The sequence below is a fragment of the Roseateles sp. AC306 genome (assembly GCF_979253795.1).
The window spans coordinates 398,236-507,381 of record NZ_CEEDEB010000003.1 but is presented as its reverse complement, the minus strand read 5'-3'; the positions used below and the strand labels follow the sequence as shown (position 1 = coordinate 507,381).

At 68.1% G+C, this 109,146-nt stretch carries 107 protein-coding genes and 3 pseudogenes (2 of these 110 cut by a window edge); 48 read left to right on the top strand and 62 right to left on the bottom strand.

What is annotated here, in order from left to right:
• Positions 1-748: the 3' portion of an anhydro-N-acetylmuramic acid kinase gene (locus AC0IZJ_RS10410; protein WP_471849282.1), read on the top strand. It extends 368 nt beyond the left edge of the window; only the last 748 of its 1,116 coding nucleotides appear in the window; its start codon lies beyond the left edge, outside the window; it ends in the stop codon at positions 746-748.
• Positions 749-807: 59 nt separating this feature from the next.
• Here AC0IZJ_RS10410 and erpA read toward each other — a convergent pair whose 3' ends face one another.
• The 3 genes from erpA to rplM form a co-directional block, all read right to left on the bottom strand.
• Positions 808-1,173: an iron-sulfur cluster insertion protein ErpA gene (gene erpA, locus AC0IZJ_RS10405; RefSeq protein WP_457426846.1), complete on the bottom strand. Its 366-nt coding sequence runs from the start codon at positions 1,171-1,173 to the stop codon at positions 808-810.
• 100 nt (positions 1,174-1,273) lie between these two features.
• Complete coding sequence (gene rpsI / locus AC0IZJ_RS10400; RefSeq protein ID WP_056262649.1) at positions 1,274-1,666, bottom strand: 30S ribosomal protein S9; 393 nt, start codon at positions 1,664-1,666, stop codon at positions 1,274-1,276.
• 9 nt (positions 1,667-1,675) lie between these two features.
• Positions 1,676-2,104: a 50S ribosomal protein L13 gene (rplM, locus tag AC0IZJ_RS10395; protein WP_471849279.1), complete on the bottom strand. Its 429-nt coding sequence runs from the start codon at positions 2,102-2,104 to the stop codon at positions 1,676-1,678.
• 228 nt (positions 2,105-2,332) lie between these two features.
• Here rplM and AC0IZJ_RS10390 point away from each other — a divergent pair, with 228 nt between their 5' ends.
• The 15 genes and pseudogenes from AC0IZJ_RS10390 (at position 2,333) to AC0IZJ_RS10320 (ending at position 18,696) form a co-directional block, all read left to right on the top strand.
• Positions 2,333-3,130, top strand: coding sequence for a GNAT family N-acetyltransferase (locus AC0IZJ_RS10390; RefSeq protein ID WP_471849278.1), 798 nt, complete (start codon positions 2,333-2,335; stop codon positions 3,128-3,130).
• A 135-nt stretch (positions 3,131-3,265) separates the two neighbouring features.
• Entirely contained in the window at positions 3,266-4,165 is a 900-nt protein-coding gene (locus tag AC0IZJ_RS10385; protein ID WP_471849276.1) for a DUF2726 domain-containing protein, read from the top strand.
• A 37-nt stretch (positions 4,166-4,202) separates the two neighbouring features.
• The gene (locus AC0IZJ_RS10380) at positions 4,203-5,258 is read left to right on the top strand and encodes a serine/threonine protein kinase (protein ID WP_471849274.1); all 1,056 of its coding nucleotides are present in this window, start codon (positions 4,203-4,205) and stop codon (positions 5,256-5,258) included.
• A gap of 263 nt (positions 5,259-5,521) precedes the next feature.
• Positions 5,522-6,394 carry a translesion DNA synthesis-associated protein ImuA gene (locus AC0IZJ_RS10375; protein WP_471849272.1) on the top strand — a complete coding sequence of 291 codons (873 nt, stop codon included), beginning with the start codon at positions 5,522-5,524 and terminating at the stop codon, positions 6,392-6,394.
• A complete protein-coding gene (locus AC0IZJ_RS10370) occupies positions 6,363-7,670 on the top strand; it encodes a DNA polymerase Y subunit UmuC family protein (protein ID WP_471849270.1) in 1,308 nt (435 codons plus the stop codon). The genes AC0IZJ_RS10375 and AC0IZJ_RS10370 overlap by 32 nt, the downstream gene beginning before the upstream one ends.
• Positions 7,667-11,005, top strand: coding sequence for an error-prone DNA polymerase (locus AC0IZJ_RS10365; protein ID WP_471849268.1), 3,339 nt, complete (start codon positions 7,667-7,669; stop codon positions 11,003-11,005). Before AC0IZJ_RS10370 ends, AC0IZJ_RS10365 begins: the two co-directional genes overlap by 4 nt.
• A gap of 86 nt (positions 11,006-11,091) precedes the next feature.
• Positions 11,092-12,060 carry a protein-methionine-sulfoxide reductase catalytic subunit MsrP gene (msrP, locus tag AC0IZJ_RS10360; RefSeq protein ID WP_471849266.1) on the top strand — a complete coding sequence of 323 codons (969 nt, stop codon included), beginning with the start codon at positions 11,092-11,094 and terminating at the stop codon, positions 12,058-12,060.
• Between the two features lie 4 nt (positions 12,061-12,064).
• Positions 12,065-12,676 (top strand): protein-methionine-sulfoxide reductase heme-binding subunit MsrQ, encoded by a 612-nt coding sequence (locus AC0IZJ_RS10355; RefSeq protein ID WP_471849264.1) that lies wholly within the window; start codon positions 12,065-12,067, stop codon positions 12,674-12,676.
• 42 nt (positions 12,677-12,718) lie between these two features.
• A pseudogene (locus AC0IZJ_RS10350) lies at positions 12,719-13,261 on the top strand (FAD-dependent oxidoreductase); the annotation flags it as partial.
• 321 nt (positions 13,262-13,582) lie between these two features.
• Positions 13,583-13,966 (top strand): dihydroneopterin aldolase, encoded by a 384-nt coding sequence (locus AC0IZJ_RS10345; RefSeq protein ID WP_471849325.1) that lies wholly within the window; start codon positions 13,583-13,585, stop codon positions 13,964-13,966.
• A gap of 6 nt (positions 13,967-13,972) precedes the next feature.
• Positions 13,973-14,887: a tRNA 2-thiocytidine(32) synthetase TtcA gene (gene ttcA / locus AC0IZJ_RS10340; RefSeq protein WP_471849262.1), complete on the top strand. Its 915-nt coding sequence runs from the start codon at positions 13,973-13,975 to the stop codon at positions 14,885-14,887.
• Between the two features lie 116 nt (positions 14,888-15,003).
• Positions 15,004-16,008 (top strand): glycosyl hydrolase family 18 protein, encoded by a 1,005-nt coding sequence (locus AC0IZJ_RS10335; protein ID WP_471849260.1) that lies wholly within the window; start codon positions 15,004-15,006, stop codon positions 16,006-16,008.
• An 82-nt stretch (positions 16,009-16,090) separates the two neighbouring features.
• A complete protein-coding gene (locus AC0IZJ_RS10330) occupies positions 16,091-16,717 on the top strand; it encodes a DUF4136 domain-containing protein (protein ID WP_471849258.1) in 627 nt (208 codons plus the stop codon).
• 62 nt (positions 16,718-16,779) lie between these two features.
• Positions 16,780-18,159 carry a bifunctional UDP-N-acetylglucosamine diphosphorylase/glucosamine-1-phosphate N-acetyltransferase GlmU gene (gene glmU / locus AC0IZJ_RS10325; RefSeq protein WP_471849256.1) on the top strand — a complete coding sequence of 460 codons (1,380 nt, stop codon included), beginning with the start codon at positions 16,780-16,782 and terminating at the stop codon, positions 18,157-18,159.
• Between the two features lie 117 nt (positions 18,160-18,276).
• Positions 18,277-18,696 (top strand): hypothetical protein, encoded by a 420-nt coding sequence (locus tag AC0IZJ_RS10320; RefSeq protein ID WP_471849254.1) that lies wholly within the window; start codon positions 18,277-18,279, stop codon positions 18,694-18,696.
• Positions 18,697-18,760: 64 nt separating this feature from the next.
• Here AC0IZJ_RS10320 and AC0IZJ_RS10315 read toward each other — a convergent pair whose 3' ends face one another.
• Entirely contained in the window at positions 18,761-19,900 is a 1,140-nt protein-coding gene (locus AC0IZJ_RS10315) for a BON domain-containing protein (RefSeq protein ID WP_471849252.1), read from the bottom strand.
• Between the two features lie 148 nt (positions 19,901-20,048).
• A complete protein-coding gene (locus tag AC0IZJ_RS10310; RefSeq protein WP_471849251.1) occupies positions 20,049-20,894 on the bottom strand; it encodes a phytanoyl-CoA dioxygenase family protein in 846 nt (281 codons plus the stop codon).
• Between the two features lie 83 nt (positions 20,895-20,977).
• On the opposite strand from AC0IZJ_RS10310, the gene AC0IZJ_RS10305 reads away from it, so the two are divergent.
• Together AC0IZJ_RS10305 and AC0IZJ_RS10300 are read left to right on the top strand one after the other, a co-directional pair.
• A complete protein-coding gene (locus AC0IZJ_RS10305) occupies positions 20,978-21,508 on the top strand; it encodes an SRPBCC family protein (protein ID WP_471849249.1) in 531 nt (176 codons plus the stop codon).
• A gap of 124 nt (positions 21,509-21,632) precedes the next feature.
• Positions 21,633-22,241: a hypothetical protein gene (locus AC0IZJ_RS10300; protein ID WP_471849247.1), complete on the top strand. Its 609-nt coding sequence runs from the start codon at positions 21,633-21,635 to the stop codon at positions 22,239-22,241.
• Here AC0IZJ_RS10300 and AC0IZJ_RS10295 read toward each other — a convergent pair.
• On the bottom strand, positions 22,238-22,951 hold the full coding sequence (locus tag AC0IZJ_RS10295; protein ID WP_471849245.1) for a hypothetical protein: 714 nt from the start codon (positions 22,949-22,951) through the stop codon (positions 22,238-22,240). The genes AC0IZJ_RS10300 and AC0IZJ_RS10295 overlap by 4 nt on opposite strands.
• Before the next feature lie 93 nt (positions 22,952-23,044).
• On the opposite strand from AC0IZJ_RS10295, the gene AC0IZJ_RS10290 reads away from it, so the two are divergent.
• Positions 23,045-23,689: a hypothetical protein gene (locus tag AC0IZJ_RS10290; protein WP_471849244.1), complete on the top strand. Its 645-nt coding sequence runs from the start codon at positions 23,045-23,047 to the stop codon at positions 23,687-23,689.
• A 97-nt stretch (positions 23,690-23,786) separates the two neighbouring features.
• Positions 23,787-24,257 carry a group II truncated hemoglobin gene (locus AC0IZJ_RS10285; protein WP_471849242.1) on the top strand — a complete coding sequence of 157 codons (471 nt, stop codon included), beginning with the start codon at positions 23,787-23,789 and terminating at the stop codon, positions 24,255-24,257.
• A gap of 7 nt (positions 24,258-24,264) precedes the next feature.
• Here the strand turns inward: AC0IZJ_RS10285 and AC0IZJ_RS10280 are convergent, their stop codons facing one another.
• Both AC0IZJ_RS10280 and AC0IZJ_RS10275 read right to left on the bottom strand, forming a co-directional pair.
• Positions 24,265-26,481: a penicillin-binding protein 1A gene (locus AC0IZJ_RS10280; RefSeq protein WP_471849240.1), complete on the bottom strand. Its 2,217-nt coding sequence runs from the start codon at positions 26,479-26,481 to the stop codon at positions 24,265-24,267.
• Positions 26,482-26,550: 69 nt separating this feature from the next.
• Positions 26,551-27,003 carry a tetratricopeptide repeat protein gene (locus tag AC0IZJ_RS10275; protein ID WP_471849238.1) on the bottom strand — a complete coding sequence of 151 codons (453 nt, stop codon included), beginning with the start codon at positions 27,001-27,003 and terminating at the stop codon, positions 26,551-26,553.
• 178 nt (positions 27,004-27,181) lie between these two features.
• Between AC0IZJ_RS10275 and AC0IZJ_RS10270 the strand changes: the two genes are divergently transcribed.
• From AC0IZJ_RS10270 to AC0IZJ_RS10255, 4 genes are read left to right on the top strand one after another with little or no spacing between them, the layout of a single operon-like run.
• Complete coding sequence (locus tag AC0IZJ_RS10270; protein ID WP_471849236.1) at positions 27,182-27,580, top strand: energy transducer TonB; 399 nt, start codon at positions 27,182-27,184, stop codon at positions 27,578-27,580.
• An 8-nt stretch (positions 27,581-27,588) separates the two neighbouring features.
• Positions 27,589-28,677, top strand: coding sequence for a sensor histidine kinase (locus tag AC0IZJ_RS10265; protein WP_471849234.1), 1,089 nt, complete (start codon positions 27,589-27,591; stop codon positions 28,675-28,677).
• Positions 28,668-29,684 (top strand): LytS family sensor histidine kinase, encoded by a 1,017-nt coding sequence (locus AC0IZJ_RS10260; RefSeq protein WP_471849232.1) that lies wholly within the window; start codon positions 28,668-28,670, stop codon positions 29,682-29,684. The genes AC0IZJ_RS10265 and AC0IZJ_RS10260 overlap by 10 nt, the downstream gene beginning before the upstream one ends.
• The gene (locus tag AC0IZJ_RS10255) at positions 29,681-30,418 is read left to right on the top strand and encodes a LytR/AlgR family response regulator transcription factor (protein ID WP_471849230.1); all 738 of its coding nucleotides are present in this window, start codon (positions 29,681-29,683) and stop codon (positions 30,416-30,418) included. The genes AC0IZJ_RS10260 and AC0IZJ_RS10255 overlap by 4 nt, the downstream gene beginning before the upstream one ends.
• Here AC0IZJ_RS10255 and AC0IZJ_RS10250 read toward each other — a convergent pair.
• Entirely contained in the window at positions 30,405-31,238 is an 834-nt protein-coding gene (locus tag AC0IZJ_RS10250) for an amidohydrolase (RefSeq protein ID WP_471849228.1), read from the bottom strand. The two genes, AC0IZJ_RS10255 and AC0IZJ_RS10250, sit on opposite strands and share 14 nt — an antisense overlap.
• Positions 31,235-32,080: a transposase gene (locus tag AC0IZJ_RS10245; protein ID WP_471849226.1), complete on the bottom strand. Its 846-nt coding sequence runs from the start codon at positions 32,078-32,080 to the stop codon at positions 31,235-31,237. Before AC0IZJ_RS10245 ends, AC0IZJ_RS10250 begins: the two co-directional genes overlap by 4 nt.
• Positions 32,081-32,146: 66 nt before the next feature.
• Between AC0IZJ_RS10245 and AC0IZJ_RS10240 the strand changes: the two genes are divergently transcribed.
• The 3 genes from AC0IZJ_RS10240 (at position 32,147) to AC0IZJ_RS10230 (ending at position 33,407) form a co-directional block, all read left to right on the top strand.
• Complete coding sequence (locus AC0IZJ_RS10240; protein ID WP_471849224.1) at positions 32,147-32,386, top strand: hypothetical protein; 240 nt, start codon at positions 32,147-32,149, stop codon at positions 32,384-32,386.
• Positions 32,387-32,402: 16 nt separating this feature from the next.
• Entirely contained in the window at positions 32,403-33,032 is a 630-nt protein-coding gene (locus AC0IZJ_RS10235) for a UPF0149 family protein (RefSeq protein WP_471849222.1), read from the top strand.
• Positions 33,033-33,095: 63 nt separating this feature from the next.
• Positions 33,096-33,407 (top strand): hypothetical protein, encoded by a 312-nt coding sequence (locus AC0IZJ_RS10230; RefSeq protein ID WP_471849220.1) that lies wholly within the window; start codon positions 33,096-33,098, stop codon positions 33,405-33,407.
• 9 nt (positions 33,408-33,416) lie between these two features.
• Here AC0IZJ_RS10230 and AC0IZJ_RS10225 read toward each other — a convergent pair whose 3' ends face one another.
• Positions 33,417-35,225 (bottom strand): ABCB family ABC transporter ATP-binding protein/permease, encoded by a 1,809-nt coding sequence (locus AC0IZJ_RS10225; RefSeq protein ID WP_471849218.1) that lies wholly within the window; start codon positions 35,223-35,225, stop codon positions 33,417-33,419.
• A gap of 50 nt (positions 35,226-35,275) precedes the next feature.
• Here AC0IZJ_RS10225 and AC0IZJ_RS10220 point away from each other — a divergent pair, with 50 nt between their 5' ends.
• Both AC0IZJ_RS10220 and AC0IZJ_RS10215 read left to right on the top strand, forming a co-directional pair.
• Positions 35,276-35,689 carry an acyl-CoA thioesterase gene (locus AC0IZJ_RS10220; protein ID WP_471849216.1) on the top strand — a complete coding sequence of 138 codons (414 nt, stop codon included), beginning with the start codon at positions 35,276-35,278 and terminating at the stop codon, positions 35,687-35,689.
• Between the two features lie 115 nt (positions 35,690-35,804).
• Complete coding sequence (locus tag AC0IZJ_RS10215) at positions 35,805-35,966, top strand: DUF1328 domain-containing protein (RefSeq protein WP_293800107.1); 162 nt, start codon at positions 35,805-35,807, stop codon at positions 35,964-35,966.
• A 22-nt stretch (positions 35,967-35,988) separates the two neighbouring features.
• On the opposite strand, the gene AC0IZJ_RS10210 is transcribed toward AC0IZJ_RS10215, so the two are convergent.
• The 10 genes from AC0IZJ_RS10210 to AC0IZJ_RS10165 all read right to left on the bottom strand — a co-directional run bounded on the left by AC0IZJ_RS10210 (position 35,989) and on the right by AC0IZJ_RS10165 (position 46,633).
• Positions 35,989-36,753, bottom strand: coding sequence for an enoyl-CoA hydratase (locus tag AC0IZJ_RS10210; RefSeq protein WP_471849214.1), 765 nt, complete (start codon positions 36,751-36,753; stop codon positions 35,989-35,991).
• A gap of 10 nt (positions 36,754-36,763) precedes the next feature.
• Positions 36,764-37,876: a glycoside hydrolase family 5 protein gene (locus AC0IZJ_RS10205; protein WP_471849212.1), complete on the bottom strand. Its 1,113-nt coding sequence runs from the start codon at positions 37,874-37,876 to the stop codon at positions 36,764-36,766.
• A gap of 73 nt (positions 37,877-37,949) precedes the next feature.
• On the bottom strand, positions 37,950-38,483 hold the full coding sequence (locus AC0IZJ_RS10200) for a DUF1569 domain-containing protein (protein WP_471849210.1): 534 nt from the start codon (positions 38,481-38,483) through the stop codon (positions 37,950-37,952).
• Positions 38,484-38,486: 3 nt separating this feature from the next.
• Positions 38,487-39,701, bottom strand: a complete 1,215-nt coding sequence (locus AC0IZJ_RS10195; protein WP_471849208.1) for an acetyl-CoA C-acyltransferase — start codon at positions 39,699-39,701, stop codon at positions 38,487-38,489.
• A gap of 29 nt (positions 39,702-39,730) precedes the next feature.
• On the bottom strand, positions 39,731-40,261 hold the full coding sequence (locus AC0IZJ_RS10190) for a DUF4442 domain-containing protein (protein WP_471849206.1): 531 nt from the start codon (positions 40,259-40,261) through the stop codon (positions 39,731-39,733).
• Between the two features lie 68 nt (positions 40,262-40,329).
• Entirely contained in the window at positions 40,330-42,732 is a 2,403-nt protein-coding gene (locus AC0IZJ_RS10185; protein ID WP_471849204.1) for a 3-hydroxyacyl-CoA dehydrogenase/enoyl-CoA hydratase family protein, read from the bottom strand.
• Between the two features lie 33 nt (positions 42,733-42,765).
• Complete coding sequence (locus AC0IZJ_RS10180) at positions 42,766-43,626, bottom strand: alpha/beta hydrolase (protein WP_471849202.1); 861 nt, start codon at positions 43,624-43,626, stop codon at positions 42,766-42,768.
• Positions 43,627-43,629: 3 nt separating this feature from the next.
• Positions 43,630-44,061, bottom strand: coding sequence for a DUF2147 domain-containing protein (locus tag AC0IZJ_RS10175; RefSeq protein ID WP_471849200.1), 432 nt, complete (start codon positions 44,059-44,061; stop codon positions 43,630-43,632).
• Between the two features lie 13 nt (positions 44,062-44,074).
• Entirely contained in the window at positions 44,075-45,865 is a 1,791-nt protein-coding gene (locus AC0IZJ_RS10170; protein ID WP_471849198.1) for an acyl-CoA dehydrogenase C-terminal domain-containing protein, read from the bottom strand.
• A gap of 39 nt (positions 45,866-45,904) precedes the next feature.
• On the bottom strand, positions 45,905-46,633 hold the full coding sequence (locus AC0IZJ_RS10165; RefSeq protein ID WP_471849323.1) for a TetR/AcrR family transcriptional regulator: 729 nt from the start codon (positions 46,631-46,633) through the stop codon (positions 45,905-45,907).
• Between the two features lie 268 nt (positions 46,634-46,901).
• Between AC0IZJ_RS10165 and AC0IZJ_RS10160 the strand changes: the two genes are divergently transcribed.
• From AC0IZJ_RS10160 to AC0IZJ_RS10140, 5 genes are all read left to right on the top strand, one after another.
• Entirely contained in the window at positions 46,902-47,459 is a 558-nt protein-coding gene (locus AC0IZJ_RS10160) for an HNH endonuclease (RefSeq protein WP_471849197.1), read from the top strand.
• 85 nt (positions 47,460-47,544) lie between these two features.
• Positions 47,545-48,027 (top strand): outer membrane lipoprotein, encoded by a 483-nt coding sequence (locus AC0IZJ_RS10155; RefSeq protein ID WP_471849195.1) that lies wholly within the window; start codon positions 47,545-47,547, stop codon positions 48,025-48,027.
• 48 nt (positions 48,028-48,075) lie between these two features.
• Positions 48,076-48,351 carry a hypothetical protein gene (locus AC0IZJ_RS10150; protein ID WP_471849193.1) on the top strand — a complete coding sequence of 92 codons (276 nt, stop codon included), beginning with the start codon at positions 48,076-48,078 and terminating at the stop codon, positions 48,349-48,351.
• Positions 48,348-48,830 carry a hypothetical protein gene (locus AC0IZJ_RS10145; protein ID WP_471849191.1) on the top strand — a complete coding sequence of 161 codons (483 nt, stop codon included), beginning with the start codon at positions 48,348-48,350 and terminating at the stop codon, positions 48,828-48,830. Before AC0IZJ_RS10150 ends, AC0IZJ_RS10145 begins: the two co-directional genes overlap by 4 nt.
• 73 nt (positions 48,831-48,903) lie before the next feature.
• Positions 48,904-49,362, top strand: a complete 459-nt coding sequence (locus AC0IZJ_RS10140) for a DUF1203 domain-containing protein (RefSeq protein ID WP_471849189.1) — start codon at positions 48,904-48,906, stop codon at positions 49,360-49,362.
• Between the two features lie 286 nt (positions 49,363-49,648).
• On the opposite strand, the gene AC0IZJ_RS10135 is transcribed toward AC0IZJ_RS10140, so the two are convergent.
• Genes AC0IZJ_RS10135 through AC0IZJ_RS10125 form a run of 3 tightly spaced genes read right to left on the bottom strand, consistent with a single transcriptional unit; the run spans position 49,649 to position 53,474 of the window.
• Complete coding sequence (locus AC0IZJ_RS10135; protein ID WP_471849187.1) at positions 49,649-50,878, bottom strand: saccharopine dehydrogenase family protein; 1,230 nt, start codon at positions 50,876-50,878, stop codon at positions 49,649-49,651.
• On the bottom strand, positions 50,871-51,419 hold the full coding sequence (locus AC0IZJ_RS10130) for a GNAT family N-acetyltransferase (RefSeq protein ID WP_471849185.1): 549 nt from the start codon (positions 51,417-51,419) through the stop codon (positions 50,871-50,873). Before AC0IZJ_RS10130 ends, AC0IZJ_RS10135 begins: the two co-directional genes overlap by 8 nt.
• A 60-nt stretch (positions 51,420-51,479) precedes the next feature.
• A complete protein-coding gene (locus AC0IZJ_RS10125) occupies positions 51,480-53,474 on the bottom strand; it encodes an SDR family oxidoreductase (protein WP_471849183.1) in 1,995 nt (664 codons plus the stop codon).
• 171 nt (positions 53,475-53,645) lie between these two features.
• Between AC0IZJ_RS10125 and AC0IZJ_RS10120 the strand changes: the two genes are divergently transcribed.
• Both AC0IZJ_RS10120 and AC0IZJ_RS10115 read left to right on the top strand, forming a co-directional pair.
• Positions 53,646-54,284: a phasin family protein gene (locus AC0IZJ_RS10120; RefSeq protein ID WP_471849181.1), complete on the top strand. Its 639-nt coding sequence runs from the start codon at positions 53,646-53,648 to the stop codon at positions 54,282-54,284.
• A gap of 18 nt (positions 54,285-54,302) precedes the next feature.
• Positions 54,303-55,544 (top strand): patatin-like phospholipase family protein, encoded by a 1,242-nt coding sequence (locus AC0IZJ_RS10115; protein WP_471849179.1) that lies wholly within the window; start codon positions 54,303-54,305, stop codon positions 55,542-55,544.
• A gap of 23 nt (positions 55,545-55,567) precedes the next feature.
• On the opposite strand, the gene AC0IZJ_RS10110 is transcribed toward AC0IZJ_RS10115, so the two are convergent.
• The 5 genes from AC0IZJ_RS10110 to AC0IZJ_RS10090 form a co-directional block, all read right to left on the bottom strand.
• Positions 55,568-57,112, bottom strand: coding sequence for an Eco57I restriction-modification methylase domain-containing protein (locus tag AC0IZJ_RS10110; protein WP_471849177.1), 1,545 nt, complete (start codon positions 57,110-57,112; stop codon positions 55,568-55,570).
• Between the two features lie 28 nt (positions 57,113-57,140).
• Positions 57,141-58,910, bottom strand: a complete 1,770-nt coding sequence (locus tag AC0IZJ_RS10105) for an ABC transporter ATP-binding protein (protein ID WP_471849175.1) — start codon at positions 58,908-58,910, stop codon at positions 57,141-57,143.
• 123 nt (positions 58,911-59,033) lie between these two features.
• On the bottom strand, positions 59,034-60,761 hold the full coding sequence (locus tag AC0IZJ_RS10100; protein WP_471849173.1) for an ABC transporter ATP-binding protein: 1,728 nt from the start codon (positions 60,759-60,761) through the stop codon (positions 59,034-59,036).
• Between the two features lie 221 nt (positions 60,762-60,982).
• Positions 60,983-61,786 carry a hypothetical protein gene (locus tag AC0IZJ_RS10095; RefSeq protein ID WP_471849171.1) on the bottom strand — a complete coding sequence of 268 codons (804 nt, stop codon included), beginning with the start codon at positions 61,784-61,786 and terminating at the stop codon, positions 60,983-60,985.
• Between the two features lies 1 nt (position 61,787).
• Entirely contained in the window at positions 61,788-63,209 is a 1,422-nt protein-coding gene (locus AC0IZJ_RS10090; protein ID WP_471849169.1) for a sodium:solute symporter, read from the bottom strand.
• A gap of 106 nt (positions 63,210-63,315) precedes the next feature.
• Here AC0IZJ_RS10090 and AC0IZJ_RS10085 point away from each other — a divergent pair, with 106 nt between their 5' ends.
• Complete coding sequence (locus AC0IZJ_RS10085) at positions 63,316-66,354, top strand: ExeM/NucH family extracellular endonuclease (protein ID WP_471849167.1); 3,039 nt, start codon at positions 63,316-63,318, stop codon at positions 66,352-66,354.
• A gap of 29 nt (positions 66,355-66,383) precedes the next feature.
• Positions 66,384-66,890 carry a PEP-CTERM sorting domain-containing protein gene (locus tag AC0IZJ_RS10080; RefSeq protein ID WP_471849165.1) on the top strand — a complete coding sequence of 169 codons (507 nt, stop codon included), beginning with the start codon at positions 66,384-66,386 and terminating at the stop codon, positions 66,888-66,890.
• 47 nt (positions 66,891-66,937) lie between these two features.
• Here the strand turns inward: AC0IZJ_RS10080 and ruvC are convergent, their stop codons facing one another.
• From ruvC to dusB, 13 genes are all read right to left on the bottom strand, one after another.
• Entirely contained in the window at positions 66,938-67,486 is a 549-nt protein-coding gene (gene ruvC / locus AC0IZJ_RS10075; protein WP_471849163.1) for a crossover junction endodeoxyribonuclease RuvC, read from the bottom strand.
• 1 nt (position 67,487) lies between these two features.
• Positions 67,488-68,471 carry a phosphatidate cytidylyltransferase gene (locus tag AC0IZJ_RS10070; RefSeq protein ID WP_471849161.1) on the bottom strand — a complete coding sequence of 328 codons (984 nt, stop codon included), beginning with the start codon at positions 68,469-68,471 and terminating at the stop codon, positions 67,488-67,490.
• On the bottom strand, positions 68,458-69,114 hold the full coding sequence (locus tag AC0IZJ_RS10065) for a lysophospholipid acyltransferase family protein (protein WP_471849159.1): 657 nt from the start codon (positions 69,112-69,114) through the stop codon (positions 68,458-68,460). The genes AC0IZJ_RS10070 and AC0IZJ_RS10065 overlap by 14 nt, the downstream gene beginning before the upstream one ends.
• Before the next feature lie 291 nt (positions 69,115-69,405).
• Complete coding sequence (locus AC0IZJ_RS10060) at positions 69,406-70,314, bottom strand: tetratricopeptide repeat protein (RefSeq protein ID WP_471849157.1); 909 nt, start codon at positions 70,312-70,314, stop codon at positions 69,406-69,408.
• Between the two features lie 108 nt (positions 70,315-70,422).
• Positions 70,423-70,812 (bottom strand): GFA family protein, encoded by a 390-nt coding sequence (locus tag AC0IZJ_RS10055; RefSeq protein ID WP_471849155.1) that lies wholly within the window; start codon positions 70,810-70,812, stop codon positions 70,423-70,425.
• The gene (locus AC0IZJ_RS10050; RefSeq protein ID WP_471849153.1) at positions 70,809-71,342 is read right to left on the bottom strand and encodes a GNAT family N-acetyltransferase; all 534 of its coding nucleotides are present in this window, start codon (positions 71,340-71,342) and stop codon (positions 70,809-70,811) included. Before AC0IZJ_RS10050 ends, AC0IZJ_RS10055 begins: the two co-directional genes overlap by 4 nt.
• Positions 71,343-71,364: 22 nt before the next feature.
• Positions 71,365-71,661, bottom strand: coding sequence for an antibiotic biosynthesis monooxygenase family protein (locus AC0IZJ_RS10045; RefSeq protein ID WP_471849151.1), 297 nt, complete (start codon positions 71,659-71,661; stop codon positions 71,365-71,367).
• A 2-nt stretch (positions 71,662-71,663) separates the two neighbouring features.
• On the bottom strand, positions 71,664-73,274 hold the full coding sequence (locus tag AC0IZJ_RS10040; protein WP_471849149.1) for a GMC family oxidoreductase N-terminal domain-containing protein: 1,611 nt from the start codon (positions 73,272-73,274) through the stop codon (positions 71,664-71,666).
• Complete coding sequence (locus AC0IZJ_RS10035; RefSeq protein WP_471849147.1) at positions 73,271-73,780, bottom strand: hypothetical protein; 510 nt, start codon at positions 73,778-73,780, stop codon at positions 73,271-73,273. Before AC0IZJ_RS10035 ends, AC0IZJ_RS10040 begins: the two co-directional genes overlap by 4 nt.
• On the bottom strand, positions 73,780-75,189 hold the full coding sequence (locus AC0IZJ_RS10030; protein ID WP_471849145.1) for a coniferyl aldehyde dehydrogenase: 1,410 nt from the start codon (positions 75,187-75,189) through the stop codon (positions 73,780-73,782). The genes AC0IZJ_RS10035 and AC0IZJ_RS10030 overlap by 1 nt, the downstream gene beginning before the upstream one ends.
• 115 nt (positions 75,190-75,304) lie before the next feature.
• Positions 75,305-76,882 (bottom strand): bifunctional phosphoribosylaminoimidazolecarboxamide formyltransferase/IMP cyclohydrolase, encoded by a 1,578-nt coding sequence (gene purH, locus AC0IZJ_RS10025; RefSeq protein ID WP_471849143.1) that lies wholly within the window; start codon positions 76,880-76,882, stop codon positions 75,305-75,307.
• A 7-nt stretch (positions 76,883-76,889) separates the two neighbouring features.
• Positions 76,890-77,141: a helix-turn-helix domain-containing protein gene (locus AC0IZJ_RS10020; protein ID WP_471849141.1), complete on the bottom strand. Its 252-nt coding sequence runs from the start codon at positions 77,139-77,141 to the stop codon at positions 76,890-76,892.
• Between the two features lie 2 nt (positions 77,142-77,143).
• Positions 77,144-78,193 carry a tRNA dihydrouridine synthase DusB gene (gene dusB / locus AC0IZJ_RS10015; RefSeq protein ID WP_471849139.1) on the bottom strand — a complete coding sequence of 350 codons (1,050 nt, stop codon included), beginning with the start codon at positions 78,191-78,193 and terminating at the stop codon, positions 77,144-77,146.
• Between the two features lie 61 nt (positions 78,194-78,254).
• Between dusB and AC0IZJ_RS10010 the strand changes: the two genes are divergently transcribed.
• A complete protein-coding gene (locus AC0IZJ_RS10010) occupies positions 78,255-78,752 on the top strand; it encodes a YqaA family protein (RefSeq protein WP_471849137.1) in 498 nt (165 codons plus the stop codon).
• Entirely contained in the window at positions 78,749-80,233 is a 1,485-nt protein-coding gene (locus AC0IZJ_RS10005) for a carboxypeptidase M32 (RefSeq protein ID WP_471849135.1), read from the top strand. Before AC0IZJ_RS10010 ends, AC0IZJ_RS10005 begins: the two co-directional genes overlap by 4 nt.
• 279 nt (positions 80,234-80,512) lie before the next feature.
• Here the strand turns inward: AC0IZJ_RS10005 and AC0IZJ_RS10000 are convergent, their stop codons facing one another.
• From AC0IZJ_RS10000 to AC0IZJ_RS09985, 4 genes are all read right to left on the bottom strand, one after another.
• Positions 80,513-80,698 (bottom strand): hypothetical protein, encoded by a 186-nt coding sequence (locus AC0IZJ_RS10000; RefSeq protein ID WP_471849133.1) that lies wholly within the window; start codon positions 80,696-80,698, stop codon positions 80,513-80,515.
• Positions 80,699-80,708: 10 nt separating this feature from the next.
• Positions 80,709-81,644 (bottom strand): UDP-3-O-acyl-N-acetylglucosamine deacetylase, encoded by a 936-nt coding sequence (gene lpxC, locus AC0IZJ_RS09995; protein ID WP_471849131.1) that lies wholly within the window; start codon positions 81,642-81,644, stop codon positions 80,709-80,711.
• Between the two features lie 18 nt (positions 81,645-81,662).
• Positions 81,663-83,636, bottom strand: a complete 1,974-nt coding sequence (locus AC0IZJ_RS09990; protein ID WP_471849129.1) for a sensor histidine kinase — start codon at positions 83,634-83,636, stop codon at positions 81,663-81,665.
• Positions 83,637-83,711: 75 nt separating this feature from the next.
• Positions 83,712-84,275, bottom strand: coding sequence for a TetR/AcrR family transcriptional regulator (locus AC0IZJ_RS09985; RefSeq protein WP_471849127.1), 564 nt, complete (start codon positions 84,273-84,275; stop codon positions 83,712-83,714).
• Positions 84,276-84,387: 112 nt separating this feature from the next.
• On the opposite strand from AC0IZJ_RS09985, the gene AC0IZJ_RS09980 reads away from it, so the two are divergent.
• From AC0IZJ_RS09980 to AC0IZJ_RS09970, 3 genes are read left to right on the top strand one after another with little or no spacing between them, the layout of a single operon-like run.
• Positions 84,388-85,083, top strand: coding sequence for an SDR family oxidoreductase (locus AC0IZJ_RS09980; protein WP_471849125.1), 696 nt, complete (start codon positions 84,388-84,390; stop codon positions 85,081-85,083).
• 17 nt (positions 85,084-85,100) lie between these two features.
• Positions 85,101-85,928, top strand: coding sequence for an alpha/beta fold hydrolase (locus AC0IZJ_RS09975; RefSeq protein ID WP_471849123.1), 828 nt, complete (start codon positions 85,101-85,103; stop codon positions 85,926-85,928).
• On the top strand, positions 85,925-87,112 hold the full coding sequence (locus AC0IZJ_RS09970) for a Bcr/CflA family efflux MFS transporter (RefSeq protein WP_471849121.1): 1,188 nt from the start codon (positions 85,925-85,927) through the stop codon (positions 87,110-87,112). Before AC0IZJ_RS09975 ends, AC0IZJ_RS09970 begins: the two co-directional genes overlap by 4 nt.
• Positions 87,113-87,557: 445 nt before the next feature.
• On the opposite strand, the gene ftsZ is transcribed toward AC0IZJ_RS09970, so the two are convergent.
• The 16 genes and pseudogenes from ftsZ to AC0IZJ_RS09890 all read right to left on the bottom strand — a co-directional run.
• A complete protein-coding gene (gene ftsZ / locus AC0IZJ_RS09965; protein ID WP_471849119.1) occupies positions 87,558-88,799 on the bottom strand; it encodes a cell division protein FtsZ in 1,242 nt (413 codons plus the stop codon).
• A gap of 94 nt (positions 88,800-88,893) precedes the next feature.
• Positions 88,894-90,123, bottom strand: a complete 1,230-nt coding sequence (gene ftsA, locus AC0IZJ_RS09960; RefSeq protein WP_457422753.1) for a cell division protein FtsA — start codon at positions 90,121-90,123, stop codon at positions 88,894-88,896.
• An 8-nt stretch (positions 90,124-90,131) separates the two neighbouring features.
• A complete protein-coding gene (locus tag AC0IZJ_RS09955; RefSeq protein WP_471849117.1) occupies positions 90,132-90,959 on the bottom strand; it encodes a cell division protein FtsQ/DivIB in 828 nt (275 codons plus the stop codon).
• 4 nt (positions 90,960-90,963) lie between these two features.
• Positions 90,964-91,935: a D-alanine--D-alanine ligase gene (locus tag AC0IZJ_RS09950; RefSeq protein ID WP_471849115.1), complete on the bottom strand. Its 972-nt coding sequence runs from the start codon at positions 91,933-91,935 to the stop codon at positions 90,964-90,966.
• A complete protein-coding gene (gene murC / locus AC0IZJ_RS09945) occupies positions 91,932-93,320 on the bottom strand; it encodes a UDP-N-acetylmuramate--L-alanine ligase (RefSeq protein ID WP_471849113.1) in 1,389 nt (462 codons plus the stop codon). Before murC ends, AC0IZJ_RS09950 begins: the two co-directional genes overlap by 4 nt.
• Positions 93,317-94,393: an undecaprenyldiphospho-muramoylpentapeptide beta-N-acetylglucosaminyltransferase gene (murG, locus tag AC0IZJ_RS09940; protein WP_471849111.1), complete on the bottom strand. Its 1,077-nt coding sequence runs from the start codon at positions 94,391-94,393 to the stop codon at positions 93,317-93,319. The genes murC and murG overlap by 4 nt, the downstream gene beginning before the upstream one ends.
• Entirely contained in the window at positions 94,390-95,637 is a 1,248-nt protein-coding gene (gene ftsW, locus AC0IZJ_RS09935) for a putative lipid II flippase FtsW (protein ID WP_471849321.1), read from the bottom strand. Before ftsW ends, murG begins: the two co-directional genes overlap by 4 nt.
• Positions 95,637-97,316, bottom strand: coding sequence for a UDP-N-acetylmuramoyl-L-alanine--D-glutamate ligase (murD, locus tag AC0IZJ_RS09930; RefSeq protein ID WP_471849109.1), 1,680 nt, complete (start codon positions 97,314-97,316; stop codon positions 95,637-95,639). Before murD ends, ftsW begins: the two co-directional genes overlap by 1 nt.
• Positions 97,317-97,320: 4 nt before the next feature.
• Positions 97,321-98,499 carry a phospho-N-acetylmuramoyl-pentapeptide-transferase gene (mraY, locus tag AC0IZJ_RS09925; RefSeq protein WP_471849107.1) on the bottom strand — a complete coding sequence of 393 codons (1,179 nt, stop codon included), beginning with the start codon at positions 98,497-98,499 and terminating at the stop codon, positions 97,321-97,323.
• On the bottom strand, positions 98,489-99,880 hold the full coding sequence (locus tag AC0IZJ_RS09920) for a UDP-N-acetylmuramoyl-tripeptide--D-alanyl-D-alanine ligase (RefSeq protein WP_471849105.1): 1,392 nt from the start codon (positions 99,878-99,880) through the stop codon (positions 98,489-98,491). The genes mraY and AC0IZJ_RS09920 overlap by 11 nt, the downstream gene beginning before the upstream one ends.
• Positions 99,877-101,343, bottom strand: coding sequence for a UDP-N-acetylmuramoyl-L-alanyl-D-glutamate--2,6-diaminopimelate ligase (locus tag AC0IZJ_RS09915; RefSeq protein WP_471849103.1), 1,467 nt, complete (start codon positions 101,341-101,343; stop codon positions 99,877-99,879). The genes AC0IZJ_RS09920 and AC0IZJ_RS09915 overlap by 4 nt, the downstream gene beginning before the upstream one ends.
• On the bottom strand, positions 101,343-103,139 hold the full coding sequence (locus AC0IZJ_RS09910) for a peptidoglycan D,D-transpeptidase FtsI family protein (protein ID WP_471849101.1): 1,797 nt from the start codon (positions 103,137-103,139) through the stop codon (positions 101,343-101,345). Before AC0IZJ_RS09910 ends, AC0IZJ_RS09915 begins: the two co-directional genes overlap by 1 nt.
• Positions 103,136-103,399 (bottom strand): cell division protein FtsL, encoded by a 264-nt coding sequence (gene ftsL, locus AC0IZJ_RS09905; protein ID WP_471849099.1) that lies wholly within the window; start codon positions 103,397-103,399, stop codon positions 103,136-103,138. The genes AC0IZJ_RS09910 and ftsL overlap by 4 nt, the downstream gene beginning before the upstream one ends.
• Positions 103,400-103,403: 4 nt before the next feature.
• Positions 103,404-104,348 (bottom strand): 16S rRNA (cytosine(1402)-N(4))-methyltransferase RsmH, encoded by a 945-nt coding sequence (gene rsmH, locus AC0IZJ_RS09900; protein WP_471849097.1) that lies wholly within the window; start codon positions 104,346-104,348, stop codon positions 103,404-103,406.
• 11 nt (positions 104,349-104,359) lie between these two features.
• On the bottom strand, positions 104,360-104,791 hold the full coding sequence (mraZ, locus tag AC0IZJ_RS09895) for a division/cell wall cluster transcriptional repressor MraZ (protein WP_471849319.1): 432 nt from the start codon (positions 104,789-104,791) through the stop codon (positions 104,360-104,362).
• A 358-nt stretch (positions 104,792-105,149) separates the two neighbouring features.
• Positions 105,150-105,516, bottom strand: a pseudogene (locus AC0IZJ_RS09890) (transposase); the annotation flags it as partial.
• Here AC0IZJ_RS09890 and AC0IZJ_RS09885 point away from each other — a divergent pair.
• The 5 genes and pseudogenes from AC0IZJ_RS09885 to AC0IZJ_RS09865 all read left to right on the top strand — a co-directional run.
• The gene (locus tag AC0IZJ_RS09885; protein ID WP_471849329.1) at positions 105,500-105,703 is read left to right on the top strand and encodes a hypothetical protein; all 204 of its coding nucleotides are present in this window, start codon (positions 105,500-105,502) and stop codon (positions 105,701-105,703) included. The pseudogene AC0IZJ_RS09890 and the gene AC0IZJ_RS09885 overlap by 17 nt on opposite strands.
• A 429-nt stretch (positions 105,704-106,132) precedes the next feature.
• Complete coding sequence (locus AC0IZJ_RS09880; RefSeq protein WP_471849095.1) at positions 106,133-107,107, top strand: hypothetical protein; 975 nt, start codon at positions 106,133-106,135, stop codon at positions 107,105-107,107.
• Positions 107,108-107,121: 14 nt separating this feature from the next.
• Complete coding sequence (locus AC0IZJ_RS09875; protein ID WP_471849093.1) at positions 107,122-108,471, top strand: phosphoribosyltransferase-like protein; 1,350 nt, start codon at positions 107,122-107,124, stop codon at positions 108,469-108,471.
• Positions 108,472-108,769: 298 nt separating this feature from the next.
• Positions 108,770-108,943: pseudogene (locus tag AC0IZJ_RS09870) on the top strand (competence protein CoiA family protein); the annotation flags it as partial.
• A 27-nt stretch (positions 108,944-108,970) separates the two neighbouring features.
• A protein-coding gene (locus tag AC0IZJ_RS09865) for a hypothetical protein (RefSeq protein ID WP_471849327.1) crosses the window boundary here: on the top strand, positions 108,971-109,146 show its 5' end (the start). It continues 1,090 nt past the right edge of the window; only the first 176 of its 1,266 coding nucleotides appear in the window; its start codon is at positions 108,971-108,973; the stop codon falls past the right edge of the window.

The following is a 109,146-nucleotide window of genomic DNA, read 5'->3' as shown; positions in this document are numbered from 1 at the left end:
CGCCCTGCTGGCCGAACAGTCAGGCATTGACGTCGTCTGCGACCTGCGCAGCCGCGACGTCGCCGCCGGCGGTCAGGGCGCGCCGCTGGTGCCGGCCTTTCACCGTGCCGTCTTCGGTGCCGAAGGCCGGGACACCGCCGTGCTGAACCTGGGTGGCATCAGCAACCTCAGCCTGCTGTTCGCCGACGGTCGCACTGGCGGCTTCGACTGCGGCCCCGCCAACTGCCTGATGGACGGCTGGATCGCCCGCCATCTGGGCAAGGCCTACGACGCCGACGGCGCCTGGGCCGCCACGGGCCGCGTGTCCCTGGCGCTGCTGTCCACGTTGCTGGCCGAGCCCTTCTTCGCGCAGCCACCGCCCAAGAGCACCGGCCGCGACCTCTTCCAACTCGGCTGGCTTCAGGCCCGGCTCATTCCCGGCCTGGCGCCGAAAGACGTGCAAGCCACGCTGCTGGAACTGGCCGCGCGCTGCGTGGCCGATGCGCTTGTCGCCCAGGCGGCTGAGGCGAAATCGCTGATCGTCTGCGGCGGCGGCGCGTTGAATGGGCGGCTGATGCAGCGCCTCTCCGACCTGCTGCCCGGCGTCACGGTCGAGTCCAGCACTGCACGCGGCCTGCCGGTCGATCAGGTCGAAGCGGCTGCGTTTGCGTGGCTCGCCATGCGCTTCAAAACAAAACGGCCGGGCAATTTGCCGGCCGTCACGGGAGCCGCTGGGCTCCGGGTGCTCGGGGCGTTGTACCCGAGCTGAAGACTTTCCGGGACAGACCGCCGCAGCGAAGCGGCTAGCTCTGCCCCGACTGATCAGAGTCAGGCCGAGAAGCTCGACCCACAACCGCAGGTCGACGTGGCATTCGGGTTCTTGATGACGAACTGGGCGCCCTGCAGATCTTCCTTGTAGTCGATCTCGGCGCCCATCAGGTACTGCAGGCTCATCGCGTCGATCAGCAGCGTCACGCCGTTCTTGCTCATCTGCGTGTCGTCGTCGTTCACCGCCTCGTCGAAGGTGAAGCCGTATTGGAAGCCCGAGCAGCCGCCGCCTTGCACGAACACGCGCAGCTTCAGCTCCGGGTTGCCTTCTTCGGCCACCAGGTCGCGCACCTTGTCGGCGGCGCTGTCGGTGAAGACGAGTGGCACGGGAATGTCGGTGACGGGGGTATCAAGCACGGCGCTCATGGCGAGGCTCCTGTGAATCTGTCCAGAGACGAATATGGGGATTGTCCGCGCAAATACAAAAGGCCGCTTTGAGCGGCCTTTTGATGCAGCAGCGCAGAAATTAACGCTTGCTGAACTGCTTCCTGCGACGAGCGCCGTGCAGACCGACCTTCTTACGCTCGACTTCACGCGCGTCACGCGTGACGAAGCCGGCGCGGCTCAGTTCGGGCTTCAGGGTTGCGTCGTAGTCGATCAGCGCGCGGGTGATGCCCAGGCGCAGCGCGCCGGCTTGGCCGGACTCGCCACCGCCATGCACGTTCACCTTGATGTCGAAGGCTTCGCCATTGTTCGTCAGCAGCAGGGGCTGCTTGGCGATCATGATCGAGGTCTGACGACCAAAGTAGGTGTCAATGGCTTTGCCGTTGACGATGATCTGGCCCGTGCCCTTCTTCATGAAGACGCGAGCGACCGACGACTTGCGACGGCCCGTACCGTAATTCCAGTTTCCGATCATGGCCGTTCCTTAGATCTCGAGAGCCTTGGGCTGCTGGGCGGTATGCGGGTGCGTCGGGCCTGCGTAGACCTTCAGCTTCTTGACCATGGCGTAACCAAGCGGGCCCTTGGGCAGCATGCCCTTGACGGCCTTTTCCAGCGCGCGGCCGGGGTGCTTGGCTTGCATGTCCTTGAACTTCGTGGCGTAGATGCCACCGGGGTAGCCGCTGTGACGGTAGTACACCTTGTCGGTGGCCTTGTTGCCGGTCACACGGAGCTTTTCCGCATTGACGATGACGATGAAATCACCGGTATCCACGTGAGGCGTGTAAATGGCCTTGTGCTTGCCGCGCAAACGGAGTGCCACTTCGCTGGCAACACGTCCGAGCACCTTGTCGGTGGCGTCAATCACAAACCACTCGTGCGTCACATCAGCCGGCTTGGCGCTGAAGGTCTTCATGAGTTGCTTTCGCTGTGCCGGCTCTTCAAAAGAGCCAGCAGTATTGGCTGAATTCGACTGCCCTCGGTGCTGTGTCATGAATGCACAACCTCTCGGACAGCTCAGCGCACATGCGTGCGCCGCGTCTTTCCCGCAGCCTGTTGACGGAAAAGCCCACGAGTGTAGCAGCGTCAGCCATGGTTTGAAAGTGCGAGGCACGTTAACCTAGCCAAGCCGACCGGCAACGCCATGCCACGCAAACCACCCACCACCCCCGCCGACCCGTCCGCCGAACCCGCGACAGACTGGGATCGGGCGCTGTCGGTCTTCGGCCCGGCGCCGCCACCGGCCTCGCCCCCAGCCGCGCCCGCGGGCCCGCTGGTCAGCGCCCGGGCGGCGCTGGAGCGGCTGTCGACCTGGGTGCCCATCCGGTCGCTCGCGCGCCGCCACCGCCGCCGCATCATCGACCACCTGCTGGCCATGGAGCCGCGCGACCGCTACCTGCGCTTCGGCTACGCGGCGTCGGACGAGCAGATTCAGAAATATGCGCTCGGCATCGACTTCAACCGCGACGAGGTGCTGGGCATCTTCAACCGGCGACTGCAGCTCGTGGCCCTGGCCCACCTGGCCTATGGCGAGCCCCCGCCGGGTGACCCGACCCGCACGATGGCGGAGTTCGGCGTTTCCGTGCTGCCCGAGTCGCGCGGCCGGGGCCTGGGGCGGCGGCTGTTCGCGACCGCCGCGCTGCACGCCCGCAACCGCGGCATCGACACCCTCTTCATCCACGCGCTGAGCGAGAACCGCCCCATGCTGCGCATCGCGACCGCTGCCGGCGCCATAGTCGAGCGGGATGGCGGCGAGTCGGCGGCCTATCTGCGGCTGCCGCCGGACTCCTTCGGTTCCCAGGTCGAACAGGCCCTGGAACGGCATCTCGGCGAACTTGATTTCCAGTTCAAGCGCCAGGCCCAGGTGCTGAACGACTTCGTCGACAGCGTGGCCGAAGTCAAGGCGCATTTCGATGGGTCGGGGCGTGCCGCCAAGGAGTAAAGCCCCCCTGTTCGAAGCCCCCTCAGACTGGGGGCGTGGGGAATACCGAGTAATTGCCTGTCGCTTGATTGCGCTACATTGAACTCCTAATGCGCCGCAAATCCGTCGGCGACGACGCCCCAACTCCCAAGGGACATGCCGTACGCCATCTATTGGATCGCCGCGCTGGCTGTTTGCGTGCTGGGCCTGGCCATCAGCCTGGTCTGGGCGCTGCGCCGGCCTGCGTACGCCAATAGAGGCTTGCCTGCGGAGTGGTCACTCACAGCACGACCGGTGTTCACGAGCGATGAGCGCCGCGTCTTCCGCCTGCTGCGCGAGGCCCTGCCCCACCACGTCGTCCTGTCCAAGCTGCCGTTGGTGCGCTTTTGCCAGCCGACGGAGGCCAAGGAAGTGCGCTATTGGTTCGACCTGCTCGGTGCCTCCCATGTGACCTTTGCAGTCTGCAGCCCCAATGGGCGCGTGCTGGCCGCCATCGACCTGGAAGGTGAGCGCGGTGTCACGCCGCGCAGCTTGCAGATCAAGCATGCCGTGCTGTCCGCCTGCCGCGTGCGCTATCTGCGCTGCGCAATGGACCAGTTGCCCAGCATCGCCGAGCTGCAGCTGCTCGTGCCTCAGGGCAGCAACCCGCGCGGCCCGCTGCCGGCGCCGGCGGCCGCCGCCAGCCTGCCCCGGCGCCGCAGCAGCCTGGGCATGGGCGGTGGCGGTGGCGAGGACGAATTCGGCAGCGACTGGGGCCAGTTCTCGCAGCCCCTGCCGCTATGGCAGGACGCCGGTGTTTTTAGCGGCGGCAACGGCAATGGCAATGGCGAGCGCGAACCACACTACGGCGAACGCCAGCCGCGCATGCCGGCCCAGCATCACGGCCACCACGTCGAACGCCGCGCAACACCCCAACGCAGCCTCGACACCGCGCGCTACAACCCGCGCAGCCTGCCCGTGCTGGACGATGCCGATGACGAGGCCATGATGGACGACATCGTCGGCGTCGTCGTCGACGCGCCGCGCTACGCGACCCAGCGGCCCCGTCGGAGCTAGGGTCTGGGTTCACCTTTCGACCGGCGACACTCGCCGGATGCATCAAGCAAGCCCTGATCTCAGCTTCGGCGACCTGACGCCGGAGTTCATGCTCGACGCCCTCGAAGCCGCCGGCCTGCGCGCGGACGGCCGCATGCTGCAGCTCAATTCCTTCGAGAACCGCGTGCTGATGCTGCACCTGGAGGACGGCGGCGCTGCTGTCGCCAAGTTCTACCGACCAGGACGCTGGAGCGATGCGCAGATCCTGGAGGAACACGCCTTCGCCACCGAACTGGCCGCCGCCGAGGTGCCCGTGGCCGCGCCCTGGACACTGGGCAACGGTGCAACGCTTTTTCACTACCAGGGCCAGCGCCTGGCCGTGACGCCGCGCCAGGGCGGGCGCGGGCCGGAGCTGGAAGATCCCGAGGTGCTGCGCTGGATAGGCCGACTGCTGGCCCGGCTGCATGGTGTCGGTCGCGCCCAGCCTTTTGCCGAGCGCCTGACCTGGGCCAGCGCCGCGCCGGCCCAGGCTGCGCGCGACTGGCTGATCGGCCATGAAGCCATCCCGCCCGAAACCGCCGGCAGCTGGGACGACGCCGCGCGCCGCTGCATAGACAGCATCCAGGCCGCCTTCGACAGCCTGCCCGGATTGAAGCTGACGCGTCTGCATGGCGACTGCCACCCCGGCAACATTCTCTGGATGCCCGACCGCGGGCCGCACTTCGTCGACCTGGACGACGCCGTCATGGGTCCGGCCGTGCAGGACCTGTGGATGCTGCTGCCAGGTGCCAGCGAGACGCCTGATGCCGCCCGCCGCCAGCTCAACGCCGTGCTCGACGGCTATGAGCAGATCGCCGAGTTCGACGACCGTGAACTGCGCCTCATCGAGCCGCTGCGCACCATGCGCATGATCCACCACAGCGCCTGGCTGGCCCGCCGCTGGGGCGACCCGGCCTTTCCGGCCGCCTTCCCGTGGTTCGGCACGCCCAACTACTGGATGGACCAGGCCGCCCTGCTGCGCGAGCAAGTAGAGGCGATGCGGCCCAAGGACGCGCCGCCGGTGGTGGTGCGCAACGAGGACGTTGTGGACTTCGACGGCGACGGCTTCGCCTAGCCCTTGCGGCGGCGCACCGCGCCCGGCGTCACGATGCTCAGCGTCACCGGCTGGTCGTTCCGCAATACCTGGCTGTAGGTCGTAGGCACGGCCTGCCATCCCGATGGGACCAGATGTGGGGCGAGAGTTGCATGGCGGCTCTCGGGGAAGGGCGTGAAATGCTAGCGGCGAGCGGGGGTCGATAGCCAAAAATACTGGATATACATACAGTATTGTGGTCTGATTCAAGCTCCAGTTTCTTCCCCGCTCCACTTGCTTCGGTCATGTTGTTCCCCGCTGCCAACACCCCTGCCAACCCGCCGCCCTTGGGGCCGCTGCCACCCGCCAGCGCGCGCGGTCGGTTGGCGCTAGAGGCACACCTGGAAGGCCGTCTGTGGCGCGGCAGCAGCCTGAGCACCTCGGCTGACCCGATGCTGCCCAGCGGCTTCGCGGCGCTGGACGCCGAGCTGCCCGGTGGCGGCTGGCCGCTGCGGGCCGTCACCGAGCTGCTGACGCCGCAAGCCGGCGTGCTGGAGTGGCGGCTGCTGGCGCCGGCCCTGCGTGGCTGGTGGGCTCAGCAGGCGCTGCCGGCTGCCGTCCCAGGCCGACGGGCGCGTGGGGCATCGCCGGTGCTGCGCGCGCTGCTGCTCATCAACCCGCCGCACACGCCGCACCTGCCGGGCCTGCAGGCGCTGGGGCTGCCGCCGTCGGCGCTGGTCTGGGTGTCAGCCGGCACGCCTGCTCAGGCGCTCTGGGCGGCGGAACAGGCCATCAAGTCGCGCGTGGCCATGCTGGCCTGGCTGCCCGAGGCGCGGCCGGAGCAGATTCGGCGCTTGCAGGTCAATGCGCTGAGTTCGGACGCGCCGGCCTTTCTGGTGCGGCCGGCGCGTGCGGAACAGCAGTCTTCCGCTGCGCCGCTGCGCCTCGTCGTACAGCCCGGCGATGGCTGGGGGTTGAAAGTGCATCTGCTCAAGCGCCGCGGGCCGGCGCATGAGGGCTGGCTGGCCCTGCCCGCCGTGCCGGGCGCGGTGGAGCCGCTGCTGACGGCGGCCAAGCGCAAGCCTCAGCCTGCACCGGCTCCCCTACCCGCGCCCACGCCGGCCAGCCCCCCGACGGAGCGCCCCCATGCGCTGGCTCGCGCTGTGCTGCCGGCCTGATGCACCGGCCGGCGACGCCGACGCCCTGGGCTGGCTTGCGCTGAGCTTCACGCCGCGCGTCGCCCGGCTGGAGGAGGCGGTCGTGGCCGAGGTGTCGGCCAGCCTGCGGCTGTTCAGCGGCGCGCGGGCCTTGCGGCAGAAGCTGCAAACCGATGCCGAGCAGCTTGGCCTGAACGTGGGCGCCATGGCCTGGGCACCGACCGCGCTGGCCGCGCTGGCGTTGGCGCGCTGCCCCGACGCACCGCACGCGGGGCGCCTGAGCGAGCGCCTCGATGCGCTGCCGCTCGCAGCCCTCAGCGCCGCCCAGGCCCACCACGCCATGCTGGCCCGCCTGGGTTGCCGGCATCTCGGCGAACTGCGCCGGCTGCCGCGTCCGGCCCTGGCCAAGCGCTTCGGCCCCGCGCTGCTGACGGCGTTGGACCGGGCCTATGGCGACCTGCCCGAAGCGCACAGCTGGCTGACGCTGCCCGAGCGCTTCAGCGCGCGACTGGAGCTGCCTTACCGTGTCGAGCACGCGCCCGTGCTGCTGCACTTTGCTGAAGAGCTGCTGCGCCAGATGTGCGCCTTCCTGGCTGCGCGCCACGCCGGCGTGCGTGCGCTGCGGCTGGCCTGGCAGCACGACGCGATGCGGGCCCGCGACGTGGCCGACGGCGGCGAACTGACCGTGGCCACGGCCGAGACGACGCGCGACCTGCGCCGCCTGACACGCCTGCTGGCCGAACACCTGGCCCGCACGACGCTGGCCGCGCCGGCCGGGGATATCCGCCTGAGCGCCGATACCGTGCTGCCGCTGGAGGAAGGCAGCAGCAGCCTGCTGCCGGGCCCGGCCGACCCGCAGGAACGCACGACGACGAACGCGCTGCTGGAGCGGCTGTCGGTGCGGCTGGGAGCAGACCATGTGCGGGAAGGCCGGCTGCATGAGGATCACCGCCTTGCCGAGATGCAACGCTGGCAGCCCTGGCCCGCGCCGCCCAAGTCACCCGCTTCAGCGCCCGTGCGCCGCCCACCGGGGCCGCAGCCCACCTGGCTGGTCGAGCCGCCGCAGCCGCTGCGCTGCGATGCGCAGGAACAGCCGCTGTACGCGGGCCCGCTGACGCGCGTCAGCGGGCCGCACCGTGTCGAGGCTGGCTGGTGGGAGGGGCGCGCCGGGCTGCAAACGCGCGACTACTTCGTCTACAGCAGCGCGGCACGCGGGCTGCTGTGGGTCTATCACGAGCGGTTTCGCGACGCCACTTCGAGCGCTTCGGAATGGTTCCTGCACGGGGTGTTCGCATGAGCCCACCCATGTCGGACCGCGACGAGCGTCGGGCGGCGCTGCGCCAACAAGGCATGGCCTCCGAGGCCGACCTGCGTCGCGCCGCCGACGGGCCGCAGCTTCGCCCGGGGCGCGTGCCCGCCCAAGTGCCACGCTATGCCGAGCTGCACTGCCTGTCGGCGTTCAGCTTCCTGCGCGGCGCGTCGGAGCCGGCCGAGCTGGTGGAGCGCGCGTGCAGCCGCGGCTACGAGGCCCTGGCCATCACCGATGAGTGTTCGCTGGCGGGCGTCGTGCGAGCGCACAAGCAGCTGCGGGAGATGAGAGAGGCGGCTCATCACGCCTTGAAGGAAGCCGCGCGCGAAGCCGGTCTGCCGACCGATGACGACAGCATTGCGCAGCCGCGGCTGATGCAGCTGCTGATCGGCAGCGAGTTTCTCGTCCGCGATGACGCCGGCACGCCGCGCTTCAAGCTCGTGCTGATCGCGCAGAACCTCCATGGCTACGGCAACCTCAGCCAGTTCATCACGCAGCTGCGCCGCGCCAGCCAGGTGAAGGGCGAGTACACGCTGCACTGGCGCCAGATCGCACCCGAACGGCTGGCCGACTGCCTGGCCCTGCTCGTGCTGCCGCGCGACGCGGGCGATGCCGAACTGCTGGCGCCCGCGCAATGGGCGCTGCAGCATTTCACTGGCCGCGCCTGGCTCGCCGTCGAATTGCTGCGCGAGGCCAGCGACGCGCTGTGGCTGCAGCGGCTGCAGGCACTGTCCGATGAGACGGCATTGCCTCTGGTCGCCGCAGGCGACGTGCATTTCCACGTGCGCTCGCGCAAGGCGCTGCAGGACGTGATGACGGCCACCCGCCTGGGTCGCACGGTGGCCGAGTGCGGCTTCGATCTGCAGCCCAATGCCGAGCGCCACCTGCGCAGCCGGCAACGCATCTCGCAGATCTACCCGCCGGCGCTGATGGCCGAGACGCTGCACATCGCCGCCCGCTGCACATTCAGGCTTGAAGAGATCAGCTACCAGTACCCGAGCGAGGTCATCCCTGCGGGCCTCACGGCCATGCAGCACCTGCGCGCGCTGACCTACGAAGGCGCGGCCAGACGCTGGCCCGATGGGTTGACAGACGTGTGGCGCAATCGCATCGAGCACGAGCTCACCTTGATCCAGGAGCTTCGCTACGAGCACTACTTCCTGACCGTGGCCGACACGGTGAGGTTCGCGCGCAGCCAGGACATCCTTTGCCAAGGTCGCGGCTCGGCGGCCAACAGCGTTGTCTGCTATTGCCTCGAAATCACCTCGGTCGACCCGGCACAAAGCACGCTGCTGTTCGAACGCTTCATCAGCCGTGAGCGCAACGAGCCTCCCGACATCGATGTCGATTTCGAGCACGAGCGCCGAGAGCTGGTCATCCAGTACCTCTATGAAAAATACGGTCGCGACCGCGCTGCGCTGACAGCGGTCGTCATCTGCTACCGGCCCAAGAGTGCCATCCGCGATGTCGGCAAGGCGCTGGGCTTCAGCGAGGAGCAACTCGACGTCATGAGCAGCGACCACAGCGGCTGGTCCACCCAGGTGCTGCCCGAGGAGCACCGCGTCGCGCTGCTGCAAAAGCTCGGCCTGCCGGGCGACGACCCGCGCCTGCAACAGCTCATCACGCTGGGCCGCCAGCTCAACGGGCTGCCGCGCCACCTCTCCCAACACGTCGGCGGCTTCGTGTTGACCGAGGGCCTGCTGGAACGCCTCGTGCCCATCGAGAACGCGACGATGAAGGACCGCAGCGTCATCGAATGGGACAAGGACGACATCGACGAGCTGAAGATGATGAAGGTCGACGTGCTGGCGCTGGGCATGCTGACTGCGATCAAGCGCTGCTTCAATCTCCTCAAGCCGTTGCGGGGCCTGACTCACGAGTTGGCCAGCATCCCGCAAGATTGCACGCAGACCTACGACATGATCTGCAAGGCCGACACCATCGGCGTCTTCCAGATCGAGAGCCGTGCGCAGATGTCCATGCTGCCGCGGCTGCGGCCACGCGAGTACTACGACCTCGTCATTGAGGTCGCCATCGTGCGGCCCGGCCCGATCGAGGGCGGCATGGTGCATCCCTATCTGAAGAACCGCGCCCTGCCCGAGAGCCAGATCCACTATCCAAAGGGTTTGGAGACCGCGCTCAAGCGCACGCGCGGTGTGCCCATCTTCCAGGAACAGGTCATGCAGGTCGCCATGATCGCGGCGGGCTTCTCGGCCGGTGAGGCCGATGAACTGCGGCGCGCCATGGCCTCATGGAAGAAGCCCGGCGTGCTCGACAAGTACTACGGCAAGGTCGTCAAGGGCATGCGTGAACGCGGTTACCAGGACGAGTTCGCCGAGCGCATCTTCAGCCAGATCAAGGGCTTCCAGTCCTACGGCTTCCCCGAGTCCCACGCTGCCAGCTTTGCATTGCTCACCTACGTCAGCTCCTGGCTCAAATGCCACGAGCCGGCGGCCTTCCTGTGCGCGCTGCTGAACTCGCAGCCGCTGGGCTTCTACAGCCCCAGCCAGCTCGTGCAGGACGCGCGCCGGCATGACATCGAGGTGCGGGCCGTCGACGTCAACCACAGCGATGCCGACAGCACGCTCGAACTTCGCGACGGCGAGCACCAGCCTGCCGTTCGGCTTGGCCTGCGCCTCGTCAACGGGCTGGGGCAAGAGTCCGCCAAGCGCATCGAGGCCGCACGCCAACGCGACGGCCTCTTCGCCCATCCGCAAGACCTGGCCCACCGCGCCCGCCTCAGTCAGCAGGACATGCAGCAGCTGGCCGCCGCCGACGCACTGACCAGCCTGGCCGGCCATCGCCGCCAGCAGGTCTGGCAGGCGTCGGCCCTGCACGCGATGCCGGCGCTACTGCAAGGCAGCCTGCTGCCCGAGGACGACCTGGCGCTGCCCGCCGCCGCCGAGGGCGAAGAGGTGCTGTGGGACTACGCCGCCACCGGCCTGACGCTGCGCCGCCACCCGCTGGCCCTGCTGCGTCCGCGCCTGGCCCGGCAAGGCCTCCTGTCGGCGCAGCAGCTCGACGCCGTCAAGAGCGGCCGCCGCGCCAAGGCCTGCGGCATCGTCACCGGGCGGCAGAAGCCGCAAACGGCCAAGGGCACCCTCTTCGTCACGCTGGAAGACGAGACCGGCAATGTGCAGGTCATCGTCTGGCCCAAGGTCTACGAAGAAAACCGCAGCACCATTCTCGGTGCGCGGCTGCTCGCCGTCGAAGGCGTGTGGCAACGTGGTGATGGCGATGTGCGCCACCTGCTGGCGCAGCGCTTTACAAATCTCAACCCGCTGCTGGGCCGATTGCCGACAGAGAGTCGGGACTTTCGGTGACGTCCGACACGTCCAACACCGATCCCGGTGTAAGTTGCACCCAGGTCACCCGACTCATCCGCTATCCGAGAGCGAAAGCCCCATCCATGCTGATCCGAATTCCCGACGCCCACGAGCCCCTGCCCAGCGAGATCACGCCGCGCTCGGTCTACCTCAACCGCCGCAACGCCCTGGCTGGGCTGGGTCTCGCTGCCGCATCGCCGCTGGCGCTGGCCCAGTCGGCGCCGGGCGGCGGCAAGCTGGCCAAGCTGCCGGGCGCACGCTCGGCCGTGGCGGGCGGCATGGTGCTGGACAAGCCCACCGCCTATGCCGACGCGACCTCGTACAACAACTTCTACGAGTTCGGCACCGACAAGGCCGACCCCGCGCAGCGCGCCCACACGCTGAAGACGCGGCCATGGACGGTGGCCGTCGAAGGCGAATGCGCCAAGCCGGGCAGCTACGACATCGACGCGCTGCTCAAGCTCAGCGCCCAGGAGGAGCGCATCTACCGCCTGCGCTGCGTGGAGGGCTGGAGCATGGTCGTGCCCTGGGTGGGCTACTCGCTGTCCGAACTGATCAAGCGAGCGGAGCCCACGTCCAAGGCCAAGTTCGTCGAGTTCACGACGCTGGCCGACCGTTCCCAGATGCCCGGCCTGCGCTCCGGCGTGCTGGACTGGCCCTATGTCGAGGCCCTGCGCATCGACGAAGCCATGCACCCGCTGGCGCTGCTGACCTTCGGCATGTACGGCGAGGTGCTGCCCAACCAGAACGGCGCGCCGGTGCGCGTGGTGCTGCCCTGGAAATACGGCTTCAAGTCGGCCAAGAGCATCGTCAAGATCCGATTCGTCGAGAAGCAGCCGCGCAGCAGCTGGGAGCAGAGCGCGCCGCAGGAGTACGGCTTCTATTCCAATGTGAACCCCAACGTGCCGCACCCGCGCTGGAGCCAGGCGGCCGAGCGCCGCATCGGCGAGGACGGCCTGTTCGCCAAGAAGCGGCCGACGCTGATGTTCAACGGCTATGAGGCGCAGGTGGGCCAGCTCTACGCGGGCATGGACCTGAAGAAGAACTACTGAAGCGATGAAGAAGCTGCTGTCGACGGCGCTGCTGAGCCGTGCCGCCAAGCCGCTGCTCTTCGTGCTCTGCCTGGCGCCGCTGGCCTGGCTGGTCTACGCGGCCTTCGCCAACCGACTCGGCGCCAACCCGGCCGAGGCGCTGATCCGCTCCCTGGGCGACTGGACGCTGCGCGGCCTGTGGCTGACGCTCACCATCACGCCGCTGCGCGAGTTGACGGGCCTGGCCGCGCTGGCGCGCTTTCGCCGCATGCTCGGCGTGTTCACCTTCTTCTATGCGTCGTTGCACCTGCTGGCCTATGGCTGGCTGGATCAAGGGTTGGAGCTGGACGTCATCGCCGCCGACATCGTCAAGCGGCCGTTCATCCTGATGGGCTTCACGGCCTGGGCGCTGATGCTGCCGCTCGCGGCCACCAGCTTCAACAAAGCCATCAAGAAGCTTGGCGCCAAACGTTGGCAGGCGTTGCACAAGCTGGTCTACGCGGTCTCTGTGATTGCGCTGCTGCACTTCATCTGGATGCGTGCCGGCAAGAACAACTTCGCCGAGCCGGCGATCTACGGCGCCCTCCTGGCGGTGTTGCTGGGCTGGCGAGTCTGGAAGCGAATCCGCAGGAATTGACCTCGGCTGGGATAATTCGCGGCTTTGCCCCCAGCCGCGCCCATGCCCAGCCCCCTCTCCATCGACGTAGCCATCCTCGGCGGCGGCCCCGCCGGCTGCAGCGCCGCGTCCTGGCTGGGCCAGATGGGCATGACGTCGCTGCTCGTCGAGCGTGAAACCCGGCTGTGCGCCGCGCTGGCCGGCCTCAACTTCGCGCAGGACTGGGTGCTGGGCGAGCCCGCCGCCCACCTGGCCGCCTTGGGCGAGCATTACGCCGCCCAGGCCCAGGCCACGCCCGGCCTGACGTTGCGCCTGGGCACCCGAGCTGAGTCGGCACGCCATGCGGCCGGCAGCTGGACGCTGCAGCTCGCCACCGGCGAGCATGTGCAGGCCCGCGCGCTGCTCGTCGCCACCGGCCTGCGGCTGTTGCGTCCGGCGCGCTATTTCGCCGTGCCGCACCCGCGCGTGCTGGACGCGGCCCAGTTGACGACCCGACGCGAGACCCTGCCCGCCGGCCGCGGTCTGCTGCTTGGCGCCGGCGACAACGCAGCCGAGAACGCCCTCTTCCTGGCCGACCGTGGCCATGACGTGACGCTGTGGGCGCGCGGCAGTTGGCGCGCGCAGATCCATCTCGCTGAGCGCGCCGCCGCCCACCCGCGCATCACGCTGCGGCTGGCGACGCAGCTGCCCGAGGCGCTGCTGCCCGACGAGGCTGGTGTCACCGTCGGCGCCGAGCGTTTCGACTTCGTCGCGGCACTGCTGGGCTTCGAGCCCGAGCCCTCGGCCTTCGCCTTGCTGGACGAAGCCTCGCGCCAGCGCGCCTTTGTCGCGGGCGACGCCAGCCGCCGCTGGCACCCCTGCGTGCAGACGGCGCTGGCCGACGGCGTGCAGGCCGCCAAGCAGATCGAGCTGGCGCTGCGCCCGCAGGTGGCCGCCGCGCCGCAGCGCTACAACAACCGCCAGGTCATCCACCTGCAGGGCCTGCGCTTTCGCGCGAACCTCGGCGTGCTCGACTTCGAGCGCACCGGCCCGCAACCCATCCAGGTCGACGCCGACGTCAACCTGGGCGCGATGCCGGTCGTCGCCCGCGACGCCGACATCGGCCACGTGCTCGACTACCGCCGCGTGCGCGCCGCCATCATCGATGAGTGCACCGCCGAGCACACCGACCTCGTCGAAGCCCTGCTGGGCAAGCTCTGCAACCGCCTGATGAGCCTGCCCGGCGTCGTCGGCGTGCGCCTGAAGCTGACCAAGCTCGAAATCTTTCCCGACTGCGAAGTCGCAATCAGCACCGAACTGGGTGCATGGTGAGTCCACATGTCTGAAGTATTAGATTTCGCCGAACAAGCTGCCGCCGACAAGAAGGCGGCCTACGAGATCAACAAGCTGTCCAAACGCCTGCACCGCCAGGTGGGCCAGGCCGTGACCGACTTCAACATGATCGAAGACGGCGACAAGGTCATGGTCTGCCTGTCCGGCGGCAAGGACAGCTACGCGATGCTCGACATCCTGCTCAACATGCAGCAGCGCGCCCCGATCAAGTTCAGCCTGGTGGCCGTCAACCTCGACCAGAAGCAGCCCGGCTTCCCCGAGGAGGTGCTGCCCAACTACCTGCGTTCGCGCGGTGTCGACTTCCACATCGAGACGCAGGACACCTACTCCATCGTCAAGCGCCTCATCCCCGAGGGCAAGACGACGTGTTCGCTGTGTTCGCGCCTGCGCCGCGGCATCCTCTACCGCGTGGCCGGCGAGCTGGGCGCCACCAAGATCGCGCTGGGCCACCACCGCGACGACATGGTCACGACGCTGTTCCTGAACATGTTCTTCGGCAGCCGCATGAAGGGCATGCCGGCCAAGCTGGTCAGCGACGACGGCAGGAACGTCATCATTCGCCCGCTGGCCTACGTGAAGGAGCCCGACCTCGCCCGCTGGGCCGAGCACCGCGAGTTCCCCATCATTCCGTGCAACCTCTGCGGCAGCCAGGAGAACCTGCAGCGCGTGCAGGTCAAGGCCATGATCAATGAGTGGGAGAAGCGCTACCCGGGCCGCATCGACAACATCTTCACGGCCATGGGCAACGTCGTGCCGTCGCACTTGATGGACAAGAAGCTGTTCCCGTTCGAGACCATGCGCGCGACCGGCAAGGCGGAGCCGGACGGCGACATCGCCTTCGACGATGACGAGAGCTGCTCGACGCCGACGGCCAACGTCGTGCGCCTGACCCGCGACTGAACTTCCGTCGCCCATCGATGTAGCTCATGACCTCCGGGCTGCGGCCCGTCACCCGCCCACATTGCACTCGGCGCGCCGTCCCTAGACTGCGCGCCGTTTTCATTCTCGGGACACCCATGCGCGCTCTTCTTGGCCTGCTGCTGCTCGCCGTCCTTGCTGGCTGCACCCAACACCGCGTGCAGACGCAGTGCATGCCCATCGTCGCCGTCTACCCGAGCTGGAAGCAGCAGGTGCTGCCACCGGCGCAGATCCCCTGGCAGCGCATCACGCATCTGGCCCTCGTCTTTGCGCTGCCCACGGCCGACGGCGGGCTGGACACGCGCGCTCTGGACGGCCTCGTCGAGCCCGTCGTTCGGGATGCTCACCGAAACGGCAAACGCGTCATCGTCTCAATCGGCGGTGCCCAGGGCTATGGCGACGCCTTCCAACGCATCGCCGAATCACCCGAGCGCCTCAGCCGCTTCACGGCCGCTGTACGCAACTATGTCGCTCGCCATGAACTGGACGGCATCGACATCGACTGGGAATACTGGACGCAGCAGGCTGTCAAAAAGCAAGGCGGCAATGACCCTGTCGAGAGCCGCCTGCTGGTGAAGTTGCTGGCCGACCTCCGCCGCACCTTGCCGCCGGGCGTCCAGCTGACCGCCTCGGTCTTCGCCGGCCACTGGATGGGCGAGCAGTACCTCGCCGAGCTGCAAGCCCACGTCGACTTTGTCGCGCTGATGTCCTTCGACTTCACCGGCCGCTGGGACGAATCCACGGTCGGCCACCACGCCGACTTCGGCACCTTCAAACAGAGCGTGCAATTTCTCGTCGACAGGGGTTTTCAGCCCGGCAAGATCATTGCGGGCATCCCCTTCTACGGGAAGGAGTTCGTGGCCGGCAGCAACCGCGAGGTCAGGGACGTGGCCTACCGCGACCTGCCGCCGCGCGCGCCGGACAACACCTTCTTCGAAACACCCGAGCTCGCGGCACGCAAAGCCCGGCACATCGTCGACGAAGGCCTGGCCGGCGTGATGTTCTTCGAGCTGACGATGGATACCACCGCCGATTCGCGCAACAGCCTGCTCGCTGCCATCAACGGCCACCTCTCACCGGCGAAGTGCGAGGCCATCAAGTGACATTTGGATGCACCCACACACACTGCGGCAAACTCGCCGACTCAAGATCAGCGGCACAAGCCCGCATATCCAGGAGGCTCGCATGTTCACTCCCACCCGTCGGCTGGTCCTGACCAGCCTGGCCGCTGCCGCCACGCTGGCCATCACCGGCTGCGCCGGCCCGTACACCGTCGGTGCCGACGTTTCCAGCTACGGCAGCTGGCCGGCCGGCCGCAAGCCCGGCACCTTCGCCTTCGACCGCCTGCCCTCGCAGCAGCAGAACGACGAGGCCACGAAGCGCCAGACCGCACTGGAAGAAGCCGCCAAGGCCGCGCTGGAGAAGGCCGGCTTCAAGCCGGCTGCCGATCTCAAGAGCGCCGACGTCCTCGTCACGCTGGGCGCCCGCGTCACCGCCTACGACCCCGTGCCCTGGGACGACCCGCTGTGGTGGCGCTGGCGCGGCCGTTTGCTGTCGCCGCGCTACGGCTATGTTGGTGCTGGCCCATGGGGCTGGCGCCAGGACCCGTTCTTCGACCGCCGCTATGACCGCGCCGTGGCCGTGCTGCTGCGCGACCGCGTCAGCGGCGAAGCCTTGTATGAGACGCATGCCAGCAACGAGGGCATCTCCTCAGGTGACGCCGTGCTGACGCCGCTGTTCGATGCCGCGCTGGCCGAGTTCCCCAACGTCAACCCGAAATCACACCGCGTCGCGGTGCAGGCCATCCGATAGGCAGAACAGCCGTCCTGCCTGCCCATAATCGCGACTTCGTAAAACGCAGTCGCAAGGCAGGCATGGCGCTCAATATCGTGATCATGGCGGCGGGCAAGGGCACGCGCATGAAGTCCGCAACGCCCAAGGTGTTGCACAAGCTTGCTGGCCGCTCGCTGCTGGCCCATGTGCTGAAGAGCGGCGAGCCGCTGGCCGCCGAGGCGCGCATCGTCATCACCGGGCACGGCGCCGATCGGGTCGAGGCGGCTGTTGCCGCGGAAGGCATCTCCTTCGTGCGCCAGATGCCCCAGCTCGGCACCGGCCACGCCATCCAGCAGGTCGTGCCCGTGCTGGCTGGTGAGGGCACCACCCTCATCCTCAACGGCGACGTGCCGCTGATCGCGACCGCCACCGCGAAAGCCCTCATCGAAGCCTGCGCCGGCCACGCGCTGGTGCTGCTGACGGTGGACTTGGCCGACCCGACCGGCTACGGCCGCATCGTGCGCGACCAGGACGACGGCGGCGTGCTCGCCATCGTCGAGCACAAGGACGCCACGCCCGCCCAGCGCCTCATCCGCGAAGGCTACAGCGGCATGATGGCCGCGCCCACCGGCGCGCTCAAGCGCTGGGTCGGCCAGCTCAACAACGACAACGCGCAGGGCGAGTTCTACCTGACCGACATCGTGGCCATGGCCGTGGCCGAGGGCCTGCCCGTGCTGGGCATCAAGGCCGGCAGCGAGACGGAGGTGCTGGGTGTCAACGACCCCGTGCAGCTCGCACAACTGGAGCGCGCCTTCCAGGCCCAGCAGGCCGAAAGCCTGATGCGCGCCGGCGTGCGCCTGGCCGACCCCGCCCGCTTCGACCTGCGCGGCACGCTGACGCATGGACAGGATGTCGAGATCGACGTGAACTGCGTGTTCGAAGGTCATGTCGAACTGGGCGACGGCGTGCGCATCGGCGCCAACTGCGTCATCCGCAATGTCACCATCGCGGCCGGCGCACGCATCCATGAGTTCACGCACATCGACGGCGAGGCGCTGGGCGCCAGCGTCGGCGAGGGCTCGCTGATCGGCCCATTCGCCCGCCTGCGCCCGGGCGCGCAGCTGGGCCAGGGAGTGCACATCGGCAACTTCGTCGAGGTCAAGAACGCCACGCTGGCCAACGGCGCCAAGGCCAACCACTTGGCCTACCTCGGCGACGCAACGGTGGGCGAACGCGTCAACTTCGGCGCCGGCTCCATCACGGCCAACTACGACGGCGCCAACAAGCACCGCACGACGATTGGCGATGACGTGCACGTGGGCTCCAACTGCGTGCTCGTGGCCCCGGTCACGCTGGGCAACGGCGCCACGATCGGCGGCGGCTCGACCATCACCAAGGACGTCGAATCCGGCAACCTCGCGGTGGCGCGTGGCAAACAGGTCGCGCTCAGCGGCTGGACGCGCCCGGCCAAGAAGCGTTGAATAGCCATGTCGTCGTGACTTAGTTCCGGGGATTGCGTCACGGCGCCCGAGGTGAGGGGGCGCTCGCCGCACCGACCCGCCGTTAGGATGGCCCTGCCTCACGAACACCGTAGCACCATGGCCCACGAACTCGACTTTGCAGCGCTCTCGCTTGACGATGCCGTCCCGGTTGACCTGGGTGCGTTCGAAGCGGTCCAGGCCCGTGATGAAGCGGATGCCCGGAACCGCGCGCTGGAATTGAAGGCCCAGGCCTGCGACAACGCGGCCGAAGCCTGCTGGTATCTGGCCCGCAGCCTAGGCGCCGCGCGCGACCTGCCGCAGGACGGCGAAGCCAGCCTGGAACTGCTGTTCCAGCTGATCGGCGCACTGGCCGACCTGCCCACCGACATCGCCGCCGCGCCGCTGCCTGAAGTGGTGGGTGGCCGCGATGACGGCATCACCGAACTCTGCCTGCAGCTCGAAGCCGCACGCGACGTGACGGAAGAAGCGCTGATCGACGCCGAACTGGCACCGGCGCGCAGCCAGTTCTGCCACTGACCGCTCTTCTCCAATAGAAAAAGGCGCCTCGCAAGGCGCCTTTGTCGTTACAAGGCTGACCGAATCAGAGGCCGCTCGGCGCCTGGCTGACCAGCGGTGCCGGGGGCAGCGTCAACCGGTTGTCGACGGCCTTGACACCGGCAGCGGACGAGGCGACGACCGTGGCGCGCTCGCGGGTCGGGGCATCGGGCGCCTGGCCTTCGAGCTTCACGACGCCATGATCGGTGCTGACGGCGATGGGCACGGCGGCCAACGTCGAGTCCGATGCCAGGGCGGTGCGCACCTGCACCGTGATGCCCACGTCTTCAGGGGCGGGCTGAGGCGCCTGGACAGGGGCCTGGGCCAGTGGCGGCGTGCCTGGCGAGGTCGAAATCTCAGCAGGAGGCGTGGCCGGCACTGCCGAGGCCAGCGGCGGCGTCACCGGAACAGTGCCCGCAGTGGTGGCCGGCGGCGTCACCGAGGTCGGGCCGGCAGCCGTGGGCGGCATCGTCAGCGGCGCAGTGCCCGGCTGGATCACCGGCTGCGGCTCGACCGGCGCGGTGGCAACCGTCGTCGGCGCCTGCTGGCTGGGCAGCGGCTCAAGCGCCGCGCTGCGCGGATTGGCACGCAACACCAAGTCCGGACGCGGGGCCGGCACAGGCGCCTGGGCGACCGGGCGGGCCTCTGCGGCCGGCTTCACCGTAGTCAACGATGGGGCTGGCCGGGCCGGTACCGGCTCGGCAGCTGCCGGAGTCGTTGCAGGTGCAGGAGCGATTGCCTCGTCGCGGTCAGCCGCGGGCGGGGGTTCGGGCGTCACAGCGGCCACCTGGGTCGGCGGCTCGGCGCTGCTGATGACAGCCGGCGTGACCGGCGCTTCGGACGGCCGGTTCAGCGACCACACGGCCACTGCAGCGATGACGGCGGCACCGGCACCGGCAGCAATCATCCAGCTCAGCTGGCTTTGGCGCTGCGGCGGCAGCGCGGTGGCGCGGTGCTGCGGCCGTACGTCTGCCGTGGCCATCCTTGGCGTGACCGGTGGCGTGGTCGACAGCGGGGGCGAGACTTCCCGCGAATTCATGCGAAGGGCGCTCGCAGGGAGCTTGGCACCACGCATGGGCAAGCCGGCGTGGGAAGCCGCGGGCTTGTGGGTGTCGGACAGGTCGCCCGGCGTCGAGTCAATGTGATCAGCCCAACCTTCGGCGTGAATTGATTTGGGGAATTTCATCTTGGCCTCCTGTCGTCGTGTCGTCGACGTTTGCGGTGAAGCCAACTTTGCGTGCGCCGAGCCTTGCGCCCTGCCGGTGCAAGGGCCCTCTCCTTGTAGGACAGAGGGCTGGGAGCGTGTGCAGTTGTGAGGCCTGTGAGCGACAGGGCTAGAAACCGCGCACCGGCAACGTGTCGTCACGCTGGAGCCAGTTGCGTGGCGAGTAGCGGCTGCTCGCATCGGTCACATGCAGCGTGAAGGCATGGCGCGATTTCTCGGAGCGGTTGGCAGCGGAGTAATGCGGCAGCAGGCCGTGGAAGACGACCAGCGAGCCGGCCTCGACCTCAAGCGGGATGGCCTCGCGCGAATCGGCGGCTGGCCAGGGCGTGGGGTCGACAGATTCCATCCAGGCCTGGCGGCCGTCGCGCACGAAGCGCTCGCGCAGCACGCCGCGCGCGCCGCGGTGGCCGCCGGGCTCGGTCCACAGGCAGCCGTTCTGAAGGGTCGCGTCTTCCAGCGCGAACCAGAAGGTCGTCACGGTGAGCGGGTCGCTCTCGAAGAAACTGGCGTCCTGGTGCCAGCGCACCTCGCCGCCAATGCCGGGCTGCTTGAAGATGAACATGCTCTGCCAGACCTGAGGCCGGGCCAGGCCCAGCCCGGCTGCGACACCGCGCAACGCATCGCCCTTGGAAAACGCGCTGAACACCGGGTCCAGGTCGTGCATCGCATGGCCGATCTTGTTGATGGCCAACGCCTTGTCGACGCGCAGCCGGCCATCCGCGTCGAAGGCCTCTTCCTCGAAAAAGCATCGCACCTGGCTGCCGCTGTCGAGGAAGTAGTCGTCCACATGGCGCTGCTGTTCCTCGGTCGTGAAGACGGGGCGCTGCTCTCCGGGGTCGAAGGCGTCGACGATCTCCAGGGCGCGGGCGCGCAGCGCAGCGATGTCGGCAGCGGCCTTGAAGCCGGGGATGACCAGGAAGCCTTGTTCGGCGTAGCGCGCTGCGTCAACAGTCATGAGGATGCTCGAGGAGTTGTGCGGATTGTGTGGCCGCCGAGGCACGCCCACAGTCCCGCGCACACCCCCCCTGGAGAGCCGCCATGAAAGCGCTGAAGATCCTGCTGATCGCCATCGTCGTGCTGCTGGCCCTCCTCGTCGGCGGCGGGTTGCTGCTGTCGCCCAGGTTCAGCGTGTCGCGCACGGTCGTCGTCAACGCCGCGCCCGAGAAGATCTACGCCCTCATCGCCGACCCGCGCGGCTGGAAAGCATGGAGCGTCTGGAACCAGCGCGACCCGGCCATGGCGATCGAGTACAGCGGGCCCGCCTCGGGCGCCGGCGCCGTCTGGGCCTGGAAGAGCAAGAGCCAGGGCGATGGCCGCATGACCTTCACCACCGCCGATGCGCCCAGCCGCCTGGGCTACGAGCTCTTCTTCCCCGACTTCGGCACCACGTCGACCGGTGCGTTCCGCCTGGATGCGAATGGCGGTGCTACCCAGGTCACCTGGACCATGGACGGCGACATGGGCGCCAACCCGGTCTACCGCTGGATGGGACTGTTCATGGACAAGATGGTGGGGCCGGACTTCGCCGCGGGCCTGGCCAACCTGAAGGCGCTGGCGGAAAAGGGCTGATCCTCAACCGCTGGCGCGCGCCCCCTGGGGACGGGGGGCCACCGCGCGCAGTCATGGATTGACCCGGGAGCGCCATCGGCGCAACGTCGCGCAGTCTCAATGCACTGACGCAAAGGAAGCGCACATGATCTCCCTGCTCCAACGCGCACGGCTCTTGCTGGCTGCGCTGCTGCTCACGCCGTCACTCCTGCTGGCCGCGCCCTACGAGACGATCTCGGGCATCAGCCTGAACCAAACGGGCGGCCCCTTCATCACCGACCTCGGCAATGGCACCTCGCGTTGGGTCACGCCGATCGACTGGACCAACAACAACGCCTTCACGACCGGCACGCTGTTCTTCGTCGTGACCCGGCAATGGGCCGGCGGCTCGGCGGCGGGAGACGCCATGCAATGGGACAACGCAGCCGGAGTATTTCGCCAAGGCAACCTGGTCGGCGAAGCGGACAACGATGACCGCTTCATCGCGCTACTCGACACCAACGCCAATCTCGCCGCACTGAACCCGATATTCGGCGTCGTTGCCAGCGACAGCGTCGCCGCCTTCCGCATCGGTGCACTGAACCCTGGTGAAACGGTGAGCACCGAATTGAACTTCCTGATGACTTCGTCGGTGGGCGTGATGTACCTCGATGGCTTCATCGTCGAACAGCAGCTGCCTCTGCCCGGCAGTCTGCCGCTGGTGCTGGCCGCCTTCATCGCCTTGGCGGCCGTGCCGGCGCGCAAGCGCAGCTAGCTGCCCGGCTCCCAAACCAGGGCCAGAGCCAACGCGGCCTCGGTGACGGCGCGGCCCACTGGCGTGGCCGGGTCGGGGCGGCGCAGGCGCGGCACGGCCCCGCTGAGGTCGAGGCTGCCGACGACCGTGCCCTGGTGCAGCATCTCGTAGCCGACGGCCGCAGTCTGCGGTTGCGCGCTGCCTTCGAGCAGATGCGCCGAGCGCAGTCCCAGCGTCAGCTCGCCACGGCGGTAAGCGCCCTCGCGGCTGAGCTTGCCGCGACGCATCTGGCCCTCGCCGATCTGCAGCATGGCGGCGGGCGCGCTGCCCCAGCGGCAACTGAGCACCCAGGGTTTGCTGCCGGTCAGGCGGCTGTTGGCTGTCGCCTCGGGCGTCCAGCTCTCGCAGACTGTCGTGCTCTCGCCCGCCGGTCCGGCCCAGCCGAAGCGCAGTGGCGCACGCACATTGGTAGGCAGAGGTTCGAACAGGGCGATCTTGTCGGCGCCGCGCTCGAAATGCACGCGCTGGCCGCTGAGCCTGAACTCGCCCTGGCGGCCCCACGCCGGTTTGCCAAAGCTCTCTTCCGCCACGCCGGCCACCGACGGTGCCTGGGCCATGCGCGCTTCTCGCCCTGCGGGCGCTTCGCCCTGGCGCACGGAAGCACAGCCGGACAGGAAGGCGAGCAACACAGACGAGGCAGCAGCGAGTGAAGCAGAGCGGGAGATGGGCATGGGCAAGGGCGTTGCGAGGTCGTGGCGAATGCACCGACTCTAGAGGCAGCCACCGCCGGCAGCCGCCGACAACTGTTACCCGGCGTAGCTTTGGTGAACCGCCACACCGGCCGTCGAACGGCGCTGCGGCTGATCGGCCCGAAACTGCCACCGGTCGCAGCCCCGTCGCTGCCGAGCGCAGGCGTCGGCAAGCTGCCAACTTCCTCTACGGCGTCCACCTTCATGCCCAGCGCTTCCACTTCGCGCCTCATCCTCATGGCCCTGGCTCTGCTAACCGAGGCCTTGCACCTCGCCTGGGAGGCCCTGCATGGCGGCATCCTCAGCCACCACCTGATGCAAAGCGGCGCCATGCCCGCCATCTCCAATGCCTGGGGCCTGCTGGTCGTGCCGGCGCTGGCAGCCTGGGCCGGGGGCAGGTTGCCGCGCCCGGGCACGGCGGCGCGCGGCTGGCTGCCCGTGGTGCTCGGCTTCGCATTGCCGCTGCTGCTGGGCGCCACGCTGTCGCTCGCTTTCCATCTCAAGCTGCAGGCGCTGACCGAGGCGATCTTCTTCGGCCTGCTGCTGCTCGCGTTGCTGCTGCCCGCGCACCGGCCGGAAAGCCTGCTGGGCTTCGTGCTCGGCATGAGCTTGACCTTTGGCGCCGTGATCCCGACTTTGATCGGTGGCGTCATCGCCGGCCTGTCATGGCTGCTGCGCGGCCTGGTCCGCCGGGCCTGGCAACTGGCAAGGCCGGCATGAGCGCTGGGGCCGACTGCGGGCAAACACTGACCGACCCTGGCCTTGCCATTGCTGCCGCCGACATCATTTCCGCCACGTCACCACTTGAGCCCAAGCCATGACCGACGCTGCTGTCCCCACGCTCTACGACTGGCTCGGCGGCCTCCCCGCGCTTGAGCGGCTGACCGATCGCTTCTACGCGCGCGTCAAGGACGACGCGCTGCTCACGCCCGTCTTTGCCCACATGAGCGGCGAGCATCCGGCCCATGTCGCCGCCTTCCTCGCCGAGGTGCTGGGCGGGCCGGCCAGCTACTCCGCCCAGCACGGCGGCCACCCGCACATGATCCGACAGCATCTCAACCGGCACCTGGGCCAGGAGCAGCGCCGCGCCTGGGTCGCCTTGCTGCTGGATACGGCCGACAAGCTCGGCATGCCCGACGACCCGGAGTTCCGCTCCGCGCTGGTCGGCTATCTGGAATGGGGCTCGCGCCTGGCCGTCATCAACTCGCAGGCCGGCGCGGAGGTGAACGCCGATGCGCCGATGCCGAAGTGGGGCTGGGGCGAGGTGAAGGGGCCGTACACCGGCTGACCTCGGCTCAGGGCAACTGAGGCTCGGACGCCGCTTCGTCCGGCGGGGCCGGCGCTGCAAGGCCGATGCGGGCGATGGCCATGTCGCCGGCGTACTCGCTGTAGAACCAGTTGCCGTCCTGCTGCACCAGGCCATCGGTGGGTGGCGCCAACTGCGTATTCGGCTGGCCCTTGAGCGCCACGGCCATCGTTGCGGCCCAGACGGGCAGGGCCAGGCCGCCGCCGGTCTCGCGCTCGCCGAGGGACTTGGGCTTCGGATAGCCGATCCACACCGCGCCGGCGCGCGCGGCCTGGAAACCGCAGAACCAGGCGTCGATGGCGTCGTTGGTGGTGCCGGTCTTGCCGTACAGGTCCCAGCGGCCCAGGATGGAACTGGCGCGCGCGCCGGTGCCCTCGCGCGTGACGGCGGCAAGCAGCTGCGAGGTCATGAACGCATTGCGCGCGCTGATGGCCTGCCGGGGCTTGGGCGGGTCGGCCTGCCAGATGGTCTCGCCCTGGGCGTCCTGGACGCGCTGGATCAGCCAGCCCGTAGGCATCTGCCCCGCGTTGGCAAAGGTGGCATAGGCCTGCGCCATCTGCAGCGGGGTGACCTCGCCGGTGCCCAGGGCGATGGTCAGGTTCAGCGGCTGGCGTTGCTCGTCCAGGCCGAACTTGCCGGCCCAGCCGCGCACGCGTTGCGGGCCCATGGCCTGGGCCAGGCGGATGGTGACCATGTTTTTGGAGCGGGCCAGGCCCTGGCGCAGCGTCAGCGCCTCCTCGTACTGGCCGTCGTAGTTGCGCGGCGACCAGTCGCCCACGGTGATCGGTTCGTCGCTGACCAGCGTGCCGGCCCAGCCGCCCTGCTCGATGAGCGCCGAGTAGACGAAGGGCTTGAAGGCCGAGCCCGGCTGGCGGAAGGCCTGGGTGGCGGAGTTGAACTGGTTGCGCGTGAAGTCGAAGCCGCCCACCAGCGCGCGGATGGCGCCGGTGGCCGGGTCCAGCGTGACGACGGCGCCCTCGGCCTGCGGCGTCTGGCTGAGCAGCCACTGCTTGCCTGACTCCAGTACGCGCACGACGGCACCGCGCTTCAGCCCCTGCAGCGGCCGCAGCGCCGCGCCCTTGAGAGTGATGGCTTCACCATCCGCCAGCACGAGCCTGGCGGCGTTCTTGTCCTGCTCCAGCAGCACGGCCGTGCGCAGCTCGCCGAGGTCGGGGTGGGCGTCGAAGGCAGCGTCCAGCGCGTCGTCCAGGCCCTCGCCTTCGGGCAGATCGACGGTGGCCTGGGGGCCGCGGAAGGGCTGGCGGCGCTCCAGCTCGAACAGCGCGTGGCGCAGCGCCTCCTGGGCCGCAGACTGCTCGGCGTAGAGCAGCGTCGTCGTCACCGTGAGGCCACGCGTGTAGGCCTCTTCGCCGAAGCGGGTCAGCATCTCCTGGCGCACCTGCTCGGCGGCGTGGTCGGCCACACCGGCAAGGCGGCGTGGGCGCTGGATGCTGAGCGACTCCTCGCGCGCCGACTTGGCCTGCTCGGGCGTCACCAGGCCCACGGCTGCCAGCCGCTCCAGCACGACAGCCCGGCGGCGCTTGGCGCGCTCGGGATAGATGGCGGGGTTGAGGCGGTTCGGGTCCTTGGGCAGGCCGATCAGGAGGGCCATCTCGGCCGTGTCCAGCTTGTCCAGCGTCTTGCCGTAGTAGCGCTCGGCCGCCGCCGCGAAGCCGTAGGCGCGGTTGCCGAGGTAGATCTGGTTCATGTAGATCTCCAGGATCTGCTCCTTGCCCAGCGCGCGCTCGATCTTGATGGCCAGCAGCCCCTCGACGACCTTGCGCGTCCAGCGCTGCTCCTTGGTGAGGTAGGTGTCGCGCGCAAGCTGCTGCGTGATGGTGGACGCGCCATGCAGCGGGCCGCTGTGCGTCAGGTTGCGGACGAAGGCACGCGCGATGCCGCTGTAGTCGATGCCGGCGTGGTGCCAGAAGTCGGCGTCCTCCACGGCCAGCAGCGCGTCCTGCATGGGCTTGGGGATGTCCTTGAGCGGCACGAAGCGGCGGCGCTCGGCGCCGAACTCACCGATCAGCTGGCCATCGGCGCTCATCACGCGCAGCGGCTGGTGGGGCTGGTAGTCGGTCAGCGTGTCGAGCGCCGGCAGCTGCACCCAGACGATGGCCGCGACGATGGCACCCAGCAGCAGGACCGCCAGCGGCAAGCCGACAAGCGCACCCAGCCACGGGCGTTGGACGAAGAACTTGAGCATGGCGCGCATCGTAGGGGCGACTCACGCCTCAGAAAGTCGCAAGCCGTTACCCGGCGGGCAACTGCCGGATCAGGGTGACTTGCCGGCTGCGGCGATGGCGCGCTGCAGGTCGGCACGCTCCTCGCAGCCACTGGGGCAGAGCTTGTCCAGCACCGCGAGGCGTTCGCGTGCCTTGGGCAGCTCGCCCTTCATCACATACAGCTCGCCGAGATATTCGTTGGCGCCACGGTGTCCAGGGTCTATGCGCAGCGCCTGCAGATACTCGGCCTCGGCTTCGCTGAATTGTGGCGGCTTCTGCTTGCGCAGCGTGTAGCCCAGCAGGTTGTGCCAGTCGGCGTTGCCGGCCTGGGGCTGGGCGCGCAGTGCGGCCAGCGCGCCGGGCCAGTCCTTGGCCGCGATGAGCCCGCGCGGCGTGGCCAGCGGGTCGGCAGCAGCGACCTTGCTGTCGGCAGCCGGGTTCATGTCGGCGGCGCTGGCAGGCGTGGCCAGCAGCAGGGCGATCAAGGCGGCAAGCAGGCGCATGGGGTCTCCTCGTTGGGTGACTCAGGAGCTTAGGCCCCATGAGGAAAGTCAGCGCGCGTTTTTGCCGTCGCCCCGGGCGTGCGCTTTGTCGGACGAATCCCGCGCTTCGTCCGGCAACGGCTGACCCGGCGGCCGGCGGCCTCTAACTTTGCGCCATTCCAGCCACGAGGAGATCCCCATGAAAGCCATCCTGCCCCTGCTGCTGCTCGCCACCGCGCCGGCGTTCGCCAACCCAGCGACCCCCGCCACCTGCCCGGAGGCCAGCGAGCATCTCGTCGAATACCTGGCCAGCGCCAGGCAGCGCGTCGGCTTGGAGGGCGAGGTGCGCGTGGAATTCGAGGTCGGTGCCAACGGCCGCACCCAGGTCGTCGGCCTGAAAGGCTCGCGCGCCTACCTGACGCCGGTGCGCATCGCCATGGACACCCTGGAGTGCCGCGCCGGCACGCCGCAGCGCTACATCCTTAACATCCGCTTCGCCGACCCCGCGGCGCGCGCCGTTGCGGCGGCGGCCTCCGCCACCCTCGCCCAGGCGAACACACCCACGCCGGCGCTCACGCCAGAGACCACGCCGCGCTGACCGCTCCCATGCCCCCCGTCCCCACCGACCGTGTCCCCCTGTTGCGCTGGCGCGCCCAGCTCGCCGCCGCCGCGTTGAGCGCCCTGCTGGCCCTGGCGCTGCTGCTGCCAGGTGCGGTGCGCTGCGGGCTGTGGCCGGCGCAGGACGGTGACGAAGGCAGCTGCCACGCCGACGTGGGCCTGGGCGGTGGCCTGGGCCTGGCCTTCCTGCTGTGGGGGCTGTGGCTGGGCGCGGCGCTGACGCAGCGCTGGCTGCCAGGCGCGGGGCCGGCACGCCGCTGGGGGCTGGCGCTGCAGATCGGCGGGCTGACGCTGCTGTTCGCGCTGTTGAACGGTGTCATCCATGCCGTGGGGGCGCCCGACGGCCGTCTCACCGCCTACACGCTGCAGGTGCTGCTGACCTTTGCGAGCTGCGTCTGCCTGGGCCTGGAGTACCGACGCCGCGGCCACCACGGCGAGGCCGCCGCCGCATCGCTGATGCGCGCCGAGCAGGCCCAGGCCCGGCAGCTCGACGCTGCCCGCGCCGCGCTGCTGCAGGCCCAGGTGGAACCGCATTTCCTGTTCAACACGCTCGCCCATCTGCGCCGCCTGGCCCGCACCGACGCCACGGCCGCGCAGGCGATGCTGAGCGACCTGCGCCGCTACCTCGCCGCCGCCCTGCCCGAGCTGCGCCAGGCCGAGGCGCCGCTGGCCCGCGAGCTGGAGCTCGTCAGCGCCTTCCTGGCCCTGCACCAGCGCCGCATCGGCCCGGAGCGGCTGAAGCTGCGCTTTGAGATCGCGCCGGGGCTGGAGGCCGTGATCGTGCCGTCCACCTGCCTGCTGACGCTGGCCGAGAACGCCATCAAGCACGGCATTGCGCCGCAGGTCGACGGCGGCGAGATCTGCGTGCGCGCCGGGCCCGACCCCGACGAGCCGGGCATGCTGCGCCTGGAGGTGGCCGACACCGGCGCCGGCATGGGCAGCGGCAGCGGCAGCGGCACCGGCCTGGCCACGCTGCGCGCACGCCTGGCGGCGGCCCACGGTGAGGGCGCACGACTCAGCCTCCATCTGAACCAACCACGCGGCCTCATCGCCCGCGTGCAGCTGCCGTGGCCTTGACGTTCAGGGCCGGTGACGCCGGCTGGATGCTGCTCGTCGGCGCCGCGACGCTGGTGGCCAACGGCACGCCGCTCAGCAATGCCATGAATGCCCGCGAGGTGCTGAATGCCCTGGTCTACAACATCATCCAGTTCGGTGTTCCGGCCGTGCTGCTGCTGCGCCTGGCGGACGCCCTCGTTGACACCGGCCGGCTGCCGGCCTGGCCGGCCTACATCGGCGTCGTGGCGCTCACGGTCGTCGGCGGCATCTGGGTCATCGCGCCGCACCTGTATCCGCTGCTCGGCAAGGCCGACTGGTGGACGTGGGAGAACGACTTCGCGCTGGCCAGCACGACGCTGATCTGGCATGGCCTGGGGGTGGCCGTCTACGTGCAGCTGCGCTTCTCGGAGCGCGCCCAGGCGCGGCTGGCCACGCTGCAGGGCGCCGCAGCACTGCGCGAACGCCAGCTCGCGGCCACGCAGCTGCTGGCGCTGCAGGCGCGCGTGGACCCGGCACTGCTGTCGGACCGCCTGGCCGCCATCGACGAAGAACTGCTGAGCGAGCCGCTGCGCGCCCAGGCAAGGCTGGCGGCGCTGATCGAACTGCTGCGCGCCCTGCAGCCGCACGTCGAGGCCGAGGTGTCGACGCTGGACCGCGAGATCGCCGCGTTGCGCGCCTATGCGCAGCTCGTCAGCGCCGACGCGCAGCACACCGAGCGCCTGCACCTGGCCGGCCTGGCCGAGCCACCCGACTGGCCGTTGGCACCCATGGTGCTGCTGCCGCTGGTGCGTCCGCTGCTGGACGAGGGCACGACGCTGTGGAGCCTGTCCCTGCACGCCGGCGCCGGCGCGGCCGAGCTGCGGCTGCAGGCGCTGGGGCCCGATGCGGAGCGCACCCGCCGCACCGCCGGGCGCGTGCCAGTGGTCGAGCTGGCCCAGCGTCTGCGCGCGGTGCATGGCGACGGCGCACGGCTGGAATTGCTGGCTGAAGAATTGCCGATGTTCAAGTTGACCTGGCCCACGCCATGACCCGCATCCTCATCGCCGAAGACGAAGCCCTGCTCGCCGCCGAGATCCGCGAGGAGTTGCTGCGCCAGTGGCCCGAGGCGCAGGTCGTCGGCATGGCGCGCGACGGCCACGAGGCGCTGCGTCAGGTGGAGCAGCTGGCGCCGGTCGTCTGCTTCCTGGACGTGCAGATGCCGGGCCTGTCGGGCCTGGAAGTCGCCCAGCTCATCGGCCGGCGCGCCCATGTCGTCTTCATCACGGCCCACGAGCGCTACGCGGTGCAGGCCTTCGACGAAGGCGCCGTCGGCTATCTGCTGAAACCGCTGGACCCGGTGCGCATGGCCAAGACGCTGCTGCGCCTGAAGGAGCGCCTGACCCAGCCGCCCGCCGACCTGGGCGGCCTGACCGCGCGCACCACACCAGCGACCGCTGAGCCGCTGCGCTGGATCACCGTGCAGCGCGGCCACGAGCTGCAGCTCATCACCGTCGAGGACGTCGCCTATTTCCGCGCCGACCACAAATACGTCGCCGTCGTCACGGCCGACAGCGAGGCGCTGATCTCGGTGCCGCTGAAGGAACTCGTCACCCGGCTGGACGGCGAGCACTTCTGGCAGGTGCACCGCTCGACCATCGTCAACGCGCATGCGATCAAGTCGGTGGCTCGCTCACTGAGCGGCAAGCTCAGCATCGCGCTGAAGAACCGGCCGGAGACGCTGGAGGTCAGCCCGGCCTATGCGCATCGGTTCAAGCAGCTTTGAGCTGGAAGAGTTCGGTGGCGTTGCCCCAGGCGATGCGCTGCGCGACTTCAGCGGGCAGTTGGCCAAGCCAATTGCGATAGTCGGCGAACAGCCCTTCGTAGTGCTGCCAGCGCTGCGTCACCCAGGTGTCCGAGCCGATCAGGAAGCGATTGGCATGGCTGGCGAACAGCGCCCGCCATTCCGGCGTGATGCGGCCATCGAACGTCAGCCCCGGCCGGTACGACAGCTCGCCGCGCAGACCCGCATGCTTGGCGAACAACTCGCGCACACGCGCCACCGGCTCGCCGGAGATGCCCGTGTGCGCCCAGATCAGCGACGCGCCGGGTGCGTGGCCCAGCAGCTTGTCGACGGCCACGTCATCCACATGCGCCAGGACCGTCAGGCTGCGCTCGCGGGCCAGTTTCATCAAGGCGATGGCCGTTGGCCCATCCGCGTTGGCGCTGTCGTAGAGATGGAATTCGCCCAGGCCGCGGAACGGCCCGGCCGGACTACCCTTGGCGAGCAGGTCCAGCACCATGCGCCGAATGCTGTCGTCGGCGAACCAGCCGCTGTAGTCGGCCCGGTTGCGGTAGAGCCGCACGAAGGGCACCCATTGCGCGCCAGGTTCGGCCACCAGCCGCAACGTGCCGTCATTCGGCCGGCTGTTGACCAGCGCGCCGCGCACGCCAGCCCTTCCCATGCGCGCCAGCACGTCGGCCGGCGGGTGCGGCTGCTGCGCGTCGTCGTTGTAATGCAGGTGGGCGTCGAAGATGGGACCGGCGTAGTCGGCGGCCTGCGCCGCAAACGGCAGGCCGGCCAGCAGCAGCGCACGGCGTTTCAAACGGCTTTCTCCGCTGCGGAGATGAGGCGACTGATGCGAGATACCGACAACCCCAATTGCGCCGCCAAGTCGGTCATCGCCACGCCGCCCTCGGTATGAGCGAGCCACAAGGCCTGCTCGCGGATGCCAGAAGCGCGCTTGAGCCACTCGGCCCAGCTCGTGCGCGCCACGCGCTTGGGCGCCACGGCCACCGCGCGCATGCGGCGGGCAAAGTCGGCGTCGCCGAGGAAGATCTGTTCCCGCAGCCGGCCCGGCCACAGCTGCAAGCCGGGCTCGGAAGCGACGAGGCGCGCATAGCGATCGCCCGCCAGCCGGTGCTGGGCCGGCGTGACGGCGGGGCGCTTGAGCAGGTGGCTGTGCAGGCCGTCCACGTCCAGCCACTCCGGCGCCGCCTCCAGGCCGGCCAGGGCACGGAAGCTCGAACCCGACCAGCCGGCCGCCCCACGCGCCAGGCCTTCACGCACGGGGCCGAGGTCGACCCAGCGGCAGGCGTCCAGCAGATGGCGCTCCCGGTCCACCAGCACGGCGTGGAAACGCCCCTGAAATAGCGGCCCGCTGAAGCCGTCGCGGCGCTGGCGGTGCTGGGTGTAGACGCCATTGATGTGCCGCATCAGCGCCGACAGATTGGCGCGCCGCGTGAACAGCAGCAGGTCGTAGTGATCGGGCAACAGCGCATAGGCCAGGGCCTGGGCATCGAAACGGTGCAGGGCCTGAGCGAACAGCGCGCGCATCTCGGCACGGTCCAGGTCGTCGGCAAAAGCAGGCCGGCCGCTCTCGAAAGGGCAGTGGGCGCCGATCAGGTAGACCGCGCCGGCAATCTCGAGTCGAGCGGGCCGAGCCATGCGCGGACCTTAAGGCGGAGCGCCTGGAATGGCAAGATGGCGGTCTGCCGGCCATCGCCTCGCCATATGAAAACTCACCAAATCGAAATCCAGAAGTTCAAGGCCGCGTCCACCAACCAGTACGGCCAGCTCATGTTCAAGGTGGACGCGCTGGTCACGGCCAAGACGCCGGTGGACGGCATCGAACCCAGCAGCTTCATCGTCATGACAGAAGCGAACGCGCGCGTGCTGATGGCGCTGCTGAAGGCGCAGTTCGCCGACATCGACAGCAAGAAACCCAAGAGCCGCCACGGCCGCCCCGGCTGAACTCCAGAAAACGCCCATGACATACCCCCAATACAACCCGGCCTCCGACAACCGCCCGCTGTCCGACGACGAGCTGAACGACCTCGACGAGCTGCTGTCCATCCTGCCCACCGAAGGCGCCTTGAACATAGAAGCGCTGGACGGCTACCTGGCCGGCCTGCTGCTGACGCCCGGCCGCCAGCTGGCCGACGTGCCCGGCGAGGCCTGGCTGCCGGTCGTCTGGGGCGGTGACGGCGAGGTCGACCCCGCGCCCTTCGTCAGCGGCAAGCAGCGCAAGAAGGTCACCCTGCTGGTGCTGCGCCATCTGCAATCCATCGCCCATGCCTGGACGAATCACCCCAAGGCCTGGGAGCCGATCTTCAGCTTTGCAGAAAGCGAGAGCGAGACGGAGGAAGAGGAAGAAGCTGTCGAGTACGCCGATGCCGAGGACTGGGCCGCCGGCTTCCTGATCGCCGTGAACCTGGCGCCCGAGGCCTGGGAGCCGCTGTTCGACGGCGCCGAGACGGGCCCGCTGCTGGCGCCCCTGGCCGCCCTGGGCGCTGAGGACGGTCCGCTGGCCGACGCGAGCGCCGTGGCGCGCGACGAAGCGAGCCGGACCATTCCTGACGCCATGCTGGCGCTGTGGGCGACGCTACAGAAAACGTAAGCAAGGGGTTTTATCCCCTCATCACAGGTGGCTGCCGCCGCCGCTTTGGTTCAAACTCGGCCCATGCTTCACACCGTGCTCGCAGCCCTCGGCCTCGCCACTTGCATCGCGCTCGCCGTGCACATGGCCCTGCCCTACCGGGCGCGCAGCCGGGTGGACGCGGCACTGGCCGGGCTGGGCGACTGGGTGCGGGCGCAGATCGACCGCGCCACGGGCTGGCGCCGCCGCCAGCGCCAGACCCGCGCCGCCGCGCTGGAGGCGGAACGCGCCATCCGTCGTGCGCGGGAGTCGTCTTCGCGCGACAAGCCCGACGGCGAATGGGATGGCAACGTCTACCGGCCCAAGAGCTTCGACAAGCCCAAGAAGCCCCACTAAGAAGCCCCACTAGTCTCCGGACTGCTGGAGCTTCCACATTTCCGCGTAGCGTCCGCCCCGGGCCAGCAGCGTGTCGTGCCGGCCGCGCTCGATGATGCGGCCCTGCTCCAGCACCAGGATCTCGTGCGCGTCCACGACCGTCGACAGCCGGTGGGCAATGACGAGCACGGTCTTGTCCTGCCCCACGGCCTCCAGCTCGGCCTGGATGGCGCGCTCGTTGGTGGAGTCCAGCGCTGACGTGGCCTCATCAAAGATGAGGATCGGCGGGTTCTTCAGCAGCGTGCGGGCGATGGCCACGCGCTGCTTTTCGCCGCCCGACAGCTTCAGGCCGCGCTCGCCGACCATGGTGTCGTAGCCCAGCGGCGTGGCGCTGATGAAGCCGTGGATGTGGGCGGCACGCGCGGCGGCCTCCACGTCCTCCTTGCCCGCACCGGGCCGGCCATAGGCGATGTTGTAGGCCACCGTGTCGTTGAAGAGCACGGTGTCCTGCGGCACGATGCCGATGGACTTGCGCAGGCTGGACTGCGTCACCGCGCGGATGTCCTGGCCGTCGATGCGGATCTGGCCGCCGTTGACGTCGTAGAAGCGGTACAGCAGCCGCGCCAGCGTGCTCTTGCCCGAACCGCTGGGGCCGACGACGGCCACCTTCTTGCCCGCCGGGATCTCGAAGCTGACGCCGTGCAGGATCGGCCGTGCCGGGTCGTAGGCAAAGCGCACGTCGTCGAACACGACGCTGGCGCCGTTCACCTGCAGCTCGGACGCATCGGGCGCGTCGGCCACCTCACGGTCGCGGTCGAGCAGCCCGAACAGCTTCTCGATGTCAGTGGTCGCCTGCTTGATCTCGCGGTAGATGACGCCGAGGAAGTTCAGCGGGATGTAGAGCTGGATCATGAAGGCGTTGACCATGACCAGGTCGCCCAGGCTCATGCGGCCATCCACCACGCCCTGCGTGGCCCGCCACAGCATCAGCACCAGCGCCGTGGCGATGATGAGCTGCTGGCCGGTGTTGAGCATGGACAGCGTCCGCTGTGATTTGAGCTGGGCGCGGCGCAGGTTCTCCAGGCTCTCGTCGTAGCGCGTCGCCTCGAAGCCCTCGTTGTTGAAGTACTTGACCGTCTCGTAGTTCAGCAGCGAGTCGATGGCGCGGCTGTGGGCCACCGAGTCCAGCTCGTTGAGCGTCTTGCGGAACTTGGTGCGCCACTCGGTGACGACGACGGTGAAGGCGATGTAGACGGCCAGCGCCGCGACGGTGATGCCCGCAAACCAGACGTCGAACTTGACGCCCAGCAACGTCAGCACCAGCACGACCTCGATCAGCGTCGGCACGATGCTGTAGAGGGAATAGCTGATCAGCGAGTGGACGGCGCGCGTGCCGCGCTCGATGTCGCGCGTCATGCCGCCGGTCTGGCGCTCCAGGTGGAAGCGCAGGGACAGGTCGTGCAGATGACGGAACACCTGCAGCGAGATGCTGCGCGCCGTGCCCTCGGTCGCCTTGGCGAAGATCAGCTCGCGCAACTCGGTGAACAGCGACGTCGACAGTCGCAGCGCGCCATAGGCCACCAGCAAGCCCAGCGGCACGACCAGCAGCGCCTGCGGCTGGCCGGGCTTGAGGTCCAGGTTGTCGATGAGCGTCTTCAGCAGCAGCGGCACGCCGACATTGCTGACCTTGGCGCCCACCATGAAGGCCAGCGCCAGGCCGACGCGCCAGCGGTAGCGCCAGAGGTAAGGCAGCAGGCGGGCGATGGTGCCCCAGTCGCCCCGCACGGTGGGCGCATCGGGTGCGGAAGGCAGGCTGGGCGCGCGGGGAGTGGATCGCATGGAGTCGGGGAGCGCCGAGAATGGCTGCCGGATTCTCCCAAGTGAAAGCCATGACCCAGGAATCAAGCCCCGCACAAACCCAGGCCGGCCAGCGTGAACTGGTGTTGCGCGTGATGCCGATGCCGGCCGACTCGAATGCGAACGGCGACATCTTCGGCGGCTGGATCATGGCCCAGGTGGACATTGCCGGCTCCATCATGCCAGCGCGGCTATCGCGCGGCCGGGTGGCCACGGTTGCGGTCAACGAGTTCGTGTTCAAGCAGCCAGTCTCCATCGGCGACCTGCTCAGCTTCTACGCCACCATCACCCGCGTCGGCCGCACGTCCATCACGGTGCATGTGGAGGTCATGGCCGAGCGCGACCCGGAGAACCCGCATGTCGTGAAGGTGACCGAGGCCAACCTGACCTACGTGGCCATCGACCGTGAACGCAAGCCAAGGTTGGTCGTGCCGACCAATATGTAACCGCGTCAGCGCTGTCCGACTCCACTCGGCAGTGCCGTCCGGCGTGTGTAAAACGGCAACGGCCCTAGGCTTCACCTGTCCGCCATCCAGGCATCAACCCGTGAGGAGACCAGCCATGCTGCGTTACGCCATCATCTTTTTCGTCATCGCCCTGATTGCGGCCGTGTTCGGCTTCACGGGCATCGCTGCCAGTGCAGCCGGCTTTGCCCAGATCCTGTTCTACGGCTTCCTGATCCTGGCCGTCATCGGCCTGCTGATCGGTCTGGTTCGTCGATAGGCGGGGCCGAAAGGCCCTGCCCTCACTCGAACTTCGAGAAATCCGGCGCCCGCTTCTGGAAAAACGCCTGGAAGGCCTCCGTGGCTTCCGGGCTCCTCAGACGGGCGCCAAATATTTCTGCCTCACGCGCGATGGCTGCCTTGACGGCCTCGCGCTGCGGTTCGCGGATCAGCCGCTTGCTGTCGCGCACTGCACCGGGCGCCAGCTTGTTGAAGCGTTCGGCCACGCGCCGCGCATGGTTCAGCACCTCGCCACTCGGAAGAACGCCGTTGGCGATACCCGCCTCCACCGCCTGCTCACCCGTGAACGGGTCGCCGAGCAACAGCTTCTCGGCCGCACGGCGATTGCCGATCAATTGCGGCAGCACGACGCTGGAAGCGAACTCCGGCACGAGGCCCAGCGCCACGAAAGGCATGGCCAGCCGCGCTTCGTCCGACACATAGACGAAGTCGCAGTGCAGCAGCATCGTCGTGCCGATGCCGATGGCCGCACCGGTCACGGCAGCGACGACCGGCTTGCCGCAGTCCACCAGCGCATGCATGAACTGGAAGGTCGGTGCGTCTTCACCGCGCACCGGGCCGGCCATGAAGTCTTCGAGGTCGTTGCCCGACGTGAAGATGCCGGGCTGGCCCGTGATCAGCACGGCGCGCACAGCCGGGTCCGCGTCGGCGGCGCGCAATGCGTCAGCCATGGCCTGGTACATGGCCTGCGTGATCGCGTTCTTCTTCTCGGGGCGCGCGATCTCGAGGGTCGCGACGCCGTTGACGGTGTAGGTCTTGATCGTCATGGCTTGTCTTTCAGTGCTTGCCGGGTTGGGCTTCCGCTGCGGCCTGCTTCAACATGAAGTCGCGGAAGAACTTGCCTTGGCCGGTGGGGGTGTAGTTCCAGTCTGAAATCATCTGGGGCGGCCAGTCGGGGTCGAAACACCAGACGGTGAACGAGATGCCCTTGCGCGCGAAGTATTCACCGATCAGCGGGCCGTAGCTGCCGTCATCGATGACGGGGCGATGTGCGCCCTTCTCGTCCTCGCGCATCCACCCGATCTCGGTGGCGATGAGGGGATATCTTTCCGACAGATAGCCCCACTGCGCCTCCCACGAGTCCGGATACGGTCCCTTGCTCTTCTGGGGATACGGGTGGATGGCGTAGGCCACGCCTTCCCGCGCAATGGGTGACTTGGCGACCTGGGACAGGTCATAGGCCCAGTTGAAGCCGGCCACCAGCGGGATGATGTCCTTGTCGTGGGCGTAGATGATGGAGATCAGCTCTTCGTTGAAGGCCTTCCATTCCTGCCAGTCGACCTCGCCGAGCTTGCCGCCGGCGATGGTGGGCTCGTTGAACAGCTCGTAGACGGCAATGGTCGAAATGCCGGCGTAGCGTGCGGCGATGGTGCGCCAGAACTCGCGCGTCTCCTGCCTGGAGGTGACGTACATCGGATGGAAGTACAGCTCCTTGGTGATGTTGCCCATCGAGTGCCAGTCGACGATCAGGTAGAGGTCGAGCTCGTTGGCCCACAGCACGGCCTGGTCGATCAGCTTCAGGTAGCCGTCGCTGCCGCGGGAGCGCCAAGCGATGGGGTGGACGGGCAGGCGGATGTGGTTGGCGCCAAAGGACTTGGCAGCCGCGAAGTGCGCCTTGCTCCACTTGCCCTGCTTGACCAACTTGTCCGGGTCGCTGATGTTCACGCCGCGCAGGACGACCGTCCTGCCGCTTTCGTCCAAGAGCCGATTGCCCTTGACCCTGATCTCACTCTGTTTGCGCTTGAGCTGCGTGGCATCGAAGGGTTGGGCGTGCGGCACGTTCCACCATTCGGCGGCGTCGGTGGCCACAGGCGCCGTGGCCTTGGGCTCGTAGGCAGCGGCCGTCAGGGAGGTCAAGGCCAACAAGGCGGCAAGCAGGGGAAGTTTCATGGCTCTTTGAAAACGGCTGCGGTGTTCGACGGGTCGGCGCATTCTCCCCGGCGCGCGCGACCCCTGCCGTTCATCAGGCGGTGGCCGTCTTTGCGTGGAACTGGGTCCAGTGATTGGCCAGGTGCATCAGATGGGCCCGTTCGTACTGCGGCTTGGTGAGCTCGCCGTAGGCGAAGTGAGGCCGCAGCGTGCCGTTGAACTGCGCGAACGCATCCATCGCCGCGAGCAGCCGGTTTACCGAGGTCTTCAGCGCCTGCGACGCATCCAGCGCCGGCGCACCGGGGATGGGCTCGTCCAGCGTGTGGCTCATCTGGCCGCGCGCGTTGAACACGGCGAACGCAGCGGAGCCGACGGTGGCGCGGAACCAGGCGCCTTTGGGCGCCGGGAAGCCCTGCATCGAATATTCGATGCTCTGGGCCAGGTGTTGCATCACTTGGCTGAGGTTCCACGGATTGCCATCGACGACCTTGTCGTTGAAGAGCAGTTCCAGCACGGCCTCCTGCGCTCGCTTCCAGGTCCTGAAGGTCGTCAGCTGACCCGTGCAGGCCGCCAACGGCGCCGCCGCGAGCAACACCGCAGAGGTCTTGAGCGCGCGGCGGCGGTCCATCGCTTACAGGCGCTCGAAGATGCCGGCGGCACCCTGGCCGGCGCCGACGCACATCGTCACCATGCCGTACTTGCCGCCGGTGCGGCGCAGGCCATGGATGACGGAGGCCGCGCGGATGGCACCGGTGGCGCCCAGCGGGTGGCCCAGCGCGATGGCGCCGCCATTGGGATTCACCTTGCTGCGGTCCAGCACGATGCCCTTGCTGTCCAGGTCGTTCAGCACGGCCAGCGACTGTGCGGCGAAGGCTTCGTTCAACTCGATCCAGTCCAGGTCAGCGGCGGTGATGCCCGCGGCCTTCAGCGCGACGGGAATCGCTTCGATGGGGCCGATACCCATGATCTCCGGCGGCACGCCGCGCACGGCGAAGGACACGAAGCGGGCCAGCGGCGTCAGGTTGTAGCGCTTGAGCGCGGCCTCGCTGACGATCAGCAGGCCGCCCGAGCCGTCGGAGGTCTGCGAGCTGTTGCCGGCGGTGACGCTGCCCTTGGCGGCGAACACGGGCTTGAGCTTGGCGAGGCCTTCCAGGCTCGTGTCGGGGCGCGCGCCTTCGTCGAGCTTGACGGTGCGGGTCTTGGTGTTGACGGTGCCGTCGGCCAGGTTGGGCGTGCGCTCAACAACGTCGAAGGGCGTCATCTCGGCGTCGAAGTGGCCGGCAGCCATGGCAGCGACAGCGCGCTGATGGCTCTGTAGCGAAAACTCATCCTGCGCTTCGCGGCTGATCTTCCACTGCGCGGCGACCTTCTCGGCCGTCAGGCCCATGCCGTAGGCGATGCCAATGTTCTCGTCACGCTCGAAGATCAGCGGCGAGAGGCTGGGCTTGTTGCCGCCCATCGGGATCATCGACATCGACTCGACGCCGCCGGCGAACATCACGTCGGCCTCGCCGACGCGGATGCGGTCCGCGGCCATCTGCACGGCGGTGATGCCGGACGCGCAGTAGCGGTTGATCGTCACGCCGCCGATGGTCGGGCCCAGGCCCGCCAGCACCGAGGCGACGCGGGCGATGTTCATGCCCTGCTCGCCTTCGGGGAAGGAGCAGCCGACGATGGCGTCCTCAATGGCCGCCGGGTCCAGGCCAGGGGCCTGCGCCAGCACGGCCTGCATGACCTTGACGAGCATCTCGTCGGGGCGGGTGTTCTTGAAACAGCCACGGCCGCTCTTGCCGATGGGCAGGCGGGTGGCGGCAACGATGTAGGCGTCTTGGACTTGCTTGCTCATGGTCTTTCCTTGGTCAGTTGGGGACGGAGCTACGCGCGGGTACGCGCTTCGGTCTGTCCCGCAAGGTCTTGGAATTGGGGCTTTTCTTTGGGCACCCAGGCCCAGACAAATTCACACTCGATCGGCTCGATGCCGGCTTCGTCGGTCACGGTCACGGCGACCCGCACTTCGCCCTTGATGTCGCTGGCCATGCTGGCGCGCTGTGCGTCCGTCAGGTGCGCCTTGGCGGTCAGGCCGCCGGTCGCACGCTTGCGGAAGTTCACCTGCAACGACTTGCACAGCGGCAGGCAGTCGTCGCGCACGTTCATGCCCACCACCATGCCAGTCGCGGTCTCGGCCAGCAGCGACATGGCGGCCGCATGCACGCCCTTGATGTGGTTCTGCACCGGGCGTTTGTTGGCGACGTGGATCTCGCTGCGCTCAGGCGTGAGCGCGACGAAGTCCAGCGACGCCGTGCCGGTGAAGGGCACGGCACGCCGCAGCGCGAAGTTACGCGCAGCGCCCCGCAGCGGGGACGGCAATGCGTCCAGCTTGGCGAGCGTGCGTTGAAGCCTATTCATGTCGCGTCTTAGTCAGTTGGGGGCGGAGCTGTCGGCGAGTACACCGCCAGGTCCATCCCGCAATGCCATTAGTTTCGGACCGGCTTGCCCGTTTGCAGCATGCCCATGATGCGTTCCTGCGTCTTGGGGTTGTCCAGCAGCGCGCAGAAGTGCTTGCGCTCCAGCGCCATCAGGTACTCCTCGGTGACGAGGGAGCCGGCCTCGACCTCGCCACCGCAGACCACGTCGGCAATCGCCGCGGCCAGGTGGTAGTCGTGGGCGCTGACGAAGCCGCCGTCGCGCATGTTGGCGACCTGCCCCTTGATCGTCGCTATGCCGCTGCGGCCCGCCACTGGGAACATGACCTTGTGCGGCGGGCGGTAGCCGGCTTCAGCCATGCCGAGCGCCGTTGCAGTGGCGACGTGCAGCAATTCGTCCTTGTGCGGCACGATGATGTCGCTGTCCAGCAGGAAGCCGTTCTTCCTGGCTTCGTGCGCCGAGGTCGCGACCTTGGCCGTGGCCGCCGTCAGGAAGCCGTCCTTCAGGAAGCTCAGGATGTCGGCATTGGCGTTGCCGGCCGCAGCCATTTCGGCCGCGCGGCGGGCGATGTAGGTCAGGCCGCCACCGCCGGGGACCAGGCCCACGCCGACTTCGACCAGGCCGACATAACTTTCCACGTGAGTGACACGGCGCGAGCAGTACACCGCCAGTTCGGCGCCACCGCCCAGCGCCAGGCCGCGCATCGCCGCGACGACCGGCACGTTGGCGTAGCGCAGGCGCAGCATCATGTCCTGCAGCTTCTTCTCTTCCGGCGCGATGCCCTTGCTGCCCATCTTCATGAAGACGGGCATCAGGCTCTCGAGGTTGGCGCCGGCCGAGAACACGTCGTCCGGCGACCAGATCACCAGGCCCTTGTAGTCGGCTTCGGCGATCTCGACGGCCTTCAGCAGGCCCTCGGTGACGGCCGGGCTGATCAGGTGCAGCTTGGCGGTGATGGAGGCGATAACGACATCACCGTCTCGCGTCCAGACGCGCACTTCGTCGTTCTTGAACAGCTCGGTGCCCGACTTCAGCGGGTCGGCGGCGCCGGTTCCAAGCAGGCTCTCGCGGAAGGCCTGGCGCTCGTACACGGGCAGCTCGCTGCGCGGCTTGAACTTGCCCTCGGCGGCGCTCCACGAGCCTTGCGGCGTGTGCACGCCACCGGCTTCGGCAACCGGGCCTTCGTTGACCCAGGCCGGCAGCGGCGCGCTGGACAGCGTCTTGCCTTCGGCGATGTCGGCCGAGATCCACTCGGCGACCTGCTTCCAGCCGGCGGCCTGCCACAGCTCGAACGGGCCTTGCGAAGTGCCGAAGCCCCAGCGCATCGCGAAGTCGATCTCACGCGCTGTGTCGGCCACTGTGTTCAGGTGAACGGCGGCGTAGTGGAAGCTGTCGCGCAGGATGGCCCACAGGAACTGCGCCTGCGGGTTGGTCGACTCACGCAGCAGCTTGAGACGGTCGGCCGGCTGCTTCTTCAACATGCGGGCGACGATCTCGTCGGCCTTCTTGCCGCCGGCGACGTACTCACCCGTGGCGAAGTCGAGGCGCTGGATGTCCTTGCCCACCTTCTTGTAGAAACCCGCGCCCGTCTTTTGGCCCAGAGCGCCCTTCTCGATCAGGCCGGCCAGCACCTTCGGCGTAGCGTAGGTCGAGTAGAAGGGGTCATCCTTCAGGTTGTCCTGCATCGTCTTGACGACGTGGGCCATGGTGTCCAGGCCGACGACGTCCGCAGTGCGGAAGGTGCCGCTGGACGCGCGGCCCAGCTTCTTGCCGGTCAGGTCGTCGACGACGTCCACGGAGAGGCCGAACTTCTCGGCCTCGATCATCGTGGCCATCATGCCGGCGATGCCGACGCGGTTGGCGACGAAGTTGGGCGTGTCGTGGGCGCGCACGACGCTCTTGCCCAGCGACGTGGTGACGAAGGCTTCGAGCTGGTCGAGGATGTCGGCTTGAGTGGTCGGCGTGTTGATCAGCTCGACCAGCGCCATGTAGCGCGGCGGGTTGAAGAAGTGGATGCCGCAGAAGCGCGGCTTGATTTCTTCGGGCAGCACTTCGCTGAGCTTGGTGATCGACAGGCCCGACGTGTTGGACGCGACGATGGCGTGGGGTGCCACGAACGGCGCGATCTTGGTGTACAGGTCGAGCTTCCAGTCCATGCGCTCGGCGATGGCCTCGATGATGAGATCGCAGCCTTTGAGCAGGTCGAGGTGCTCTTCGTAGTTGGCCTGCTGAATCAGCGCGGCCTCGCTCGCATCGCCCAGCGGCGCCGGCTTGAGCTTCTTCAGCCCGTCGACAGCCTTGGTGACGATGCCGTTCTTCGGGCCTTCCTTGGCGGGCAGGTCGAACAGCACGACCGGCACCTTGCAGTTGACGAGGTGGGCCGCGATCTGCGCGCCCATCACGCCGGCGCCGAGCACGGCCACCTTGCGGACTTGGAACTTGGAACTACTCATGGGGTCTCCTGTCTGAGAAGGGGTGACTGCGGCTCAGGCCGCCGTCAGAAACTTGTGCACGGCCGGCCAGTAGACACCGCGTTCGTCGCGCATGCCGTGCGTGTGGTCGGCCTTGGTGAGCGTCAGCCGCTCCACGCGCGCGCCCGCAGGCGCTGCGGCGGCCAGGCTGTCGCCGTGGTCGGTTGGTGTCCAGCGGTCGCCCAGGCTGTGAACCAGCAGCAGGCGCACCTGGGCAGGCAGCCGCGTGATGGCCAGTTCCGGCCGCAGCCGGCGCTCGGCTTCGGGCGCGAAGACGCTGCCCAGGCGCAGCACCGCGTGGGCGAAGGGGTAGTGCTTCCAGAACTCCGGCAGGCTGGAGGCGCAGCCCTCGGCCACGATGCGGTCGAACGGAAAGTCCGCTGCGCCGAGCGCATTCAGCATGTGCATCGCACCAAAGGATGCGCACAGCGCATGCACCGGCAGGCCGGGGAACAGTTGCCGCGCCTGCCGTCCGGCGGCCAGGCTGTCCGCCGGCCAGTCGAAATTGGTGGAGGCGCTGTCGCCAAAGCCGTTGTAGTCGAAGGCGAGCACGTGGAAGCCGGCATCGAGCAGCGCATCGGCATGGCCGTTGCGCAGCCAGAAGCCCTTGGCCGCCAGGCCCATCGGGTGGGCGCAGACGACGACACCGCGTGGTGCCTCGGCGGTCGTGCGCTTCAGCACGGCGGCCAGCGCGGAATGGCTGGCGCTCGGGAAGCTCAGGCGCTCCCAGCCGTCGGTGGGCACGCCCTGCGGCCAGCGCCAGGGCTTCATGAAGCGGCCGAAGAAGGGCTTCTTCAACTGGCGATGCCAGAACCAGCGCGCACCGGAGTCCGGCGCGGTCAGTCCTTCCCAGGTACGGCCGGCGAGTTCACCCATGGCTCACTCCGCCCGCTGCCAGGTCTGGCTGCGGCCGAACAGCGGTGTGCCCATGTAGCCCCGCACTTCGAGGCGCTTGCCGCCGTCCAGCGGCTTCAGGCGCACGCGATAGGTTTTGCCGTTGTTGGGGTCGAGGATCTCGCCGCCACCCCACACGCCGTCGCCCTCAGCCTTCACGCCGCGAATGATCTGCAGGCCGACGACCGGCTTGTCCTTGCGGTCATCACGGCACAGGTCGCACTTGGCGTCGCCGGGGTCTTTCGGGTCCAGCAGCTTGTCGATGCTGCCAACGAGGGTGCCCCCCTGTTCACTGATGCGGACCAGCGACTTCGCGGTTTTGCCGTCGTCGTCGATGGTCTTCCACAGGCCCACGGGTGAAGTCTGCGCAAAGGCAAACGCGGGCAACAGCAGGGCAACAGCGAACAGGGACTTCATCGGGGCATCCTTTTCAGAAGAGGGCCTCTTCCATTTCCATCAGCGGCGCCAGACCGGCACGGGCGGTACGGATCAGCATCGCCGTCTCGGGCAGCAGCTTGGCAAAGTAGAAGCGCGCCGTGGCCAACTTGGCGGTGTAGAACGGATCGCCGGAATCCTTCTTGGCGAGCGCGATCTTGGCGGCCTGGGCGAAGAAGTAGGCAAACGTCATGTGGCCCACCACACGGAGGTAATCCACCGCTGCGGCGCCCACTTCGTCGGGGTTGCCGAAGGCCTTCATGCCCAGTTCCTGCGTCAGCTTGTTGACCTTGTCGCCCAGGTCGGCGAGCGGGTTGACGAACTCCTGCATCGCCTCGTTCGTGCCTTCCTCTTCAATGAAGGCGGCGATCTTCTTGCCGAACTTCTTCAGCGTGGCGCCGTTGTTGCCCAGCACCTTGCGGCCCAGCAGGTCCAGCGACTGGATGGTGTTGGTTCCCTCGTAGATCATGTTGATGCGCGCATCGCGCACGTACTGCTCCATGCCCCACTCGTGGATAAAGCCGTGGCCGCCGAAGACCTGCATGCAGTGCGACGTGGCCAGCCAGCCGTTGTCGGTGATGAAGGCCTTGATGATGGGCGTCAGCAGCGCCACTTCGGCGTCGCATTCCTTGCGCTCGTCCTCGTCGTCGCTCTTCAGCGCCTTGTCGAGTTGCAGCACCGTGTAGGCCTGCAGCATGCGGCCGCCTTCGGCAAAGGCACGGGCGGTCAGCAGCATCTTGCGCACGTCGGGGTGCACGATGATGGGATCGGCCGGCTTGTCCGGGGCCTTGGGACCACTCAGCGCGCGCATTTGCAGGCGGTCCTTGGCATAGGCGACGGCGTTTTGATAGGCCACCTCGGTCAGGCCGAGCGACTGGTTGCCCACGCCCAGACGAGCGGCGTTCATCATGACGAACATGGCGGCCAGGCCTTTGTTGGGCTGGCCCACCAGCGTGCCGACGGCGCCTTCCAGCACGATCTGCGCAGTGGCGTTGCCGTGGATGCCCATCTTGTGCTCCAGGCCGGCGCAGAAGATGTCATTGCGGCTGCCCAGCGAGCCGTCCGCGTTGACGTTGAATTTCGGCACGATGAAGAGCGAGATGCCCTTGGAGCCCACCGGTGCGTCCGGCAGGCGGGCCAGCACCAGATGGACGATGTTGTCGGCCATGTCGTGCTCGCCGGCCGAGATGAAGATCTTGGCGCCGGTGAGCTTGTAGGTGCCGTCGGCCTGCGGTTCGGCCTTGGTACGCAGCATGCCGAGGTCGGTGCCGCAGTGCGGCTCGGTCAGGCACATCGTGCCGGTCCATTCGCCGCTGGTCAGCTTGGGCAGATAGGTGGCCTGCTGCTCGGGCGTGCCGTGGGCGTGCAGGGCTTCATAGGCGCCATGCGACAGGCCCGGGTACATCGTCCACGCCTGGTTGGCCGAGTTCAGCATCTCGTAGAAGAACTGGTTCACCAGATAGGGCAGGCCCTGGCCACCGAACTGGGTGTCACAGCTCAAAGCCGCCCAGCCACCATCGACGTACTGCTTGTAGGCATCCTTGAAGCCCTTGGGCGTGGTCACCTCGTGGGTGGCCTTGTCGAGCGTGCAGCCCTCGGCGTCGCCGCTCAGGTTGATGGGGGCGATGACAGCGGCGGCGAACTTGCCGCCTTCCTCAAGCACCGCGTTGATCGTGTCGGCGTCGATGTCGGCATGGGCCGGCAGCATCTTCAGCTCGTCGACCACGTTCAACAGCTCGTGCATGACGAACTGCATGTCACGCATGGGCGGGGTGTACTGGGGCATCGGGTACTCCTGGAACAGTCTGGGGGATCGTGATTCGGGTCAGCGCTTGGTGGCGCTGCTCTTGGGCGCCTTGCGGCTGCTCTCGATGGCGAGGCCGGCCGGCGTGGCATAGAACTGGATGGTTCGGTCGAAACCCGTGCCGGCACGAGTGAGCGCGCCGGGGATGCGCATGAAACGCGCGTCGTGGTGCAAGGACAGGATCAGGCCGTGCAGCTCGAAACAGATCTGCTCGACATCGGCGTCCGCCTTCAGATGGCCTTCGCCGATGGACAATTGGATGGCCTTTTGCAGCGCCGCATGCCAGGCCTTGACCATGGCGACGAGCGCATCGCGCACCGGGCCGGGCCGGTCGTCGAACTCGACGGCACCGCTGATGTAGATGCAGCCCGAGTCCACCTCGACCGATACGCGGCGCACCCAGTGTTCGAACATTGCCCGCAGCCTGGGCAGGCCGCGCGTCTCACGGATGGCGGTGAAAAAGACTTCCTCTTCGAACTTGGCGTGGTATTCGGTAACGACGGCGATCTGCAGTTCCTCGCGCGAGCCGAAGTGGGCGAAGACGCCCGACTTGCTCATGCCCGTCACGTCGGCCAGCGCGCCGATGGACAGGCCCTCCAGGCCCATGTGCGAGGCCAGGCCCAGCGCGGCGTCGAGGATGGCGGCACGGGTCTGCTGGCCTTTTTGCAGGGAACGCGCCACGCGCACCGGCTTGGCGGCGCGCAGCGGGGCGGCTTTCTTGGCGGGGACGGGAAGCGTGGACACAGGCAGACGAAGCTCAGGAATAAAACGAACGATCGTTCTATTTTGCAGGTCGCTCCGGTCGGCGCGCCAGTCCGGCGGTTCAAATTCCTAGGGCGATGTGTCTAATAGGCCCGACAACCTAGGGATGACCCTGAGTTTTTACCCAGCCCGCGGCGGTGTCACAGCCCCACGCTTGAGCCCTGGCCCGGTTCTCGCTAGGCTCTGGGCTTGAAGAGGGGCAGTTCCCGAGTTGACCCGAGGCCCGTGGGGGCGCCCTTCCAGGAGGTTGACGCCTGTGGATGTGCTCCAACTCGATGTCTCCGGCCGGCCCCAGGCCTGGATCACCACGCGGGAAGCTGCGGTGCTTTACGCCAGCGACGGCGTCGCATGGACGCTCGGCGAGCCCTGCCAGGTGCTGCGCGGCGGCTGGCAGCGCGTGACCGGCAGGCAGTCGCGCATCGAGGTGCACTCCATCATTGCCGTGCGTGGTTCGGTGCCCAGCCGGGCCTGGCGCCAGGCGCCGGCGCTGACAAACAGCAAGCTCTTCGTGCGCGACCGCTTCATCTGCGCCTACTGCGGCCATCACTGCCTGCACGAAGACCTGACGCGCGAACACATCCACCCGACCTCGCGCGGCGGCTATGACAGCTGGATGAACTGCATCACTGCCTGCCGCCCCTGCAATGGCCGCAAGGGCAGCCGCCTGCCCGAGGAGGCGAACATGAGCCTGCTCTACCTGCCCTATGTGCCGAGCCTGCACGAGGACATGATCCTGCGCGGCCGCCGCATCCTGGCCGACCAGATGGAGTTCCTGCTCGCCAGCGTGCCCCGCTCGAGCCGGCTGCATGGGTAAAGAGTTGTAGCAAGCGGCGACCATCGGTCAACGGCAGGACAATTCGCCACGTTGGGCCGCTGTTCTGCTCAAGGAGAAAACCATCATGTCCAAACTCGTGACTTCCCTCACCCTCGTCGCCGCGCTCGCCCTGTCGGCCTGCTCGACGACCAGCCCCGACGTCATCCAGCGCGGCGACGCGCAGCGCATGTCGCAGGTGCAGGACGCGACGGTGCTGTCCGCCCGCCCGGTCGTCATCGACGGCTCGCAAAGCGGCATCGGCGGCGTGGCCGGTGGCGTGACCGGCGCCATCGCCGGCAGCTCGGTCGGTGGTCGTCGTGAAGGCCAGGTCGTCGGCGTGCTCGGTGCCGTGGCCGGCGCCGTGATCGGCAACGCCATCGAACGCTCGGCCACCCGTGAAAACGCGCTGGAGATCACGGTCCAGCTGCGCAACGGCGAGCGCCGCTCCATCGTGCAGGCCAAGGGCGTCGAGTCCTTCAACAGCGGTGACCCGGTCATCCTGACGACGACCGGCGGCAAGACCCGCGTGATGCGCGCCCCGGCCGTCGTGCCCGCAGCCAACAGCTGATTCGCCGGCGTTCACGGGCCGGCGTCCCGAGCAGGGACAATCCGGCCCATGAACATGAAGAAAACCGATCTGGAACGCCTTGCCGGCCTGAAGCTGGACAGCGCCATGCGTGGCAAGGCGACGCCCGGCCGCTTCGGTGCCGCCGCCGCCGCAGTGCCCGACCGCAAGGCGCAGCGCAAGCTGGACGCCGCTGCCGGCCTGGTGCCTTTTGCCTGTAAGTTGCCGGCCGAGTTGACCGAGCAACTGCGCGAGCGAGCGGATAGCCATGAAGGCGGCATCAACGCCCTCGTGGCCGAGTTGCTGGCCAAGGCGCTCAAGGCATGAGTGACCTTCACGAACCCGTCTTCGAGGCGCGCCTGTGGCGCGACAACGGCTGGACGGCGCAGGTCATCAAGAACGAGGACGACGAGGGCTGGGCCGTCGCGATGTTCAAGGCCGGCGAAAGCGAACCGGCGCTGGTCGGCCCCTGGACGATGGGGCGGGACAAGAAGAACCCCAAGCCCCTGGACGTCAACGCCTTCAACACACTGGTGAAGACGGCCTCCGAGGTGCTGCGCCGGCACGAGCAACAGCTGCACGCCCAGCTCAACAAGGCGCTCTACGTCGCCCGCGACGGCGCCTGGCTCAAGATCACGCTGGAGATCGTGCCCGCCGAGGACGACCCGTATGCCTGGCTGGCCGCCTTTGACGCCGCCGGCGAGCGCCTGGCGCAGGTCAAGGTGGCGGCGGGCTTCAAGCTCAGCCAGTCGGCGGCCGAGGCTTGGGTGGACAACGGCTTCGAGCGCCCCGCCGGGCGGGACTGACTGCACGTCCGATTGCGGCCAGACAGGGCTCGGCTGCGTCGGAAGAATGGCGTGCTTCCCACCGGAGCACGCCATGTCCTTTCGCATCACCGGGCTGTCTGCCCAACCCTTTGAACATCTCTTCGGTCTGAGCGACGCCGAGCTCGGCGTCCATGGCGCACTCCGGTATCAGGGCGAAGGCCTGCCCGACCGCGTCGAGTTGCGCGACACGCTGGGCGACGAGACCGTGCTGCTCATCAACCATGAGCACCAGCCTGCCGCCACGCCCTACCGCTCGCGCCACGCCATCTTCGTGCGCGAGCACGCCGGCGCGCCTTTCGACGCGGTCGACGACGTGCCAGACGCGCTGCGCCGGCGACTGCTGTCGCTTCGCGCCTTCGACGCGGCCGGCCTGATGGTTGATGCCGATGTCGTCGACGGCATGGCCGTCGAGGACCTCATCGAGCGCTTGTTCGCGCAGCCCACGGCCGCGTACGTCCACGCGCACTTCGCGCGGCGCGGCTGCTATGCGGCACTGATCCGGCGCGCCTGAGGGCGCCGACGATGGCGAAGGCCACCTCGTCACGCGTCAGCTTCTTCAAGCAACTCCCGTCTGGCGCGATGACGACGCTGGCGCCAAACCCACGCGCGCCCGGCTCGTTGAGGCTGCCCGGCCAGTTGCTCTGCGGCATCCAGGCGCCCAGCTCCCTGCCAGCGAGGCGGCACCTAACTCTCAGTCCCGCCCGCTGCGGCGGCCTCGAGCGCCGCGAGCACCTCGGCGAGGTTGCCCTCCAACGTCCTGTGCCTGCGCGGCTGAGCAATCGCCCGGCGGGGCGCGCTCAAACAGCAATCTCGAAACTCAGCCCAGCGCGGGCCTGCAGCCGGCGCACCAGCGCCAGGCCCATCGCGCTGCCGGGCGTCCACACGCCGCCGTGGGTGGCCTCGCGGCCCACGTCCTGCAGCAGGCACAGGGCCGTCTCGCTGATCAGCTTGCAGGTCGAGCCATAGCCCGGGTCGCGGTCGCCCTTGACGATGGCGCGCAGCGTCTCGCCGCCGGCTGACCGGCCGGTGAACCAGACTTCGTAGCGCCCCGCCTCGCGCGCGGCCTTGTTCGGGCCGTCGCCCGGCTGGGTCAGCACGAAGCGGCGCAGGAACGCGCGCGCGGGGCCCAGGCCCAGCAGCAGGTTCTGCAGCTGGTTGAAGCAGCTCAGCACCGTCGCCTTTCTGCGGCCCTTGTCGCGCTGGCCCCGCCGCCCGGTCAGCAGCTTCTCGCTGTAGATGAAGCCCTCGCCCCAGGGATGGCCGCGCAGCGCGTTGCTGCGGTGGACGTTCTTGGTGTTGATCGTCGCCATGACGAAGGGGGCCGTCCAGGCGTCGGCCCAGTCGTCGAAGTCGGCGCCCTGATCGGCGGGTTGGCGCGGGCCCTTGAAGCCCGGCGTCAACGTGAAGGGATTGGCCATGACCTTGGCGAGAGCGGGCTCGCGGCGAACGGCGGCGACCGTCTCCATCATGCTGGCCAGCGTGCCGCCCGACGCCGCGCCCTTGATGCGCGCGACGCGGCCACGGACCTCCGGCAGCGGTGCGCCGAAGCGGGCCTGCGCCTCGGCCTGCAGGTAGACGACGCCGAGGTCGAAGGGGATGGAATCGAAGCCGCAGGAGAAGACGATGCGCGCGCCGCTCGCTTCGGCCAGTGGCGTCAACTTGTCGATCATGCGGGCCATCCACAGCGGCTCGCCGCAGAGGTCGACGTAGTCGGTGCCGCCTTCGGCACAGGCGGTGGCGAGCGGCTCGCCGTGCAGCTGATAGGGGCCGACCGTCGTGATGACCACCTGCGTGCGCCTGACCAGGGCCTTGAGCGCGGCGGCATCGTTGGCGTCCGCTTTCAGCAAGGCGATCGACGGCGGCAGGTGCAGTTGGTCGCGCACCTTGGCCAGCTTGTCCAGGCTGCGCCCGGCAATGGCCCAGCGCGCTCCGGCCGCGCCGCTGAGGTGGAGGTATTCGGCCACGAGGTGGCCCGTGAACCCGGTCGCGCCGAAGACGACGAGATCGAACTCCCGGCGCTCAGGCATCGGCCCGGCCCTTCATGGCCACCCAGTCGCTGCGCAACAAGCCCAGCGAATGGCAGTCCACATACTCGCCGGCCACGAAGACGATGCCGCGCTGTATGCCTTCGTGCGTGAAGCCGCACTTCTCGGCCACGCGCCGGGAGGCGTGGTTGTGCACGGACATGCCGCAGGACAGGCGGTTCACCGGCCAGTTCTCGAACAGGTAGTCCACCAGCAACGCGGCCGCCTCGCTGGCCAGGCCCTGGCCGCGCATCGCGACGTCGGCCATCCCCCAGCCGATCTCGCGCGCCGTCGTGTAGCGGGCTGCCGCAAAGTGCACCACGTCGCCGACGACGCTGCCGTCGATGAGATGGCAGATCAGCAGTCGCTCGGCCTCCTCGCTGGCAAAGCCGTTGTCCTTCCAGCGCTGGTCTACCGCGTGCGGCGTCATCATGCGCGAGCCCAGGAAGGGGCCCTTCACCTGGGGGTCGCTCACCGAGCGCTTGAGCCAGGGCAGGTCTTCCTCCGTCACATGGCGCAGGCCAACACGTTGTCCTCTCAGCATGGATTCCGTCCTTGAATGAAAAAACCCGGCCTGAGCCGGGCCTGGTCAGAGTGTCTCTGTTTAGAAGTGGATGCCGCGCATCATCTGCTGCATGGCGATGGCTTCCGGCGACAGCCCCGACTTGCCGGACTTGTCGCCCTTGGCGGCGGAGCTGTCGGGGAACATGCGGAAGGTCGTGTTCATGACGATCTGCGCGATGCGCGGCGCGGCGGCATGCAGCATCTCGCCGGAGATGCCCAGGCGCGTGGCGATGCGCACCGGCTTGTTGATGCAGGCCTGCGCAATCATGTCGCCGGCCTCCTCGGGCGCCAGCGTCGGCACGTTCTTGTAGATCGCCGTCGGCGCGATCATCGGCGTGCGCACCAGCGGCATGTTGATGGTGGTGAACGTCACGCCGGTGTCGGCGAACTCGCTGGAGGCGCAGCGCGTCCAGGCGTCCAGCGCGGCCTTGCTGGCCACGTAGGCGCTGAAGCGCGGCGCATTGGTCAGCACGCCGATGGAGCTGATGTTGACGACGTGGCCCTTCTTCTTGGCCACCATGCCGGGCAGCAGGCCCATGGTGACGCGCAGGCAGCCGAAGTAGTTCAGGTCCATCGTGCGCTGGAAATCATGGAAGCGGTCGTAGCTGCTCTCGATCGCACGGCGGATGGAGCGGCCGGCGTTGTTGATGAGGAAGTCGACGCCGCCGAACTCGTCGTTGCACCACGCGATCAGCCCCGCGCAGCCGGCCTCGTCGGCGATGTCGCAGGCATAACTGTGGATCTGAGCGTCCTTGCCGGCCTTGTCCTTGATCTCCTTGACGGCCTCGGCCAGCTTTGCTTCGTCACGCGCGCAGATCAGCGTGATGGCGCCGGCCTCGGCGAACTTGATGGCCGTGGCCAGGCCGATGCCCGATGAGCCGCCCGTCACCAGCACCACCTTGCCGCCGGTGGCGCCGCGCAAGCTGCGGTCGATGAACAGCGCCGGGTCGAGATGACGCTCCCAGTAGTCCCAAAGCCGCCAGGCGTAGTCGTTCAGGTCGGGGCAGGCAATGCCACTGCCTTTGAGCGCGGCCTCGGTGTCGCGGCAGTCGAAGCGCGTCGGGTAGTTGATGAAGGTGAACATGTCCTCGGGGATGCCGAGGTCCTTCATGACCGCATTGCGGATGCGGCGCACCGGCGCCAGCGCCATCAGCCCCTTCTTGACGCTCTTGGGGATGAAGCCCATCAACGCGGCGTTGATGAACAGGTTCATCTTGGGCGCATGCGCGGCCTTGCTGAAGATGTCCAGCACATCGCCGACGCGGTAGCCCTGCGGGTCCACGAGGTGGTAGCAGCCGTGGCCCTTGCTGACCTTGTGCGAGATGTGGTCCAGCGCGTCGACGACGAAGTCCACCGGCACGATGTTGATGCGGCCACCCTCCAGGCCGACGCTGGGCATCCACGGCGGCAGGATCTGGCGCATGCGCTGGATCAGCTTGAAGAAGTAGTAAGGCCCGTCGACCTTGTCCATCTCACCGGACTTGGAGTCGCCCACCACCAGCGCCGGGCGATACACCGTCCACGGCCGCTTGCACTCCTTGCGCACGATCTTCTCGCTCTCGTGCTTGGTCATGAAGTACGGGTGGTCCAGCCCTTCCGCCTCTTCGAACATGTCCTCGCGGAACACGCCTTCGTACAGCCCTGCCGCCGCAATCGAGCTGACGTGATGCACATGGCCGGCGTCGATGGCCTGAGCGAACTCCACCATGCTGCGGGTGCCTTCGATGTTCACCGCCACCTGCGATTCCTCGTCGGCGCCCAGGTCGTAGACCGCAGCCAGGTGATAGAGGTGATCGATCTTGCCCTTCAGGCTCTTGATGACGTCGCTGGCCACACCGAGCTTCTTGCTCGTCAGGTCACCGTAGACGGGGATTGCGCGCGTCTTGGCGACGCCCCAGTAGGCGAGCAGGTCGGTCAGCTTGGCCGCGCTCTCCTCACGCATCAGGAAGTGGACCGTGCTGCCGCGCCGGGCCAGCAGCTTCTTGACGAGTCGCTTGCCGATGAAGCCTGTGGCGCCAGTGACGAAATACTGCATGCGGGTCTCCTGCTTGTGGGGGTTTGCTTCATTCTTGACCAGCGCCCGGGGTGGCCTGCTGCGCACTTTCCCGAGGAACGGCGTAGAGCGCACTCACTAGGAATGGGCGCTCTGCGGGCCAAGGCCGCCGCTACAGTCCCGCTGCAATTCGCTAACTCGCAAGGACACCAAATGGTCAAGAAGCTTCAAAAGATGGCTGACAAGAAGAAGGCTGCTGCCGCCACCGGCTTCCCGGCTGGCCTGCTCGACAGCGCGATGGCACAGAACGTCAAGGACAGCGCCCAGCAGATCTGGGCCGCCGGCCTCGCCTCCTTCGCCAAGGCCCAGGGCGAAGGCTCCAAGGTCTTCGAGGCCCTCGTCTCGGAAGGACAGAAATTGCAGAAGAAGACCCAATCCGCCGCCGAAGAAAAGTTCAGCGCCGTGGCCAGCAAGGTCAGCGGCATGGCCGGCGACGTCGGCGCCAAGGCCGGCCAGCAATGGGACAAGCTGGAAACCATCTTCGAAGCCCGCGTGGCCAAGGCCCTGCAAGGCCTGGGCGTGCCGACCAAGGCCGATATCGACAGCCTGATCAAGCGCATCGACGCGCTGGCCGTGGCGACCGGCGTGCAGCCGGCCAAGAAGGCTGCCGCCAAGCCCGCCGCCAGGAAGGCTGCTGCTCCGGCTGCCAAGAAGGCTGCCCCGGCTGCGAAGCCCGCCGCAGCGCCGGCCAAGAAAGCTGCCGCCGCCAAGCCCGTGGCTGCCAAGAAGGCTGCTCCGGCCAAGAAGGCACCTGCCGCCAAGAAGGCCGCCGCGCCGACCGCGCAAGCCTGATCAAGCTGACTCTCTGACATGAGCCACCCAAGGATTGGGTTGGCCCTGGCAGGCGGAGGCCCACTGGGCGCCATCTACGAAGTTGGCGCCCTTTGTGCTTTGGAGGAGGCCGTCGACGGCCTGGACTTCACCGCCTGCGACGGCTACATCGGCGTCAGCGCGGGCGGCTTCATCGCCGCGGGCCTGGCCAACGGCATGACGCCGCGCCAGCTCTGCGCCGCCTTCATCGAGAACACCGCCGAGGCGCCCGACCGCTTCGACCCCGCCGAGCTGCTGCAACCTGCCTGGGCCGAGTTTGGCCAGCGCCTGCGCCTGGTCCCCCAACTGCTGGCCGATGCCGCGCGGGAGGTGCTGCTGGAAGGTCGCTCGCGCCTCTCCGCTATCGAGCGACTGGGGCGCGTGCTGCCCACCGGCCTGCTGAGCAGTGAGCGCTTCGGCGAGGCGCTGACGCGCGTGTTCGCCGAACCCGGACGCAGCAACGACTTCCGCGATCTGCGCCGCCACCTGGTGCTGGTCGCCACGGACCTGGACAGCGGCGAGGCCATCCCCTTCGGTACCGAGGGCTGGGACCACGTGCCCATCTCCCAGGCTGTGCAGGCCAGCGCCGCGCTGCCCGGGCTGTTCCCGCCGGTCGAGATCGATGGACGGCATTACGTGGACGGCGCGTTGAAGAAAACGCTGCATGCCTCCGTGCTGCTGGACGGAGGCCTCGACCTGCTGATCTGCCTTAACCCGCTGGTGCCCTACGCCAGCGACCGCCTCTCCCACCGCGAGGCCCGGTCGCGCCGCGCCAAGAAGCTCGCCAGCAAGCTGGGCCGCCCCGCCGTGCGCGCGCTTCAGCCGCGCATTCACCGCCTGGTGGACGGCGGCCTGCCGCTGGTGCTGTCGCAGACCTTCCGCTCGCTGATCCACTCGCGCCTGGAACTGGGCATGAAGGGCTACGAGCTGACGCATCCGCAGACCGACATCCTGCTGTTCGAGCCGGACCCGCGCGACGCCGAATTGTTCCTGGCCAACACCTTCAGCTACAGCCAGCGCCGCCGGCTGGCCGAGCACGCCTACCAGGCCACGCGCGAGCTGCTGCGTGAACGTGCGGCCGTGCTGAAGCCACAGTTCGCCCGCGCGGGTTTGACGCTGCGCGAGGACGTGCTCGCCAGCCGCGAGGCCCGCCTGCTGCCGGCGCCTGGCGAGACGCGCATGGCGCAGGCGCTGCGTTCGCTGCGCGGCAGCCTGGCGGTGTTGGAGGCGCGGGCGCGCTGACGCGCGCTCTGGCCGTCAGTCGCTCAGGCCGCGATCCGCCCCCGCGGGGCCAGGCCGAGGACCTTCTCCACGACTTCATCCATCTGCGCCAACGTCATGCCCGGCATGCAGCTGCGCCCGATCTCGACGATCCGCTCCCAGGGCGGCAAGGGCAGGCGGCGCAACTCGGTCGCATTCACCTGGGTACTGCCAGCCAGCGCGCGGAAATAGTGGTCCACGCAGCGGCTCGCCAGAAAGGCCGACAGGCCGGCGGCCTCCACCGGCGTCAAGGCGCCCAGCGGATGGCCGGGGTCGCGCTGGATGAAGTTGAGATGGTTCTCCAGGCCCAGCCATTCGCCGGGCAGGCAGCCGTCATAGGCGGCACAGGTGACGCGGCGCTCGGCTTCCTTGGGGGAGAACCTCCGCATCACGACCATGGGCGCGTTTCGCACCAGCAGCGGCTCACTGGCCCTCACGGCCACGATGTGCTCGCGCTTCTTGTTCAACGGCCAGCGGATCGCCTGCTGTCCGACGTGCTGCAGCCAGAGAAAGGGCACCGTGTCGCGCTGCGCCGACTCACGCGAGAACTCCTGGGCCCGAAACGCCACCACCGGGCCTGTGCGGGCACTCAGGCCATAGGTCTGCAAGCGTGCAGTCCACGCCGTAGGCAACACCGAGCCAAGCTGCGGCAGCGCCAGCATGAGTTGCTCATCCTGGCCCACCACGTCGGCCAGGGCATGGGTCTGGTGCAGCGCGCGGTCGAGGTCGTCGGCGCCCTCGCTGCGCGTCAGCGTCAGCGCGGCGCCCGGCTCGACGTCGGCGCGCCCCTTCGCCCAGGCAATGATGGTCTCCTGCAGCACGGCGTCTGCCTCGAAGCCCTCGGTGCGGCTCTCGAAGGCATGCAGGGCCTCCAGGCTCAGGTGGCGCAGCAGCGTCCGCCGGACGGACCGGAAATAGGCACCCGCCATCCATGAGCGCGGCGTGATGAAGCACCAGCGCCCGCTGGGCGACATGAGCCGGGCACAGGCGGCCATGAACAGGCCGTAGATGTTGGGCTGGCCATGCACGGCATAGGCATGGGCCAGTGCGCGCGGATCGCTGGTCTTGTTCAGTTTGAAGAAGGGCGGATTGGCGATCACCAGCAGCCCTTCGACCGTCCGTCCGTCGCGAGCAAGTTCGGACAACAGGAAGTCTTCCTGGTGCAGTTGCCAGTCCACGGCGATGCCTGCGGCCCGACAGGCGGCTTGCACCCGCAAACGCAGCAGCTCCAGCCGGCCGGCCAGCGCGGGATCAAGCTCAAAAACCAGTATTTCGAGCCGGGTCACGCCGCGAGGGTTGCGCAAGACTTCCTCGACCACGGCAGCAACCAGGATGCCGGCACCGGCGGCGGGCTCCAGCAATCGCAGCGTCTGCGCCGGCCCGTCTGCCAGCAGCCGCTTTGCCATGAAGCGGGCGATGGTGGGCGGCGTCATGAACTGCCCCGCCGCCCTCTTCTGCTCGCGGCTGCGCGAGTCACTGAAGCTGCGACCCTCGTGGTGGGCGAACTCCACCAGGCCCAGGTCTGCTGATTCTGAAAAGTCTGTCGTCATGGCTGCGGGTGAAGTGTGCGCAGTTTAGTTAGTCGACCTCGGCGGGCGCGTCCTCCAGCGTCTGCAACTCCACCAGGCGCCGGTACAGCCCGCCTTCCATCGCCATCAGCGCCTCGTGCCCGCCGCGCTCCTGCAGATGGCCATGGTTGAGCACAAGGATCTGGTCGGCCGCGCGGATGGTGGACAGCCGGTGAGCGATGGCGATGACCGTCACGCGCCCATGCAGGTTCGTCAGCGCCTCACCGACCCGGGCCTCGGTCTCGCTGTCGACGTTGCTGGTGGCCTCGTCCAGAAAGAGGATGCGCGGCGAGCCGGCCAGCGCGCGGGCCATGGCCAGCAGCTGCTTCTGGCCCGTGGACACGCGGGCGCCGCCTTCGCCGAGCCGCGTGTCATAACCCTTCGGCAAAGCGGTGATGAAGTCATGCGCCCGCGCGTCGCGCGCTGCGGCCTGCACGGCTTCGTCGCTGATGCCCGGCCGGCCCATGGCGATGTTCTCGCGCACCGTGGCCGCCAGCAGGAAGGGCTCCTGCGGCACCAGGCCCACGGCGTCGCGGAAGGCGGCGTCAGGCACGGCGTCGAGCGGCTGGCCGTCCACCGTGATGCGGCCTTGCTGGACCGTGTAGAAGCGCAGCAGCAGCGACAGCAGCGTGCTCTTTCCGCTGCCGGTGTGGCCGACGATGCCGACAAAGCTGCCGGCCGGAATGTCCACGTCCACGTTGTGCAGCACCGGCCGCGCCGGGTCATAGCCAAAGCCCAGCCCCTCGATGCGGATGGCACCCTGCGTGACCGGCTCGCCTTCCTGCGGTGGCCCGCGGAACTCGTCTTCCTCCAGCAGCGCCCGCACGCGCGACGCGGCGACCATGGACTGCTGCAGCTGGCCGAACTGCATGGTGATCTGGATCAGCGGCTCGACGACGCGGGCGATGTAGGCCAGGAAGGCGTAGAGCAGGCCTACTTCCATGCCCGACATCTCGCGCCGGCCGAAGCCGTAGATGACGGTGACGAGCAGCAGCACGTTGAGCAGGTCCAGCGCGGGGCGCAGCAGCCAGGCGTTGGCGCGCAGCTCGGCGATGCGCGACAGCCGGTGTTCGGCGTTCACCGCCTCGAAGCGTGCGCCGAAGCGCTCCGCCGCGCCCGCCGCCTGCAGCACCGCCATGCCGGCCATGCTCTCGGCCATCTGCGCATTGATGTCGCTGCGCAGCTGCCGCGTGCGCGCCACCGCCGGTGCGGACAAGCGCTGGTAGCCCTTGATGATCAGCACCATGGCCGGCACCAGCGTCGCGACGATGAGCATCAGCCGCCAGTCCAGGATGGCCATGGCGATTAGCGAGCCGAAGACGACGATGGTCGAGTCCAGCATCACGTAAAGCACCTGCCGGTAGAGCTGGTTCACGGCCTCGGTGTCGTTGGTGACACGGCTGACGAGCTGGCCGGTGATGGCCTTGTCGAAGAAGGCCATGGGCAGCGCCAGCACATGGGCATAGACCCGCTCGCGCAGCCGCAGCACCGAGCGCCGCGCCACGCCGGCCATGCGGGAGAGCTGGGCGTAGCGGATCCAGCTCGACGCCCAGCCGGTCAGCAGCACGGTGGCGAGCAGCAGTGCCATGGCACCCAGGTCGTAGTGGCCGGGCAGCAGATAGTTGTCGATGTAGCGCTTGCCGAGGATGGGGGCGAGGACTTCCAGGCCGGCAGCGAGCAGCAACCAGACGCCGCCGCGGATCAGCTGCGGGCGTTCTGCTTGCGCTGACTCCATCAGCAGCCCGACGCTGGCCCAGGTCCGTTCGCGGTCAACCGGCATGCGTCCGTCCGAGCAAAGGAGCGCGAAAGCGCGGCACTTCCAGCGGCCACCACCGAACCGGCTTTGCCGGGCGGTCGGTGGCGCCCCCTTTGAGGGGGCCGGCGAAGCCGGTAGGGGGTGGGCTCATAACGTCGCCTCGATCTGTTGATAGCGCCACTGCGCCGCATACCAGCCACCCAGTTCCAGCAGCTGCTGATGCGTGCCGCGCTCGATGACATGGCCCTGCTTCAGCACGATGACTTCATCGGCATCCATGACCGCCGACAACCGGTGGGCGATGACGATGACGCTGCGGTCCGGCCGAGCCGTGCGCAGCTCGCGGAGGTGGCTGAGGATGTCGGTCTCGGTGCCGGTGTCGACGGCCGAGAGCGCATCGTCCAGCACGAGCAAGGGTGCGTCGCTCAGCAAGGCCCTTGCGATGGCGACGCGCTGACGCTGGCCCCCAGACAAGGTCACGCCGCGCTCGCCGACCTCGGTGGCATAGCCGCTCGGCAGGCGTGCGATGTCCTCGTGCACGGCGGCCAGACGGGCAGCGGCTTCGATGTCGGCCGGCGTGGCCGAGGCCCGCGCGAGCGCGATGTTGTCGGCCACCGAGGCCGAGAACAGGAAGGGTTCCTGCGGCACCCAGGCGATGTGGGCGCGCAGTGCGGCCAACGCAAGCTCGGGCAGCGGCACACGGCCCAGCATCAGGCGGCCGGCGTCCGGTTCTGACTGGCGCAGCAACAGGCGCACAAAGGTGGACTTGCCCGCCCCCGTCGCGCCGACGATGCCCAGCGTGCGGCCCGGCGGGAGTTCAAGGTCGATGCCCTCCAGCGCCGGCCGCTTGGCGTTGGGGAAGCTGAAGGTCAGCCCCTCGGCGCGCAGCGTGGCCTGCGCCGGCAGCGCCGCCCTGCCCTCGTCGGTCAGCGTCAGAGGCGCGTCCAGCACCGGCGCCAAGCGCGTCCAGGCGGCACGGCCGCGCTCCAGCAACGCCAGCACCCAGCCGGCCGCGAACATCGGCCAGATCAGCTGGCCGAGGTACATCGTGAAGGCCGTCAACTGGCCGATGCTGATCTCGCGCTGCGCCACCAGCCAGCCGCCCACGGCCAGCGCAATGGCGGTGGCCGCGCCCAGCGTCATGCCGACGGCGGGCTCGTAGGCCGCCTCCCAGCGCTGCGAGCGATAGGCCGCTTCGGCCGCGTTCTCTGCCAGTTCGGTGAAGCGCCGTTCACTGCGGGCGACGAGGCCTAACGCGCGCAACGTGCGTACCCCGGCCAGGCTTTCCTGCACCTGCTGGTTGAGGTCGCCAAAGCGGTTCAGAGAATCCTGCGCGGCTTCGTGCAGATGCTTGGAGATCCACCAGAAGGCGAGCGCCATCAGCGGGAAGGGCACGAGGGCCGCCAGGCCCAGGCGCCAGTCGATGCTGATGGTCATCATGGCCAGCACCAGCAGCAGCGTCTGGCTGCCATCGAAGCCCGCGAGCATGGCCTCGCCGGCGGCCTGCTCGACGGCCTCGATGTCGTTGGTCGCCAGCGCCATCAGGTCACCGGTGCGCTGCTGCTGGAAATAGGCCGGCCCCTGCAGCGCCAACCGCGCAAACAGCCGCGTGCGCAGCCGGGCGCCGAGCTTGTAGGCCGCCTTGAACAGCGTCAGCCGCCAGCCCACCCGCAGCAGGTAGATGACGACGCCGGCCGCCACCAGCATCGCCAGTTGCTCGATGAGCGCTGAACCCTTGAGGCCGCCCGCCACCAGCGCATCGACGACTTGGCCGACTTGGCGCGGGATCCAGACGGTCAGCGCGGCAATGCAGCTGAGCATGGCGGCAGCGGAAGCGTAGGCGCGCCAGTGCTCGCGCACGAAGGCGGCGAGCATGCGCGGGAGGCTGGCTGAGGGAGAGGCTGAGGTATCAGGCGACATGCGGGAGGGAAGTGTGCCGGTGCTTGTGGCGAGGGCCGTGGTCGGGGCCATTTCGGCTAGCGCCGATCGACGTATTCCTACCTCTCAGGTAGGCGGTGTTCCACACGTCGAGGCGAGCTGGGAGCCAGATCAGGCGGCCACGGCGCTCTCGTGCCGAGCCGCCGGCCACGGTCCCGTCACGTTAGCAGCGCGGTTGAAGGCAGTGAACTCCGACGACCGGCAGCCCGGATCTCGTCCACAACCAATCCAAACCAGGAGGCGCGCCCGACAAGCAGCACCCGCTCGCCCTCAACCGGCGCAACACCGGCCATCCGGCCGTCGAGACACAGACGAACGACCGCGTCGTTGACCAGGAACTTGGCTGCCTGATCGCAGCCTTTGGCTCCCTTGGAAAGACTGTCGACCGAGACGATCCTGGCTTGCTGCTCAACATGCGAACCGCCCGAAACGCGCCCCAGCAATGCCGGCCACCCTGGCAATGCCATGACGGACAAGGCGGCCACGGAGCCCATAGTCAACGGAAACACCAACAGCCAGCGCTTGACCCATGAAGGGTGCTGCGCGCGGAGTCGTTGGCGCACGTCGGCTCGCAAAAACAGGCCCGCCCACAGCGCAAGCGCTCCAAGGAAAAACCACGGTGCTGCGGTCCAGTACTGGGCGGTGAAAGCAAAGACGAAATTGCCCCCCAGGTCCACCTCAAGCAGTACGCCGGCAAGCAAGTAGATCAAAGCACCCACCAACACCGCGAGCCGTGCGCGTGATGGCTGCTGCGCCACTTCTGGCCTTGCGTGGTCCCGTTTGATCTCTGCGATGCGCTCGGCGAGCCTGCGGTCATCTTCATCAATCGACTTCTGAATGCGCGCATCCAAGTCCGCTAACCGACCCGGGCTCGCTATGCCTTGACGATCGAGCGCAACGAGTTCTGCAAGCAGTCGCTCCTGCTCGGATGTTGAAGCGGCAGGGGGCGGCGTGTTCTTCATTTCAGTGCGTCTCCATCGCGGCGCTTGGTTTGCGGTGTCCCAGTAGCCACAGCCCCATCCATGTGAGCAAGCCATTCAGCAACAGCAGTTCCAACCCGATCTGATACCCGCCCCAAGGCTGCCCAAAGTCCAGCACCGCGCACAGCAGCGGCGCCGCCACGCAGACCATTACCAGAGTCCGCCCCGACAACGGCCTCGGCGTGAACATCGCGAATGCGAACAGCCCCAGCAGAGGCCCGTAGGTGTAGCCCGCGAGCTTGAGGATCAGATAGATCATGCTGGCACTGTCCAGCGCCTTGAAGCCAAGCACCAACGCCAGGAACAGCACCGCAAAGCCGAGGTGCACGCGCCGTCTCGTGCGCGTGTCTTCGCGCGGCACACGCAGCAGGTCCAGGCAGGTGCTGGCCGTCAGCGCGGTCAGTGCGCCGTCGGCGCTGGGCAGCAGCGCCGACACCAGCGCCAGCACGAAGACGACCTGCACCCAGGCCGGCAGGTGCTGCATGACCACCGTTGGGAAGAGCGCATCGCCCCGCAACGCCAGCCCGTGCTCCCGGGCGAACAGCGTCAGCAGCCCGCCCAGCAGCAGGAAGGCCGCAACGACGACCAACATGAGTACGGCCAGCACCAGCAGGTTCTTCTGAGCGTCGCGAAGCCTGGCCACCGACAGGCTCTTCTGCATCATTTCCTGGTCCAGGCCTGTCATCGCGATGGCGATGAACATGCCGGCCAGCAGTGCCTTGGCGGAGAAGTCGCGGCTCAGCGGGTCGCCCACCCAGACGCGCGACAGGCCCGCCGCGTCCAGCTGCGCAAGCGCGTCTGGCCGCCACAGCATGACGACGCAGACGACCAGCCCGGTCAGCATGCCGGCGGTCTGCAGCGTGTCCGTCCACACCAGCGCCTTCACACCGCCCTCCACCGTGTACAGCAGGATCATCGCCAGCACGACCGCCGCGCCCACGGCGAACGGCACGCCGAGCGGCTGCAGGATCAGCGTGTGCAGCACCGCCACGACGAGGTAGAGCCGGGCCGTGGCGCCCAACGTGCGGCTCAACACAAAGTAGGCCGAACCCAGCCGTTGCGCCGCCGGCCCGAGGCGGTCGCCCAGCAGGCCGTAGATGGAAGCCAGCTTGAGCCGGTGATAGGCGGGCAGCAGCAGCAAAGCGATGACGGCATAGCCGACGACCTGGCCGAGCGCGATCTGCAGGTAGGTGAAGCCGCTGACCGCCACGGCGCCCGGCACGCTGATGAAAGTGACGCCGGACAGCGACGTGCCGACCATTCCGAAGGCGACGACCGGCCAGGGACTTTCCCTGCCCCCCACATAGAAACCCTCAGCGCCAGAACCGTGCGCGACGCACCGCGCCAGCACCAGCAGCAGGGCGAAGTAAGTGAGAACCCCGATCAAAAGCAGTGCAGGCGACATGGCGCTGAAGTGTCTCCGAGGGCACCCCCCTCAAACGTGGTGGGTCAATTCGTCACGAAGCATCAATAGGATGCGCCCCGTCCTGGGCAATTTTTACTAATTAGTCATGCAACTCAAACCCCTGGCTTTTCTCATCGCTGCGGCTTTCGCCGCGCCCGCCGCGCTGGCATCGACCAGCGGGGTCGTGATCAGCCAGGTGTATGGCGCGAACGGCAATGTCTTCGCGAGCGACTACGTCGAGCTGCACAACACGAGCACGTCCGCGGTCAGTGTCGCCGGCTGGTCCATCCAGTACGGCAGCGCGACGGGCACCGGCAACTTCTCGGGCAACGGCGTCGTCGCCCTGTCCGGCTCCATCCCGGCGGGTGGCTTCTACCTGGTCAGGCTGTCCACGACGACGGGAACTGCGCTGCCCACGCCCGATGCCACCGGCAACATCAACCTGTCCGGCTCCAACGGCAAGGTGGTGCTGGCCAACGTGGCCACCGGCCTGGCCTGCAACGGCGGCTCCGTGGCTTGCACGCCCACGCAACTCGGCCAGATCGAGGACCTGGTGGGCTACGGCAACGCCAACTTCTTCGAAGGCAGCGCGGCGGCCCCGGCCGCGTCGAACACGCTGGCGCTGTTCCGCGCGGCCAACGGCTGCACCGACAGCAACAACAACACGGCGGACTTCGCCACCGGCACGCCGGCCCCGCGCAACAGCGCCTCGGCCCTGGTCAGCTGCGGCAGCACGCCGATCAACCAGCCAATCGTGCCGAATTGCCCCGACCAAGGCGCCACGTCGGGCACGGCCAGCATCTTCACGGTCGGCGCGACCGATGCGGACAGCAAGGTCGACAAGGTCACCCTCGTCGGCAGCCTGCCGGCAGGCGTCACGCTTGGCGACTTCACCGCTGCCGGCGCCAACGGCGAGGCCGCGTCCCAGGCCTTCACGGTCGCCTCCAGCATCGCGGTGGGCGCGTACAACATCAGCCTGAAGTGGGAGAACGACGCCGTCCAGAGCGCCAGCTGCACGTTCAAGCTGACGGTCGGCGGCACGGTCACCATCCCGGCCATCCAGGGCTCGGGCGCCAAGAGCCCGATGGACGGCAACACCATCACCACCAGCGGCATCGTCACCAAGCTGCTGAACAACGGCTTCTACCTGCAGGACCCGGACGGCGACAACGACACCACCACCTCCGACGGCATCTTCGTCTTCACGAGCACCGTGCCGACGGCGGCCGTGGGCGACAAGGTCAGCGTGACGGGCAAGGTGCAGGAGTACTCGGTGTCCACCAGCGCGGCCAGCCAGGCCAGCCCGCTGACCGAACTGAGCAGCGTCACCAACGTCACCATCGTCAGCGCCAACAACCAGCTGCCGCAGCCGGTCGAGGTGAGCCTTGCTGCGCTGACCGCACAGGCCGACATGGAGCGCTACGAGGGCATGCTGGTCCGCATCATCGACCCGCTGACCGTCAACCAGACCAACTTCGTCGGCAGCTACGGCCAGCTGACGGTTTCCGCCGGCGGCCGCACGCTGACACCCACCAACGTGCTGCGCCCGGGTGCCGATGCCCAGGCCCTGCTGGCAGCCAACCAGGCCCGCAGCGTCCTGCTGGACGACGGCAGCTCCCTCAAGTTCCCCAACCCGACGCCCTATCTCTGGCAGGACGGCACGGTGCGTGGCGGTGACACGCTGGAAGGCGTGACCGGCGTCGTCGACTTCGGGCCGGCGACCGATTCCGCCACCGGCCCGCTGTCGTACAAGATCCACCCGACCGCAGCCCCCGTGTTCGCCCGTCCGATCGCCCGCCCCACCGCACCGGCGGCCGTGGGCGGCAACATCCGCGTGGCCAGCTCCAATGTGCTGAACTTCTTCACGACGTTCACCGATGGCACCTCGGTGCCCGGTGGCGGCGCCTGCCCGAGCGCCGGCTGCCGTGGCGCGGACAACCTGGCCGAGTTCAACCGCCAGCGCACCAAGATCGTCGCCTCGCTGGTCGGCCTCAACGCCGACGTTGTCGGCCTGATGGAGATCCAGAACAGCGGCAACTTCGCGGTGCAGAACCTGGTGGACGGCCTGAACGCCGCCATGGGCGCCAACACCTACGCCGCGGTGCCCACGCCAGCGGGCGGCACTGGCACGGACGCCATCCGCGTCGCGCTGATCTACAAGCCCGCCAAGCTGGCGCTGATGGGTGCGTCGATGTCCGACCCGGACAGCATCAACGACCGCCCGACCTTCGCCCAGGGCTTCCAGGCCCCCAACGGCGAGAAGTTCGCCGTCGTGGTGAACCACCTGAAGTCCAAGGGCAGCTGCGGCAGCGGCGTCAACGGCGACACCGGTGACCTGCAGGGCTGCTGGAACGCCAAGCGCGTGCAGCAGGCCCAGCGACTGCTGGCCTGGCTGCCCACGGTCAAGTCCACGGCCGGCACCGATGACGTCATCATGCTCGGCGACTTCAATGCCTACGCCAAGGAAGACCCCATCGAGACGCTGACGGCCGCCGGCATCGTCGACCTCGTCGCCAAGTTCGACCCGGCCGACTACAGCTACGTCTTCGACGCCGGCGCCGGCCGCCTGGATCACGGCCTGGGCACGCCGACCCTTGCGGCCAAGGTGACGGGCGCCACGAGCTGGCACATCAATGCCGACGAACCCGAGTGGATCGACTACAACACCAACGACAAGCAGGCCGGCAACGACGGGTACCAGCCCAACGCCTTCCGCGCGTCGGACCATGACCCGATGCTCATCGGCCTGAACCTGGTCAAGAGCGTGACCGGCACTGCGGGCCGCGACACCATCGTCGGCACCGCAGGCGACGACGTCATCGAAGGCGGAGCAGGCGCCGACACGCTGACCGGCGGTGGCGGCAGCAACCAGTTCGTCTACAGCAGCATGCTGGACGCGGGCGACGTCATCACCGACTTCGTACCGGGCAAGGACATGCTGGTGCTGACCAAGCTGCTGGGCTCGCTGGGCATTGCCAGCGGCGCACCGCTGACCAGTGGCCACGTTACCTGCACAGCGAATGCTGTGGGCGCCATCATCGGCATCGACACCGACGGCACGGCCGGCCCGATCAAGACCAAGCCGCTGCTTCAGCTCAAGGGCGTGGCCTGCCCGGCCATCACCGCCGCCAGCTTCAAGTTCTGAACATCCGTATCTGCAGAAAGAACAACATCATGATTCGCAAATCCCTGCTGGCCCTCGCGGCCCTGGCCCTGGCCGGTGCGGCCCACGCCTCGCTCTACAACTTCACGGGCAGCTTTGATACTGATCCGGCCACGGAAGTCGTCGCTGGCAGCTTCTCCTTCGACGACGCCGAAGTGCTCGCCGGCAGCGCTGAAGGTTCGTTCAAGCTGACCTCGCTGGACTTCACCTTCCATGGCGAGACCTTCGCGCTGGGCAACGCCCTCAATCCCGCGGACATCAACTACACCTATGTGCTGTTCGAGGGTGGTTTGCTGACCGGCCCCAATGCCAGCTTCACGACGTCGGAAGGCACGTTCAGCCTGCAATCCTTTTTCGGCAGCAGCAGCTTCACGTTCTCGCCCACCCGCGGTGACGAACAGCTCGGCACGCTGGCCCTGACGTCAGCGGCCACCGTGCCGGAGCCCGCCAGCCTGGCGCTGGTGCTCGGCAGCCTCGCTGCAGTGGGCGTTGCTTCGCGTCGTCGCAAGGCCGCCTGAACGACCACGCGTTCTCTCGAACGGCCCGCCTCGGCGGGCCTTTTTTCTTAGTACGTCCTGCCGCCCTTGAACTGCGCGTGCTGCCGCCGCTCCAGCGTCGTGCTGCGGCTCATGGCCTCAAAGCTGGTGCGCGCATGGGCATGCATGATGGCGATGCCCAGCGCGTCGGCGGCGTCCTTGCCAGGCACGCCGGGCAGGGCCAGCAGGCGCTGCACCATGGCCTGGATCTGCTCCTTCTTGGCGTGGCCGTGGCCGACGATGGCCTTCTTCATCTGCAGCGCCGTGTACTCGCTGACCGGCAAATCGCTGGACACCAGCGCCGTGATCGCCGCGCCGCGCGCCTGGCCCAGCAGCAGCGTGGACTGCGGGTTCACATTGACGAAGACAATCTCCACCGCCGCGCACTGCGGCTGGTAGCGCGCGATGACTTCGCGGATGCCGTCGAACAGGATCTTCAGCCGCGCCGGCAGGTCGCCGACGGCGACAGCGCTGGTCTTGATGGTGCCGCTGGCGACGTAGGCCAGTCGCGGACCGTCGGCGTCGATGACTCCGAAGCCAGTAGTCTGAAGACCGGGGTCGATGCCGAGAATCCTCACATCACCTTCCGAAGTACCAGCGGGCGGAGTGAAAGAACACCGGCGCGGCAAAACACAGCACCGCAATGCGGTCCAGCAACCCGACGGCCCCGGTGATGGAGCTGCGGTTGCCCCAGTAGCGCACGCCAGCGTCCTTCTTCAGCGCCTTCATGACGAGGCCGCCAAAGCCCGCCGCAGCCGCCGTCAGGAAAGCCATGGCCAGCGCCTGGCCGATCTTGAAGGGCGTGATCCAGAACAGCAGGCCGCCGGCGACCGAGCCAGTCAGCGTGCCTATCCACCAGGCGCGCATCGAGAAGCTGCGGCTGATGTGCCGCGCCACCGGCCGGCGGCGCAGCGTGCGGGTGGCGATCTCCTGCGCGATCTGCGAGGACGCCACCACCATGACCAGGAAGAACAGCAGGAAGGCGCCACGGCCGGTGAAGCCGGGGAAGTCCAGCAGCAGCAGCGCCGGCGCGTGCGACAGGCCGTAGACGCAGACCATGACGCCCCACTGGATCTTGGCGTTGCGCTCAAGGAATCGGTTGGGGTCGTCGGCCAGCGCGCTGACGATGGGCAGCACCAGGAAACCGTAGACCGGCAGGAAGACCGTGAACAGGTCGAAGAAGCGCGTGCCGCAAACCATGTACTGCACGGGCAGCAGCACGAAGAAGGCAACGATGAGGGGGCGGTGGTCGCTACGCCGCGTGTGCACCAGGGTGATGAACTCGCGCAGCGCCAGGAAGGAGAACAGCGCGAACAGCAGCGTCGCGCCCAGCGGCCCCGAGATCCAGGCCACCCAGAAGATGCAGCCACCTATCCAGGCCGCGCGCAGGTCGCGGCGCACGCGCTCCCAGGTCAGCTCGGACGCGCGGCGGGCCTCCTCGTCCTCGCGCTCGCGCAGCGAGTTCAGGAACAGGCCGATGGTCAGCAGCATCAGGAAGCCGAACAGCACGACGAAGAGCAGGGCCACCTGCTCGCTGGCGGTCAAGGCCTTAAGCCACTTCATCGCTCGCCTCTGCGCCTACCAAGCTCAGGTCGGGGCGCTGCTCCATGACGGCCTCTCGGGCGCGGCAGAGGAAGTCGGCCTTGCTCTCGCCGTCCTGCAACTGGATGGGCTCGCCGAAGGTGACGGTGCACAGGATGGGCACCGGCACGACCTCGCCCTTGGGCATGACGCGCTGCACGTTGTCTATCCAGGTCGGGATCAGCGGCACATGCGGGAACTGCTGGGCGAGATGGAAGATGCCGCTCTTGAACGGCATGGGGTTGCCCTTGCTGGAGCGCGTGCCTTCCGGAAAGATGACCAGCGAGTCACCGTTGGCGAGCGCGTCGACGAGGGGCTCCAGCGGGTCTTCGTCGGGCGTGGCGCGCGAGCGGCTGACGTAGATGGCGTTGAAGACCTCGGTCGTCAGCCAGCGCCTGAAGGCGCTCTTGGTCCAGTAGTCGCGCGCGGCGATGGCGCGGGTCTGGGCCCGCAGCTCATGCGGGAAGGCGGCCCAGATCAGAACGAGATCGAAGTGACTCTGGTGGTTGGCGATGTAAATGCGCTGCTCGGCTTTTGGCGGGCAGCCCTTCCAGTGGCCTTGCGCGCCCGTGATGACGCGGGCGATGAAGGCAAGCAACTGGCCGGTAAAGGCGGCTGGCGTCATCCTTGATCCGGCAGTTGAGCGCGGCCGAGGGCATGGCGAGGCGGGCTGCTGGCAAGGCGCGACGACGCCGTGGGCGCCTGCCCACAAGGAGAAGCAACGCGGCCAGCGGCCCGAAGCGCCAGGCCAGCGGGCGTGCACCGCTGCTCAACGAAGTGGGAAACCCGGCAAGGCCGCGAAGGCGTTGAGCGAACGAAGCCTTCGATGCGTAGATAGCGGCCGACTGCCGGGTCAAGGATCATTTGGAGATTATCGGGGTCGCCCCCGCCCGCTGAGCTCGCGCCGGCCCGGGGTTTACCAGTCGTCGCCGCCACCACCCATGTCGCTGCCGCTGGCATCGCCACCGCCCCAGCCGTCGCCGCTGCCGAAGTCGATGTCGCGGCGGGTCAGCTCATCTGCGGCGCCAGCGTCACCGCCGCCAAAGCTGCCGGGCAGGAAGCCACCCGCGTGATTGCCGGCGTCTGCATTGCCTTGCAGGTTGCCGTTGTCATGGCCGCCGTGAAGCATGCGCTCGGCCAGCATGCCGGCCGCCACGCCGCCCGCCACACCCAGCCCCACGCCGAGCATGCCCGGGCCGCCGGACCCTGGCTGCTGCGGCATGCCGTAGCCGCCCTGGCCATAGCCTGCAGCCGGGCCGCCGCCATAGCCACCACCCGCAAACGCCGGCTGGCCTTGCGCCGCGGCGCGACGGCGCATCCAGCGTGCGGCAATGGCGATGAAGGCAATGGCGCCAACCACCAGCAGCCAGACGGGCACGCCGCCGCCGCTCGCCTCGGCCGGCTCATACCGCTGCAACGGTGCGGCCCTCGGCGCGGGTGTTGGGTCCAGCGCGGTCGGCGCCGCGGGCTTGGCGGCGGCGGCCTGCACGCGTTGCAGCGTCTGCTCGAAGGCATCGAACTTGGCTGCGTCGGTGAACTTGATGGCCGGGTCCAACGCGCGGGCGCGGCGGGTGTGTTCAGCGGCTTCGTTGAACTGGCGCTGGTGGGCCAGCAACTCGGCCAGCACGTAGTGCGCGCGAGCGCTGTCGGGCTTGGCCGCGACGACCTCGCGCATCATCTTCTCGGCACCGGCGTAGTCGCCATTCCTGGCTGCGGCCTGTACCTGGTCCACGGTCGGCAAAGCGTGGGCAGCGCCCATCCACAGCGTGGACAGCAGGGCCAGGCAGACCAGCAGCATGCGGGGGAAGGTCAGAGGGAACTTCATGGCAACTCTCCTCAAGCCGTCGCCCGGCCGCAGCGCGATCAGGCAAATGCCAGTTTGCGCCCCGGATCTGACGCCACCTTGTCTGCTTTCAAGACCTTACGCGTAGGACTAGAACCAATAGTCCGAAACACAGCGACCGTCACGCGGCAGGTCGTCGAAGCTGTCCAGGCCGTCGAAGTGGTCGATGGGAATGGCGGCCACGGCATCGGGTTCGGCCAGACGCAGGTTGACGGCGATGCGTCGGCGGCCCTGCTCGTCGAGCCGCAGGCCGCGCCAGTGCGTCACGCAGCCGCAGGTCGGGCAGAAGTGGAACTCCAGCGCGGTGCCGCGCACATAGGCCTGGGTCGCGCCGGACACACGGATGCCTTCGTCCACATAGTCGTAGGCCCACAGCGTGCCGTAGCGGCGGCAGGCGGTGCAGTTGCAGGCGGTGGCGCCATCTGGCAGGCCGTCAAAGCGCCAGCGAACGCTGCCGCAAAGGCAGGAACCTTCGATCATGAGAACTCCTTGAAAGTCACGGCATAGATCGGGTCGATGTAGAGCCGGCCGCCGAACAGGAACTCCTTGCCGCCGACCTGGGCGAAGCCGAAGCGCTGGTAGAACTCGACGGCGCGCACGTTGCGGTCATAGACGCCCAGCCACAGCGTACGCGCGCCACGCCGGCGTGCCTCGGCATTCACCTCGGCCATCAACCGCGCGCCCAGGCCGTGGCCGATGAAACCCTGGCCGAGGTAGATGCGCCAGAGCTCCAGCGGTTCACGCCCGGTCACGCAGCCCGGTGCCGGCGCATCACGCAGGATGGCATAACCAGCCAACTGCTCACCCACCCACGCCAGCAGCGTCGTGCAGGCGGGGTCCTGGATGACGTGGGCGACGACCTCGGGCTGGAAGTGCTCGGCAACGTAGTCGGCAATCTCCTGGGGGTCGTCGAGGTCGCGGTAGGTGTCGGTGAAGGCGTTAGCCGCAAAGGCCGCGAGCGCTGCGGCGTCTTCAGGCTGCGCGTGGCGAATCAGGGGCGTGGTCGGCATGCGGGCATGTTCGCACTGCTCATCAGCCTCCGGCGACACGCTCGTAGTGCAGCACCGTCGGGAAAGGGTCGTAGAAGTGATGCAGCAGCTGGCGCCACTGCTGGTACTCGGCGGAGTTGCGGAAGCCGATCTCGTGGTCTTCGATCGTCCGCCAGCGCACCAGCAGCATGTAGTGCCCGGGCCGCTCCAGGCTGCGCTGCAGCTCGTGGCCGAGGTAGCCGTGCATGGACGAGATGATGCGCTGCGCCCGGGCGAACGCGGTCTCGAAGTCGCCTCCCTGGCCGGCGCGGACCTGAAGTTGCGCGATCTCCAGGATCATGCTCAGGCCAATGCCGTGGGCTTGCCACCCAACCGCTGAATCAAACCACTGGTCAGCCGCGCGGCCAGGCCGTAGACGGTGAGCTGCGGGTTGGCGCCCAGGCTGGTGGGGAAGAGCGAACCGTCATGCACAGACAGGTTGGCGAGCTGCCAATGCTGGCCGTCGGGCCGCACGACACCCCGGCCCGCTTCGGCGGCCATCGTGCAGCCGCCCATCACGTGGGCGCTGCCGATGGTGGCGAGAAAAGCCTTCATCGCCAGGCCGGCGATGCCGGCCTTCGCCTCGGCGAGGTTGGCGTAGTTGCCGGCCTGCTCATGCACCGGACGCACGGCCTTGGCGCCGGCGGCGAACTGGATCTCGGCCATCGTCAGGTAGGCACGCCGCGCGCCGTCGAGCAGGTAGTCGGTCAGCGCGTAGTCAAGCTGCGCAGAGCCATCGCTCCGCAGCTTGACGGCGCCACCGGCCGCGTCGGCATGGAAGCCGTCGCGCAGCAGGGCGATCATCAGCTGGGTGCGCGGCATGTCGCGGGCGCGTTGGGCCAGCTCGGCGCCAATGCCACCGCCGTTGGTCAATGCGAAGGCCGGGTGCACCGGCGCGACCTCAAGCTTGTAGCCCACCGGGCCATCGACCGGGCCCTGGTGCAGGAAGTGGTCGCAAAACACCGACAGCGGCGCGCCCGCCCAGCCGGCCACGTCGTGATTGAACAGCGCCACGCCGCCCGCCGTCGGGTGCAGGAAGGTGCGCTTGCCGAGCAGGCCGTGCGGGTCGGGTACGTTGGAGCGCAGCAGCAGCGCGGGCGAGTTGATGGCGCCGCCGGCGACGACGTAATGCTTGGCCGTGATGCGCAGCGGTGCGCCCGTGACGGCGCCGTCCAGCGCCACCGGTTCGGCGATGAGCGCGGCCACGCGCTCACCCTGCAGCTCGAAGCGCGTCGCGCGTGTCTGCACCAGCATCGTGGCGCCCAGGTCCAGCGCGGCGGGCAGCGTGCTGACGAGCATGCTCTGCTTGGCATTCGTCGGGCAACCCATGCCGCAGGAGCCGAGGTTCCAGCAGCCCTTGACGTTGCGCCGCACGACCTTGGTGGGAATGCCCAGCTTCTCGGCGCCGCGCTTGAGCACGCCGTTGTTCTCGTTCGGCTCGGCCTCCCAGTCGCCGATGTTGAGGCGCTTCTCGACCTGCTCGAACCAGGGCGCCATCGCGGCCTCGTTGAAGTCGGTCAGGCCGAACTTGTCGGCCCAGTACGACAGCGCATCGGGCGGCGTGCGGAAGGAGCCGGTCCAGTTGACCGTCGTCGAGCCGCCGACGCAGCGGCCTTGCAGGATGTTCATCGCCTGGTCGACCGTCTTGCGGCCGGCGGACTCCTGGTAGAGCTCGCGGTAGGCGTCGAGCTCGCGCTGCTTGAACTGGCTGCTGGAGCGCAGCGGGCCTTCTTCAACGATGACGATCTTCAGCCCGGCGCGGGCGAGCATTTCGGCCGTGATGCCGGCGCCGGCGCCGCTGCCGATGATGGCGACGTCGCAGTCCAGCGTGGAAGGCAGCGCCGCATGCGGGCCGCCGTGCACCTTCCAGCCACGCTGCAGGCCGTCGAGGATGGGATCAGGTATCGAACTCATGCGATCTCGATGGGGCCAGGGTAGCCGGCGGTCTGCCAGTTGGCGGGCGCCGTGAAGAAGGTGATCACGTTCAAGTCGCGCAGCGCGTGATAGACCTGCTGCTTGGTGTTGGACGAGGACTTGCTCATCGCGTCCAGCGCCTGCTGCACGTCCTGCGCGCCGGCCTCGGCCCAGGGCTTGGACAGGCCCACGAGGGCGAAGCGGCCTGCGGCGGTGGACAGCAGGCCCAGCGCGTCGGACAGTTCCTTGCGCGTGGCCACGGGCATGCCGGCGATGAAGGCGTCGAGGCGGGCCAACTGGGCGTCCAGCGCCGCGTCGCGCGTGGCGCCGGGTGGCGGCAACAGGTCGGACAGCACGGCCTGCGCGGCGGCGCGCATCACGTCGCGCGCGCCGGGGCCGAGCTTGCCGTCGACCAGGCCCGGCTTGATCAGCGCAATGCCGGCGCCGGCCACGCCGAGCACGACGGCGGCGCCTAGGCCTAACTTCAGAAGTCGACGGCGTTGCATCAGATGATTTTCTTCAGGACAGACAGCAGGCGCTCGAACGTCTTGCCATAGGGCGGCTGGAACAGCTGGGTGCCGGCAAAGCGCGACTGGATGAACAGCGGCTTCTCCTTGCTGAAGGTGCGAAAGCCCCATTCGCCGTGGTACGAGCCCATGCCGCTGGCGCCAACGCCGCCGAAGGGCTGGTCCTCCTGGCCGAGGTGCCAAAGGCAGTCGTTGATCGTCACGCCGCCGGCATGGGTCTGGGCCATCACATGGTCGCGCGCCGCACCGTCCTGGCCGAACCAGTAGAGCGCCAGCGGGCGCTCGCCACGGTTGATGTGGGCCAGCGCCTCGTCGACCTGGTCGTAGCCGACGATGGGCAGCAAGGGGCCGAAGATTTCTTCCTGCATGACGGTTGCTTCGGCCGGCACGTTCAGCAGCAGGGCGGGCACGAGGCGGCGGTCGTCGGGCTGCTCGTCATGGCTGCGCAGCACGCGCGCGCCGCGTTCGGCCGCGTCGGCAATCAGGCCTTGCAGCCGAGCATGGTGGCGCGACGTGGCGATGCTGGTGTAGTCGGCATTGCCCGTGATGCGCGGGTACATGCGGCGCATCTCGGCCAGGATCTGCTGGCTCAGCGGCTCGACCATCTCGCGGGGCACGAGCAGGTAGTCGGGCGCCACGCAGGTCTGGCCGGCGTTGAACAGCTTGCCGAAGGCCAGGCGCGAGGCGGTCAGTTCGAGATCGCAACTGCGGTCGACGATGGCCGGCGACTTGCCGCCCAGCTCCAGCGTCACCGGCGTCAAATTCCTGGCTGCGGCCTGCGCCACATGGCGGCCCACGGCGGTGGAGCCGGTGAAGAAAAGATGGTCGAAGGGCAACCCCGTGAAGGCCTTGCCGACCTCGGCGTCGCCGGTGATGACCTGCATCTCCTCGGGCTTGAAGTGCTCCGACACGATGCGCGCCATCAACTCGGAGGTGGCCGGTGTCAGCTCCGACGGCTTGATCAGCACGCGGTTGCCGGCGGCCAGCGCAGCGATGGCCGGCTCCATCGCCAGGTAGTAGGGGTAGTTCCAGGGCGACACGATGCCGACGACGCCGAGCGGCTGGCGCATCAGCACATTGCGGCCGGGCATGAAGTGCAGCGGGGTGGCGACGCGCCGGGCTTTCATCCAGCCGCGCAGATGCTTGAGCGCATGGCGGGCACCGGACTCGACGGTGAAGATGTCGGCCAGCAGCGACTCCTGCCGCGCGCGGTGGCCGAAGTCCTGCGCCATCGCGGCGGCCAGCGCCTCGCCGTGCTGGCGCGTCATGCTGAGCACGCGCTCAAGGCGGTTGCGGCGCACGTCGTGGCTGGGCATGCGCTCGGCCTCGAAGGCGCGGCGCTGGCTCAGCAAGGCCAGATGCAGACGCTCTTGCAGCGCGGTGTCCATCGGCTTGTCTCCGGTTCTGGATCGAATCCAGGGAGGCTAACCGCAAGAGGGGGCGCCGGCATGGGGGCCGGCCCTGGACTAGAGGCTCACGTCTAGTCCCGCACGTGACACCGGATCAGTGCCGGAAGTGACGCACGCCGGTGAGCACCATCGCAATGCCGCGTTCGTTCGCCGCCGCGATGACCTCGTCGTCGCGCATCGAGCCGCCCGGCTGGATGACGCAGGTCGCGCCGGCATCCGCCAGCACGTCCAGCCCGTCACGGAACGGGAAGAAGGCGTCGCTGGCGACCGCAGAACCCGCCAGCGAAAGGCCGGCGTGCTGCGCCTTGATGGAGGCGATGCGGGCCGAGTCCAGGCGGCTCATCTGGCCGGCGCCGACACCCAGCGTCATGCCGCCGCCGCAGAAGACGATCGCGTTGCTCTTCACGTACTGGGCCACGGTCCACGCGAACATCAGGTCGTCGAGCTGCTGGGCCGTGGGCTGCAGCGTCGTGACGATCTTGAGGTCTTCGCGCTTCAGGAAATGGTTGTCCGAGGTCTGCAGCAGCAGGCCGGAACCGACGCGCTTGCTGTCGCCGGCATTGCGGCCTTGCAGCCACGGTGTGTCGCCACCGGCCGGCAGCGCGATCTGCAGCAGGCGCACATTGACCTTGCCCTTGAAGGCTTCCAGCGCCTCGGCGCTGAAGCTGGGCGCCATCAGCACTTCGACGAACTGCTTGGCGACGAGCTGAGCCGCTGCGCCGTCCACCTCGCGGTTGAAGGCGATGATGCCGCCGAAGGCGCTGGTGGGGTCGGTCTTGAAGGCCTTGCTGTAGGCCTCGGCCGGCGTCGCCGCCACGGCCACGCCGCAGGGGTTGGCGTGCTTGACGATGACGCAGGCGGGCACGTCGAAGCTCTTCACGCATTCCCAGGCCGCGTCGGCGTCGGCGATGTTGTTGTAGCTCAGCTCCTTGCCTTGCAACTGCTTGCCGGTGACCAGCGAGCCGGGCGCGGGGAACAGGTCGCGGTAGAGCGCCGCGCTCTGGTGCGAGTTCTCGCCGTAGCGCAGGTCCTGTACCTTGACGAACGTCGAGTTCATCTGCGCCGGGTACTCGGCCTTGCTGCCGTCTTCCTGCAACGCGGACAGGTAATTGCTGATGGCGGCGTCGTACTGGGCGATGCGGTTGAAGGCGGCGACCGAGGCGGCGAAGCGCGTCTTGTCGCTGGTCTTGCCATCGGCCTTCAGTTCGGCGAGCACGGCGGCGTACTGGGCCGCGTCGGTCAGCACCGTCACGTCCTTCCAGTTCTTGGCCGCGCTGCGCACCATGGCCGGGCCGCCGATGTCGATGTTCTCGATGGCGTCTTCCAGCGTGCAACCGGGCTTGGCGACCGTCGCTTCAAACGGGTAGAGATTGACGGCCAGGATGTCGATGCGCGTGATGCCGTGCTCGGCCATCGCGGCGACGTGCTCGGGCGTGTCGCTGCGCGCCAGCAGGCCGCCGTGGATCTTGGGGTGCAGCGTCTTCACGCGGCCGTCCATCATTTCCGGGAAGCCGGTGTGCTCTGCCACTTCGGTGACGGGCAGGCCGGCCTCGGCCAGCAGCTTGGCGGTGCCGCCGGTGGACAGCAGCTTCGCGCCGAGGGCGTGCAGTTCCCTGGCGAATTCGAGGATGCCGGTCTTGTCGGAGACCGAAAGAAGTGCGGTGAGAGCCATGGTGGAGTCAGCCAATGTTGTGATCAGTCAGTTTGCGGCGCAGCGTGTTGCGGTTGATGCCCAGCCATTGCGCGGCCTTGCTCTGGTTGCCGCCGGCTTCGCGCATGACGATCTCGATCAGCGGTTTTTCAACGAGCCTGACCAGCATCTCATGCATCGAATGCGGTTCCTGGCCGTCGAGGTCACGGAAGAAGGCTTCGAGGTTGTCGCGCACGCAGGCGTCGATGGGGTTGGGCGGTGTGTTCTTCTGGGCGCTCATGTTCAAGCAGCACAGGCTTCGTCGGCCTGTACCTCTTCGTCAATGGCCGCCTCGGTAGGAGGCAGCCGTTCGTGGGTCTGGCCGAGGTCGTCGAACCAGTCGCGGAGCGCCTGCACCTGCTCTTCGCAGCGCTCCAGGGTGTTCATGTGTTGGCGGAAATCTTCTCCGCCCGGCAGGCCGCGCACGGCCCAGCCGATGTGCTTGCGCGCGCTGCGCACACCGCTGAGTTCGCCGTACAGGCCGTAGTGGTCGTGCAGGTGTTCGGTGAGCACGTCGCGCGCCTCGGTGACGGTGGGAGCGGCTAGGTGTTCACCTGTCGCAAGAAAATGCGTCACCTCGCGGAAGATCCACGGCCGGCCCTGCGCGGCGCGGCCGATCATCAGCGCGTCGGCGCCGGTGTAGGCCAGCACGTCGCGTGCCTTTTCGGGCGTGGTGATGTCGCCGTTGGCGACGACCGGAATTGTCAGCGCTGTCTTCACGGCAGCCACCGTGTCGTATTCGGCCAGGCCCTTGTAGCCCTGCTCGCGTGTGCGGCCGTGGATGGTCAGCATGGCGATGCCGGCGGCCTCGAAGATGCGGGCCAGGCGCAGCGCATTGCGCTCGTCGGCACTCCAGCCAGTGCGCATCTTCAGCGTGACCGGCACGCCACGCAGCACACACACGGCCACGACCGCCTCGACGATCTCCAGCGCCAGTGCCTCGTTCCTCATCAGCGCCGAGCCCGCCCATTTGTTGCAGACCTTCTTGGCCGGGCAGCCCATGTTGATGTCGATGATCTGCGCGCCACGGTCGATGTTGTAGGCCGCAGCCTCGGCCATCATGGCGGCGTCGGTGCCGGCGATCTGCACGGCGATCGGGCCGGGTTCGCCGGCATGGTCGGCACGGCGCGAGGTCTTGAGGCTGCCCCACAGCTCCTTGCGCGACGTGACCATTTCGCTGACCGCATAGCCCGCCCCCAGGCGGCGACATAACTGGCGGAACGGTCGGTCCGTCACCCCTGCCATCGGCGCGACGAAGAGCGCGTTGGGGAGGAGGTGGGGGCCGATGTGCACGAGGGGTCTGCTTAAAAATGAGGCGCGATTGTAACGACCCGCCGAACCCGACAATGCCGGCATGGAAGTCTGGCTGTCCGAACACATCACGCAACTGCTCGCCGCTCTCGCTCTGCCCCAAGTGGGCCTGGTCGCCGTCTTCGTCATCGCCTTCATCTCCGCCACGTTGCTGCCGCTCGGTTCGGAGCCGGCCGTCTTCCTGGTCGTCAAGGCCGATCCCGCCATGTTCTGGCCCGTCATCCTCGTCGCCACCATTGGCAACACGCTGGGCGGCGTGGTCTCGTGGTGGATGGGCTATGGCGTGGAGAAGGCTGTCGAGGCCGTCCAGCACCACGAGCCCTCGCACTCGCGCGCCGCGCGATGGTTGCAACACTTCGGCCCCAAGGCCTGCCTGCTGAGCTGGCTGCCCATCGTCGGCGACCCGCTGTGCGCCGTCGCCGGCTGGCTCAAGATGCCGTTCTGGCCCTGCGTGGGCTACATGGCTGTCGGCAAGTTCCTGCGCTTCCTCTTCTACACCGCCGCTTTGTTGTGGCTCGTTCCGGAAAGTTGGCTCTCATGACCTCCGCCTACCAAGACCTCGCCGCGCGCCAGCAGCGCCTGTACCGCCTCGCCCATCTGCAATCCATCGCGCAGTGGGACCAGGCCGCCAACATGCCCGCCAAGGGCAACGAGGCGCGCAGCCTGGCCCTGGCCGAGATGGATGGGCTGCTGCACCAGCTCGCCACCGACCCCGCGTTGGCCGGCCTGCTGGACACCGCCGCTGCCGAGCCGCTGGACGAGACGCAGCGCGCCAACCTGCGCGAGATCCGCCGCGCCTGGCGTGCCGCCAACGCGCTGCCGCAGGCGCTGGTGGAGGCCAAGAGCCTGGCCAACAACCGCTGCGAGCACGCCTGGCGCAGCCAACGGCCGGCCAACGACTGGGCTGGATTTGCGCCCAATCTGCGCGAGGTGCTTGCCATTGCTCGCCAGGAGGCCGAGCTCCTGTCGCAAAGCGCCGGGCTGAGCAAGTACGACGCGCTGCTGGACCAGTACGAGCCGGGCATGCGCTCGGCCGACATCGAACGCGCCTTCGCGCCGCTGCGGCAGTGGCTGCCGGGGCTGATCCGCGACGTCACGGCCAAGCAGTCGAGCGAGACCGTCATCGAGCCCGTCGGCCCCTTCCCCACCGATGCGCAGAAGGCGCTCGGCCTGGACGCGATGAAGCTGATGGGCTTCGACTTCGCCGCCGGCCGGCTGGACGAGAGCACCCACCCCTTCTGCGGCGGCGTGCCCGAGGACGTGCGCATGACGACGCGCTACCGCGAGGACAATTTTTTGCCCAGCCTGATGGGCACCATCCACGAGACCGGCCACGGCCGCTACGAGCAGGGCCTGCCGCGCGAACTGCTCGGCCAGCCCATCGCCCGCGCCCGCTCCATGGGCATCCATGAAAGCCAGAGTCTGAGCTTCGAGATGCAGCTGGGCAGCCACCCGGCCTTTGCCGGCCTGCTGGCGCCGCTGCTGGTGAAGCACTTCGGCGCCCAACCCGCCTTCGCGCCCGACAACCTGCACAAGCTGCTCACGCGCGTGCAACCTGGCTACATCCGCGTCGATGCCGACGAAGTCACCTACCCCGCCCACATCCTGCTGCGCTTCGACATCGAGCGCGCGCTGATCGAAGGCCAGGCCGAGGTGGACGACATCCCGGCGCTGTGGGACGCGAAGATGGCCGAACTGCTCGGCCTGGACACGCGCGGCAACTTCAAGGACGGCCCCATGCAGGACGTGCACTGGCCGGCCGGCCTGTTCGGCTACTTCCCCTGCTACACACTGGGTGCGATGTACGCCGCGCAATGGTTCGCCACGATGCGGCGCCAGCAGCCGCAACTGGATGCGCAGATTGCGCAGGGCGAGTTGGGCGACGTGTTCGACTGGCTCGCCACCCACGTCTGGCAGGAAGCAAGCCGCTGGGAGACGCCGGAGCTGGTGCAGCGTGCCAGCGGCGAGGCGCTGAATCCGGCGCACTTCGAGGCCCACCTGCGCGGGCGCTATCTGGGCTGAACAAGACAGCTCGCCGACAGCTTGCCTGTGGCGCGAAGGTCAAAAAAATAGGGCCGCTCCAGCGGGGAGCGGCCCAAGTTCAGTCGAACGATCTCTCTTCCAAGTCCACAGCGCTTCCCCGGCCCCCCGGCCTTCTCCGCGTGTGGCGCCCGGTGTCTTCTGCTCTGCCGGGCTCGGCCGCCGCAACTCGTTCAGCGACCGTGAATGCATTCTGAGCAAGTCACGCCGTGCTGGCATCCCCGCAAGCCCAGGGGTGAGCGCGCCGCCTCGTGAACGGCGTCACAGCATCAGCGCCAAACGTTCCAGGATCAGCACGGCGAAGAACACCAGGCCGGCCACCACCGTCCATTTCAGGATGACCAGGCCCAGGCGCCGCCAGCGCGGCTGGCCGGTGGCGATGGAAAAGGCGAAGCAGAGGACGGCCGAGAACAGCAGCAGGCCAATGAGGAGGCGGGCGATGACCATCAGCGACCGCTCACCACGCCGGCGCCAGTTCGGCAAACCCCTTGGGCGCCTCCTGCACGTCGTTGAAGTAGACGATCTCGTAGGCGTCTTCGTCTGCCAGCAGCGCGCGCAGCAGCTTGTTGTTCAGCGCGTGGCCGCCCTTGAAGGACGTGTAGGCGGCCAGCAGCGGCATGCCGGCAACCTGCATGTCGCCGATGGCGTCGAGGATCTTGTGCTTCACGAATTCGTCGTCGTAGCGCAGGCCGTCGGCGTTCAGCACCTTGTAGTCGTCCACGACGATGGCGTTGTCCATGGAACCGCCCAGCGTCAGGCCGCGGGAGCGCATCAGGTCGATGTCAGCCGTCATGCCGAAGGTGCGGGCGCGGGCGATCTCCTTCTTGTAGGTGCCTGAACCCATGTCGAAGATGAACTGGCTGCCGGTCGCGGCCACGGCCGGGTTGTCGAACTCGATCTCGAAGCTCAGCGTGTAGCCGTGGTGCGGCTCCAGCCTGGCCCACATCAGCTTCTTGCCCTCGCCCTGGCGCACCTCGACGGGCTTCTTGACCTTCAGGAAGCGTTTGGGTGCGTCCTGCATGGCGATGCCGGCGGACTGCAGCAGGAAGACGAAGCTGGCGGCCGAGCCGTCCAGCACGGGCACTTCGTCGGCGTTGATGTCGACGTAGAGGTTGTCCAGGCCCAGCCCGGCGCAGGCGGACAGCAGGTGTTCGATGGTCTGCACCTTGGGCGCGCCGGGGTCGCCGCCGGGGCTGATGGTGGTGGCCATGCGCGTGTCGCTGACCGACGTGACGCTGACGGGGATGTCGACCGGCGGGCAGAGGTCGACCCGGCGGAAGACGATGCCGGTGTCGGCGGGCGCTGGGCGCAGCGTCAGTTCGACCTTCTGGCCGCTGTGGATGCCCACGCCGACGGCGCGGGTGATCGACTTCAGGGTGCGTTGCTTGACCATGCCCCGGATTGTCCCGGATCAGGCGCCGTTCTTGCGCTCCACGGGCAATCTGAGAGACAGGCGGGTGCCACCGCCCAGCGAGGAGTCGACGCGCAGCTTGCCGCCCAGGCGCTGAGCGCGCTTGATCTGGCTCTTCAGGCCGCGGCCGTGCTGGATGTTCTGGAGGTCGAAGCCGGCGCCGTCATCCTCCACGCGAATCTCGACATAGCTGCCGTGGTGGCGCGTGACCATGCGCACGCGGCTGGCGCCGGCATGCTTGAGCACGTTGTTGAGCGCCTCCTGCATCAGGCGCAGCACATGCAGCGCGTCGGGCGGCTCCAGCCAGGCCAGCGGCGGCAGGTCCTGCACATCCCATTCGAGCTTGAGGCCGCCGATCTGCAGGCGCTTGCCGAGGCGATAGCGCATCGTGGCCAGTAATGAAACGAGGTCGTGGCCGATGGGCTCCAGCGAGTCGATGACGAGGCGCAGGTCGTCCACGCATTCACGCAGCACCTCCACGCACTGCTCGTGCGACATGCTGCCCTGCTCCATCGCCACCAGCGCCGACAGCAGCGAGGAGCCGAGGCCGTCATGCATGTCGGCCATGATGCGCTGGCGCTCCAGCAGCAGCGCCTGCTGACGCTCCACTTCGCGCAGCTGGGCGTTCTGGGCCTGCAGCACGGAGACCTGCTCGTCCAGGTCTTCCTGCAGCTGGCTGTTCTCGGCCTGCACCTGCTCGACGGTGCCGACGTAGCGGCGCTGCACGGCATGCAGGAAGCTGAGCATGACCGCCAGCGTCGCAAACGGCATCCAGAAGAAGTGTTCGCACCAGGCCCAGCCGGCCAGCACGGCGAGGTCGTGGCCGCCGATGAGCACGCCGATGACCAGGGCCAGCGCCATCAGGCGCAGCTCGGAATGGCGTTCGCGCCAGGCCAGCCAGCACAGCCAGCCCGTACCGACAGCGGCAACGCCGGCTGTCACCGCGTACTGCAGCACGACCATGTCGAGCTGGCGCAGCCACAGCGGCATGGTGACGACGCTGACAACGACGACGGCCGCCACCAACGCCCGCTCCAGCCGCAGCGCACGCCGGGTCGCAAAGCGCAGCGCAAACAGCAGCGCCGTCACCATGACCCAGCCCATGGACGCATGGGTGGCCCACCAGAACCAGTCCTGACCCACCGGTGAAGCCGGCAGGCTGACGTAGTAATGCAGGTTGCGCACCATCCAGGCGGCGGACGAGAGTGCAAAGAGGCCGTAGATCGCCTCGTCGGGCCGGCGCAACCACAGCGTCAGCGCGAACAGGCCGAGCACGACCAGCGTCAGGCTGACGGCCTGGGGCAGGCCGTTCTGCATGCGCACCCGCCACTGCCAGCGTTTTTCCAGCACGTCACGCGGGCCGACAAAGATGCGCGAGACCGCGTGATAGCTGCCAGCCGGCACGGGCAATGCAACGATGAGCTCGAGTTCGCGGGCGCCGGTGCCCGGCAGGGGCAGCCAGATCGGCTGCACCCATTGCTCGCGCTCGGCATGCTGGTTGTCCAGCAGCAGCCGCCAGCCGCCCTCGGTGCGCGCCAGCACGGCGGCGGACAGCGTCACCAGGCGGGGCAGGTAAAGCGCCTGTGCCTCGTCGACGCCGGCCGGCACATGCACGCGATACCAGCGCATCTCATAGCCGCGCGAGTCGCTGACCACAGCGGCCCCGGGGCGGGCGCGCACATCAGGCATGACGATGGGCTGATAAGCCGCAGGCGCGTCGGGCGGCAGCAGTTCGGGCGGCAGGTCGAGGCGGTCTTCGGCCGACACGGCCTGGCGGCGCAGCGCGGCCCACCAGGCCTCGAGCTGGTCGCGGCTCCATGCGGTGGTGGCAATCTCGGTAGGCGCGGCCACGTCGGCGGCATGGCGCGGGCTGGGCTGAGGCAGGCGCTGGGCCAGGGCGGGCAGGCACAAGCCCAAGCCCAGCCACAACAGCCAACCCTGCAGCAAGCCCCGCAGACCACGCAGCTCAGGCATTCCCTTGATTTCTAGGCATTGACATGGGCCGCGAGCATACGGCCTGGGGGCGCGCCTCAGGCGCCGTTGGTCCCCTCAGCCGCCACCGGCTGGCAGGCTCTTGCGCGCGGCCTCGCGCAGCTCGCGCGACAAGCCCTTGTCGCCCACCGCCCGCGACAGCAGCAAGGAGCCGACCAGCGTGGACAGCATGGCCAAGGCCTGTTCGCGCTTTTCGCCCTCGTCGGCTGCGGGCATCTGCGCCTGCAGCGTTGCGACCAGGCTTTCGACGCCTTCGGCAAAGGCGCCCTTCACCGCCGGCCCGCCGCGCGCCGCATCGCCGGCCAGCGCCACCAGGGCACAGCCGGCACCCGGCAGGTCGCGGTGGGCGTCGGACAGATAGGTCTTGACCCAGGCTTTCAGGCTGCGGTCGGCCTGCGCCTTCCACTGCTCGCGGTTGACCTGCAGCGCCCGCTGCGTGGCCTGGGCGGCGAGGTCGTCCTTGGACTCGAAGTGGCCGTAGAAGCCGCCACGCGTCAGGCCGGCCGCCTGCATCAGGTCGTTCAGGCCGATGCCGTCGAAGCCCCGCTCGCGAAAGAGCTGGGCAGCGTTGTCGAGGATGCGTTCACGGTTCTCTTCGGCTTGGGCGCGGGTGACCTTCATCGCGAACTCCTGGGGTCTTTCGAAAGACGGGCTTGACGCATTTTATATGTTGACCGACATTTATATCAATCATGTCAATCGACATGAATAAACGGATGCAGAAGGAATCGCCATGAAGCTCAGGAACGCCGTCGTCTTCATCACCGGCGCCAACCGCGGCCTGGGCCGCGCGTTTGCGCAAGCTGCGCTGGCCGCCGGCGCCGCCAAGGTCTACGCCGCCGCGCGAGACCCGGCCAGCATCGACCTGCCTGGCGTGGTGCCCGTCAAGCTGGACGTGACCGACCCCATCCAGGTGGCGGCCGCAGCCGAGCAGTTCACCGACGTGACGCTGCTCATCAACAACGCCGGCGTCTCGCAGGGCGCGGGCGTGCTGGCCGCCGATGCCATCGCCGTGGCCCGCCAGCATTTCGACACCAACTTTTTCGGCGTCTGGGCGCTCACCCAGGCCTTCGCCCCGGCGCTGCAGGCCAACGGCGGCGGCGCCGTGCTGAACGTGCTGTCGGTGCTGAGCTGGGTGACGCTGCCCGGCCTCACGCCCTACAGCGCCAGCAAGGCCGCCGCCTGGGCGCTGAGCAACGGCCTGCGCGGTGAGCTCAAAGGCCAGGGCACGCAGATCACCAGCCTGCACGTCGGCTACATGGACACCGACATGACACGCGGCCTGGATGCGCCCAAGTCCGCGCCTGCCGACATCGCCCGGCTCGCGCTCGAAGGCGTCGAGGCCGGCGCCTTCGAGGTGCTGGCCGACGACATCAGCCGCCACGTCAAGCAGAGCCTGTCGACGCCCACCCCCGCCTACGCCGGCTGAACCTTGTGGAGATCGCCATGGTCGAGTCACCCGTTTCAGCCGCGCCCTTCGCGGCCCACGCCGACGGCCACCTTGCCGCCGCCCGTCATGCTTTCTCAGCGCCCGAGCGCATCGCGCTGAGCGCCGCCGAGAAGGCGGCCCTGGCCGGCGCGGCCGAGCCGCCGCTGCGACACGAAGGCGTCAAGTTGGCGCGCTGGACGCTCGGCAACAAGCGTGGCCCGCGCGTCGTGCTCGTGCACGGCTGGAACAGCCGCGGCGCCCACCTGCTCGGCTTTGCCCAGCCGCTCGTCGACGCGGGCTTCTCGGTGACCCTCTTCGACCTGCCCGGCCATGGCGACTCCGGCGGCCACGCATCCAGCGTCGTGCACGCGGGCCGCGCGCTTCGCTCCGTGCTGACCGACCTCGGTGACGTCCACGCCGTCATCGGCCATTCCATGGGTTCGGCGGCGTCGCTGCTCGCCTTTGCACATGGGCTGCAAGTGAAGCGCAGCGTGCATCTGGCCGGGCCGTCGTCGCTGACGCCCATGGTCAAGGGCCTCGCCAGGGCTCAAGGCCTGGGGCCGGCGGATGCGGCCGCATTCGCGGGCTGGGTGGAAGGCTTCATCGGCACGCGTCTCGCGTGCGTCGACCTGGAACGACTGCAGCACGGCCTGCGCCACCCCGGGCTGATCGTCCACGACCCCGAGGACCGCACCGTGCCGTTCGCGGCGTCGCAGGCGCTGCATGCGGCCTGGGCCGGCTCGCGCCTGGAGCCGGTCAGCGGCCTTGGTCACCGCCGTCTGCTGGCCGATGCCGACGTCATCGCCCGCAGCGTCGCTTTCATCGCCGAAGGAGCTGCGTCATGACCGCCGTGCCTCGCCCCTGGCTGCTGACGCTGGCCGCGCTGTCGGCGCTCGGGACGCTGTCCACCAACATCCTCCTACCGTCCCTGCCCGTCATCGCGCATTCACTGGGCGTCGACGAGGCCCGGCTGGCGGCTGCGGTACTGGGCGTCTTTCTCGCAGTGTTCGCGCTGGCCCAGCTCGTCGTCGGGCCGTTGTCGGACCGCATCGGCCGCCGGCCCCTCGTGCTTGGCGGCCTGGCCGTGTTCGTGGCCGGCAGCCTCGTTGGCGCGCTAGCCACCACGCTGCCGTTGCTGCTGGCCAGCCGCGTGCTGCAGGCAGTCGGCGTCGCTGCGGCATCGGTGCTGGCCCGGGCCGCCGCACGCGACCGTTTCGAGGGCCCGCAGCTCGCCGCGCTGCTCGGCCGCATCATGGTCGTCATGGCGGCGGCGCCGGGCTTCTCGCCGCTGCTGGGCGGCCTCGTGCAGGCGGCCTGGGGATGGCGGGCGTTGTTCGGCGTGCTGGTGGTGGCCGGCCTCGCGCTGGCGCTCGCCTATGCACGCATCGTCGGCGAGACCCTGCGCGCCGAGCGCCGCCGCCATCAGCCCGCGAGCGCGCTGGCGCGGGGCTATCTGACGCTGCTGGCCGACGCACGCTTCACGCGTCCGGCACTGGCGACGGCGGCCATCCTCGGCGCTCTGTTCGCCTTCTTCGGCACGGCGCCGCTGGTGCTGACGCGAAGCTTCGGCTTCTCGGCGCTGCAGGTGGGCCTGTTCTTCGCCGCGACGGTCTTCGTCGTCTTTGCGGCCGGGCAGTCGGCACCGCGCTTGACGGCACGCTGGGGGGCGCCCTCGGTCCTGCGCCTGGGCGCCGCATTGGCGGTTGTCGGCGGGCTGGCGATGCTGCTGTCGCACGCGGGCGGTCTGATCGGCTTCGTAGCGGCGGGCTGCATTTTCCTGTTCGGCATGGGCCTGGTGTCACCCACCGGCACGGCGCTGGCGCTGACGCCGTTTGCGTCACAGGCGGGTCAGGCTTCAGCGCTGCTGGGCTTCCTGCAAATGGCCGCCGCCGCGCTGCTGACGACGACCGCTGCCACGCTGCCGGGTGCGCGCGTGGATGCGTTGGCACTGGTGCTGGCTGGTGGTGGTTTGCTGGCTTTGCTTTCAGGCGCGGCCAAGCCTGCTGCGACGGTCGCTCGCGCGTCCTGACAACGCAAGGCTTTGATTTGCTTCGCGAAGACCGGGCTAAGCCGGGATGCGGGTACACGCACTTGCTCCGTGTCCCCCGAGCCGCAAGCGACCCTCCTCCTTTACCTGCGCAAGTGCGCGCACCCGCATCCCGGCATCTCCACCACAGGAGCCCGCGACGAGAAAGCCCAATGCAACGCCAAGCGAGAGGGCGGGTAGGCCTGATGCGAAGGTAAAGGAGGAGGTCGCGAAGCGGCCGGGGGACTGAGCCCGGACACAAACAGTCCTGAGGACTGTTTGTGCCTGGCGAAGGATCGGGCCTCTGGCCCGAGCAACGCAGCATCAGGTCTGCCCGCTCTCCTGCGCCCAAGCCGCAACCATTTCAGAGTCACAAAACAACGCGCCAGGAGCGCACAAGCAAAAGGGCGAGTCTCACGACTCGCCCCCTTCATTGATCAACGATCAATCAGTCAGCTTGCTTGCGCAGGAAGGCCGGGATCTCGATCTCGTCCATGCCGTTGGACGACAGCGCCTCGACCTTGGCGGCCGCGCTGCCCGAACGGCCATGACGCCAGACGCTCGGCACGTTCGCATTCGCAAAGTCACCCAGACCCAGACCGACATTGGCCTGCTGCGCCGTCGGCGTGCTCATGGCGACAGCCTGCGTCAGCACGGGCATCGCGACACCGTCGGTGCCGTTGCGCACGACCTGGTGCGTCTGCACCACCTGCAGCGGTGCCTGCTGGCGGGCGCGGCCGGCCGTCAGGCCGGTGGCGATGACGGTCACGCGCAGCGAGTCGCCCAGGCTTTCGTCATAGGCCGTGCCGTAGATGATGTGCGCTTCTTCCGAGGCGTAACGCTTGATGGCGTTCATCGCGTTGCGCGATTCGCTCAGCTTGAAGTTCGCGCGGCTCGCGGCAATCAGCACCAGCACGCCACGCGCGCCGGAGAGGTCGATGCCCTCCAGCAGCGGGCAGGCGACAGCGGCTTCGGCGGCCTTGGTGGCGCGGTCCGGGCCGCCGGCCTGCGCCGTGCCCATCATGGCCTTGCCGGGCTCGCTCATCACGGTCTTCACGTCTTCGAAGTCGACGTTGACCAGGCCGGGGATATGAATGATGTCGGAAATGCCGCCAACGGCGTTCTTCAGCACGTCATTGGCATGCGCGAATGCCTGGTCCTGCGTGACGTCGTCGCCCAGCACGTCGAGCAGCTTGTCGTTCAGGACGACGATCAGCGAGTCGACATTGGCTTCGAGTTCGGCCAGGCCAGCGTCGGCAGCCTTGGCGCGCCGGCCGCCTTCGAATTCGAAGGGTTTGGTGACGACACCAACGGTCAGGATGCCCATTTCCTTGGCAACGCGGGCAATTACCGGCGCGGCGCCCGTGCCGGTACCCCCGCCCATGCCGGCGGTAATGAACAGCATATTGGCGCCGGTGATGGCTTCGCGAATGCGGGATTCGGCTTCCTCGGCGGCGGAGCGGCCCATCTCGGGTTTCGCGCCCGCGCCCAGGCCGGAGGTGCCGAGTTGCAGCAATTGATCCGCCCTGGAGCGGTTCAAAGCCTGCGCGTCGGTATTGGCGCAGATGAATTCAACGCCTTGAACACCCTGGGCGATCATGTGGTCGACGGCGTTGCCGCCGCCACCACCGACCCCGATCACCTTGATTTGGGTGCCTTGGTCAAACTCTTCGATCATCTCGATGGGCATATCAATCTCCTAACTGCGGCAATTGTGCCGTGGCACAAAAAAAATAACCAGTTGCTGAAACACTTTTTTCATGCGAACTCGTGGTTTTGGGGGGTCAAAAATTCCCCATGAACCAGTCCTTGATGCGGCCAAGCAGGGTTTGCACCGAGCCGGCCTGCTGCGCGGCCTTGAAACCCCGGCTGCGTGACAGCCGGGCTTCCTCCAACAATCCCATGACGGTGGCTGACCGCGGGTTGGCGACCATGTCGTAAAGAGCGCCCGAATAAGTGGGCAGGCCGCGCCGGACGGGTTTCAGGAAAATATCCTCGGCGAGTTCCACCATGCCCGGCATGACGGCCGAGCCGCCGGTCAGCACGATCCCGGACGACAGCAATTCCTCATATCCGCTTTCGCGAATGACTTGGTGAACCAGCGAAAAGATTTCCTCGACGCGCGGCTCGATCACCCCGGCCAGCGCCTGCTTGGACAGCATGCGGGGGCTGCGGTCACCCAGGCCGGGCACCTCCACCTGGTCCGACGGGTCCGCCAGCAATTGCTTGGCGACGCCATACTCGACTTTGATTTCCTCGGCGTCCTTGGTCGGGGTGCGCAGCGCCATGGCGATATCGCTGGTGATCAGGTCGCCGGCAATGGGAATGACGGCGGTATGGCGGATGGAACCGCCGGTGAATATCGCGACATCGGTGGTGCCGGCGCCGATATCCACCAGCGCAACGCCGAGGTCGCGCTCGTCGGCGGTCAGGGCGGCATGGCTGGAGGCGCTGGGGTTCAAAACCAGCTGATCCACCTCCAAACCGCAGCGGCGGACACATTTGACGATGTTTTCTGCCGCGCTTTGGGCGCCGGTCACGATATGGACCTTGACCTCCAGCCGGCCGCCGCTCATGCCGATGGGTTCCTTCACCTCATGGCCGTCGATGACAAATTCCTGCGGCTCGACCAACAAAAGGCGCTGATCGTTGGGAATATTGATCGCTTTGGCCGTTTCGACGACGCGGGTCACATCAACCGGCGTGACCTCCTTGTCGCGCACGATGACCATGCCGGTGGAGTTTTGCCCGCGGATATGGCTGCCGGTGATCCCCGTATAAACCCGGGAGATTTTGCAGTCGGCCATCATCTCGGCCTCTTTCAAGGCCTGCTGGATGGACTGGACGGTCGCATCGATATTGACGACAACGCCGCGCTTCAAGCCATGCGACGGCGCCACGCCCAGACCGGCAATGCGCAATTCGCCGTTTGGCAAAACCTCGGCGACGACCGCCATGATCTTGGCGGTCCCAATATCCAAACCGACGACCAGATCCTTGTATTCCTTGGGCATGTCCGTCCTCAGCGTTTTCTATTTACGGGTTTACCCGGCATTTGGGTCGTCACGCCGCGCAGCCTGACTGCGTAGCCGTCGGCGTGGCGGAGGTCGGCGGACAGCAGAGGGCTGTGATAGGTCGCCGTGACCTGCGTGATGGAGCGGGCGAACTGGCCGAAACGGGCGACGACTTCCGCCTCGTTGCCGCGACCCAGTTCGATGACCGCGCCGCTGCCCAGCGTGGCGCGCCAGGAGCCGCGGCCGGACAGTTCCATGCGGTCGATGCTTTCGCCGAGTTTCTCGGCGGCCGGCGACAGCGCCCGCCACATCTGCAACATGGCGCCGGCAGCGTGGGTCGGGCCGGCGAGCACGGGCAGGGTTTCATCCTCGACATCGCCAAGGTTGGCCTGAAAGACTTCGCCGAAGCTGTTGACCAGCGCGCGCTCGGCCGTGGCCTCGGTGGCGGAGTCGGCGCCGTCGGTGCGTGCCTCCCAATAGGCAGCGGCACGGTGTTCTTCGAGATTGACCTTGAGCCGCATCGGCCAGACGCGCTGCAGTTGCGCGTGGCGTACCCAGGGCACGGCCTCAAAAGCGGCGCGGCCTTCCTTCAGGTTCATGCCGAGGAAAGAGCCGTGCAGCCGGGGCAGCGCATTGGCACGCAGCGAGGCGGCGCTGTTGCGGCTGACGTCACCCTCGACCTGGATGGCGCGGAAGTTGAACACCGGCAAGCGCACCACCCAGCGGATGGCCGCCCATGCCGCAGTTGCCAGCAGGGCCGCGACGAGCAGCGCCGACACCGCATTCATCAGGCGGATATCGGGCGGCAGCGCAGCGGTGGCGGCAGCGGAGTTCATGAATTCAAGGGCGGTCAAGTCGGGCCTGCGAGAGCAGCCACAGGCAGAGGTGCGGGTAATCGACGCCCACGGCCTGCGCTGCCTTGGGCACCAGCGAATGCGAGGTCATGCCCGGGCTGGTGTTCATCTCCAGCAGAAAGGGGGTCATGTCGGACTTGCGCAGCATCAGGTCGGCACGGCCCCAGCCGCGGCAGCCGAGCAGGCGGTAGGCATGCAACACCAGTTGCCGGATGTCGGCTTCCAGCGCGGCGGGCAGGGAGCCGAACACGTACTGCGTCGTGTCGGTCTCGTACTTGTTGGCGAAGTCGTAGTTGCCGGCCTCGGCGCGGATCTCGATGACCGGCAGTGCGACGGCGCCCTCCCCTTCGCCCAGCACGGCGCAGGTCAGCTCGGGGCCTTCGATGCATTGCTCGAACAGCAGCTCGTCGTCAAAGCCCAGGGCGAGTTCGACGGCGCCCTGCATGTCCGAATAGCCGGCCGCCTTGGTGATGCCGATGCTGCTGCCCTCGTGCGGCGGCTTGACGACGACGGGCAGGCCGAGCGTGTCGGGGATCTGGCGGATGCGCTCGCGCGTCAGCTCGGCGCGAGTCAGTGCCAGGTACTGCGGCGTGGCCAGGCCTTCGTTGGCCCAGATCCGCTTGGTCATGGTCTTGTCCATCGCCACGCCGGAGGCCGTCACGCCCGAGCCGGTGTACGGAACGCCCAGCCATTCCAGGGCGCCCTGGATGGTGCCGTCCTCGCCGCCCCGGCCGTGCAGCGCGATGAAGGCGCGCGCGAAGCCTTCATCCTTGAGCGCTTGCAGCGGCCGCTCGGCGGGGTCGAAGGCGTGGGCGTCCACACCGATGGACTTGAGCGCGGCGAGCACGCCGTTGCCGCTCATCAACGACACGGGCCGTTCGGCGCTGTGGCCGCCAAGCAGCACGGCGACCTTGCCGAGCGAGGTCGCGTCGATGTTCAGATCGATGGGAGAGGTCATGCTGCGCCTCCTTGAAAATGCGTCGCCACACGACCCGGCAAGCTGCTCATCGAGCCCGCGCCCATGCCGATGACGACATCGCCATCGCGCGTCAATGCGGCCAGCGCTGCGGGCATGTCGGCAACCGTCGCCACGAAGTTGGACGTGCCGACGGCTTCAGCAAGCGCCCCGCCGGTGGCACCCGCAATGGGCGCTTCGCCTGCCGAGTACACCTCGGTCAACAGCACCACGTCCGCACCCTTCATCACACGCACGAAGTCCGCGAAACAGTCGCGTGTGCGCGAGTAGCGGTGCGGCTGAAAGGCCAGCACGAGGCGGCGGCCCGGATAGGCGCCGCGCGCGGCGGCGAGCACGGCGGCCATCTCGACCGGGTGGTGACCATAGTCGTCGACCAGCTCGAAGCGGCCACCATCACTGGCCGGCCATTCGCCGTGCTTTTCGAAGCGGCGCCCGACGCCGGAAAAGTTCGCGAGCGCTTTCTGAATGTCCGCGTCGGCGCAGTCCAACTCGGTGGCGATGGCAATGGCCGCCAGGGCGTTGCGCACGTTGTGCTCGCCGGCCAGGTTCAGCAGCACGTCCAGCGGCTCGGCGCCTTCGCGCTCACAGCTGAAGCGCATCTGCGCGCCGGCCAGTGCCTGCACGTCGACCGCGCGCACGCTGACGCCGGCGGACAGCCCGTAGCTGACGACCGGCCGCTCGATGCGGCCGAGAACGGCCTGCACGCCAGGGTCGTCCGCGCAGACGATGGCCGCGCCGTAGAAGGGCATGCGGTGCAGGAACTCGATGAAGGCCGCGTGCAGACGCTCGACCGAGTGGCCATAGGTGTCCATGTGGTCTTCGTCGATGTTGGTGACGACGGACAGCACGGGGCTGAGCTTCAGGAAGGAGGCGTCGCTCTCGTCGGCCTCCACAACGATGAACTCGCCCTTTCCCAGGCGCGAGTTGGCACCGGCCGCGTTGAGCTTGCCGCCGATGACGAAGGTCGGGTCCAGCCCGGCCTCGACGAGGATGGCCGTGACGAGCGAGGTCGTCGTCGTCTTGCCATGCGTGCCGGCGATGGCGATGCCACGGCGCAGGCGCATCAGCTCGGCAAGCATGACGGCGCGCGGCACGACGGGCACCTGGCGCGCGCGGGCCGCCATGACTTCGGGGTTGTCGGCCGACACGGCGGTGCTGGTGACGAGCGCCTGGGCGTCGCCGATGTGTGGCGCCGCATGGCCGATCTCGACACGCAGGCCCATGGCGCGCAGGCGCTCGGTCGTCGCACTTTCGATGGCGTCGGACCCGCTCACCGTGAAGCCGAGGTTGTGCAGGATCTCGGCGATGCCGCTCATGCCGGCGCCGCCGATGCCCACGAAATGCAGCCGTTGAACTGCGTGCTTCACTTCAACATCCCTTCGATTTCATCGGCCACTCGGGCAGCGGCGCGGGGCCGGGCCAGCGTGCGGGCCTTCTCGCCCATGGCGAGCAGCGCGCTGCGGTCCAAGCCGCTCAGCAGTTCATGCAGCCTGGCCGGCGTCAGCTCCGTCTGCGGCAGGTGGATGGCGGCGCCGTGCTGGGTCATGAAGATGGCGTTGTCGCGCTGGTGCGAGGTGGTGCTGACGACCAGCGGCACCAGCACCGCCGCGCAGCCGGCCGCGCAGAGTTCGCTGACGGTGATGGCGCCGGCACGGCAGACGACGACGTCGGCCCAAGCCAGGGCCGTGGCCATGTCGTCGATGAAGGGGCGCACTTCTGCCGTCAGGCCGGCGTCGGTGTAGGCCTGCCAGACGGCGCCGAGATGGTCCTGGCCCGACTGGTGCAGCACCTGCGGGCGTTGCTCCTCGGGCCACAGCGCCAGCGCTTCAGGCAGGGCCTGGTTCAGCGCGCGCGCGCCGAGCGAACCGCCCAGCACGAGCAGGCGCAAAGGACCGATGCGGTCCGCAAAGCGCTCAGCGGGCGCCGGCAGTGCTTCGATCTCGGCGCGTACCGGGTTGCCGCTGACGACAGCGCCACGCGTGGACGCTGCGGCCGCGCCGTCGAAACCGAAGGCGATGCGCCGAGCGAAGGGCTTGAGCGCGAGGTTGCTCTTCAACATCGCCGCGTCGGCGTTGACGAGCATCAGCGGCCGGCCGGTCAGCGCCGCCGTCAGGCCGGCGGGCACGCAGACATAGCCGCCCATGCCCAGCACGGCCGTGGCCTTGCGAACTTCATAGACGCGCCGCGCGGCGCCCAGCGACTTGAAGAAGCCGACGATGCCGCGCAGCGTGTGCTTCAGGCCCTTGCCGCGCAGGCCGGCGAACGGCAGCGCGTCCAGCTCGATGCCACGCGCCGGCACGAGGCGGTTCTCCATGCCCTGCGGCGTGCCTATCCATGACACCGTCCAGCCGCGGCGCTGCATTTCTTCGGCAACCGCGAGTCCGGGAATGACGTGGCCGCCCGTGCCGGCGGCCATGACGACGAGGTGGCGCCCAGTCATGACCGGCCCCCCCGCATCATTTGCCGGTTCTCGAGGTCGATGCGAAGGACGACCGCCAATGCCACACAGTTCATCAAGATCGCCGACCCACCAAAGCTCATCAACGGCAGCGTCAACCCCTTGGTCGGCAGCGCGCCCAGGTTCACGCCCATGTTGATGAAGGCCTGTCCGCCCATCCAGATGCCGATGCCTTGCGCGTACAGCCCCGCGAACACGCGGTCCAGCGCAATGGCCTGGCGGCCGATGAGGAAGCAGCGGCGCGTCAGCCAGAAGAAGGCGAGGATGACCAGGGCAACGCCGGCAAAGCCCAGTTCCTCACCGATGACGGCGAGCAGGAAGTCGGTGTGGGCCTCGGGCAGGTAATGCAGCTTCTCGACGCTGCTGCCCAGGCCCTGGCCCAGCCACTCGCCGCGGCCGAAGGCGATCAGGCTGTGCGTCAGCTGATAGGCCTTGCCTTGCGCGTACTTCTCGTCCCAGGGGCTGAGGTAGGCAAAGATGCGCTCGCGGCGGAACTCGCTGAAGCTGATCATCAGCACGAAGGCGCCCACCAGAACCAGCGTGATGAGCAGGAACATGCGGCCGTTGACGCCGCCCAGGAAGAGGATGCCCATCGCGATGGCCGCGATGACCATGAAGGCGCCCATGTCGGGCTCGGCCAGCAGCAGCAGGCCGACGAAGGCCAGCGAGATGGCCATGGGCGTGACGGCCTGGAAGAAGTTCTCCCGCGCGTCCATCTTGCGCATCATGTAGTTGGCCGCGTACAGCGCGATGCCGAACTTGGCCAGCTCTGAGGGCTGGAAGTTCATGACGCCCAGCGGGATCCAGCGCCGCGCGCCGTAGACGACCTTGCCGATGCCGGGCACCAGCACGCCCACCAGCAGCACGAGCGCCACGACGAAGACCCACGGCGCATACCGCTCCCACAGGGCCACGGGGATCTGCACGGTGACCAGGCCCGCAACCAGTCCGAAGCCGATGGCGACGAGGTGGCGCGTCAGGAAGTGGGTGGGCAGGTAGCGCGCGAAGCGCGGGTTGTCCGGCATCGCGATGGAGGCCGAATAGACCATCAGCAGGCCCAGCGCCATCAACGCCAGCACGAGCCAGACGAAGGTGATGTCGAAGCCCTGCAGCTGCGTCGGCCGGCCGGCGGAGGTGGACACCCAGTCGCGCACCGGCACCGGGCCGCCGCCCTCGTCGTCGCTGCGCTTCCACAGGCCTTGCAGGCGTTGGGTGAAAGCGGCGATCACAGCGGCACCCCGCGCTCATCGGCCAGCCGCTGCACCGTGGCGACGAAGACCTCGGCGCGGTGGGCGTAGTTGCGGAACATGTCCAGGCTGGCGCAGGCGGGGGACAGCAGCACGCTGTCGCCGGATTGCGCTTGCGCCAGGCACCAGGCGGTGGCGGCTTCCAGCGTCGCGTGGTGCTGCAGCGGCACGCCGGTGGCGGCGAGCGCGGCCTCGATCTGTGGCGCGTCACGGCCGATCAGCGCGACGGTGCGGGCATGGCGCTGCACGCCCGCTGCCAGCGGCGCGAAGTCCTGGCCCTTGCCGTCGCCGCCGAGGATGAGCACCAGTTTGGCCGGCGCGCGGTCGGCACCCAGGCCCGAGATGGCGGCGACGGTCGCGCCGACATTGGTGCCCTTGCTGTCGTCGTAGAACTCGACGCCGTCGATGCTGCCGATGGGCTCCACGCGGTGCGGCTCGCCACGGTACTCGCGCAGCGCATGCAGCATGGGCGCCAGTTCGCAACCGGCGGCGCAGGCCAGCGCCAGCGCGGCCAGCCCGTTGGCCGCGTTGTGGCGGCCGCGCACGCGCAGCGCATCGGCGGGCATCAGGCGCTGGATGATGAGCGGCTCGGCGTCATCAGTCTTCTTGCGCTTGATCGTCGGGTCCAGCTCCAGGGCACGCACCAGCCAGGTCAGGCCGCCTTCGTCGACGAGGCCGAAGTCGCCCGGCGCCTTGGGCGCGCTCAGGCCGAAGCGCACGACCTGGCGCGACACGGTGCGGCCGGGCTTGCCGCGGCTGCCCTTGACGAACACCGGTGCAGGCACGAGGCCTTCGACTTCGGCGTCGTCGCGGTTGGCGACGATGACGCTCTCGCGGCCGAAGATGCGCGCCTTGGCGCGGCCGTAGGCGGCCATGTCGCCATGCCAGTCGAGGTGGTCCTGCGTCAGGTTCAGCACGGCGCCGGCCGTGGGCTCGAAATTGGCGACGCCTTCGAGCTGGAAGCTCGACAGCTCCAGTACCCAGACCTCAGGCAGCGTCTCGAACACCGGGCCGCGCGGGGGCGGCGGATCGATGGGCAGCGGCGTTTCCTCGTCGGGCAGCACCGATTCGGCTTCCACGACTTCTTCGACGGGCGCGTCCTCGATCTCGGCCGCAATCACTTCAGCCGGCGGCTCGACCGGCGCCGGATCCGGCTCCTTGGCCAGCGCCTCGGTCAGCGTGTCCAGCAGCGTCGGGCCGATATTGCCGGCGATGGCCACGCGCTTGCCGGCGCGCTCGACCAGCAGGCCGGTCATGCAGGTCGTCGTCGTCTTGCCGTTGGTGCCGGTGATGGCGAGCACGGCGGGTGCATAGCCGTGCTGGGCCTTCAGCGCGGCCAGCGCGTCGGCGAACAGGTCCAGCTCGCCGCGAACGGCGGGGCCGTCCGAGTAGACAGCGGCCAGGCGCGCGTCCAGCGGCGACAAGCCCGGGCTTTTCAGCACCGCATTGAAGCCGCCCACGACTTCCGCAGTCAGCTCGCCAGTGATGAACGCCGCCGTGTCGCCCAACGCACCCAGTTGCGGAGGCTGCCCGCGCGAATCCCACACTGTGACCCGCGCACCGAAGCGCGCGCACCACCGGGCCATCGCGAGACCGGAGTCCCCGAGGCCCAGCACGAGCACGCGCTGTTCGTTGAGTTGCGGCAGGTCCAGCTTCATGCGCTCACCGCAGCTTCAGGCTGGCCAGGCCGACGAGGCACAGCAGCATGGTGATGATCCAGAAACGGATGACGACCTGCGTCTCGTTCCAGCCGCTCTTCTCGAAGTGGTGGTGCAGCGGCGCCATCTTGAAGATGCGCCGGCCGGTGCCGAAGCGCTTCTTCGTGAACTTGAACCAGCTCACCTGCAGCATCACGCTCAGCACTTCGGCCACGAAGATGCCGCCCATGATGCCGAGCACGATCTCCTGGCGCGTGATGACGGCGATGGTGCCCAGACCGCCGCCCAGCGCCAGCGCGCCGACGTCGCCCATGAAGACCTGGGCCGGGTGGGCGTTGAACCACAGGAAGGCCAGGCCCGCGCCGGCCATGGCGGCGCAGAAGATCAGCAGCTCGCCGGCGCCGGGGATGTAGGGCAGCAGCAGGTACTTGGAGAACACCGACGAACCGGTCAGGTAGGCGAACAGGCCCAGAGCCGAGCCCACCAGCACCACCGGCATGATGGCCAGGCCGTCCAGCCCGTCGGTGAAGTTCACCGCGTTGCTGGTGCCGACCATGACGAAATAGGCCAGCGCCACGAAGCCCCACACGCCCAGCGGCATGGAGATGGTCTTGAAGAACGGGATGAGCAGGTCGGCCTTGGGCGGCAGCTCGGTCGAGAAGCCGCTGGACACCCAGCGGAAGAACAGCTGCACGACACCCAGGAAGCTGGTCTCCGACACGCCGAAGGCCAGGTAGAGCGCGGCGACCAGGCCGATGAGCGACTGCCAGAAGAACTTCTCGCGGCTGCGCATGCCCTCGGGGTTCTTGTCGACGACCTTGCGCCAGTCGTCCACCCAGCCCACGGCGCCAAAGCCCATGGTGACCAGCATGACGACCCAGACGAAGCGGTTGCTCCAGTCGAACCACAGCAGCGTCGACACGCCGATGCCGATCAGGATGAGCACGCCGCCCATCGTCGGCGTGCCGCTCTTGGCCAGATGCTGCTGCACGCCGTAGGCACGGATGGGCTGGCCAATCTTCATCGCCGTCAGGCTGCGGATGACCCAGGGCCCGAAGGCCAGGCCGATCAGCAGCGCCGTCATCGCCGCCATCACCGCGCGGAAGGTGATGTACTGGAAGACGCGCAGGAACCCGAGGTCAGGGTAGAGACCCTGCAGCCACTGGGCGAGGCTAAGCAGCATGCGTGTCTCCGGTGATGTTCTTCTGCAATGCAGCGACCACTTGTTCCATCTTCATGAAGCGCGAGCCCTTGACCAGGGTCTGGGCTGCGCCGGGTTGTTCGTCGAGGGCGGCAATGAGGGCGGCCGTGGTGTCGAAGGCACGGGCGCGGGGGCCATAAGCCGCCGCCGCGTCGCGTGCAGCCGCGCCGGCCGTCCAGAAGTGGGCGATGCCGCGCTCGGCCGCGTAGGCGCCCACCTCGCGGTGGAAGGCCGGGCCGTCGTTGCCCACCTCGCCCATGTCGCCCAGGATGAGCCAACCCTCGCCGGGCAGGCCCGCCAGCACGTCGACGGCGGCGCGCACGCTGTCGGGGTTGGCGTTGTAGCTGTCGTCGATGAGCGTTCGGCCCTGCGCATCGCGCTTGAGTTCGCTGCGGCCCTTGACGGCGCGAAACGCTTCTAGCCCCTGGCGAATGGCCGACAGCGGCGCGCCGGCGGCCAATGCCGATGCGGCTGCGGCGAGCGCGTTGCGCAAGTTGTGTTCGCCGGCCATGTGCAATGACACCGGCGCGGTACCGGCCGGCGTGTGCAGCTCCAGTGCCCAGTGTGTGCCCTGCCACTGCGCGTCGCCGGTCACGTCGGCCTCGCCGCGCAGCGCAAAGGTCAGATGCGGCCGGGCGCCGGCCATCTCGAACCATATCGGCGCGCAGGCATCCTCGGCCGGAAAGACGGCGCAGCCGCTGGGCGACAGGGCCTCGAGCACGGCGCCGTTCTCGCGCGCCACGGCCTCCACGGTGGCCATGAACTCCTGATGCTCACGCTGCGCGTTGTTGACCAGTGCCACCGTCGGCTGCGTCATCGCCGCCAGCGGCGCGATCTCGCCGGGGTGGTTCATGCCCAGCTCGACGACAGCGGCACGGTGGCTGGTCTCGTCGTCGTGGCGCAGGCGCAGGAGCGTCAGCGGCACGCCGATGTCGTTGTTGTAGTTGCCCTCGGTGGCCAGCGCGCCGTCGGCCACCCAGGCGCGCAGGACGCTGGCGATCATCTGGGTCGTCGTCGTCTTGCCGTTGCTGCCGGTGACGGCGATGACGGGCAGTTGCTGCTGGCGGCGCCAGGCGGCGGCGAGCTGACCCAGCGCCACTTTCGCATCCGACACCAGCAGGCCCGGCAGGCCGGCTTCGGCCAGGCCGCGTTCGGCCAGCGCCGCGACGGCGCCCGAGGCCTTGGCTTCGCCAAGGAAGTCGTTTGCGTCGAAGCGGTCGCCGCGCAACGCGACGAAGAGGTCGCCACCGCGCAACGTGCGGGTGTCGCTGTGCACACGGGCGAACGCCGTTTCGCCTTCGCCGACGAGCGTGGAGCCGGGCAACAGCGCCTGCGCTTGCGCGAGCGTCAGGAACAGGCTCACAGACCCGCCCTTGCAAGCAGCGCCGCACGCGCCTCGGCGACGTCCGAGAACGGACGGCGCACGCCGTTCACTTCCTGGTAGTCCTCATGGCCCTTGCCGGCGACGAGCACGATGTCGCGTGCACCGGCCTGCGTGATGGCGGCACGGATGGCTTCCTCGCGCGCTTCGATGACGATGGCCGCAGGCGCGCCGGCCGTGATGTCGGCCAGGATCTGCGCCGGCACCTCGGTGCGCGGGTTGTCGGTCGTGACGACGACATGGCTGGCCAGGCGTGCCGCGATGGAACCCATCTGCGGCCGCTTGCCGCGGTCCCGGTCGCCGCCGCAACCGAACACGCAGATCAGCTCGCCGCCGCGCGCCCGGGCCAGGCCCTGCAGGGCCGACAGCGCCTTGTCCAGCGCGTCCGGTGTGTGGGCATAGTCAATGACGACCTGCGGCAGCTCGCGGCCGTTGCCGACGCGCTGCATGCGGCCAGGCACCGGCGTCACGCGCGCCAGCGCACGCGCCACGTCGGCCAGCGCATGGCCTTGCGCCCGCAGCGCGCCGGCCACGCCGAGCAGGTTGGCGGCGTTGTAGTCGCCGATCAGGCTGGTCTGCAGGGCGATGGATTCAGCGCCCTCATGCAGCGTGAAGGCCAGGCCCTCGCCGGTGTAGTGCAGGTCGCGCGCCGTCAGCCGCGCATCCAGGCGCTGGACGCCGGTGGTCCACACCTCCAGCGCGGCCAGCTCGCCGGCCAGCGCATCGCCCCTGGCATCGTCCAGGTTGATGACCGCCGCGCGCAGGCCCGGGAAGCCGAACAGCGCCCGCTTGGCCACCCAGTAGGCGTCCATGTCGCCGTGGTAGTCGAGGTGGTCCTGGGTGAAGTTGGTGAACACGGCGACGCGGATGGCGGTGCCTGCGAGCCGGCGCTCGACGATGCCGATGCTGCTGGCCTCGATGGCGCAGGCCGCGAAGTCCTGTTCGCGCATGCGGGCGAACGCGGCCTGCAGCAGCACGGGGTCGGGCGTGGTCAGGCCGTTGTAGTCCAGCTTGGGCGGCTCGCCGATGCCCAGCGTACCGACGACGCCGCAGCGCTTGTTCAAGCCGGCCAGGGCCTGCGCGATCCACCAGGCCGACGAGGTCTTGCCGTTGGTGCCGGTGACGGCAATGACGTCCAGCGTGTCGGTGGGCTTGCCGAAGAAGGCCGAGGCGATCTCGCCGGTGCGAGCCTTGAGGCCGGGCAGCGAGGCGACGCGCGCGTCGACAAAGCCGAAGCGATCGACATCGGCCTCCTCCACCAGGCAGGTGGCGGCACCGGCGGCCAGAGCGGCGGCCACGTACTCGCGGCCGTCGCGCGCATAGCCCGGCCAGGCGATGAAGGCGTCGCCGGGCTGCACCTGGCGGCTGTCGGTGCGCAGCGTGCCGGTGCACCATTCAGCGAGCCAGCGGGCGGCGGCTTCGGAGGATTTCAGGCGGGTCAGCATCAGAAGCTTTCTTCCACGGCCGTGGCCTTTTGATTCGCGACGATCTGGCTCTTCACGTCCAGGTCGGGCGCCACGCCCAGCAGGCGCAGCGTCTGCGCGGTGACCTGGCTGAACACCGGGCCGGCGACCTTGCCGCCGTAATAGACGCCCGCGGTCGGCTCGTCGACCATGACGGCGACGACGATGCGCGGGTTGCTGATGGGCGCGAGGCCGACGAACCAGGAGCGGTATTTGTGGGCCGCATAGCCGCGGCCTTCCTGCTTGTGCGCGGTGCCGCTCTTGCCGCCGACGCTGTAGCCCGGCACCTGGGCATCCGGCGCCGTGCCGCCAGGGCCGGCGGCGGCCTGCAGCATCTGGCGCAGCTCCAGCGCCACGCTGGGCGAGAACACGCGGATGCCGGCGACCGCATGGTCATGCGGCTGGCGCAGCATGCTGACCGGGATGATCTGGCCGTCGCGCGCGAACACCGTGTAGGCCCGCGCCAGCTGGAACAGCGACGCCGACAGGCCGTAGCCGTAGCTCATGGTCGCCTGCTCGATGGGACGCCAGGTCTTGTAGGGTCGCAGCTTGCCGGTCACGGCGCCGGGGAAGCTAATCTGCGGCCGCTGGCCCAGGCCGATGCCGGTGAACAGCTCATGCATCTCGCGCGGCTGCATCTGCATGGCCAGCTTGGTCGTGCCGATGTTGCTGGACATCTGGATGACCTCGCGCACCGTGATGACGCCGTGCGGCTTGGTGTCGCTGATGACGGCCCCCTGGAAGGGGTAGCGGCCGTTGCCGGTGTCGACCAGCGAGTCCGGCTTCACGCGGCCGGTCTCCAGCGCCAGGCCGGCGATGAAGGGCTTCATCGTCGAGCCGGGCTCGAAGACATCGGTCAGCGCGCGGTTGCGCAATTGCTCGCCGGACAGGTTCTGGCGGTTGCCCGGGTCGTAGCTCGGGAAGTTGGCCAGCGCCAGCACCTCGCCGGTCTGCACGTCGAGCACGACCACCGAGCCTGCCTTGGCCTTGTTGGCGGCCACCGCGTCGCGGATGCGCTGGTAGGCGAAGAACTGCACCTTGGAGTCGACGGCCAGGTCAATGTCCTGGCCGTTGGCCGCCGGCACGATGTCGCCGATGTCCTCGACGACACGGCCCAGGCGGTCGCGCACGACCGAGCGCGAACCGTCGCGGCCCTGCAGCTCCTTCTGGAAGGCCAGCTCGATGCCCTCCTGGCCGCGGTCTTCCACGTTCGTGAAGCCGACGACGTGCGCGGCTGCCTCGCCCTCGGGATATTTGCGGCGGTACTCGCGGTCCTGGAACACGCCTTTGAGCCCGAGCGCCTTCACGCGCGTGGCCGTGTCGTCGTCGGACAGGCGCTTGAGCCAGACGAAGCGCGCCTCGGGGTTGAGCTTGGCTTGCAGCTCCTTGTTCGACAGGCCCAGCGCCTTGGCCAGTTCCTGGCGCTTGCCCGGGTCGGTGTCCACTTCCTTCGGGATCGCCCAGATGGACGGCACCGCCACGCTGGCCGCCAGCGTCTGGCCGGCGCGGTCGTTGATGCGCCCGCGGCTGGCCGGCAGCTCCAGCGTGTGGGCGTAGCGCGCCTCGCCCTGCTTCTGGAAGAAATCGCTGTGCAGGATCTGCACGTAGATGGCGCGCCCCAGCAACCCGGCAAAGGCCAGGCCGACGAGGCCGACCAGAAAGCGCGAACGCCACGGCGGCGTCTTGGACGCCAGCAGTGGGCTGGTGGAGTAGCTGACGCCACGACCCGAGCCGAGGGCGCGGGCGCCGGACTTGTTGGCCTTGCCTGAACCCATCATGGCGCCACCCCCGACGCGACCACGGCCGGCGAGATCAGCCGCATGCCCAGACGCTCGCGGGCCACCTGCTCGACGCGCAGGTTGGTGGCCTGCGCATGGCGCTCGGCCTTCAGCCGCTCGGCATCGGCCGCCAGGCGCTGGCCCTCCGCCTTGATCCGCTCGCGCTCGGCGAACAGACGGCGTGATTCATAGGCGTTGTGCACCAGCACCAGGCCACTGGCCAGCACGGCAAGGATGAGCACGAGATTGATCTTGGCCACGGCTTCAGCCGCCCTTCAGCGGGGCGTCCGTGCGCTCGGCAACGCGCAGCACGGCGGAGCGCGAGCGCGGATTGGCCCTGACCTCGGTCTCGCTCGGCTTGACACGGCCCAGCGCCACCAGCGCCAGCTCCGGCGGCGGCGCAAACGGCGCGCGGCGGTCGAACTCCGCCTTGCTGTGCGCCGCGATGAACTGCTTCACGCGCCTGTCTTCCAGCGAGTGAAAGCTGATGACCGAGAGCCGCCCGCCTGGCGCCAGCAGGCGCAGTGCGGACTTCAGCCCTTGATCAAGCTGTTCCAGCTCGCCGTTGACATGAATCCGAAGAGCTTGAAAGGTGCGCGTGGCCGGGTCCTGGCCGGGCTCGCGGGTCTTGACCGAGCGAGCCACGAGTTCGCGCAGCTCGTCGGTGCGCGTGAGCGGCGTACCGGCTTCTCGGCGAGCAACAACCGCCTTTGCAATGTGTGAAGCAAACCGTTCTTCGCCATAGTCCTTGATCACCCGTGCAATCTCGCGCTCATCGGCCCGCGCAAGGAAATCGGCCGCGCTCTGGCCACGCGTCGTGTCCATGCGCATGTCCAGCGGCCCGATGAAGCGGAAACTGAAGCCCCGCTCCGGGTTGTCGATCTGCGGGCTGGACACACCCAGATCCAGCAGCACACCATCCACCTGATGAACGCCGATGGCCGCCAGCTCCTCCACCATGTCGGCAAAGCCGGCATGGACGATGGAGAAGCGCGGATCGGTGATGGCCGCCGCTGCGGCAATCGCCTCGGGGTCACGGTCGATGCCGATCAGCCGGCCTTGCGGCGCCAGCTTGGCCAGCAGCGCGCGGGAATGGCCACCGCGGCCGAAGGTGCCGTCCACGTAGACGCCGTCCGGGCGGGCCAGCACGCCGTCTACCGCCTCGTCCAGCAGCACGGTCGTGTGGCGGAACTCGGCGGGTTCTGTCACGTCAGTGCCCATCAGAAGCTGAAGTCCTTGAGCGCGTCCGGCAGCGGTCCGGCCATCACCTCGGCCTCATGGGCGGCGTGGGTCTCGGCGTCCCACAGCTCGAAGTGGCTGCCCATGCCCAGCAGCATCACGTCGTTCTTGAGACCGGCGCTGCGGCGCAGCTCGGGCGAGATCAGCACGCGCGCCGCCGAGTCGATCTCGACGTCCATCGCGTTGCCCAGGAAGACGCGCTTCCAGCCCGCAGCCGCCATCGGCAGCGCGGCCACCTTGTCGCGGAAGGCCTCCCACGTCGGCCGCGGGAACAGCATCAGGCAGCCGTCGGGGTGCTTGGTGACGGTCAGTCGCCCCTGGCAGAGCAGCTGCAGCACCTCACGGTGTCGCGTCGGGACGCCCAGGCGCCCCTTGGCGTCTAGCGCCAAGTTGGAGGCTCCCTGAAAGACGATTTCCGACACTTTTCACCACGAAAGAACACTTCTCCCCACTTTAAGGCTCAGAACCCCCAGGGTCAAGATTGCGCACAAGTTTTTTCAATGGAATCAAGCACTTAGAGTCGACTGTCGAAATACACAGCTATCTAGAAAATATCTTTCATAAATAAGGACTTGCCGAGTATTTGCAAAGCGGCGCTTGAGGTTTGATGTTTCATCCGCCGCAGGTATCCCCAAACGTTTGGGAACCCCTCCGAAAGTTGGAAACCTCCTGTCCAAGTTGGAAACCCGCCTGCGAAAGTTGGGAACTGAGCCCCTTTTCCGAATGGGAGCCGTGGTTGCGATCGACCGGAGGCTGGTCTGCGCGGGGTACTCAGCGTGCCACTGCGGACAGCCGAGTTGGGACAGTGTCACTGACGGTCTGCAGACCCTCGAACTGCATGTAGCGCCGGTTCGGACTCCACTCGTTGTTCGGCTCGAGCATCATTGCTTCGACGAGCCGCGTGATCGAGGCGTCGTTTGGGAAGGTGCCCACCACGTTGGTCCTGCGCTTGATCTCCGCGTTCAGCCGCTCCAGCAGGTTGGTGCTTTAGATCTGCGGCCACTGCGCCTTCGGGAAACCCACGAACGCCAGCACGTCGCAGCTTCTCTTTGATCTGGTCGGCCACACCGCGCCACTGCGTCCTGGCTGCCTCGGGCGTCTCCTGTACGAACACGGTGCCGATGGCCGCACTCACCATGTCGAACCTGGGAGACGCGCGCTGGCAGCGTCGTCAGTTCATGGCCCAGCGCCTCATGGAGATCGACAGGCGGCGGCGGGCTGATGAAAACCCCCGGACGGCATTACAATCGTGGCGATCCGACGCGTGTCCCTACGGGGTCACGCGGCGTTCGATCCTCTTAACGGAGGACTGGCTGACCCGGTGATGGCTCGTAGCTTTGGCCCAGTAGTAGGGCGAATTGGCGCTAAAAGTCAACGGGATTAGCCTTTTTCTGCTTGACGGGCGCAACACTCCCGTTGATACTTTTGTCGTCTGTCGATGGTTGTATGCATCCTGCAGCAAGCATCGGGGTACCACCGCCGCAAGGCTCGGACTCTGGGTTGTCGGTACGACCAACCTCGCTCTCGGGATGTTCATCCTGCGCCGAGAGTGGATAGGGATGAAGCTCTTTTACCTGGTGACAGGTAGAGGCGTCGGAACTCTTCGATGTCTTTGGGCGCCTGAAGGGTCTGTCTGCCCTTTCGTGGTGACGAGTCGGATGCGTCGCTGCGCAATTTTTTCCGGGAACTTTTTCAAGGTTCACCTCAAGCGTCCTCGCTTGAGGTGATCGCTCTTGTTCTCGCAAGGAGTTGATATGCAGACCACCTCATTGCCGCCAGAAGTTTTCGCGCATGTGTCGCGTGAATTGGCCGTCAAAGCCCATACCGCAGGGCCGGTGATCCTGGGCTCGCAGCTCGGCAAGGTGATCAACGATGCCTTGATGCCGCGCCATCTGCGTGACTTCGGCGGCTTGCGCGCATTCGCTGATTTCTACTTGACCGGGATGGTCCGCCAGCGCGAGTACGACCCGCTGGCACCCGATGTCGCTTACGACATCATCGATGCCCCTGCGCCGGCCGCTCGGCCGCTGCCCGTACCCACCGCCTTCCAAAGCGTTGCAGGCGCAGACCTGTGGCGCTTCTTCTCGAACCCCAACATCAAGTGCCAGCTGGTCGTGTTGGACTCAGCCACCGTCCTGGTTGGCGCGGAAGGCGTGCCAATGCCCGTGGCTGCGGTACCTCTGTCCAGGTTCGGCACGCCGGACTACCGACAACTCGCGGAGACATTCGTGCGCGAGTACAGCGGCGACATGCAGATTGGTGTGGCGCTCCAAGGTGCCCTGAAGAAGGACGACTTCTACAAGGACTGGATCGCCACGCTGCGGGCTCTTCGGGCAGAGCCGGGTGACCTGCTCCGCAAATGGGAAATCCTGCGTGAAGCGGCCGTAGCGCAAGCGCTCACCGACGCGCTGGGCAAGGCAGGCGTCGACTCAACCCGTGCCGCCGAGATCGTGCAGCTCGCACGGCCGTTTGCCAAGACCGCACGAGTGATCAAGCCCGCACCTCCTGCTGGTCATGCAGCCACAGGCTTGCCAAGCAGTCTCCTGAAGTTCAAGTTCACCTCGCCGCAGCAGTTCTACGGCGGCGGCCCGTCTGTCGGCTTTGACGAAGCCGACGAGTTGCGCAAGCTGGTTCATCGCGCTGTTGAGGTCATGTCCGTGACCGAATTGCGAGAGGTCCGACTCAGCGCCAACACCTTGATGAAACTGACGACCCAGCAGCACGGATAAGAAGGCTGGCCACCATGCGAGCCTTGATCATCATGTGCGAGCCACAGCACCACGACGAAGTGCGTGCTGAGCTGCATCGACACGTCCATGGACGGATGATTCCGGACCTGGCGACGGTGATCCCATTCGATATCGACAGGGGCCGCACGATCGATGGCCAAGGGCTGCTCATGGACGCCCTGCGGCGAGTGCCGGCGCACACCACGGATCGACCGCTCGTGCTGGCAGCCCGCGAGGTCAACAACAAGCTACGGCTGATGGAGTTCTCCAAAGGCCCCGACATGGAGCTCGAGGTCACCAGCACCGGTGCCTTGAAGAAGCACTCTTCGGGCAACAACGCATCACTGGTGCAATCGCGGGTCAATAACTGCGGCCTGTCAGTGCCCAGCGCCGCCGCGGCGATGCTTCAACACTGGACCCACGGTCAGATCGGGCGTGAGCACGTCAACGCATGGATCGAACAGTTCGGCAGGCTCGGCGGCCAGCCCTGGATGGCGCGCGCGCTGCTCGGGCTGTTCGACTTAAAGGCACCGTCGGATCTGAGCGAGTTGCTGTGCGGCATGCGGGTCGAGGACGACGAGGTCTTGTGCGTGAATCGCGAACCGCGTGGCGGCTTCAAGAGCGCCGAGATCGTCGGCAACACCCTGGGCAAGCGCTTCGGGAGGCAGGTTTTTGGCGGGCCGGCGGACGCAATGCAGGACGGCGCCGCCCGACGCCTTGTCCTGTTTGAGGACGGCCTATGGTCCGGCACCGAGGCCATCGGCATCATCGACAGCCTGCTGGGCTTGCGCGACAACCGCCTCAAAACGAAGCGGCTGGATGATCCCGGGCTGCTGAAGGAGACCGGGGTCCGCATGGTCTATGGCGTCGCCACGGACTACGGCCAGGCTCTGGTGCGGCGCGTACTCACTGACCGCGGCCTCGGTCACATTGAGGTGGTCGGCGCTCAGAACGTCACGGTCGCGCAACCTCAGCTGTTGGCGCAGATGGCGGATCCAGGTTTCGACATGCGGCAGCTCATCGATGCGGGACCGTCTCCGGATCAGTTGCGCCCCTACGTCTTCGACACGCTGCACGTTGGCGGCATGCCGGCGGCTGATGTGTTGAAGCTGCTTGAGTTCAGCAATGCTGTCGGCCTGCAGCTCTTCCGCAACTACCTCCAGGTGATGTGCGACACGAAGGGCTGGACGATGTGGCCTGACGACAAACTCGCCCATGCCGCCATGGGCATGCACGGCCTTGGGCTCGCCCACGCTTTCAGCCACTCGATCCCGAAAGCGTCCTTGCCGCTGTTCTGGGCGAGTGGGCGGGTCGAGCTGAATGGCAAATCGGTGATCTGGCGGCCGCTGCTGCCGAATAGCTGAACAGGCCACGACGACTCCGCGCTGCCGGCCTCCCATCGCCGCCGTGACGAACTGCCGCCCGAGACGAGCGCCATCGTGCTGCTGCAAGCCAGGGCCCCCGCGGGGTCGCAGGCTGTATGCCGAGCGGACGTAAGTGGAGTAGGTAGAGACCGCTGCAGAACTTCTGTAAGCAGCTAGGAAACACATGTTGACCGACGGACGGCGTTCGGTCAGATGACCGGCACCCTGTGATGAAGCTGCAATTCGCCGATGTCGCAGGCCTGCGTTGTCGGCGGGTACAGTGCGGCCGCATCCCAGCATGGCAACCGGCGCTCACCTCCCCTTCGGTCTGCGGCCTGACGGACGACTCGTTGACGTCAGCCAGGTCGAACGCGGCCTTGCTTGCAACTGCCGCTGCCCCGCTTGCGGTGAGCCCCTTCTCGCTAAAAAGGGCGCGGTCAACATCCAGCACTTTGCCCACCATGCAGGCTCTGACTGCTCCACCGGTCCTGAGACCGCCTTGCACCTTGCGGCCAAACAACTGGTCGCCGACCGCCGCTGGATTCGCCTACCGGGGCTACCGCTCCGCGTCTGGAAAATCGACCCGCAATGCGGCCGCTTTGACGACAACGACATCTTTGGCGAAGGCGAGACCTGGCAATTCGATCACGTCATCCTCGAGCAAACGGTCGGCAC

Excerpts from the sequence above, each read along its gene's own strand:
- erpA (WP_457426846.1), bottom strand. The coding sequence starts at position 1,173 with ATGAGCGCCGTGCTTGATACCCCCGTCACCGACATTCCCGTGCCACTC.
- rpsI (WP_056262649.1), bottom strand. The coding sequence starts at position 1,666 with ATGATCGGAAACTGGAATTACGGTACGGGCCGTCGCAAGTCGTCGGTC.
- rplM (WP_471849279.1), bottom strand. The coding sequence starts at position 2,104 with ATGAAGACCTTCAGCGCCAAGCCGGCTGATGTGACGCACGAGTGGTTT.
- AC0IZJ_RS10390 (WP_471849278.1), top strand. The coding sequence starts at position 2,333 with ATGCCACGCAAACCACCCACCACCCCCGCCGACCCGTCCGCCGAACCC.
- AC0IZJ_RS10385 (WP_471849276.1), top strand. The coding sequence starts at position 3,266 with ATGCCGTACGCCATCTATTGGATCGCCGCGCTGGCTGTTTGCGTGCTG.
- AC0IZJ_RS10380 (WP_471849274.1), top strand. The coding sequence starts at position 4,203 with ATGCATCAAGCAAGCCCTGATCTCAGCTTCGGCGACCTGACGCCGGAG.
- AC0IZJ_RS10375 (WP_471849272.1), top strand. The coding sequence starts at position 5,522 with ATGTTGTTCCCCGCTGCCAACACCCCTGCCAACCCGCCGCCCTTGGGG.
- AC0IZJ_RS10370 (WP_471849270.1), top strand. The coding sequence starts at position 6,363 with ATGCGCTGGCTCGCGCTGTGCTGCCGGCCTGATGCACCGGCCGGCGAC.
- AC0IZJ_RS10365 (WP_471849268.1), top strand. The coding sequence starts at position 7,667 with ATGAGCCCACCCATGTCGGACCGCGACGAGCGTCGGGCGGCGCTGCGC.
- msrP (WP_471849266.1), top strand. The coding sequence starts at position 11,092 with ATGCTGATCCGAATTCCCGACGCCCACGAGCCCCTGCCCAGCGAGATC.
- AC0IZJ_RS10355 (WP_471849264.1), top strand. The coding sequence starts at position 12,065 with ATGAAGAAGCTGCTGTCGACGGCGCTGCTGAGCCGTGCCGCCAAGCCG.
- ttcA (WP_471849262.1), top strand. The coding sequence starts at position 13,973 with ATGTCTGAAGTATTAGATTTCGCCGAACAAGCTGCCGCCGACAAGAAG.
- AC0IZJ_RS10335 (WP_471849260.1), top strand. The coding sequence starts at position 15,004 with ATGCGCGCTCTTCTTGGCCTGCTGCTGCTCGCCGTCCTTGCTGGCTGC.
- AC0IZJ_RS10330 (WP_471849258.1), top strand. The coding sequence starts at position 16,091 with ATGTTCACTCCCACCCGTCGGCTGGTCCTGACCAGCCTGGCCGCTGCC.
- glmU (WP_471849256.1), top strand. The coding sequence starts at position 16,780 with ATGGCGCTCAATATCGTGATCATGGCGGCGGGCAAGGGCACGCGCATG.
- AC0IZJ_RS10320 (WP_471849254.1), top strand. The coding sequence starts at position 18,277 with ATGGCCCACGAACTCGACTTTGCAGCGCTCTCGCTTGACGATGCCGTC.
- AC0IZJ_RS10315 (WP_471849252.1), bottom strand. The coding sequence starts at position 19,900 with ATGAAATTCCCCAAATCAATTCACGCCGAAGGTTGGGCTGATCACATT.
- AC0IZJ_RS10310 (WP_471849251.1), bottom strand. The coding sequence starts at position 20,894 with ATGACTGTTGACGCAGCGCGCTACGCCGAACAAGGCTTCCTGGTCATC.
- AC0IZJ_RS10305 (WP_471849249.1), top strand. The coding sequence starts at position 20,978 with ATGAAAGCGCTGAAGATCCTGCTGATCGCCATCGTCGTGCTGCTGGCC.
- AC0IZJ_RS10300 (WP_471849247.1), top strand. The coding sequence starts at position 21,633 with ATGATCTCCCTGCTCCAACGCGCACGGCTCTTGCTGGCTGCGCTGCTG.
- AC0IZJ_RS10295 (WP_471849245.1), bottom strand. The coding sequence starts at position 22,951 with ATGCCCATCTCCCGCTCTGCTTCACTCGCTGCTGCCTCGTCTGTGTTG.
- AC0IZJ_RS10285 (WP_471849242.1), top strand. The coding sequence starts at position 23,787 with ATGACCGACGCTGCTGTCCCCACGCTCTACGACTGGCTCGGCGGCCTC.
- AC0IZJ_RS10280 (WP_471849240.1), bottom strand. The coding sequence starts at position 26,481 with ATGCTCAAGTTCTTCGTCCAACGCCCGTGGCTGGGTGCGCTTGTCGGC.
- AC0IZJ_RS10275 (WP_471849238.1), bottom strand. The coding sequence starts at position 27,003 with ATGCGCCTGCTTGCCGCCTTGATCGCCCTGCTGCTGGCCACGCCTGCC.
- AC0IZJ_RS10270 (WP_471849236.1), top strand. The coding sequence starts at position 27,182 with ATGAAAGCCATCCTGCCCCTGCTGCTGCTCGCCACCGCGCCGGCGTTC.
- AC0IZJ_RS10265 (WP_471849234.1), top strand. The coding sequence starts at position 27,589 with ATGCCCCCCGTCCCCACCGACCGTGTCCCCCTGTTGCGCTGGCGCGCC.
- AC0IZJ_RS10255 (WP_471849230.1), top strand. The coding sequence starts at position 29,681 with ATGACCCGCATCCTCATCGCCGAAGACGAAGCCCTGCTCGCCGCCGAG.
- AC0IZJ_RS10245 (WP_471849226.1), bottom strand. The coding sequence starts at position 32,080 with ATGGCTCGGCCCGCTCGACTCGAGATTGCCGGCGCGGTCTACCTGATC.
- AC0IZJ_RS10240 (WP_471849224.1), top strand. The coding sequence starts at position 32,147 with ATGAAAACTCACCAAATCGAAATCCAGAAGTTCAAGGCCGCGTCCACC.
- AC0IZJ_RS10235 (WP_471849222.1), top strand. The coding sequence starts at position 32,403 with ATGACATACCCCCAATACAACCCGGCCTCCGACAACCGCCCGCTGTCC.
- AC0IZJ_RS10230 (WP_471849220.1), top strand. The coding sequence starts at position 33,096 with ATGCTTCACACCGTGCTCGCAGCCCTCGGCCTCGCCACTTGCATCGCG.
- AC0IZJ_RS10225 (WP_471849218.1), bottom strand. The coding sequence starts at position 35,225 with ATGCGATCCACTCCCCGCGCGCCCAGCCTGCCTTCCGCACCCGATGCG.
- AC0IZJ_RS10220 (WP_471849216.1), top strand. The coding sequence starts at position 35,276 with ATGACCCAGGAATCAAGCCCCGCACAAACCCAGGCCGGCCAGCGTGAA.
- AC0IZJ_RS10215 (WP_293800107.1), top strand. The coding sequence starts at position 35,805 with ATGCTGCGTTACGCCATCATCTTTTTCGTCATCGCCCTGATTGCGGCC.
- AC0IZJ_RS10210 (WP_471849214.1), bottom strand. The coding sequence starts at position 36,753 with ATGACGATCAAGACCTACACCGTCAACGGCGTCGCGACCCTCGAGATC.
- AC0IZJ_RS10205 (WP_471849212.1), bottom strand. The coding sequence starts at position 37,876 with ATGAAACTTCCCCTGCTTGCCGCCTTGTTGGCCTTGACCTCCCTGACG.
- AC0IZJ_RS10200 (WP_471849210.1), bottom strand. The coding sequence starts at position 38,483 with ATGGACCGCCGCCGCGCGCTCAAGACCTCTGCGGTGTTGCTCGCGGCG.
- AC0IZJ_RS10195 (WP_471849208.1), bottom strand. The coding sequence starts at position 39,701 with ATGAGCAAGCAAGTCCAAGACGCCTACATCGTTGCCGCCACCCGCCTG.
- AC0IZJ_RS10190 (WP_471849206.1), bottom strand. The coding sequence starts at position 40,261 with ATGAATAGGCTTCAACGCACGCTCGCCAAGCTGGACGCATTGCCGTCC.
- AC0IZJ_RS10185 (WP_471849204.1), bottom strand. The coding sequence starts at position 42,732 with ATGAGTAGTTCCAAGTTCCAAGTCCGCAAGGTGGCCGTGCTCGGCGCC.
- AC0IZJ_RS10180 (WP_471849202.1), bottom strand. The coding sequence starts at position 43,626 with ATGGGTGAACTCGCCGGCCGTACCTGGGAAGGACTGACCGCGCCGGAC.
- AC0IZJ_RS10175 (WP_471849200.1), bottom strand. The coding sequence starts at position 44,061 with ATGAAGTCCCTGTTCGCTGTTGCCCTGCTGTTGCCCGCGTTTGCCTTT.
- AC0IZJ_RS10170 (WP_471849198.1), bottom strand. The coding sequence starts at position 45,865 with ATGCCCCAGTACACCCCGCCCATGCGTGACATGCAGTTCGTCATGCAC.
- AC0IZJ_RS10155 (WP_471849195.1), top strand. The coding sequence starts at position 47,545 with ATGTCCAAACTCGTGACTTCCCTCACCCTCGTCGCCGCGCTCGCCCTG.
- AC0IZJ_RS10150 (WP_471849193.1), top strand. The coding sequence starts at position 48,076 with ATGAACATGAAGAAAACCGATCTGGAACGCCTTGCCGGCCTGAAGCTG.
- AC0IZJ_RS10145 (WP_471849191.1), top strand. The coding sequence starts at position 48,348 with ATGAGTGACCTTCACGAACCCGTCTTCGAGGCGCGCCTGTGGCGCGAC.
- AC0IZJ_RS10140 (WP_471849189.1), top strand. The coding sequence starts at position 48,904 with ATGTCCTTTCGCATCACCGGGCTGTCTGCCCAACCCTTTGAACATCTC.
- AC0IZJ_RS10135 (WP_471849187.1), bottom strand. The coding sequence starts at position 50,878 with ATGCCTGAGCGCCGGGAGTTCGATCTCGTCGTCTTCGGCGCGACCGGG.
- AC0IZJ_RS10130 (WP_471849185.1), bottom strand. The coding sequence starts at position 51,419 with ATGCTGAGAGGACAACGTGTTGGCCTGCGCCATGTGACGGAGGAAGAC.
- AC0IZJ_RS10125 (WP_471849183.1), bottom strand. The coding sequence starts at position 53,474 with ATGCAGTATTTCGTCACTGGCGCCACAGGCTTCATCGGCAAGCGACTC.
- AC0IZJ_RS10120 (WP_471849181.1), top strand. The coding sequence starts at position 53,646 with ATGGTCAAGAAGCTTCAAAAGATGGCTGACAAGAAGAAGGCTGCTGCC.
- AC0IZJ_RS10115 (WP_471849179.1), top strand. The coding sequence starts at position 54,303 with ATGAGCCACCCAAGGATTGGGTTGGCCCTGGCAGGCGGAGGCCCACTG.
- AC0IZJ_RS10110 (WP_471849177.1), bottom strand. The coding sequence starts at position 57,112 with ATGACGACAGACTTTTCAGAATCAGCAGACCTGGGCCTGGTGGAGTTC.
- AC0IZJ_RS10105 (WP_471849175.1), bottom strand. The coding sequence starts at position 58,910 with ATGCCGGTTGACCGCGAACGGACCTGGGCCAGCGTCGGGCTGCTGATG.
- AC0IZJ_RS10100 (WP_471849173.1), bottom strand. The coding sequence starts at position 60,761 with ATGCTCGCCGCCTTCGTGCGCGAGCACTGGCGCGCCTACGCTTCCGCT.
- AC0IZJ_RS10095 (WP_471849171.1), bottom strand. The coding sequence starts at position 61,786 with ATGAAGAACACGCCGCCCCCTGCCGCTTCAACATCCGAGCAGGAGCGA.
- AC0IZJ_RS10090 (WP_471849169.1), bottom strand. The coding sequence starts at position 63,209 with ATGTCGCCTGCACTGCTTTTGATCGGGGTTCTCACTTACTTCGCCCTG.
- AC0IZJ_RS10085 (WP_471849167.1), top strand. The coding sequence starts at position 63,316 with ATGCAACTCAAACCCCTGGCTTTTCTCATCGCTGCGGCTTTCGCCGCG.
- AC0IZJ_RS10080 (WP_471849165.1), top strand. The coding sequence starts at position 66,384 with ATGATTCGCAAATCCCTGCTGGCCCTCGCGGCCCTGGCCCTGGCCGGT.
- AC0IZJ_RS10070 (WP_471849161.1), bottom strand. The coding sequence starts at position 68,471 with ATGAAGTGGCTTAAGGCCTTGACCGCCAGCGAGCAGGTGGCCCTGCTC.
- AC0IZJ_RS10065 (WP_471849159.1), bottom strand. The coding sequence starts at position 69,114 with ATGACGCCAGCCGCCTTTACCGGCCAGTTGCTTGCCTTCATCGCCCGC.
- AC0IZJ_RS10060 (WP_471849157.1), bottom strand. The coding sequence starts at position 70,314 with ATGAAGTTCCCTCTGACCTTCCCCCGCATGCTGCTGGTCTGCCTGGCC.
- AC0IZJ_RS10055 (WP_471849155.1), bottom strand. The coding sequence starts at position 70,812 with ATGATCGAAGGTTCCTGCCTTTGCGGCAGCGTTCGCTGGCGCTTTGAC.
- AC0IZJ_RS10050 (WP_471849153.1), bottom strand. The coding sequence starts at position 71,342 with ATGCCGACCACGCCCCTGATTCGCCACGCGCAGCCTGAAGACGCCGCA.
- AC0IZJ_RS10045 (WP_471849151.1), bottom strand. The coding sequence starts at position 71,661 with ATGATCCTGGAGATCGCGCAACTTCAGGTCCGCGCCGGCCAGGGAGGC.
- AC0IZJ_RS10040 (WP_471849149.1), bottom strand. The coding sequence starts at position 73,274 with ATGAGTTCGATACCTGATCCCATCCTCGACGGCCTGCAGCGTGGCTGG.
- AC0IZJ_RS10035 (WP_471849147.1), bottom strand. The coding sequence starts at position 73,780 with ATGCAACGCCGTCGACTTCTGAAGTTAGGCCTAGGCGCCGCCGTCGTG.
- AC0IZJ_RS10030 (WP_471849145.1), bottom strand. The coding sequence starts at position 75,189 with ATGGACACCGCGCTGCAAGAGCGTCTGCATCTGGCCTTGCTGAGCCAG.
- purH (WP_471849143.1), bottom strand. The coding sequence starts at position 76,882 with ATGGCTCTCACCGCACTTCTTTCGGTCTCCGACAAGACCGGCATCCTC.
- AC0IZJ_RS10020 (WP_471849141.1), bottom strand. The coding sequence starts at position 77,141 with ATGAGCGCCCAGAAGAACACACCGCCCAACCCCATCGACGCCTGCGTG.
- AC0IZJ_RS10010 (WP_471849137.1), top strand. The coding sequence starts at position 78,255 with ATGGAAGTCTGGCTGTCCGAACACATCACGCAACTGCTCGCCGCTCTC.
- AC0IZJ_RS10005 (WP_471849135.1), top strand. The coding sequence starts at position 78,749 with ATGACCTCCGCCTACCAAGACCTCGCCGCGCGCCAGCAGCGCCTGTAC.
- AC0IZJ_RS10000 (WP_471849133.1), bottom strand. The coding sequence starts at position 80,698 with ATGGTCATCGCCCGCCTCCTCATTGGCCTGCTGCTGTTCTCGGCCGTC.
- lpxC (WP_471849131.1), bottom strand. The coding sequence starts at position 81,644 with ATGGTCAAGCAACGCACCCTGAAGTCGATCACCCGCGCCGTCGGCGTG.
- AC0IZJ_RS09990 (WP_471849129.1), bottom strand. The coding sequence starts at position 83,636 with ATGCCTGAGCTGCGTGGTCTGCGGGGCTTGCTGCAGGGTTGGCTGTTG.
- AC0IZJ_RS09985 (WP_471849127.1), bottom strand. The coding sequence starts at position 84,275 with ATGAAGGTCACCCGCGCCCAAGCCGAAGAGAACCGTGAACGCATCCTC.
- AC0IZJ_RS09980 (WP_471849125.1), top strand. The coding sequence starts at position 84,388 with ATGAAGCTCAGGAACGCCGTCGTCTTCATCACCGGCGCCAACCGCGGC.
- AC0IZJ_RS09975 (WP_471849123.1), top strand. The coding sequence starts at position 85,101 with ATGGTCGAGTCACCCGTTTCAGCCGCGCCCTTCGCGGCCCACGCCGAC.
- AC0IZJ_RS09970 (WP_471849121.1), top strand. The coding sequence starts at position 85,925 with ATGACCGCCGTGCCTCGCCCCTGGCTGCTGACGCTGGCCGCGCTGTCG.
- ftsZ (WP_471849119.1), bottom strand. The coding sequence starts at position 88,799 with ATGCCCATCGAGATGATCGAAGAGTTTGACCAAGGCACCCAAATCAAG.
- ftsA (WP_457422753.1), bottom strand. The coding sequence starts at position 90,123 with ATGCCCAAGGAATACAAGGATCTGGTCGTCGGTTTGGATATTGGGACC.
- AC0IZJ_RS09955 (WP_471849117.1), bottom strand. The coding sequence starts at position 90,959 with ATGAACTCCGCTGCCGCCACCGCTGCGCTGCCGCCCGATATCCGCCTG.
- AC0IZJ_RS09950 (WP_471849115.1), bottom strand. The coding sequence starts at position 91,935 with ATGACCTCTCCCATCGATCTGAACATCGACGCGACCTCGCTCGGCAAG.
- murG (WP_471849111.1), bottom strand. The coding sequence starts at position 94,393 with ATGACTGGGCGCCACCTCGTCGTCATGGCCGCCGGCACGGGCGGCCAC.
- murD (WP_471849109.1), bottom strand. The coding sequence starts at position 97,316 with ATGAAGCTGGACCTGCCGCAACTCAACGAACAGCGCGTGCTCGTGCTG.
- mraY (WP_471849107.1), bottom strand. The coding sequence starts at position 98,499 with ATGCTGCTTAGCCTCGCCCAGTGGCTGCAGGGTCTCTACCCTGACCTC.
- AC0IZJ_RS09915 (WP_471849103.1), bottom strand. The coding sequence starts at position 101,343 with ATGCTGACCCGCCTGAAATCCTCCGAAGCCGCCGCCCGCTGGCTCGCT.
- AC0IZJ_RS09910 (WP_471849101.1), bottom strand. The coding sequence starts at position 103,139 with ATGATGGGTTCAGGCAAGGCCAACAAGTCCGGCGCCCGCGCCCTCGGC.
- AC0IZJ_RS09885 (WP_471849329.1), top strand. The coding sequence starts at position 105,500 with ATGGCCGCACTCACCATGTCGAACCTGGGAGACGCGCGCTGGCAGCGT.
- AC0IZJ_RS09880 (WP_471849095.1), top strand. The coding sequence starts at position 106,133 with ATGCAGACCACCTCATTGCCGCCAGAAGTTTTCGCGCATGTGTCGCGT.
- AC0IZJ_RS09875 (WP_471849093.1), top strand. The coding sequence starts at position 107,122 with ATGCGAGCCTTGATCATCATGTGCGAGCCACAGCACCACGACGAAGTG.